General features: G+C 72.1%; 103 protein-coding genes, 12 tRNA genes, 1 other RNA gene and 2 pseudogenes (1 of these 118 running past the window's edge). 60 read left to right on the forward strand and 58 right to left on the reverse strand.

What is annotated here, in order from left to right; translation table 11 throughout:
- From ACFY30_RS22370 to ACFY30_RS22380, 3 genes are all read right to left on the reverse strand, one after another.
- On the reverse strand, positions 1-1,820 hold a 1,820-nt coding region (locus ACFY30_RS22370), incomplete at its 3' end, for a DEAD/DEAH box helicase (protein ID WP_390846934.1).
- A gap of 336 nt (positions 1,821-2,156) precedes the next feature.
- Positions 2,157-2,708 (reverse strand): hypothetical protein, encoded by a 552-nt coding sequence (locus tag ACFY30_RS22375; RefSeq protein WP_390846935.1) that lies wholly within the window; start codon positions 2,706-2,708, stop codon positions 2,157-2,159.
- An 85-nt stretch (positions 2,709-2,793) separates the two neighbouring features.
- Entirely contained in the window at positions 2,794-3,144 is a 351-nt protein-coding gene (locus ACFY30_RS22380) for a metallopeptidase family protein (protein WP_003999986.1), read from the reverse strand.
- 83 nt (positions 3,145-3,227) lie between these two features.
- Here ACFY30_RS22380 and ACFY30_RS22385 point away from each other — a divergent pair, with 83 nt between their 5' ends.
- From ACFY30_RS22385 to ACFY30_RS22420, 8 genes are all read left to right on the forward strand, one after another.
- Positions 3,228-4,781 (forward strand): metallophosphoesterase, encoded by a 1,554-nt coding sequence (locus ACFY30_RS22385; RefSeq protein WP_390846936.1) that lies wholly within the window; start codon positions 3,228-3,230, stop codon positions 4,779-4,781.
- A gap of 80 nt (positions 4,782-4,861) precedes the next feature.
- A tRNA-Glu gene (locus ACFY30_RS22390) sits at positions 4,862-4,934 on the forward strand.
- 38 nt (positions 4,935-4,972) lie between these two features.
- Positions 4,973-5,047 (forward strand) — tRNA-Asp (locus tag ACFY30_RS22395).
- A 24-nt stretch (positions 5,048-5,071) separates the two neighbouring features.
- Positions 5,072-5,148: transfer RNA gene (locus ACFY30_RS22400), tRNA-Phe, on the forward strand.
- A 213-nt stretch (positions 5,149-5,361) separates the two neighbouring features.
- On the forward strand, positions 5,362-5,679 hold the full coding sequence (locus ACFY30_RS22405; RefSeq protein WP_390846937.1) for a hypothetical protein: 318 nt from the start codon (positions 5,362-5,364) through the stop codon (positions 5,677-5,679).
- A gap of 68 nt (positions 5,680-5,747) precedes the next feature.
- Entirely contained in the window at positions 5,748-9,737 is a 3,990-nt protein-coding gene (gene hrpA, locus ACFY30_RS22410; protein ID WP_390846938.1) for an ATP-dependent RNA helicase HrpA, read from the forward strand.
- Between the two features lie 94 nt (positions 9,738-9,831).
- Positions 9,832-9,906 (forward strand) — tRNA-Asp (locus tag ACFY30_RS22415).
- 297 nt (positions 9,907-10,203) lie between these two features.
- On the forward strand, positions 10,204-10,443 hold the full coding sequence (locus ACFY30_RS22420) for a DUF6274 family protein (protein WP_390846939.1): 240 nt from the start codon (positions 10,204-10,206) through the stop codon (positions 10,441-10,443).
- Positions 10,444-10,901: 458 nt separating this feature from the next.
- On the opposite strand, the gene bldC is transcribed toward ACFY30_RS22420, so the two are convergent.
- Both bldC and ACFY30_RS22430 read right to left on the reverse strand, forming a co-directional pair.
- Entirely contained in the window at positions 10,902-11,108 is a 207-nt protein-coding gene (gene bldC, locus ACFY30_RS22425; protein ID WP_003949541.1) for a developmental transcriptional regulator BldC, read from the reverse strand.
- Positions 11,109-11,682: 574 nt separating this feature from the next.
- The gene (locus ACFY30_RS22430; RefSeq protein ID WP_390846940.1) at positions 11,683-12,525 is read right to left on the reverse strand and encodes a hypothetical protein; all 843 of its coding nucleotides are present in this window, start codon (positions 12,523-12,525) and stop codon (positions 11,683-11,685) included.
- A 244-nt stretch (positions 12,526-12,769) separates the two neighbouring features.
- On the opposite strand from ACFY30_RS22430, the gene ACFY30_RS22435 reads away from it, so the two are divergent.
- Together ACFY30_RS22435 and ACFY30_RS22440 are read left to right on the forward strand one after the other, a co-directional pair.
- On the forward strand, positions 12,770-13,864 hold the full coding sequence (locus tag ACFY30_RS22435; RefSeq protein ID WP_390846941.1) for a Leu/Phe/Val dehydrogenase: 1,095 nt from the start codon (positions 12,770-12,772) through the stop codon (positions 13,862-13,864).
- A gap of 310 nt (positions 13,865-14,174) precedes the next feature.
- A complete protein-coding gene (locus tag ACFY30_RS22440) occupies positions 14,175-14,426 on the forward strand; it encodes a DUF3073 domain-containing protein (RefSeq protein WP_390662300.1) in 252 nt (83 codons plus the stop codon).
- 81 nt (positions 14,427-14,507) lie between these two features.
- Here the strand turns inward: ACFY30_RS22440 and purM are convergent, their stop codons facing one another.
- From purM to purS, 6 genes are all read right to left on the reverse strand, one after another.
- On the reverse strand, positions 14,508-15,572 hold the full coding sequence (gene purM / locus ACFY30_RS22445; RefSeq protein ID WP_390662299.1) for a phosphoribosylformylglycinamidine cyclo-ligase: 1,065 nt from the start codon (positions 15,570-15,572) through the stop codon (positions 14,508-14,510).
- Between the two features lie 45 nt (positions 15,573-15,617).
- Entirely contained in the window at positions 15,618-17,144 is a 1,527-nt protein-coding gene (gene purF / locus ACFY30_RS22450; protein WP_390846942.1) for an amidophosphoribosyltransferase, read from the reverse strand.
- A gap of 221 nt (positions 17,145-17,365) precedes the next feature.
- Positions 17,366-18,163, reverse strand: a complete 798-nt coding sequence (locus tag ACFY30_RS22455) for a sterol carrier family protein (protein ID WP_390846943.1) — start codon at positions 18,161-18,163, stop codon at positions 17,366-17,368.
- Positions 18,164-18,406: 243 nt separating this feature from the next.
- The gene (gene purL, locus ACFY30_RS22460) at positions 18,407-20,665 is read right to left on the reverse strand and encodes a phosphoribosylformylglycinamidine synthase subunit PurL (protein WP_390846944.1); all 2,259 of its coding nucleotides are present in this window, start codon (positions 20,663-20,665) and stop codon (positions 18,407-18,409) included.
- The gene (gene purQ, locus ACFY30_RS22465; protein ID WP_390662295.1) at positions 20,662-21,342 is read right to left on the reverse strand and encodes a phosphoribosylformylglycinamidine synthase subunit PurQ; all 681 of its coding nucleotides are present in this window, start codon (positions 21,340-21,342) and stop codon (positions 20,662-20,664) included. The genes purL and purQ overlap by 4 nt, the downstream gene beginning before the upstream one ends.
- Positions 21,339-21,602, reverse strand: coding sequence for a phosphoribosylformylglycinamidine synthase subunit PurS (gene purS, locus ACFY30_RS22470; RefSeq protein ID WP_390846945.1), 264 nt, complete (start codon positions 21,600-21,602; stop codon positions 21,339-21,341). The genes purQ and purS overlap by 4 nt, the downstream gene beginning before the upstream one ends.
- 363 nt (positions 21,603-21,965) lie before the next feature.
- Between purS and ACFY30_RS22475 the strand changes: the two genes are divergently transcribed.
- The 8 genes from ACFY30_RS22475 (at position 21,966) to ACFY30_RS22510 (ending at position 26,522) form a co-directional block, all read left to right on the forward strand.
- Complete coding sequence (locus ACFY30_RS22475; protein ID WP_390846946.1) at positions 21,966-22,283, forward strand: Lsr2 family protein; 318 nt, start codon at positions 21,966-21,968, stop codon at positions 22,281-22,283.
- 136 nt (positions 22,284-22,419) lie between these two features.
- Positions 22,420-22,491 (forward strand) — tRNA-Gly (locus ACFY30_RS22480).
- A gap of 80 nt (positions 22,492-22,571) precedes the next feature.
- Positions 22,572-22,644 (forward strand) — tRNA-Gly (locus tag ACFY30_RS22485).
- A 131-nt stretch (positions 22,645-22,775) separates the two neighbouring features.
- Entirely contained in the window at positions 22,776-23,729 is a 954-nt protein-coding gene (locus ACFY30_RS22490) for an ABC transporter ATP-binding protein (RefSeq protein WP_390846947.1), read from the forward strand.
- Entirely contained in the window at positions 23,726-24,517 is a 792-nt protein-coding gene (locus ACFY30_RS22495) for an ABC transporter permease (protein WP_390846948.1), read from the forward strand. Before ACFY30_RS22490 ends, ACFY30_RS22495 begins: the two co-directional genes overlap by 4 nt.
- Before the next feature lie 29 nt (positions 24,518-24,546).
- Positions 24,547-25,818: a sensor histidine kinase gene (locus tag ACFY30_RS22500; RefSeq protein ID WP_390846949.1), complete on the forward strand. Its 1,272-nt coding sequence runs from the start codon at positions 24,547-24,549 to the stop codon at positions 25,816-25,818.
- Entirely contained in the window at positions 25,815-26,423 is a 609-nt protein-coding gene (locus ACFY30_RS22505) for a response regulator (protein WP_390662290.1), read from the forward strand. The genes ACFY30_RS22500 and ACFY30_RS22505 overlap by 4 nt, the downstream gene beginning before the upstream one ends.
- Positions 26,424-26,446: 23 nt before the next feature.
- Positions 26,447-26,522, forward strand: a tRNA-Gly gene (locus tag ACFY30_RS22510).
- A gap of 73 nt (positions 26,523-26,595) precedes the next feature.
- Here ACFY30_RS22510 and ACFY30_RS22515 read toward each other — a convergent pair.
- The 6 genes from ACFY30_RS22515 to ffs all read right to left on the reverse strand — a co-directional run bounded on the left by ACFY30_RS22515 (position 26,596) and on the right by ffs (position 36,316).
- On the reverse strand, positions 26,596-27,495 hold the full coding sequence (locus ACFY30_RS22515) for a phosphoribosylaminoimidazolesuccinocarboxamide synthase (RefSeq protein ID WP_390846950.1): 900 nt from the start codon (positions 27,493-27,495) through the stop codon (positions 26,596-26,598).
- 93 nt (positions 27,496-27,588) lie between these two features.
- Positions 27,589-29,094 carry a N,N-dimethylformamidase beta subunit family domain-containing protein gene (locus ACFY30_RS22520; RefSeq protein WP_390846951.1) on the reverse strand — a complete coding sequence of 502 codons (1,506 nt, stop codon included), beginning with the start codon at positions 29,092-29,094 and terminating at the stop codon, positions 27,589-27,591.
- 440 nt (positions 29,095-29,534) lie between these two features.
- The gene (locus tag ACFY30_RS22525) at positions 29,535-32,003 is read right to left on the reverse strand and encodes a hypothetical protein (protein WP_390847170.1); all 2,469 of its coding nucleotides are present in this window, start codon (positions 32,001-32,003) and stop codon (positions 29,535-29,537) included.
- Positions 32,004-32,314: 311 nt separating this feature from the next.
- The gene (gene purD / locus ACFY30_RS22530; RefSeq protein WP_390846952.1) at positions 32,315-33,568 is read right to left on the reverse strand and encodes a phosphoribosylamine--glycine ligase; all 1,254 of its coding nucleotides are present in this window, start codon (positions 33,566-33,568) and stop codon (positions 32,315-32,317) included.
- Between the two features lie 131 nt (positions 33,569-33,699).
- Positions 33,700-36,126, reverse strand: a complete 2,427-nt coding sequence (locus ACFY30_RS22535) for a DNA polymerase III subunit gamma and tau (RefSeq protein WP_390846953.1) — start codon at positions 36,124-36,126, stop codon at positions 33,700-33,702.
- A 91-nt stretch (positions 36,127-36,217) separates the two neighbouring features.
- Positions 36,218-36,316, reverse strand: an RNA gene (gene ffs / locus ACFY30_RS22540) — signal recognition particle sRNA small type.
- Between the two features lie 72 nt (positions 36,317-36,388).
- On the opposite strand from ffs, the gene ACFY30_RS22545 reads away from it, so the two are divergent.
- The 4 genes and pseudogenes from ACFY30_RS22545 to ACFY30_RS22560 all read left to right on the forward strand — a co-directional run bounded on the left by ACFY30_RS22545 (position 36,389) and on the right by ACFY30_RS22560 (position 37,846).
- Positions 36,389-36,476: transfer RNA gene (locus ACFY30_RS22545), tRNA-Ser, on the forward strand.
- A 90-nt stretch (positions 36,477-36,566) separates the two neighbouring features.
- A pseudogene (locus tag ACFY30_RS22550) lies at positions 36,567-37,117 on the forward strand (hypothetical protein); the annotation flags it as partial.
- Between the two features lie 94 nt (positions 37,118-37,211).
- The gene (locus ACFY30_RS22555; RefSeq protein ID WP_053752751.1) at positions 37,212-37,427 is read left to right on the forward strand and encodes a type II toxin-antitoxin system VapB family antitoxin; all 216 of its coding nucleotides are present in this window, start codon (positions 37,212-37,214) and stop codon (positions 37,425-37,427) included.
- Positions 37,424-37,846 (forward strand): PIN domain nuclease, encoded by a 423-nt coding sequence (locus ACFY30_RS22560; RefSeq protein ID WP_390846954.1) that lies wholly within the window; start codon positions 37,424-37,426, stop codon positions 37,844-37,846. Before ACFY30_RS22555 ends, ACFY30_RS22560 begins: the two co-directional genes overlap by 4 nt.
- A gap of 141 nt (positions 37,847-37,987) precedes the next feature.
- Here the strand turns inward: ACFY30_RS22560 and ACFY30_RS22565 are convergent, their stop codons facing one another.
- The 9 genes from ACFY30_RS22565 to ACFY30_RS22605 form a co-directional block, all read right to left on the reverse strand.
- Positions 37,988-38,398, reverse strand: coding sequence for a roadblock/LC7 domain-containing protein (locus ACFY30_RS22565; protein WP_390846955.1), 411 nt, complete (start codon positions 38,396-38,398; stop codon positions 37,988-37,990).
- A complete protein-coding gene (locus ACFY30_RS22570; protein ID WP_390846956.1) occupies positions 38,395-40,374 on the reverse strand; it encodes a nitrate- and nitrite sensing domain-containing protein in 1,980 nt (659 codons plus the stop codon). The genes ACFY30_RS22565 and ACFY30_RS22570 overlap by 4 nt, the downstream gene beginning before the upstream one ends.
- Before the next feature lie 332 nt (positions 40,375-40,706).
- A complete protein-coding gene (gene chvE, locus ACFY30_RS22575) occupies positions 40,707-41,789 on the reverse strand; it encodes a multiple monosaccharide ABC transporter substrate-binding protein (RefSeq protein WP_390846957.1) in 1,083 nt (360 codons plus the stop codon).
- A gap of 581 nt (positions 41,790-42,370) precedes the next feature.
- A complete protein-coding gene (locus ACFY30_RS22580) occupies positions 42,371-42,718 on the reverse strand; it encodes a hypothetical protein (RefSeq protein WP_390846958.1) in 348 nt (115 codons plus the stop codon).
- Between the two features lie 16 nt (positions 42,719-42,734).
- Positions 42,735-44,726: a copper resistance CopC/CopD family protein gene (locus ACFY30_RS22585; protein WP_390846959.1), complete on the reverse strand. Its 1,992-nt coding sequence runs from the start codon at positions 44,724-44,726 to the stop codon at positions 42,735-42,737.
- A gap of 153 nt (positions 44,727-44,879) precedes the next feature.
- A complete protein-coding gene (locus ACFY30_RS22590; RefSeq protein WP_390846960.1) occupies positions 44,880-45,635 on the reverse strand; it encodes an SDR family NAD(P)-dependent oxidoreductase in 756 nt (251 codons plus the stop codon).
- Entirely contained in the window at positions 45,632-46,111 is a 480-nt protein-coding gene (locus ACFY30_RS22595) for a cupin domain-containing protein (protein ID WP_390846961.1), read from the reverse strand. The genes ACFY30_RS22590 and ACFY30_RS22595 overlap by 4 nt, the downstream gene beginning before the upstream one ends.
- Before the next feature lie 10 nt (positions 46,112-46,121).
- The gene (locus ACFY30_RS22600) at positions 46,122-46,724 is read right to left on the reverse strand and encodes a GNAT family N-acetyltransferase (protein ID WP_390846963.1); all 603 of its coding nucleotides are present in this window, start codon (positions 46,722-46,724) and stop codon (positions 46,122-46,124) included.
- A complete protein-coding gene (locus ACFY30_RS22605) occupies positions 46,717-48,789 on the reverse strand; it encodes a penicillin acylase family protein (protein ID WP_390846964.1) in 2,073 nt (690 codons plus the stop codon). The genes ACFY30_RS22600 and ACFY30_RS22605 overlap by 8 nt, the downstream gene beginning before the upstream one ends.
- Positions 48,790-48,885: 96 nt before the next feature.
- Here ACFY30_RS22605 and ACFY30_RS22610 point away from each other — a divergent pair, with 96 nt between their 5' ends.
- From ACFY30_RS22610 to ACFY30_RS22640, 7 genes are all read left to right on the forward strand, one after another.
- Positions 48,886-49,632: a siderophore-interacting protein gene (locus tag ACFY30_RS22610; RefSeq protein ID WP_390846965.1), complete on the forward strand. Its 747-nt coding sequence runs from the start codon at positions 48,886-48,888 to the stop codon at positions 49,630-49,632.
- 24 nt (positions 49,633-49,656) lie between these two features.
- Positions 49,657-50,241 (forward strand): HhH-GPD-type base excision DNA repair protein, encoded by a 585-nt coding sequence (locus ACFY30_RS22615; RefSeq protein ID WP_390846966.1) that lies wholly within the window; start codon positions 49,657-49,659, stop codon positions 50,239-50,241.
- 115 nt (positions 50,242-50,356) lie between these two features.
- Entirely contained in the window at positions 50,357-51,022 is a 666-nt protein-coding gene (locus tag ACFY30_RS22620; RefSeq protein ID WP_390846967.1) for an HdeD family acid-resistance protein, read from the forward strand.
- Between the two features lie 86 nt (positions 51,023-51,108).
- Positions 51,109-51,429, forward strand: coding sequence for a hypothetical protein (locus ACFY30_RS22625; protein WP_390846968.1), 321 nt, complete (start codon positions 51,109-51,111; stop codon positions 51,427-51,429).
- A gap of 45 nt (positions 51,430-51,474) precedes the next feature.
- Complete coding sequence (locus ACFY30_RS22630; RefSeq protein WP_390846969.1) at positions 51,475-51,600, forward strand: hypothetical protein; 126 nt, start codon at positions 51,475-51,477, stop codon at positions 51,598-51,600.
- 618 nt (positions 51,601-52,218) lie between these two features.
- Positions 52,219-52,515, forward strand: a complete 297-nt coding sequence (locus ACFY30_RS22635) for a type II toxin-antitoxin system VapB family antitoxin (protein ID WP_004943146.1) — start codon at positions 52,219-52,221, stop codon at positions 52,513-52,515.
- A gap of 136 nt (positions 52,516-52,651) precedes the next feature.
- Positions 52,652-53,278, forward strand: a complete 627-nt coding sequence (locus ACFY30_RS22640) for a LytR C-terminal domain-containing protein (protein WP_390847171.1) — start codon at positions 52,652-52,654, stop codon at positions 53,276-53,278.
- A 13-nt stretch (positions 53,279-53,291) separates the two neighbouring features.
- On the opposite strand, the gene upp is transcribed toward ACFY30_RS22640, so the two are convergent.
- Positions 53,292-53,927: a uracil phosphoribosyltransferase gene (upp, locus tag ACFY30_RS22645; protein WP_390662270.1), complete on the reverse strand. Its 636-nt coding sequence runs from the start codon at positions 53,925-53,927 to the stop codon at positions 53,292-53,294.
- Between the two features lie 157 nt (positions 53,928-54,084).
- On the opposite strand from upp, the gene ACFY30_RS22650 reads away from it, so the two are divergent.
- The 4 genes from ACFY30_RS22650 to ACFY30_RS22665 all read left to right on the forward strand — a co-directional run bounded on the left by ACFY30_RS22650 (position 54,085) and on the right by ACFY30_RS22665 (position 55,777).
- Complete coding sequence (locus tag ACFY30_RS22650) at positions 54,085-54,291, forward strand: hypothetical protein (protein WP_390846970.1); 207 nt, start codon at positions 54,085-54,087, stop codon at positions 54,289-54,291.
- Positions 54,292-54,625: 334 nt separating this feature from the next.
- Entirely contained in the window at positions 54,626-55,153 is a 528-nt protein-coding gene (locus ACFY30_RS22655) for a hypothetical protein (RefSeq protein ID WP_390847172.1), read from the forward strand.
- Between the two features lie 50 nt (positions 55,154-55,203).
- Positions 55,204-55,635 carry a tRNA adenosine(34) deaminase TadA gene (gene tadA, locus ACFY30_RS22660; RefSeq protein WP_390846971.1) on the forward strand — a complete coding sequence of 144 codons (432 nt, stop codon included), beginning with the start codon at positions 55,204-55,206 and terminating at the stop codon, positions 55,633-55,635.
- A 57-nt stretch (positions 55,636-55,692) separates the two neighbouring features.
- A tRNA-Ser gene (locus ACFY30_RS22665) sits at positions 55,693-55,777 on the forward strand.
- On the opposite strand, the gene ACFY30_RS22670 is transcribed toward ACFY30_RS22665, so the two are convergent.
- Positions 55,772-56,026, reverse strand: coding sequence for a hypothetical protein (locus ACFY30_RS22670; RefSeq protein ID WP_390846972.1), 255 nt, complete (start codon positions 56,024-56,026; stop codon positions 55,772-55,774). The two genes, ACFY30_RS22665 and ACFY30_RS22670, sit on opposite strands and share 6 nt — an antisense overlap.
- A gap of 226 nt (positions 56,027-56,252) precedes the next feature.
- On the opposite strand from ACFY30_RS22670, the gene ACFY30_RS22675 reads away from it, so the two are divergent.
- The 5 genes from ACFY30_RS22675 (at position 56,253) to ACFY30_RS22695 (ending at position 59,839) form a co-directional block, all read left to right on the forward strand.
- Positions 56,253-56,429 carry a hypothetical protein gene (locus ACFY30_RS22675; protein ID WP_390662267.1) on the forward strand — a complete coding sequence of 59 codons (177 nt, stop codon included), beginning with the start codon at positions 56,253-56,255 and terminating at the stop codon, positions 56,427-56,429.
- Between the two features lie 18 nt (positions 56,430-56,447).
- Positions 56,448-56,741, forward strand: coding sequence for a Dabb family protein (locus ACFY30_RS22680; protein WP_390846973.1), 294 nt, complete (start codon positions 56,448-56,450; stop codon positions 56,739-56,741).
- 207 nt (positions 56,742-56,948) lie between these two features.
- Positions 56,949-57,782, forward strand: a complete 834-nt coding sequence (locus ACFY30_RS22685) for an RNA polymerase sigma factor SigF (protein WP_390846974.1) — start codon at positions 56,949-56,951, stop codon at positions 57,780-57,782.
- A 357-nt stretch (positions 57,783-58,139) separates the two neighbouring features.
- Complete coding sequence (locus ACFY30_RS22690; RefSeq protein ID WP_390662264.1) at positions 58,140-59,042, forward strand: RNA polymerase sigma factor SigF; 903 nt, start codon at positions 58,140-58,142, stop codon at positions 59,040-59,042.
- 68 nt (positions 59,043-59,110) lie between these two features.
- The gene (locus tag ACFY30_RS22695) at positions 59,111-59,839 is read left to right on the forward strand and encodes a hypothetical protein (protein WP_390846975.1); all 729 of its coding nucleotides are present in this window, start codon (positions 59,111-59,113) and stop codon (positions 59,837-59,839) included.
- Positions 59,840-59,854: 15 nt separating this feature from the next.
- Here ACFY30_RS22695 and ACFY30_RS22700 read toward each other — a convergent pair whose 3' ends face one another.
- Positions 59,855-60,055 carry a hypothetical protein gene (locus tag ACFY30_RS22700; RefSeq protein ID WP_390662262.1) on the reverse strand — a complete coding sequence of 67 codons (201 nt, stop codon included), beginning with the start codon at positions 60,053-60,055 and terminating at the stop codon, positions 59,855-59,857.
- Between the two features lie 278 nt (positions 60,056-60,333).
- Between ACFY30_RS22700 and ACFY30_RS22705 the strand changes: the two genes are divergently transcribed.
- The 4 genes from ACFY30_RS22705 (at position 60,334) to ACFY30_RS22720 (ending at position 64,952) form a co-directional block, all read left to right on the forward strand.
- Positions 60,334-60,840, forward strand: coding sequence for a MarR family winged helix-turn-helix transcriptional regulator (locus tag ACFY30_RS22705; protein ID WP_390846976.1), 507 nt, complete (start codon positions 60,334-60,336; stop codon positions 60,838-60,840).
- 13 nt (positions 60,841-60,853) lie between these two features.
- Entirely contained in the window at positions 60,854-63,370 is a 2,517-nt protein-coding gene (locus tag ACFY30_RS22710) for an MFS transporter (RefSeq protein WP_390846977.1), read from the forward strand.
- Positions 63,371-63,442: 72 nt separating this feature from the next.
- On the forward strand, positions 63,443-64,267 hold the full coding sequence (locus tag ACFY30_RS22715; protein ID WP_390846978.1) for a YceI family protein: 825 nt from the start codon (positions 63,443-63,445) through the stop codon (positions 64,265-64,267).
- A gap of 214 nt (positions 64,268-64,481) precedes the next feature.
- Positions 64,482-64,952 carry a PPOX class F420-dependent oxidoreductase gene (locus ACFY30_RS22720; protein ID WP_390846979.1) on the forward strand — a complete coding sequence of 157 codons (471 nt, stop codon included), beginning with the start codon at positions 64,482-64,484 and terminating at the stop codon, positions 64,950-64,952.
- A 73-nt stretch (positions 64,953-65,025) separates the two neighbouring features.
- Here the strand turns inward: ACFY30_RS22720 and ACFY30_RS22725 are convergent, their stop codons facing one another.
- The 7 genes from ACFY30_RS22725 to ACFY30_RS22755 form a co-directional block, all read right to left on the reverse strand.
- Positions 65,026-65,802: a TetR/AcrR family transcriptional regulator gene (locus tag ACFY30_RS22725; protein ID WP_390846980.1), complete on the reverse strand. Its 777-nt coding sequence runs from the start codon at positions 65,800-65,802 to the stop codon at positions 65,026-65,028.
- Positions 65,803-65,963: 161 nt separating this feature from the next.
- The gene (locus ACFY30_RS22730; RefSeq protein ID WP_390846981.1) at positions 65,964-68,174 is read right to left on the reverse strand and encodes a glycosyltransferase family 39 protein; all 2,211 of its coding nucleotides are present in this window, start codon (positions 68,172-68,174) and stop codon (positions 65,964-65,966) included.
- On the reverse strand, positions 68,171-69,700 hold the full coding sequence (locus ACFY30_RS22735; RefSeq protein WP_390846982.1) for a glycosyltransferase: 1,530 nt from the start codon (positions 69,698-69,700) through the stop codon (positions 68,171-68,173). Before ACFY30_RS22735 ends, ACFY30_RS22730 begins: the two co-directional genes overlap by 4 nt.
- 14 nt (positions 69,701-69,714) lie before the next feature.
- Positions 69,715-71,364 (reverse strand): ATP-binding protein, encoded by a 1,650-nt coding sequence (locus ACFY30_RS22740; protein WP_390846983.1) that lies wholly within the window; start codon positions 71,362-71,364, stop codon positions 69,715-69,717.
- A complete protein-coding gene (locus ACFY30_RS22745) occupies positions 71,361-72,101 on the reverse strand; it encodes a response regulator transcription factor (RefSeq protein ID WP_059202906.1) in 741 nt (246 codons plus the stop codon). Before ACFY30_RS22745 ends, ACFY30_RS22740 begins: the two co-directional genes overlap by 4 nt.
- A gap of 326 nt (positions 72,102-72,427) precedes the next feature.
- Entirely contained in the window at positions 72,428-73,309 is an 882-nt protein-coding gene (locus ACFY30_RS22750) for a DUF2797 domain-containing protein (protein ID WP_390846984.1), read from the reverse strand.
- Complete coding sequence (locus ACFY30_RS22755) at positions 73,230-73,655, reverse strand: HGxxPAAW family protein (RefSeq protein ID WP_390846986.1); 426 nt, start codon at positions 73,653-73,655, stop codon at positions 73,230-73,232. The genes ACFY30_RS22750 and ACFY30_RS22755 overlap by 80 nt, the downstream gene beginning before the upstream one ends.
- 115 nt (positions 73,656-73,770) lie before the next feature.
- Between ACFY30_RS22755 and ACFY30_RS22760 the strand changes: the two genes are divergently transcribed.
- On the forward strand, positions 73,771-74,262 hold the full coding sequence (locus ACFY30_RS22760; protein ID WP_390846987.1) for a MarR family winged helix-turn-helix transcriptional regulator: 492 nt from the start codon (positions 73,771-73,773) through the stop codon (positions 74,260-74,262).
- A gap of 34 nt (positions 74,263-74,296) precedes the next feature.
- Here the strand turns inward: ACFY30_RS22760 and ACFY30_RS22765 are convergent, their stop codons facing one another.
- Positions 74,297-74,845, reverse strand: coding sequence for a YciI family protein (locus ACFY30_RS22765; RefSeq protein ID WP_390847173.1), 549 nt, complete (start codon positions 74,843-74,845; stop codon positions 74,297-74,299).
- Positions 74,846-75,233: 388 nt separating this feature from the next.
- On the reverse strand, positions 75,234-75,458 hold the full coding sequence (locus ACFY30_RS22770; RefSeq protein WP_390846988.1) for a cold shock domain-containing protein: 225 nt from the start codon (positions 75,456-75,458) through the stop codon (positions 75,234-75,236).
- 211 nt (positions 75,459-75,669) lie between these two features.
- On the opposite strand from ACFY30_RS22770, the gene ACFY30_RS22775 reads away from it, so the two are divergent.
- Positions 75,670-76,458, forward strand: coding sequence for an alpha/beta fold hydrolase (locus ACFY30_RS22775; RefSeq protein WP_390846990.1), 789 nt, complete (start codon positions 75,670-75,672; stop codon positions 76,456-76,458).
- A gap of 352 nt (positions 76,459-76,810) precedes the next feature.
- On the opposite strand, the gene ACFY30_RS22780 is transcribed toward ACFY30_RS22775, so the two are convergent.
- A tRNA-Arg gene (locus ACFY30_RS22780) sits at positions 76,811-76,883 on the reverse strand.
- A gap of 218 nt (positions 76,884-77,101) precedes the next feature.
- Positions 77,102-77,192, reverse strand: a tRNA-Ser gene (locus ACFY30_RS22785).
- Positions 77,193-77,348: 156 nt separating this feature from the next.
- Here ACFY30_RS22785 and ACFY30_RS22790 point away from each other — a divergent pair.
- Both ACFY30_RS22790 and ACFY30_RS22795 read left to right on the forward strand, forming a co-directional pair.
- Positions 77,349-77,858 (forward strand): annotated as a pseudogene (locus ACFY30_RS22790) (SSI family serine proteinase inhibitor); the annotation flags it as partial.
- Between the two features lie 460 nt (positions 77,859-78,318).
- A complete protein-coding gene (locus tag ACFY30_RS22795; protein ID WP_390846991.1) occupies positions 78,319-83,085 on the forward strand; it encodes a PAS domain-containing protein in 4,767 nt (1,588 codons plus the stop codon).
- A gap of 7 nt (positions 83,086-83,092) precedes the next feature.
- On the opposite strand, the gene ACFY30_RS22800 is transcribed toward ACFY30_RS22795, so the two are convergent.
- Positions 83,093-83,686 carry a TetR family transcriptional regulator gene (locus ACFY30_RS22800; RefSeq protein WP_390846992.1) on the reverse strand — a complete coding sequence of 198 codons (594 nt, stop codon included), beginning with the start codon at positions 83,684-83,686 and terminating at the stop codon, positions 83,093-83,095.
- 131 nt (positions 83,687-83,817) lie between these two features.
- Here ACFY30_RS22800 and ACFY30_RS22805 point away from each other — a divergent pair, with 131 nt between their 5' ends.
- A complete protein-coding gene (locus tag ACFY30_RS22805) occupies positions 83,818-85,023 on the forward strand; it encodes an MFS transporter (protein ID WP_390846993.1) in 1,206 nt (401 codons plus the stop codon).
- 199 nt (positions 85,024-85,222) lie between these two features.
- On the opposite strand, the gene ACFY30_RS22810 is transcribed toward ACFY30_RS22805, so the two are convergent.
- From ACFY30_RS22810 to ACFY30_RS22835, 6 genes are all read right to left on the reverse strand, one after another.
- The gene (locus tag ACFY30_RS22810; RefSeq protein ID WP_390846994.1) at positions 85,223-86,902 is read right to left on the reverse strand and encodes a long-chain fatty acid--CoA ligase; all 1,680 of its coding nucleotides are present in this window, start codon (positions 86,900-86,902) and stop codon (positions 85,223-85,225) included.
- A 118-nt stretch (positions 86,903-87,020) separates the two neighbouring features.
- Positions 87,021-87,569, reverse strand: coding sequence for a SigE family RNA polymerase sigma factor (locus ACFY30_RS22815; RefSeq protein WP_390846995.1), 549 nt, complete (start codon positions 87,567-87,569; stop codon positions 87,021-87,023).
- 159 nt (positions 87,570-87,728) lie between these two features.
- Positions 87,729-88,898: a lipid-transfer protein gene (locus ACFY30_RS22820; protein ID WP_390846996.1), complete on the reverse strand. Its 1,170-nt coding sequence runs from the start codon at positions 88,896-88,898 to the stop codon at positions 87,729-87,731.
- Positions 88,895-89,296 carry a MaoC/PaaZ C-terminal domain-containing protein gene (locus ACFY30_RS22825; protein ID WP_390846997.1) on the reverse strand — a complete coding sequence of 134 codons (402 nt, stop codon included), beginning with the start codon at positions 89,294-89,296 and terminating at the stop codon, positions 88,895-88,897. Before ACFY30_RS22825 ends, ACFY30_RS22820 begins: the two co-directional genes overlap by 4 nt.
- Positions 89,293-90,192, reverse strand: coding sequence for a bifunctional MaoC family dehydratase N-terminal/OB-fold nucleic acid binding domain-containing protein (locus tag ACFY30_RS22830; RefSeq protein ID WP_390846999.1), 900 nt, complete (start codon positions 90,190-90,192; stop codon positions 89,293-89,295). Before ACFY30_RS22830 ends, ACFY30_RS22825 begins: the two co-directional genes overlap by 4 nt.
- 193 nt (positions 90,193-90,385) lie before the next feature.
- The gene (locus ACFY30_RS22835; protein ID WP_390847000.1) at positions 90,386-90,700 is read right to left on the reverse strand and encodes a hypothetical protein; all 315 of its coding nucleotides are present in this window, start codon (positions 90,698-90,700) and stop codon (positions 90,386-90,388) included.
- Between the two features lie 360 nt (positions 90,701-91,060).
- Between ACFY30_RS22835 and ACFY30_RS22840 the strand changes: the two genes are divergently transcribed.
- On the forward strand, positions 91,061-91,972 hold the full coding sequence (locus ACFY30_RS22840) for a bifunctional DNA primase/polymerase (protein ID WP_390847001.1): 912 nt from the start codon (positions 91,061-91,063) through the stop codon (positions 91,970-91,972).
- On the opposite strand, the gene ACFY30_RS22845 is transcribed toward ACFY30_RS22840, so the two are convergent.
- Both ACFY30_RS22845 and ACFY30_RS22850 read right to left on the reverse strand, forming a co-directional pair.
- Entirely contained in the window at positions 91,962-92,618 is a 657-nt protein-coding gene (locus ACFY30_RS22845; protein WP_390847002.1) for a hypothetical protein, read from the reverse strand. The two genes, ACFY30_RS22840 and ACFY30_RS22845, sit on opposite strands and share 11 nt — an antisense overlap.
- Positions 92,619-92,978: 360 nt before the next feature.
- On the reverse strand, positions 92,979-93,350 hold the full coding sequence (locus ACFY30_RS22850) for a VOC family protein (RefSeq protein WP_390847003.1): 372 nt from the start codon (positions 93,348-93,350) through the stop codon (positions 92,979-92,981).
- A 132-nt stretch (positions 93,351-93,482) separates the two neighbouring features.
- On the opposite strand from ACFY30_RS22850, the gene ACFY30_RS22855 reads away from it, so the two are divergent.
- Positions 93,483-94,304 carry a helix-turn-helix domain-containing protein gene (locus ACFY30_RS22855; RefSeq protein WP_390847004.1) on the forward strand — a complete coding sequence of 274 codons (822 nt, stop codon included), beginning with the start codon at positions 93,483-93,485 and terminating at the stop codon, positions 94,302-94,304.
- Between the two features lie 58 nt (positions 94,305-94,362).
- Here ACFY30_RS22855 and ACFY30_RS22860 read toward each other — a convergent pair whose 3' ends face one another.
- Positions 94,363-94,782 (reverse strand): arsenate reductase ArsC, encoded by a 420-nt coding sequence (locus ACFY30_RS22860; RefSeq protein ID WP_390847005.1) that lies wholly within the window; start codon positions 94,780-94,782, stop codon positions 94,363-94,365.
- Between the two features lie 78 nt (positions 94,783-94,860).
- Here ACFY30_RS22860 and ACFY30_RS22865 point away from each other — a divergent pair, with 78 nt between their 5' ends.
- Both ACFY30_RS22865 and ACFY30_RS22870 read left to right on the forward strand, forming a co-directional pair.
- On the forward strand, positions 94,861-95,175 hold the full coding sequence (locus tag ACFY30_RS22865) for an ArsR/SmtB family transcription factor (RefSeq protein ID WP_390847006.1): 315 nt from the start codon (positions 94,861-94,863) through the stop codon (positions 95,173-95,175).
- Positions 95,176-95,212: 37 nt separating this feature from the next.
- Complete coding sequence (locus ACFY30_RS22870; RefSeq protein ID WP_390847007.1) at positions 95,213-95,998, forward strand: aquaporin; 786 nt, start codon at positions 95,213-95,215, stop codon at positions 95,996-95,998.
- A 70-nt stretch (positions 95,999-96,068) separates the two neighbouring features.
- Here ACFY30_RS22870 and ACFY30_RS22875 read toward each other — a convergent pair whose 3' ends face one another.
- Both ACFY30_RS22875 and ACFY30_RS22880 read right to left on the reverse strand, forming a co-directional pair.
- Positions 96,069-96,605 (reverse strand): DinB family protein, encoded by a 537-nt coding sequence (locus ACFY30_RS22875; RefSeq protein ID WP_390847008.1) that lies wholly within the window; start codon positions 96,603-96,605, stop codon positions 96,069-96,071.
- A 27-nt stretch (positions 96,606-96,632) separates the two neighbouring features.
- Positions 96,633-97,001, reverse strand: a complete 369-nt coding sequence (locus ACFY30_RS22880; RefSeq protein WP_390847009.1) for an ArsR/SmtB family transcription factor — start codon at positions 96,999-97,001, stop codon at positions 96,633-96,635.
- Positions 97,002-97,205: 204 nt separating this feature from the next.
- On the opposite strand from ACFY30_RS22880, the gene ACFY30_RS22885 reads away from it, so the two are divergent.
- From ACFY30_RS22885 to ACFY30_RS22895, 3 genes are all read left to right on the forward strand, one after another.
- The gene (locus ACFY30_RS22885; protein ID WP_390847010.1) at positions 97,206-98,576 is read left to right on the forward strand and encodes an NAD(P)-binding domain-containing protein; all 1,371 of its coding nucleotides are present in this window, start codon (positions 97,206-97,208) and stop codon (positions 98,574-98,576) included.
- Between the two features lie 213 nt (positions 98,577-98,789).
- Entirely contained in the window at positions 98,790-99,128 is a 339-nt protein-coding gene (locus tag ACFY30_RS22890; protein ID WP_390847011.1) for a YciI family protein, read from the forward strand.
- Between the two features lie 272 nt (positions 99,129-99,400).
- Positions 99,401-99,880, forward strand: a complete 480-nt coding sequence (locus ACFY30_RS22895; RefSeq protein ID WP_390847012.1) for a DUF5994 family protein — start codon at positions 99,401-99,403, stop codon at positions 99,878-99,880.
- Between the two features lie 89 nt (positions 99,881-99,969).
- On the opposite strand, the gene ACFY30_RS22900 is transcribed toward ACFY30_RS22895, so the two are convergent.
- The 4 genes from ACFY30_RS22900 to ACFY30_RS22915 form a co-directional block, all read right to left on the reverse strand.
- On the reverse strand, positions 99,970-100,236 hold the full coding sequence (locus ACFY30_RS22900; RefSeq protein ID WP_390847013.1) for a hypothetical protein: 267 nt from the start codon (positions 100,234-100,236) through the stop codon (positions 99,970-99,972).
- A 157-nt stretch (positions 100,237-100,393) separates the two neighbouring features.
- Positions 100,394-100,720 (reverse strand): hypothetical protein, encoded by a 327-nt coding sequence (locus ACFY30_RS22905; protein ID WP_390847014.1) that lies wholly within the window; start codon positions 100,718-100,720, stop codon positions 100,394-100,396.
- A 43-nt stretch (positions 100,721-100,763) separates the two neighbouring features.
- A tRNA-Ser gene (locus tag ACFY30_RS22910) sits at positions 100,764-100,850 on the reverse strand.
- 63 nt (positions 100,851-100,913) lie between these two features.
- The gene (locus ACFY30_RS22915; RefSeq protein ID WP_390847015.1) at positions 100,914-102,491 is read right to left on the reverse strand and encodes a S1C family serine protease; all 1,578 of its coding nucleotides are present in this window, start codon (positions 102,489-102,491) and stop codon (positions 100,914-100,916) included.
- Positions 102,492-102,748: 257 nt separating this feature from the next.
- Here ACFY30_RS22915 and ACFY30_RS22920 point away from each other — a divergent pair, with 257 nt between their 5' ends.
- From ACFY30_RS22920 to ACFY30_RS22930, 3 genes are all read left to right on the forward strand, one after another.
- Entirely contained in the window at positions 102,749-103,585 is an 837-nt protein-coding gene (locus tag ACFY30_RS22920) for a glycerophosphodiester phosphodiesterase (RefSeq protein ID WP_390847016.1), read from the forward strand.
- A gap of 258 nt (positions 103,586-103,843) precedes the next feature.
- Entirely contained in the window at positions 103,844-104,482 is a 639-nt protein-coding gene (locus tag ACFY30_RS22925) for an ATP-binding protein (RefSeq protein WP_390847017.1), read from the forward strand.
- 236 nt (positions 104,483-104,718) lie between these two features.
- Positions 104,719-105,708 carry a DUF5926 family protein gene (locus ACFY30_RS22930; RefSeq protein WP_390847018.1) on the forward strand — a complete coding sequence of 330 codons (990 nt, stop codon included), beginning with the start codon at positions 104,719-104,721 and terminating at the stop codon, positions 105,706-105,708.
- Positions 105,709-105,986: 278 nt separating this feature from the next.
- On the opposite strand, the gene ACFY30_RS22935 is transcribed toward ACFY30_RS22930, so the two are convergent.
- Both ACFY30_RS22935 and ACFY30_RS22940 read right to left on the reverse strand, forming a co-directional pair.
- Positions 105,987-106,577, reverse strand: a complete 591-nt coding sequence (locus ACFY30_RS22935; RefSeq protein ID WP_390847019.1) for a hypothetical protein — start codon at positions 106,575-106,577, stop codon at positions 105,987-105,989.
- A gap of 56 nt (positions 106,578-106,633) precedes the next feature.
- A complete protein-coding gene (locus ACFY30_RS22940) occupies positions 106,634-107,299 on the reverse strand; it encodes a bifunctional DNA primase/polymerase (protein WP_390659868.1) in 666 nt (221 codons plus the stop codon).
- Positions 107,300-107,930: 631 nt separating this feature from the next.
- Between ACFY30_RS22940 and ACFY30_RS22945 the strand changes: the two genes are divergently transcribed.
- The 3 genes from ACFY30_RS22945 to ACFY30_RS22955 all read left to right on the forward strand — a co-directional run.
- Complete coding sequence (locus tag ACFY30_RS22945) at positions 107,931-109,331, forward strand: PP2C family protein-serine/threonine phosphatase (protein ID WP_390847020.1); 1,401 nt, start codon at positions 107,931-107,933, stop codon at positions 109,329-109,331.
- An 84-nt stretch (positions 109,332-109,415) separates the two neighbouring features.
- Positions 109,416-110,906 (forward strand): aminopeptidase P family protein, encoded by a 1,491-nt coding sequence (locus tag ACFY30_RS22950; RefSeq protein ID WP_390847021.1) that lies wholly within the window; start codon positions 109,416-109,418, stop codon positions 110,904-110,906.
- 63 nt (positions 110,907-110,969) lie between these two features.
- Positions 110,970-111,206: the 5' portion of a PLP-dependent aminotransferase family protein gene (locus tag ACFY30_RS22955; protein WP_390847022.1), read on the forward strand. 1,140 nt of this gene lie beyond the right edge of the window; 237 of the gene's 1,377 nt are visible here — the first part of the coding sequence; the start codon lies at positions 110,970-110,972; the stop codon falls past the right edge of the window.

The raw sequence follows: 111,206 nt of genomic DNA on the forward strand, positions 1-111,206 counted from the left end.
TCGTCACGACGCTCGAAGGAACGGCCACCACGGTCGTCACGACGCTCGAACGAACGCCCACCACGGTCGTCACGACGCTCGAAGCCACGGTTGTCGCGGTCACGGTCCCGGTTGAAACCACCCCGGTCGTCACGACGCTCGAAGGAACGGCCACCACGGTCGTCACGACGCTCGAACGAACGCCCACCACGGTCGTCACGACGCTCGAAGCCACGGTTGTCACGACGCTCGTACGACGACGTGCGCTCCTCGCGCGCGCCCCGGTCGACGTCCCGCGCGGCCGGCTGCTCCGGGACGGAGGCCTCGACCGCCGCCTGGACCTCGGCCTCGGCCTGCTCCTGCGCCTCGGCCACCGCGGCCTCGGGGTCCTCGCCGCGCTCGCGGGCGACCCGGGCGACCAGCCGGTCCGCCTCCTCACGCAGCTCGGTCGCGCGGCGCTGCGCCCGCTCCAGCTGCTTGGTGAGGTGGGCGACCTCGCGCTCGGCCTGCTGGGCGGCGTTGCCCGCGGACTCCGCCTGGACCTCGGTCATCGAGCGGGCGCCGGTGATCTCGGCGACCTCCGGGTCGAAGGCGGCACCGCCCTGGATGATGTGGCGCGCGGCGTCGACGCCCGCGTCCTCCATCAGCCGGAAGATCTGGCGGCGCTGGTGCGGCAGCGACAGGGAGACGACCGTGCCGGTACGGCCCGCACGCGCCGTGCGGCCGGCCCGGTGCAGGTAGTCCTTGTGGTCGCCGGCCGGGTCCACGTTCAGCACCAGGTCGATGCCGTCGACGTGGATGCCGCGCGCGGCGACGTCGGTGGCGACGAGGACGTTGACGTAGCCGTCCTTGAAGTCGGCCAGGGTGCGCGTACGGGCGCCCTGGGTCATGCCGCCGTGCAGCGCGTCCGCCTTCACACCCGCCTCGCGCAGCTGCTCGGCGACGCGGTCGGCGCCCAGCTGGGTGCGGACGAAGATGATGGTGCGGCCCTTGCGGGAGGCGATCGCGGCGGTGACCGGCGCCTTGTCCTTGGGCTTCACGATCAGGATGTGGTGCGACATGGTCGTCACGGCACCCTGGGCGGCGTCGACCTCGTGGCTGACCGGGTCGTTCAGGTAGCGGTCGACGAGGGTCTTGATCTCGTTCTCCATCGTCGCGGAGAAGAGCATGCGCTGGCCGCCGGCCGGCACCTGGTCGAGCAGCTCCGTCACCTCGGGCAGGAAGCCCAGGTCGGACATCTGGTCGGCCTCGTCGAGGACGGCGATCTGCACGTCCTCCAGGGAGCAGGCGCCCCGGTTGATGATGTCGCGCAGCCGGCCCGGGGTGGCGACGAGGATGTCGACGCCGCGCTCCAGGGCGTAGATCTGGTTGCCCATCGACGTACCGCCGCAGACGACCTTCATCTTCAGGCCGACGACGTCGCCGTAGGGCTGCAGGGCGTCCGCGACCTGCATCGCGAGCTCACGGGTGGGGGTGAGGATGACCGCGCGGGGCTTCTTCTTCTCGGTGCGGCCGCCGGCCAGCATGGCCAGGGTCGGCAGACCGAAGGAGAGGGTCTTGCCGGAGCCGGTGCGGCCACGGCCGAGGATGTCCTTGCCGGCCAGGGCGTCCGGGATGGTCGCGGCCTGGATCGGGAAGGGGACCGTCACACCGTTCTGCGCGAGCTTGCGCACGACACCCTCGGGCAGACCCAGGTCGCTGAAGGTGAGGTCGGAGGTCTCGTCGGACTCGACGATCTCGTCGACCTCGACGGCCCCGATGATCTCGTCGGTGACCGCGTCGATGTCGCCGGCCTCGGTGTTCTCGGGCAGGACGGCGTGATCAGTACTGGAAATGGACATGCGTAAGCGAAACCTTCCGGAGTCTCGTCGGCACGCGCCCGTCAACTCCGTGTTCGCATTACGACCGCCTCAATGCGGTCCGCCACGGCAAGGGAGAGTACGCGCCACACGGCGCGCTCTGTGGTGGCGCCGGGCAAATGGGATCAAACGATCTACCACCATACGCACCCTGCCCTACCGAAGGCAAATCGGGTGCCCGCCATCTCCGCGAGACGCTCGTCACGCCCCTCGGGCCGGGCCCGGCGGAGCCGCCTCGGCCACACCCCCGGGAGAGCCGACGGCCGCCCTCCCGGCTCCGGAACGCGCCGCCCCGGCCGCCTCCCGCCGGCCCGGCCCTCACACCGGCGACCCCGCCTGCGGGGCCGGTTCCCGCTGCGCCAGTTGGGGGCCCGTCCCGCCGCCGCTGTCCTCGTGCGCGGACGACGACGGCTCGGCGACCGTCGGCTCGGGCGTGGGCGACGGCGGCTCCGGCGACGGCGCGGGCGGCTCCGGGTCGGGGTCCGGCGAGTGGGCGGGCGGCGTCGGCTGCGTCTTGGGCGGGTTCGGCGGCCCCGGCTTCTCGCCGCTCTTCCCCGGCTTCACGGGCCCCGCCGACGCCGACCCGCTCGCGCCCGCCGAGGCAGAGGCCGACGGGGACGCCGAGGCACTCGCCCGGCCCTTCCCCCTGCCCTTCCCGTGCCCGTGCTTGCCGTCCGCGCCCGCGCCGCCCATGTAGCCGCCGCCCACACCCGCCGGCCCGCCGGCCGTCCCCTCACCGCCGTGGTGCCCCGCCGAGTGCGACGGCCTGGCCCGGCCGTCCGCGTCATCCCCCACGCTCATACAGCCGGCGGCCGCGGCGACGGCCAGGACGGTGGCGGCCAGGCGAACGGGTACGTACTTGGGGCGCACGGGGCCACCTCCGGGGCAGGCGCAATGAGTCGACCTGCCCAACTCCCAGCGCCCACAGGAGGACACGCGCCCCCTGCGCCAAGGCTCAGCCGTAGCCCAGCGCGTGCAGTCTGGCGTCGTCGATGCCGAAGTGGTGCGCGATCTCGTGCACGACCGTCACCTCGGTCTCCTCGACGACCTCCTCCCGCGTCTCGCACATCCGCAGCGTCGGCCCCCGGTAGATCGTGATCCGGTCCGGCAGCACCCCCGCGTACCACTCACCGCGGTCCGTCAGCGGAGTCCCCTCGTACAGCCCGAGCAGCTCGGGATCGTCCGCCGGGGGTTCGTCCTCGACGAACACCGCGACGTTGTCCATCAGCCGCGTCAATTCCGGCGGAATCCGGTCCAGCGCCTCGGCGACCAGTTCCTCGAACTCCTCGCGCGTCATCTCCAGCACAGGCCCATTGTCGGGTACACCACCGCCTCGGGGAGAGCGGGAACGTCCGCATACCCGCACGCACACCCGGGCATACGGCACCAATGGCCCGCGTCCGCGTCCCCCGTACGCCCCCCGCCACCGCCCTCGACCTCTCGCCCCGCCCCCACCCCTGGTCCCGCGCCCTCGGCCTCACCGCCGTCGTCCTCCTCGGCGCCTGGCTGGGCCTGCTGGTCGTGGGGAACGTCCGGGCACCGGTCGGACCCATGAACACGACCATGACCCTGCGCCCCTCCCTCACCGGCGGCACCAAGATCAACGTCTCCCCGCTCGGCGCCCTCACCCTCGACAGCCACACCGCGCCGGTCCGCCTCGACGTGAACGTCGACCAGCTCGACCCGGCCCGCTCCCAGGCCCTCGTCGACCACCCGGAACGCCTCTCCGGCCTCCAGGACGAGGTCGCCCACGACGTCCAGCACGGCACCCTCGACCTCGCCGTACGCTCCTGCGTCGCCGTCGTCTCCGGCGCCACCGCCCTCGGCCTCGCCGTCTACCGCCGCCCCCGCCGCGCCCTCGCCGCCGGCGGCCTCGCCCTCGGCCTCCTCGCCGCCTCCGGCGCCACCGCGTACGCCACCTGGAACCCCAAGTCGGTCCTCGAACCCCGCTTCTCCGGGCTGCTCTCCTCCGCGCCCTCCCTCGTCGGCAACGCCCGCAGCATCGTCACCGAGTTCGACGTCTACCAGCAGGAGCTGGCCCGGCTGGTGACCAACGTGACCAAGCTCTACGACGTCACCTCGACGCTCCCGGCCTACCAGCCCGACCCCAGCACGGTCCGCGTCCTGCACGTCTCCGACATCCACCTCAACCCCGCGAGCTGGAAGATCATCGCCTCGCTCGTCGAGCAGTACAAGGTGAACGTGATCGTCGACTCCGGCGACACCATGGACCACGGCACGTCCGCCGAGAACGGCTTCCTCGACCCGGTCGCCGACCTGGGAGCGCCGTACGTCTGGGTCCGCGGCAACCACGACTCCCGTGCCACCCAGAGCTATCTGGAGGGCATCAAGAACGTGCACGTCCTCGACGACGGCCGGGCCGAGACCATCGCCGGCCTGCGCTTCGCGGGCACGGGCGACCCCCAGTTCACCCCGGACCGCTCCTCCGTCCCGGGCGCCGGGGCGTCCCAGGAGGCGGCGGGCGACCGGCTGGCGGAGGCGCTGCGCGCCCAGACGACCGCCGGCACCCCCGTCGACGTGGCCGTCGTCCACGAACCCTCCGCCGCCCGCCGCACGGACGGCACGGTCCCGCTCGTCCTCTCCGGCCACCTCCACCACGAGGAGATGGAGGTGATGAAGAACGGCACCCGGCTGCGCGTGGAGGGCTCGACGGGCGGCAGCGGCCTGCGCGCCGTCGAGGGCGAGTACCCCGACCCGATCGAGGCGTCGATCCTCTACTTCGACCGCGACAGCAAGCGGCTGCAGGCCTGGGACGAGATCGAACTGGGCGGCCTGGGCCTGACCACGGCGGAGGTCAGCCGCCACCTCCCCAAGGAGAACCAGCCCGGAGCCTCCCCCACCCCGACTCCGCCGTCCTCCTCCACCCCGTCGCCCCCGAGCCGGACCCCCGCCTCTCCCGCCCCGTCCACCCCCTCCCCGTAAACCGTTTTGGCGATCCCTCCCGCCATCCCATATGCTTCTCACGTCCCCGACGCGCTGAGAAGCGCCCAGGCGGGCCGATAGCCCTCATCGTCTAGCGGCCTAGGACGCCGCCCTTTCAAGGCGGTAGCACGGGTTCGAATCCCGTTGGGGGCACGCAACACCGTGTGCGACACTGTCGTACACAACAGCTTGGTCCTGTGGAGCAGTTTGGAGTGCTCGCCACCCTGTCAAGGTGGAGGCCGCGGGTTCAAATCCCGTCAGGACCGCTGAGGTTTCACGTGAAACCTCGTGGCTGGGTAGCTCAGTTGGTACGAGCGTCCGCCTGAAAAGCGGAAGGTCGCCGGTTCGACCCCGGCCCCAGCCACCACGCTGAACAGCGCAAAGACCCCCGTCGGGATTCCGACGGGGGTCTTTCGTTGCCGCTCCGACGGCAGTGCTACGGCAGGGGGCTGGAGCGGGCCCTGCGGGAAGAGCTTGCTGCGCCGCATCAACACACCTTCCGCTTCTCCGTCCTGCTTGGCAGACCCTTTCCCGCAGCGCTACGTTCTGGCTGATCGTCGTAGGGGATGCGGGGGCGGGGATGAGTCGGGGCGGGGCCAGGGCTGTGCCGGATGACGCGTTGGAGAGGGACCGGGCCCGGTACGGGCTGCTGGCCGTGGTGGTCAGCAATCTGGCGATCGCCGCGGTGGCGGTCTTCGGGGTCTGGCAGCTCGACGGCGACACATCCGTGATCGTGGGCGTGCTGACCGCGGCCTTCACCGCCGTCAGCAGCATGACCACCGCCTACCTGGGTATCAAGGCCGTCTCCAACACCGCCAAGTCCATCGCCCTCGGCGAGCCCCGGACCCGGCACGCGGTGGAGACCCCTGACGCACCGCCCGCACAGCGCACGCCCTGACCCGCGCCCCGCCCGGGGAACAAAAGGGTTCGCCACGAATTTGGCCGGGATGAGATCCTGGATCGCGTATGTCTACGCATCCCGCCCCCGCCCTCGGCGCCCTCGCCCCCCGCCTGGCCGAGCTGTCCCTGCGCGACGCGCACCGGCTCGGGCGCAGGCTCGAAGGTGCGCGCAAGATCCGCAAGCCGGAGGCCCGTGCCGCCGTCCTCGCCGAGATCGAGGCGGAGGTCGCACAGGTCGAGGAGCGGATGACCCTGCGGCGCGGCCGTATGCCCGCCGTCACGTACCCCGAGCAGCTCCCGGTCAGCCAGAAGAAGGACGAGATCGCGGCCGCCATCCGTGATCACCAGGTCGTCATCGTGGCCGGTGAGACGGGCTCCGGCAAGACCACCCAGATCCCGAAGATCTGTCTCGAGCTGGGCCGGGGCGTGCGCGGCATGATCGGGCACACCCAGCCCCGCCGTATCGCCGCCCGCACCGTCGCCGAGCGCGTGGCGGAGGAGCTGCGGACCCCCCTCGGCGAGGCCGTCGGCTGGAAGGTCCGCTTCACCGACCAGGTGAACCCGGACGCCACCTTCGTGAAGCTGATGACGGACGGCATCCTGCTCGCCGAGATCCAGACGGACCGCGAGCTGCGCGCCTACGACACGATCATCATCGACGAGGCCCACGAGCGGTCCCTCAACATCGACTTCCTGCTGGGCTACCTGGCGCAGCTGCTGCCCCGGCGCCCCGATCTCAAGGTCGTCATCACCTCCGCGACCATCGACCCCGAGCGCTTCTCCCGGCACTTCGGCGACGCCCCGATCGTCGAGGTCAGCGGGCGGACGTATCCGGTCGAGGTGCGCTACCGGCCGCTTCTGGAGGAGGAGAGCGAGGACTCCGACCGCGACCAGATCACCGCGATCTGCGACGCCGTCGAGGAGCTGATGGGCGAAGGGCAGGGCGACATCCTCGTCTTCCTCTCCGGCGAGCGGGAGATCCGCGACACGGCGGACGCCCTGGAGAAGAAGTACCCCCGCGCCGGAGGCGCTGATTGGCAGCGCACCGAGGTGCTTCCGCTCTACGCCCGTCTCTCCCACGCCGAGCAGCATCGCGTCTTCCAGCCGCACACCGGCCGCAGGATCGTTCTGGCGACCAACGTCGCCGAGACCTCCCTCACCGTCCCGGGCATCAAGTACGTCATCGACCCCGGCTTCGCCCGCATCAGCCGCTACAGCCACCGCACCAAGGTCCAGCGCCTGCCGATCGAGGCGATCTCGCAGGCCAGCGCCAACCAGCGCAAGGGCCGCTGCGGCCGTACCTCCGACGGCATCTGCATCCGCCTGTACTCCGAGGACGACTTCAACGCCCGCCCGGAGTTCACGGACGCGGAGATCCTCCGTACGAACCTCGCCTCCGTGATCCTGCAGATGACCGCGGCCGGCCTCGGCGACATCGAGAAGTTCCCCTTCATCGACCCGCCGGACCACCGCAACATCCGCGACGGCGTGCAGCTGCTGCAGGAACTGGGTGCCCTCGACCCCGCCCAGAAGGACCCGCGCAAGCGGCTCACGCAGACCGGCCGCAAGCTCGCCCAGCTGCCCGTCGACCCCCGTCTGGCCCGCATGGTCCTGGAGGCCGAGAAGAACGGCTGTGTCCGCGAGGTCATGGTCATAGCCGCCGCGCTGTCCATCCAGGACCCGCGCGAGCGCCCGGCCGACAAGCAGACCCAGGCCGACCAGCAGCATGCCCGCTTCAAGGACGAGACCAGCGACTTCCTCGCCTACCTCAACCTGTGGCGGTACGTCCGCGAACAGCAGCGCGAGCGGGGCTCGTCGTCCTTCCGCCGGATGTGCAAGCAGGAGTACCTGAACTTCCTGCGCATCCGCGAGTGGCAGGACATCTACACGCAGCTGCGCACCGTCGCCAAGCAGATGGGCATCCATCCCAACGAGCAGGACGCCTCCGGCGACAGCATCCATGTCTCGCTCCTCGCCGGCCTGCTCTCGCACATCGGCATGAAGGACGTGAAGGACGGCGCGAAGAACGAGTACCTGGGCGCGCGGAGCGCCAAGTTCGCGATCTTCCCCGGCTCGGCGCTGTTCAAGAAGACGCCCCGCTTCGTGATGTCCGCCGAGCTCGTGGAGACGTCCCGTCTCTGGGCCCGGGTCAACGCGAAGATCGAGCCCGAGTGGGTCGAGCCGCTCGCCGGCCATCTCCTGAAGCGGACGTACAGCGAGCCGCACTGGGAGAAGGACATGGCGGCCGTGATGGCGTTCGAGAAGGTCACGCTGTACGGCGTACCGATCGTCGCCCAGCGGAAGGTGAACTACGGCCGGATCGACCCGGAGGTCTCCCGCGAGCTCTTCATCCGCAACGCCCTGGTGGAGGGCGACTGGCGGACGCACCACAAGTTCTTCTCGGACAACCGCAGGCTTCTCAGCGAGGTCGAGGAGCTGGAGCACCGGGCGCGGCGCCGGGACATCGTGGTCGACGACGAGACGCTGTTCGACTTCTACGACCAGCGGGTTCCGGAACACGTGGTGTCCGGGGCGCACTTCGACTCGTGGTGGAAGCGCAAGCGGCAGGAACAGCCGGACTTCCTGGACTTCGAGCGGGAGATGCTCATCCGGGAGTCGGCGGAGGCGGTCACCAAGGCCGACTATCCGGACTCGTGGCGGCAGGGGCAGCTGAAGTTCCGGGTCACCTACCAGTTCGAGCCGGGCGCGGACGCGGACGGTGTGACCGTCCACATCCCTCTCCAGGTGCTCAACCAGGTCACGGACGAGGGCTTCGACTGGCAGATCCCGGGCCTCAGGCAAGAGGTCGTCACGGAGCTGATCCGCTCCCTCCCGAAGCCGGTCCGCCGCAACTACGTGCCGGCGCCGAACTTCGCCAAGCGCTTCCTGGACCAGGCGGTGCCGTCGTCCGCCGGTGGCTCGACGCCGCCCCCGGAGCCCCTGACCACGGCGATGGCCCGCGACCTCAAGCGCATGGTCGGCGTTCCCTTCGAGGCGGAGGACTTCGACTGGTCGAGGATCCCCGACCATTTGAAGATCACCTTCCGGATCGTCGACGAGCGGCGCCGCAAGCTCGCCGAGGACAAGGACCTTGAGGCGCTGAAGCTGCGCCTGAAGCCGAAGGCGCGCCAGGCCCTCTCCCAGGCGGCCGCGGCGACCGCCGAACGGCAGGGCGGCGAGTCCCTGGAACGCAAGGGGCTGACGGACTGGACGATCGGCTCGCTCACCCAGGTCTTCGAAACCCGCCGCGCGGGCCAGCCGGTCAAGGCGTACCCCGCGCTGGTCGACGACGGCGACACGGTGTCGGTCAGGCTCTTCGACACCGAGGCGGAGCAGGCGGAGGCGATGTGGAAGGGCACCCGGCGGCTCATCCTGCGCAACATTCCGGTCAATCCCGCGAAGTTCGCTTCCGAAAAGCTCACGAACGCTCAGAAGCTGGCGCTGTCGGCCAATCCGCACGGCTCGATACAGGCGCTGTTCGACGACTGCGCGATGGCGGCGGCGGACAAGCTGATCGGCGACTTCGGCGGGCCGGCGTGGGACGAGGAGTCGTACCGGAAGCTGTACGACAAGGTGCGCGCGGAGATCGTCGACACGACGGTGCGCACGGTCGGGCAGGTGCAGCAGGTCCTCGCCGCCTGGCAGGCCTGTGAGCGCCGCCTGAAGGCCGTGAGCAGCCCCACGCTGCTGGCGAACCTGGCCGACGTGCGCAAACAGCTGGACGCCCTCGTGAAGCCCGGCTTCGTGACGGGGGCGGGCCTGCGCCGGCTGCCCGACCTGATGCGCTATCTGGTGGCCGCCGACCGGCGTCTGCAGCAGATGCCGACAGGGGTCCAGCGGGACACCACCCGCATGGAGAAGGTCCATGAGATGCAGGACGAGTACGCCTGGCTCCTGGAGCAGCTCCCGCCGGGCCGGCCGGTGCCGCAGCAGGTCCTGGACATCCGCTGGATGATCGAGGAGCTCCGGGTCAGCTATTTCGCCCACGCGCTGGGCACGGCGTACCCGGTCTCGGACAAGCGGATCGTGAAGGCGATCGACGCCGCCGCTCCGTGACGGACGCTCCACGGAGGGTGAGTTCGACCAGGGGGCTCACCCTCCTGTACAGTCCTTCTCGCAGCACAGCGCAAGACGAAGTGCCGCGAAACCTGGTCCTGTGGAGCAGTTTGGAGTGCTCGCCACCCTGTCAAGGTGGAGGCCGCGGGTTCAAATCCCGTCAGGACCGCAGTAAAGAAGCCCGGATCCGAAGATCCGGGCTTCTTCGCGTTCTCGACCCGGCCTGCCTGCCCCCGGTCTTCCTGCCCCTGGCCCGCGGCCCTCTCGCCTCGCCGGCCTCCGTGCCTCCCCGCCTCCCCGCCTCCCCGGCAGACTCCCGCCCCGCCGGCCCCTCCCCGCCCCTCCGGTCGGTGTGCCCGGGTTCTCCCGGTGTCCGCATCGCCACCGGCGCCCTTGACGGCGTCACTTTCCCTCGGTACCCCAGAACTCAGGGCACGCTCCCGCGTGGCCTTCCCGGAGGTGGCTCATGGCGGCAGCGGCTAGGCACGAGACGCGGGCACTGCTCCGCGCGCACCTGTCGGCCGCGTCGTCGTACGGGCACCTGACCCGCCACTGCCCGATCTGCCACCGCTTACTGCGGCTCGCCATGGACGGCGCCCCACGGGGTACCCAGGCGCCCGGGGAGACCCTGGACGACTCCCTCGAGAGCACCCTTGAGGACGCCCTCGGCGACGCCCTCGAGGACGAGAGTCCCTCGACGGCCTGATCAACGACTGCGCCGGCAGGCGGAGTTGCCCTCGCTCCTCTAGCGCAGAGGAGCGGGTGGCGACAAGGCCACTGGCATGTGACGGGTGTCACCGCATAAGTTTTGGAACCGGGCCTACTTACCAGTCACCTGCAACTGGTCAATTTAATATGTGCAATTGCACCACTGTGGAGGATGTCCGCAGGGATGTCCGGAGGGTGCTCCCGGGAACCCCCGCACCGCCTCCCCAGACTCCGACAGGGTCGCTCACAGGGCGACCCGATACAGCTCCGCGGGCGCCCACGGGCGGCCGCAAGCGCACAAAAAAGATCGCGCTGGACCCGGCGGAGTCCAGCGCGATCGACGACGTTCCCAGAGGGCGAGGGGCCTGTTGGGGCAGGACCCACGTCGCTTGGAGCTAGGTTCCGGGCGTCCGAACAGGTTGGGGGACCTGCTGTGTTGCCCGGTTATTCAGTTGTTCAGGCCTCGCTGCGCTGCTGCGGGATACCCGCCAGCAGGGCGCGGACCTCTGCCTCGCGGTAACGGCGATGTCCGCCGAGCGTGCGGATCGACGTGAGCTTGCCGGCCTTCGCCCACCGCGTGACCGTCTTGGGGTCGACGCGGAACATGGTGGCGACCTCAGCCGGGGTCAGCAGCGGCTCAGCATCAGGGGTGCGAGCGGTCATGAGCGGCCTCCTCGGGAGAACCGAACCTTCTCGGTTCTTTCCTCTAAATTCTGCACCTTGACCCGCGTTGCCCGAAATGGCGGACGCGAGTCGAGTCGGTTATAGGACGAACGGCTTGTCCTCGGCACTACAACTACACCATCTGTCCAGCCGCGTCGGCCAAACCGATGGAATTGCCCCCCAGGTGTTCATCGGCGACGGAAGCCGATGGACCATGCCATAGCGGACAGTCACGTCACTGTGACGATCAGTCACAGGGGCGCTCAGGAGTCACCAGACCCCCCAAAGCGTGCAATGCTGAGATTCCCCCCACGATGGAGCATAAGTAGGCGGATGGAGTCCTCCCCGGACTCCTTGTCCTATTTTGGCACGAGGAGGGGCAAGAGACGCAAGGGCCGCGTACGTGCGGTCCGTCACCCTTGCGACATAAGCACGTATGGGGACCTACATCCCGTCAGTTCCGTGAAGTGCGGATGACCGTACGCTGTTCGACCCATTTCGGCCGTGACGCAGGTCACTTATGAAAGCGCTGTCGCCTCTGTCACATCGTCAGTTCACAGAATGCACGATGCCGTCAGTTGGCCGAGCGCCGGTCCCGGACCGTCCGCCACCGCTCCACGAGCCGCGCGTACGCCTCGCCCGCGGCGGCCCCGTCGCCCGCCCGCAGGGCCTCGATGCCCTCGGCCACGTCCGCCGCAGAGTGGTCGTCCTCCAGATGACCGGCCGGGAGGGTGTGGACGAGGCCGCCGTAGTCCAGTTCCACCAGCGAACGCGGATGGAACTCCTCCAGCCAGCGCCCCACGTCCAGCAGCCCGTCGATCAGCGGCCCCTCGTCCATGGCCTCCCTGAGCGCGCGCAGCCCCCGGGCCACCCGGCGCCGCGCCTGCACCATCGGGGTGCGGTACCGCAGCACGGGCGCCACCTCGGCTGTCCCCTTCTCGTACACCCGCTCCTCGTCGGAGACCAGCACGAACCAGTCCATCGGCACCTGCCAGGTCGCCGAGCGGATCCAGGGGCGCGCGTCGGGGTTGCGCTCCCGCCAGCGCTCGTAGTCCTTCGCCGCCTGGAGCCGTACGACCTCGGGGAGCACCGCCTCCAGGACCGGCCGGGGCAGCTCGTCGCCCAGCTCCTCCAGGGCCTGCCAGCCGCGCAGCCGGGTCCGCCACGGGCACACGTGCAGGACCCCGTCCACCTCGGCCACGAACGCCTCACCGCTCTCGTGCACCGGCACCGCGACCGGCGGGGTGGGCAGCAGGTCGGCCAGGGAGCGGCGCAGCTCGTCCTGGTAGGAGGGGCGGTCGGGGCGGCGGGCGTAGCGCGCCCAGTGGGTGCGCTCGGGCTCGGGGAAGGCGGCCAGCGGCTCGTACACGCGCAGATACGACGCGTAGGGAACGATCACCGAGGACACCTTGGGCACGCCTGCTCCCTCCCCCGCCCACCGGCCGGGAAACCTGATCGTCCCCGCGCCCGGCGACGCGGGAAATGCCTGCAGATCGTCGCACGCGTGTACTCCGGGAGGAGGTGATCGCGCGTTCCGGAGGAGGTGATCCCGAGCGGTACGCCTTCGCCGGGCCCCACAGGCTCTACCCTCGTGCCACAGGCCCCGCCACCCCTTGGGCGCCTGCGTCCGAACCGCCGCCAGTTACCCAGGAGTCACCACCGTGACCGACGTAGACAACGGCGTCCTGCACACCCTGTTCCAGTCGGAGCAAGGGGGTCACGAGCAAGTCGTGCTCTGCCAGGACCGCAAGACCGGCCTCAAGGCCGTCATCGCCCTGCACTCCACCGCGCTGGGGCCCGCCCTCGGCGGAACCCGCTTCTACCCGTACGCGACCGAGGCGGAGGCCGTCGCCGACGCGCTGAACCTCGCGCGCGGGATGTCGTACAAGAACGCCATGGCCGGGCTGGACCACGGCGGCGGGAAGGCCGTGATCATCGGGAACCCCGACACGATCAAGACCGAACAGCTGCTGCTCGCCTACGGCCGTTTCGTGGCCTCGCTGGGCGGCCGGTACGTGACCGCCTGCGACGTGGGCACCTATGTCGCCGACATGGACGTCGTGGCCCGTGAGTGCCGCTGGACGACCGGCCGCTCCCCCGAGAACGGGGGCGCCGGCGACTCCTCCGTGCTGACCGCCTTCGGCGTCTACCAGGGCATGCGGGCCTCCGCCCAGCACACCTGGGGCGACCCCTCGCTGCGCGGCCGCCGGGTCGGCGTCGCGGGCGTCGGCAAGGTCGGCCACCACCTGGTGGACCACCTGCGGGCCGAGGGCGCCGAGGTCGTCGTCACGGACGTGCGCGAGGACGCCGTACGCCGCATCCTCGACCGGCACCCGCAGGGCGTCTCGGCCGTCCCCGACACCGAGACGCTGATCCGGGTGGAGGGGCTCGACATCTACGCCCCCTGCGCCCTCGGCGGTGCCCTGAACGACGACTCGGTGCCCGTGCTGACGGCCTCGGTCGTGTGCGGTGCGGCCAACAACCAGCTGGCCCACCCCGGTGTCGAGAAGGACCTCGCCGACCGCGGGATCCTCTACGCGCCGGACTACGTGGTGAACGCCGGCGGGGTCATCCAGGTCGCCGACGAACTGCACGGCTTCGACTTCGACCGGTGCAAGGCGAAGGCGTCGAAGATCTTCGACACCACCCTCGCGATCTTCGCACGTGCGAAGGAAGACGGGATTCCGCCGGCCGCGGCGGCGGACCGGATCGCGGAACAGCGGATGCACGAGGCGGCTCAGGCGCGCGGATGGTGACGTTCCGCTAGCGGTCCGCCGGAGGCGCCCCGAGGGTTTGGCCGGTACCGCCGGGTGGAAAGTTAGAGAGAACTCTCACTCTTCCCGGCGGGTCGGCCGCCAATAAGTGGTTAAAATCGCCACTGACCAGCGAGGACGGGGCGTCTCACAGGTTCTGCGCACACGCGCGTGCTACGGGCGACGTACCGTACGGGCGTGGGCTCAGGTACCGTGGGAGCCCTACGGCGGGCTCTCCGAGGAGAGACCGTTCTGGATCATGAACGCGTGTCAACCTGGGGCCAGCGAGCCCCGTCGTTGAGGGGGTCGAGCCATGGGGCGCGGCCGGGCCAAGGCCAAGCAAGCGAAGGTCGCCCGCCAGCTGAAGTACAACAGCGGCGGGACGGATCTCTCACGCCTGGCCGAAGAGCTGGGCGCATCGCCATCGAACATGCCGCCGAATGGCGAACCGTTCGAGGACGATGAGCAAGACGACGACCCGTACGCACGGTACGCCGAGCTGTACGGGGACGACGACGAGGACGACGAAGAGGACTCCTCCCACCAACACCGTCGCGGCGCTTGACCTCGCTTTGAGCACTCACCCGGTCGGTGACTTCGGTCACCGACCGGGTCTTGTGCTGTGCGCGGGGCGCGCGGCCGGCTGTCAGGCGTAGTCGCCGACCAGCTCCGCGCCCGTGGTGTGCTCACCGCGCTCGGTGATCTCGCCGGCGACCCAGGCCTCGACACCGCGGTCGGCCAGGGTGGCCAGGGCGACGTCGGCCGACTCCTCGGGCACGATCGCGATCATGCCGACGCCCATGTTCAGCGTCTTCTCCAGCTCCAGCCGCTCGACCGAGCCGGTCCTGCCGACGAGGTCGAAGACGGGGGCCGGGGTCCAGGTGGAGCGGTCGACGATCGCGTGCAGTCCGTCGGGGATGACGCGGGCCAGGTTGGCCGCGAGTCCACCGCCGGTGATGTGCGAGAAGGCGTGCACGTCGGTCGTGCGGGTGAGGGCCAGGCAGTCCAGCGAGTAGATCTTGGTGGGCTCCAGGAGCTCCTCGCCGAGCGTGCGGCCGAACTCGTCGATCCGCGCCTCGAGGGAGAGGCCCGCCTGGTTCAGCAGGACGTGCCGGACCAGCGAGTACCCGTTCGAGTGAAGCCCTGAGGCCGCCATGGCGATCACCGCGTCACCCGTGCGGATACGATCCGCGCCGAGCAGCCGGTCGGCCTCCACGACGCCCGTACCGGCGCCGGCCACGTCGAAGTCGTCCTCACCGAGCAGGCCCGGGTGCTCGGCCGTCTCACCGCCGACCAGGGCGCAGCCGGCCAGCACACAGCCCTCGGCGATGCCCTTGACGATGGCGGCGACACGCTCGGGATGCACCTTGCCGACACAGATGTAGTCGGTCATGAACAGCGGCTCGGCGCCGCACACCACGATGTCGTCCATGACCATGGCGACCAGGTCGTGGCCGATCGTGTCGTAGACGCCGAGCTGACGGGCGATGTCGACCTTCGTGCCGACACCGTCGGTGGCGGAGGCGAGCAGGGGGCGCTCGTAGCGCTTGAGGGCGGAGGCGTCGAAGAGGCCGGCGAAGCCGCCGAGGCCGCCGAGGACCTCGGGGCGCTGCGTCTTCTTCACCCACTCCTTCATCAGCTCGACGGCGCGGTCGCCCGCCTCGATGTCGACGCCCGCGGCTGCGTAGCTGGCACCAGTTGTCTCAGACATGGCTAGTGAGAACCTTCGTGTCGTACGGCAGTTGTTACGGGCCGTCTACGGGCGGCGAATGGCGTCGGCGGCGGCCGTGGCGGCCGGGCCGGCGGCCAGCTCCGTCTCCAGCAGCTGCTTGCCGAGCAGCTCGGGGTCGGGGAGCTCCATCGGGTACTCGCCGTCGAAGCAGGCGCGGCAGAGGTTCGGCTTGGCGATGGTGGTCGCCTCGATCATGCCGTCGATGGAGATGTACGCCAGGGAGTCGGCGCCGAGCGAGGTGCCGATCTCGTCGATGGTCATGCCGTTGGCGATGAGCTCCGCGCGCGTGGCGAAGTCGATGCCGAAGAAGCAGGGCCACTTGACGGGCGGGGAGGAGATCCGGATGTGGACCTCGGCGGCGCCGGCCTCGCGCAGCATCCGCACCAGCGCCCGCTGGGTGTTGCCGCGCACGATCGAGTCGTCGACGACGACCAGGCGCTTGCCCTTGATGACTTCCTTGAGCGGGTTCAGCTTCAGGCGGATGCCGAGCTGGCGGATGGTCTGCGAGGGCTGGATGAACGTGCGGCCGACGTAGGCGTTCTTCACGAGACCCGCGCCGAAGGGGATGCCCGAGGCCTCCGCGTAGCCGATGGCGGCCGGGGTGCCGGACTCCGGGGTCGCTATGACCAGGTCGGCCTCGGCGGGGGCTTCCTTGGCGAGCCGGCGGCCCATCTCCACCCGGGAGAGGTACACGTTCCGGCCGGCGATGTCGGTGTCGGGGCGGGCCAGGTACACGTACTCGAAGACACAGCCCTTGGGCTTCGCTTCCGCGAATCGAGAGGTACGGAGGCCGTTCTCGTCGATCGCCACGAACTCGCCCGGCTCGATCTCGCGGACGAAGCTGGCGCCCGTGATGTCGAGGGCGGCGGTCTCGGAGGCGACGACCCAGCCGCGCTCCAGCCGGCCGAGGACCAGCGGGCGGATGCCCTGCGGGTCGCGGCCCGCGTAGAGGGTGTGCTCGTCCATGAAGACGAGCGAGAAGGCGCCCTTGACCTGCGGGAGGATCTGGTGGGCGGCCGCCTCGATGGTCAGCGGCTTGCCGTCCTCGTCGACCTGGGCCGCGAGGAGCGCGGTGAGCAGCTCGGTGTCGTTGGTCGCCGCGACACGCGGAGAGCGGCCCTCCTGCTTGGGCAGGTCGGCGACCATCTCGGCGAGCTGGGCGGTGTTGACGAGGTTGCCGTTGTGGCCGAGCGCGATCGAACCGTGCGCGGTGGCGCGGAACGTCGGCTGGGCGTTCTCCCACACGGAGGCGCCAGTGGTCGAGTAGCGGGCGTGTCCGACCGCGATGTGACCCTGGAGCGAACCGAGCGAGGTCTCGTCGAAGACCTGGGAGACGAGGCCCATGTCCTTGAAGACGAGGATCTGGGAGCCGTTGCTGACCGCGATTCCCGCGGATTCCTGACCCCGATGCTGGAGGGCGTAGAGCCCGAAGTATGTGAGCTTGGCGACCTCTTCACCGGGAGCCCAGACCCCGAAGACGCCGCAAGCGTCCTGGGGGCCCTTCTCGCCGGGGAGCAGATCATGACTGAGTCGACCGTCACCACGTGGCACACCACCGAGTGTAGGCGAGATCGACCACTGGTCCGAATTGGGGATACCTGCCGGTAACTGGATCTTCGTCGGCTCGACCCGTCCATGATCGACTTGTTTGCGCAGGTCAGAGGCGATGTACGGCGATCCCGTGGGACGCGGGGAGGCCACCGGGGCGGGCCCGTGAGGTCGCGGTCCGTATGCACGAGTGAGGTGTCGCACATCATTCGGCACGCCCGGGGTCAGGACAGCAGCGGCAGGAGCGCTCCCAGGTCGGCCCGTTCGCCGCTCGCGCTCACCTTCGCCGCCGCCACCGCCTCGGTCCACGTCAGCCGTCCGGTCGCCAGCCGGATCCAGGTCAGCGGGTCGGTCTCGACGACGTTCGGCGGGGTGCCACGGGTGTGCCGGGGGCCTTCGACGCACTGCACGACGGCGTACGGCGGGACGCGCACCTCGGTCGCGCCGCCGGGCGCCTTCTCCGCGAGGGCGTCCGCGAGGAGGCGGGTGGTGCACGCGAGGGCCTGACGGTCGAGCGGGACGGCGAGGCCGGGCACGGCCGCGTTGAGGTCGTCGGTGTGGACGACGAGCTCGACGGCGCGCGTGACCAGGTAGTCGGCGAGGGGCAGCGCACCCGCGTTGGTCTCCAGCAGCCGGGTCCCGGGGTGGGTGTCGAGCTGCTCGACGAGCCGGTGCGCGACACCGGCGAGGTAGGCGTCCAGGTCGGGGTGCTCCTCGGTCAGCCGCCGGGTGAACTCGTCGATGGCCGGGGAACTCGCGGCGGTCGCGAACGGCCAGTCCAGGAGCACGGCGTCCCGCTTCGGCGGCTCCGGCCGGGCGAGGGAACGCTCGATGGCGGTGAGGGCCATCCCGATGTGCGCGACGAGCTCCCGTACGGTCCACTGCCCGAGCCGCGTCGGCAGCGCGAGCTGCTCGGGGGCGAGGCCGGCGACCGCCTCCCGTACGTTCGCGAACTGGGCCAGCACCGCTGCCCGGGTCCTGGCGGGGTCGTAGGCACGTGTGCGCTTCTTGGCCGGAGGCATGGCCGTGAGACTAACCCTGCGCACCAACCCTGCGCGCATGCGGCCGGACGCGATCAGGCCGTTCGACCGCTGCTCCCCAGCCGGCCCCGGGCCTCCTCCTCGGCGCCGGGACCCGCGGCGCCGGTGCGGGACCCGTTGCGACCTGCGGCGGGGACGGCGAAGGCCCCGGCCGGCTGGGCGGTCGGGGCCTTCGCGTCGTACGCGGATACGCGCGGGGACCGGCGGGCGGTCCCTCGCCGGCGCCTACGCGAGCAGCGCCGGGATCGTCTCCTCGTGGGCCGTGCGCAGCTCCTCCAGGGAGAGCGCGAACTCGCCCTGGACGTCCACGGTGTCGCCGTCGACGACACCGATGCGGGTGACCGGGAGGCCCCGGGCGCCGCACATGTCGTTGAAGCGGACCTCTTCCGAGCGCGGGACGGCGACGACGGCGCGGCCGGCCGACTCGGAGAAGAGGAAGGTGAACGCGTCGAGCCCGTCCGGTACGACCAGACGCGCGCCCTTGCCGCCGAGCAGCGCCGACTCGACGACCGCCTGGATCAGACCGCCGTCGGACAGGTCGTGGGCGGAGTCGATCATGCCGTCGCGGGAGGCGGAGATCAGGATCTCGGCGAGCAGCCGCTCGCGCTCCAGGTCGACCTTCGGCGGCAGACCGCCGAGGTGGTCGTGGACGATCTGCGACCAGGCCGAGCCGCCGAACTCCTCGCGGGTGTCGCCGAGGAGGTAGAGCAGCTGGCCCTCCTCCTGGAAGGCGACCGGCGTGCGGCGCGCGACGTCGTCGATCACACCGAGGACGGCGACCACCGGGGTGGGGTGGATGGCCACCTCGCCCGTCTGGTTGTAGAGCGAGACGTTGCCGCCGGTCACCGGTGTGCCCAGCTGCTGACAGGCGTCGGCGAGACCGCGCACGGCCTCCGCGAACTGCCACATGACGGCCGGGTCCTCGGGCGAGCCGAAGTTCAGGCAGTCGGAGACGGCGAGCGGCTTGGCGCCGGTCGTGGCGACGTTGCGGTACGCCTCGGCGAGCGCCAGCTGGGCGCCGTGGTACGGGTCGAGCTTTGCGTACCGGCCGTTGCCGTCGGTCGCGATGGCGACACCGAGGCCGGACTCCTCGTCGATCCGGATCATCCCGGAGTCCTCGGGCTGGGCGAGGACGGTATTGCCCTGGACGAAGTGGTCGTACTGGGACGTGATCCACTTCTTGGAGGCCTGGTTGGGCGAGCTGACGAGCTTGAGGACCTGGTCCTTCAGCTCCTCGCTCGTCCGCGGCCGCGGCAGCTTGTTCGCGTCGTCCGCCTGGAGGGCGTCCTGCCACTCGGGGCGGGCGTACGGGCGCTCGTAGACCGGGCCGTCGTGCGCGACCGTGCGCGGGTCGACGTCGACGATCTTGCCGCCGTGCCAGAAGATCTCCAGGCGGTCGCCGTCGGTCACCTCACCGATGACGGTGGCGATGACGTCCCACTTGTCGCAGATCTCCAGGAAGCGGTCGACCTTCTCCGGCTCGACGACCGCGCACATGCGTTCCTGCGACTCGCTCATGAGGATTTCCTCGGGCGAGAGGGTCGAGTCCCGCAGCGGGACGTCGTCCAGGGTGACGCGCATGCCCCCGGAGCCGTTGGAGGCCAGCTCGGACGTGGCGCAGGACAGACCGGCCGCGCCGAGGTCCTGGATGCCGACGACCAGCTTCTCCTTGAAGGCCTCCAGGGTGCACTCGATGAGCAGCTTCTCCTGGAAGGGGTCACCGACCTGGACGGCGGGGCGCTTCGAGGGCTTGGCGTCGTCGAAGGTCTCGGAGGCGAGGATCGACGCGCCGCCGATGCCGTCGCCGCCGGTGCGAGCCCCGTAGAGGATGACCTTGTTGCCCGCGCCGGAGGCCTTCGCGAGGTGGATGTCCTCGTGCCGCATCACGCCGATGGCACCGGCGTTGACCAGCGGGTTGCCCTGGTAGCAGGCGTCGAAGACGACCTCGCCGCCGATGTTCGGCAGGCCCAGGCAGTTGCCGTAGCCGCCGATGCCGGCGACGACGCCCGGCAGGACGCGCTTGGTGTCGGGGTGGTCGGCGGCGCCGAAGCGCAGGGGGTCGACGACGGCGACCGGGCGCGCGCCCATGGCGATGATGTCGCGGACGATGCCGCCGACGCCCGTGGCCGCGCCCTGGTAGGGCTCGACGTAGGACGGGTGGTTGTGCGACTCGACCTTGAAGGTGACCGCGTAGCCCTGGCCGACGTCGACGACACCGGCGTTCTCACCGATGCCGACGAGCAGCGCGTCGGACTGCGGGGCCTTCTCGCCGAACTGGCGCAGGTGCACCTTCGACGACTTGTAGGAGCAGTGCTCGGACCACATGACGGAGTACATGGCGAGCTCGGCGCCGGTCGGGCGGCGGCCGAGGATCTCCACCACCCGCTCGTACTCGTCCTTCTTCAGGCCGAGTTCGGCCCAGGGCAGCTCGACGTCGGGGGTCGCGGCCGCGTGCTCGACCGTGTCCAGAGGCGTCCGGCTCATGCGTTGACCAGCTTCTTGAGGATCGAGGTGAAGAACGGGAGACCGTCGGTGCGGCCCGACCCGATGAGGGGCTCGACGGCGTGCTCCGGGTGCGGCATGAGGCCTACGACGTTGCCGGCCTCGTTGGTGATGCCGGCGATGTCGTTGAGCGAGCCGTTGGGGTTGAAGTCGAGGTACCGGAAGGTCACACGGCCCTCCGCCTCCAGCTTGTCCAGCGTGTACCGGTCGGCGACGTACCGGCCGTCCATGTTCTTCAGCGGGATGTGGATCTCCTGGCCGGACTCGTAGTCGACGGTCCAGGCGGTGTCCGCGTTCTCCACCCGCAGCTTCTGGTCGCGGCAGATGAAGTGGAGGTGGTCGTTGCCGAGCATCCCGCCGGGGAGCAGATGGGCCTCGGTGAGGATCTGGAAGCCGTTGCAGATGCCGAGGACCGGCAGCCCGGCCTTCGCCTGCTCGATGACGGTCTCCATCACCGGCGAGAAGCGGGAGATGGCTCCGGCGCGCAGATAGTCGCCGTACGAGAAACCGCCCGGCAGAACCACCGCGTCGACCTGGTGGAGGTTCTTGTCCTTGTGCCAGAGCGCGACCGGCTCCGCGCCCGCGAGGCGGATCGCGCGCTGCGTGTCCCGGTCGTCGAGGCTGCCCGGAAAAGTGACGACGCCAATACGAGCGGTCACTTCGCGGCCTCCGCGACTTCCTCCACCTTGACGGTGAAGTCCTCGATCACGGTGTTGGCGAGGAAGGATTCCGCAAGATCGTGGATGCGGGCGAGGGCGGCCTCGTCGACCGGGCCCTCAACTTCCAGTTCGAATCGCTTTCCCTGACGTACGTCGGAGACGCCCTCGAAACCCAGACGCGGCAGTGCGCGCTGCACCGCCTGGCCCTGGGGGTCGAGGATCTCCGGCTTGAGCATGACGTCGACTACGACGCGTGCCACTGGCACTCCCGGTGGTGTGGTGCTGAGCAGGTTCCTGCAGGTGTCTCCGACAGGCACCTTCAGACTACCCGCACAAAATTTCTACGCGGGTAGAGTTGTAGGAATCTACGTGAGCGCCATCACGATCAGGTATCGGACCAGTGCCTTCACGAAAAGTTCAGGGAAAGATCCGGGGTACCTGCGCGTTCCCTATTGCCCTGGGACACGCGGGGAGATTTAGTCGAGCTTCACATTCGATTGCCGGGCACTGTACAAATGAAATGGCAATAGCCGATACTTTGCCCCATAACTGGCGGACAGTCGACATCTCCGTGACGTCTTGGCACGTCATCGCAGAGCTGTCGCACGAAGGGACCGATATTCGTGGCGCAGAAGGTCGTGGTCACTCTCTTTGACGACATCGACGGCTCGGAAGCGGCGGAAACGATCGCCTTCGGACTCGACGGCAAGTCGTACGAGATCGACCTGAATGAAGCCAATGCCAAGAAACTGCGTAAGGCCCTGGCGCCCTACGTGGAGGCCGGCCGCAAGCGGTCGAAGTCCGGCAAGGCGTACAGGCAGACGGAGGTCGCGCCCGACCCGGCGGCCGTGCGTGCCTGGGCCCAGGCCAACAAGATGGACGTGCCCGCGCGCGGACGCATCCCCAAGAAGGTCTACGAGGCGTTCGCCGAGGCGCAGTGAGCCACCCCGTCCCGGCGCCCCCGGGGTCCGTCAGCGGGCCCCGGGGACAACCGACTTGCGTTACCCCCCACATCGTCGGCTAATGTCTGGGGCACGCCGCCGGGCAGGGCCGAAAAGCCCAGCTCACGGAGGCCACGCGGGTGTAGTTCAGTAGTAGAACATCCCCCTTCCAGGGGGAAGGCGCAGTGTGCGATTCCTGTCACCCGCTCTGCACCGCCGTCCCGACCACGCTTGTGGATCAGGTAGGCTGGTGCTCGCGCCGATCGGTGAAAGCCGGTCGGAGGCAATGCGGACGTAGCTCAGTTGGTAGAGCGCAACCTTGCCAAGGTTGAGGTCGCGAGTTCGAGCCTCGTCGTCCGCTCTGAATCAAGCCCCCCGGCTTCAACCGGGGGGCTTTTTCATGCGCCTGGCGTCTCCCCATCTGACATTTGTCATGGGGAGTCATGACACCTCGCACTGCCGCCGGCCTCCGTCCGCGGGGAGGCTTGAGGCATGGACACGAATGGACACGTGATCGAGGTCACCGACCTCCGGCGTGTGTACGGGGGCGGGTTCGAGGCGGTCCGTGGGATCTCCTTCCACGTCGGCCGCGGTGAGATCTTCGCGCTGCTCGGTACCAACGGCGCCGGCAAGACATCGACCGTCGAACTGCTGGAGGGCCTCGCGCGCCCCGACGGCGGACGCATCAGCGTCCTCGGCCACGACCCGTACACCGAGCGCGCCGCCGTCCGGCCGCGCACCGGGGTGATGCTGCAGGAGGGCGGCTTCCCCTCCGAGCTGACCGTCGCGGAGACGGCGCGGATGTGGGGCGGCTGCGTGAGCGGCGCCCGGCCCGTCGGGGAGGCGCTGACCCTGGTCGGGCTCACCGGCCGGGCGGACGTGCGGGTCAAGCAGCTCTCGGGGGGCGAGCGGCGCCGCCTCGACCTGGCGCTCGCCCTGCTCGGCGACCCCGAGGTGCTGTTCCTCGACGAGCCGACGACCGGCCTGGACGCCGAGGGCCGCCGCGACACCTGGGACCTGGTCCGCACCCTGCGCGACTCGGGGACGACGGTGCTGCTGACCACGCACTACCTGGAAGAGGCGGAACACCTCGCCGACCGGCTGGCCATCCTGCACGAGGGGCGCATCGCGGCCGCCGGGACACCCGCTGAGGTGACCACGGCCCAGCCGTCCCGGATCACCTTCGAACTGCCCGAGGGGTACTTCGTCGGCGACCTGCCTCCGCTGGGCGAGCTGGGCGTGTGCGGTCACGAGGTCGACGGGCGCGTGGTCCGCCTGCGCACACGGGAGTTGCAGCGGGCAGCCACCGGACTGCTGGTGTGGGCCGAGGGCGCGCGGGTCGAGCTGCGGGGACTGGACGTGCGGTCGGCCTCGCTGGAAGAGGCGTTCCTGGGGATAGCCCGGGACGCGTCGGAGGGTGCGGCAGCCCAGGAGGTCGCCGCATGAGCGGCAACACGGTCAAGGGAGCGACGACCACTCCGGTGAGCCGTATGGCCGCTCTCGGGCGGGCCGAGCTGACCCTGCTGGGGCGCAGCAAGAGCACGCTCGTCGCGGCGGTGCTGGTGCCGCTCGCGCTGCCCTTCAGCCTCGCGTCGGTGGTCGACGACATGGAGGTGGAGGACGTCGGCCTCACCACCGGCCTGGTGCTGCTGCCCGCGGCGATCGGCTTCTCCCTGCTGTTCGGGGTGTACTCGGCGCTGGCCGCCATCTACACCGCCCGGCGCGAGGAACTGGTCCTGAAACGGCTGCGCACCGGGGAGTTGCGGGACGCCGAGATCCTGGGCGCCTCCGCGCTGCCGGTCCTGGCGACGGGGCTGGTGCAGTCCCTGGTGCTGGTGATCGGCTCCACGGCACTGCTGGACATACCCCTGCCCGAGGCACCCCATCTCGCCGCCCTGGGGCTGCTGTTGGGCCTGGTGATGTGCGCGGCACTGGGGGCGGTCACGGCTGCCGTGACCCGCACCGTGGAGAGCGCCCAGGTGACCACCATGCCGATGGTGCTGATCTCGATGATCGGCTCCGGGGTGACCGTCCCGCTGGAGTTCCTGCCCGACAAGGCCGCCTCGGTCTGCGAACTGCTGCCGCTGTCCCCGGTGATCACCCTGATACGCGGTGGCTGGACCGGTGATCTCTCGGCCTACGAGGCCCTGGGCGCCCTCGCCACCGCGCTGGCCTGGACCGTACTGGCGGTGTTTGCTGTAGGGCGATGGTTCCGGTGGGAGCCCCGGCGCTGACCTGCCGGGGGGACGGGGGAGACACGGGGATGCGCAGACCAGGAGGCTGGTGGCGGCAGAAGAGCACACCGGCGAAGGTCGAGACCTACACACGGTGGTCGTTCCACTTCTTCGCGCTGGCCGAGTTCACGGCGGTGGGGCTGCCGTTCACGGGGGCCGCGCTGTGGACCGGGGGCGGGCTGTGGCTGCCGCCGATGATGCTCGTGCACTGCACACTCTGTGCCGCGACGGCGTCGCGGGCGCTGGACTGGACACTCGGGCGGCGGCCCCAGCCGGTCCGGCTGCTGTGGGCACTCGCCGCCGCCACCGCGGCGGTCGCCGTCGCCGCGATCTGGATCGCGGAGCACGGCCCGGACCATGAGGGCGTGGCCTCCGCCGCGGGGGTGGTGTTCGGGGTCTCCCTGATCTTCGCGGCGGGCGTCACCGCGCTCGGTGTCCGCAAACGGCACCGGGTGTTCGCCGTCGTCAACGGCTTCGCGGCGGGGGCCGGCGCCGTGGCGTTCCCCATCACCGGGGACGGCTTCGCCACGCTCGTCGCGATGGCGTCGGTGCTGATCGGCGGCGCGTTCCTCGCCTTCACCTCCGTCTTCTCGGTCTGGCTGTTGAACGCCGTCTATGAGCTCGACGAGGCCCGTGAGACCCGTGCGCGGCTCGCCGTCGCCGAGGAGCGGCTGCGGTTCGGGCGGGATCTGCACGACGTGATGGGACGCAATCTGGCGGTCATAGCCCTCAAGAGCGAACTGGCGGTCCAGTTGGCCCGGCGCGGGCGGCCGGAGGCCGTGGAGCAGATGATCGAGGTGCAGCGGTTGGCACAGGAGTCGCAGCGGGAGGTGCGCGAGGTCGTACGGGGGTACCGGGAGGCCGACCTGGGGGTCGAACTCGCCGGTGCGCAAGGGGTGCTGACGGCTGCGGGGATAGCCTGCGAGGTGCGGGGGGAGGCCGACGGGCTGCCCGATGAGGTGCAGTCGGCGCTCGGCTGGGTGGTGCGGGAGACGACGACGAACGTCCTGCGGCACGGGGACGCCGGGCGGTGCTCGGTGGGACTGCGGGTGACGGAGGGGCGGGTGGTGCTGACGGTGGAGAACGACGGGGCCGTGGCCGAGAGAGACGGTGGCGGCGGGTCGGGACTCGCGGGTCTGCGGGAGCGGTTGCGGCAGGTCGACGGGACGCTGGAAGCCGGGTTCGTGGGGGCGGGCGTGTTCCGGGTGGTGGCGGAGGTGCCACTGGGCGGGAAGGGCCTGGAGAGCAAGACCGAAGGACCGCTGAAGGAGACGAGTGCTGTGAGTGAGGTCACGTCATGACCGTGCGGGTGCTGCTCGCCGACGACGAGCACCTCATCCGGGGCGCGCTGGCCGCGCTGCTCTCGCTGGAGGACGACTTGGTGATCGTCGCCGAGGCGGCCACCGGGCCGGAGGCACTGGCGATGGCGCGGGCGCACGAGCCGGATGTGGCCGTGCTGGATCTCCAGATGCCGGGCGCGGACGGTGTGAAGGTCGCCACATCCCTGCGGGCGGAGCTGCCCGGCTGCCGGGTGCTGATCGTCACCAGCCACGGCCGGCCGGGGCATCTGAAGCGGGCGCTTGCGGCGGGTGTGCGCGGGTTCGTCCCGAAGACGGTGAGCGCCCAGCGGCTCGCGGAGATCATCCGTACCGTGCACTCCGGAAACCGTTACGTCGATCCGGAGTTGGCGGCCGACGCGATCGCGGCCGGGGACTCGCCGCTGACCTCGCGGGAGGCCGAGGTGCTCGAACTCGCCGCCGACGGGGCGCCCGTCACGGAGATCGCCGAGCGGGCCGCGCTGTCACCGGGCACCGTGCGGAACTACCTGTCGTCGGCCCTCTCCAAACTCGGGGCGGAGAACCGGCACGCGGCGGTGCGTCTCGCACGCGAGCGGGGTTGGGTATAGTTGGCCTCGCGCCACGGCGCACTGCGGACGTAGCTCAGTTGGTAGAGCGCAACCTTGCCAAGGTTGAGGTCGCGAGTTCGAGCCTCGTCGTCCGCTCCATCGAGAACCCCGGTCCTTGGGACCGGGGTTTTCTCGTGCCCCCGGTTTCCCGGGGGCCCCTCCCGTTGCTCCCTTACGACCAGCTGGTGCCGGTGAGGCGTTCGTACGCCTCGATGTACTTGGCGCGGGTCGCGTCGACGATCTGCTGGGGCAGCGGCGGCGGGGGCTGCTCGCTCTTGCGGTCCCAGCCGGACTCGGGCGAGGTGAGCCAGTCGCGGACGAACTGCTTGTCGTACGACGGCTGGGCGCGGCCCGGCTGCCACTGGTCGGCCGGCCAGAAGCGGGAGGAGTCCGGGGTGAGGACCTCGTCGGCGACCACGAGGGTGTCACCGTCGAAGCCGAACTCGAACTTGGTGTCGGCGAGGATGATGCCCCGCTCACGGGCGATGTCGCGGGCGCGGCCGTAGACGGCGAGGGTGGCCTGGCGCAGCTGTGCGGCGGTGTCGGCGCCGACCTGGCGGGCGACCTCCTCGTAGGAGACGTTCTCGTCGTGCTCGCCGACGGCGGCCTTGGTGGCCGGGGTGAAGATCGGGGCGGGGAGTTCACTGCCGTCGGCCAGGCCCTCGGGGAGGGCGAGCCCGCAGACCGTGCGGGACTGGTTGTACTCGACGAGGCCGGAGCCGGTGAGGTAGCCGCGGGCCACGCACTCGACCGGGACCATCTGCAGGGACTTGCAGATCAGGGTGCGGCCGGCCCAGTCGGCGGGGGCGCCGGGAGGCAGTTCCGTGCTGAGGACGTGGTGGGGGACCAGATCGGCGAGCTGGTCGAACCACCACAGGGAGAGCTGGGTGAGGACGCGGCCCTTGTCGGGGATCTCGGTCGGCAGCACCCAGTCGTACGCGGACGTACGGTCGCTGGCGACCATCACGAGGTCGCCCGCCTCGTTCCGGTACAGCTCGCGCACCTTGCCGGTGTGCAGATGCACCAGGCCCGGCACCTGAAGGGGCTCGGGCTTTTCTACGAATCCGGACACGGTTCCTCCCCGTGGTTCTGTCCTAGTGGCTTGATTGTCCCGTACACCGGGATTGATCAAGGACAGAGGGGTCGGGCGGGTCGGCGCGGGCGGTCAGTAGCGCTTGCAGATGCGGTCCAGGAGGTTGGCCGTGGCGCGCTGGATGCGGTGATCGACATGGCCGGGGCGGTCCAGGGCGGGCGACCAGGCGAAGGTGCCGGAGGCGAAGACCAGGGCGCCGGAGGGGGCGCGGTAGAGGGAGGTCTCCTGGTGGCGCAGGACGCCCTCGCTGTCGGTGTAGGGGGAGTGGGCGAGGAGGATGCGCTCCTCGTGCGGCGGGAGCGGGGTGCGCGGGAAGTAGCGGTCGGCCTCGCCCGCGACCAGGCCCTCGATGCCCTCGCCCTCACGGGCTCCGGTGGCCTCCCACAGCCAGTGGCCGGCGTTGCGCACGATCAGCGGATGCGGCTCCGGGACCCGGCCCGCGTACTGGATGCCGACGAGCTGCTGCTCGGCGCGGTCGATCTCCCGCCACAGGAGGGACTTGCCCGGGCCCTTGCGTTTGCGGCAGGTCAGCAGCCGGCCGGGGACTCCGGACGGGGACGGCCCGAGCTCCACCTGCCAGTACAGGGTGTTCGCGGACAGGAAGACGAGGGAGGTGCCGCTGTCGCGGGCGAGCTCGACCGTGCGGCGCATGGCCGGCGACCAGTACTCGTCGTGGCCGGGGAAGACCAGGCCCCGGTAGCGGGTGGGGTCGATCTGGCCGGCGTGCAGGTCGCGGGCGTCGGCGTAGGCGACGTCGTAGCCGTAGCGCTCGGCCCAGCGGATGAAGTCGTAGGCGTGCCCGACGTGAAGGGGCAGGCCCGCGCCCGCGTACGGCCGGTCGAAGGAGACCGTGGTCGCGGCGTCGGCCTCGCCCAGGAGACGGCCCTTCTCGTCCCAGGCGTGGTAGAGGCTGGCGCCGGTGCGGCCGTCCTCGGGGTAGAGGTTGTAGGCCTGCCAGGTGATGTCGGGCAGGAGCAGGAGCAGGTCGGCGGGGCGGTTGTCGCGGATCGTGAAGGGCACGTGGGAGCGGTAGCCGTCGGCGGTGGTGAGGACGGCGACGTACGCCCCGACGTTCCAGTACGACGGAACCTGTAAGCGCCAGGAGAGCCACCAGTGGTGGCAGGAGACCGTGCGGTCGGCGGTCAGGGGCGGCGGCTGGACGATGCCGGAGAGGCGGGGACTGGTGGTGATCTTGGCGGCGCCGTCGCCGTCGTAGTGGCCTATGCGGTAGATGTCGACGCTGAACTCCTGGGGCGGGTCGACCGTGATGTGGAAGTCGACGGCCTCACCGGGGGCGACCGCGCCGGTGGAGGTGAATCCCTTGATCTGGCGGCGGACGTCATCGGCGGAGCGGGGCACGCCGGACAGGGGTGCGCTGCGGGGGGCGGGCACCCGGGGGGCGCCCTCCTTCGCCGCGGGGGCCGGGTCGACGTACCAGGGGACGACATGCCCGGTGTCGTCGAAGTAGGTCTCGCTGCCGCGCAGCCAGGGGACGGGGCCCTGGCCGAACGGATCCGTCACGGCGTGGGCCAGTGCTCCCGACTCCCATCGGCGGATGTGCTCCGGTCCCGGTGCCATGGCGCTCCCCTCCCTGGTGCCCCCGTGATCGTCCGGCGGTGCGGTCTCGATGCGGTCGCGCTGCGCGCTGTGCGGACGCGCTGGTCTGCTGTGCCTGTCCTATGTCGCACGCCCATGCCATGGGCGCGATCCGGTCCCAGCACATCACATAACGCGCGCAGACAGTCACTATTCGTTGTGAATTGGCCGAAAGTGGAACCAGTGGGTCCGTTCCGGACGGGTCGGTTCGGGCCGGGGCCGGTCGGGGGGCGGGTGGGGGCTGGGGTGTGGCTCGGGTGGGGCTCTGGTGGGGCTCGGGTGTGGCTGGGAGCAGGCCCCGGGGGCCCGGGGTGGGCCCGGGTGGGCCCCGACGAGGCCCGGGTGGGCCCGGAGTACGGTCCCGACGAGGCCCCGGGGGGCGCCGGGGTGGTGCGGCCGGTCGTTTCGGGCGGCGGTTCGGGTCAGCCCAGCCGTACCGGCTTCTCCGGGCGTATGCCCAGCTCCACCAGCCAGGCGCGCAACGGGGCCGCGTCCCCGTCCTCGACGAGGCTGAGGACACGCGGTGCGAGGTCGGGCACGCGCTCGCCGCCGAGGAGGAGGGTGGGGCCGTCGAGCCAGTCGAGCCCGGGCGTCGCACCGACGGTGTCCATCGCGGCGCAGCAGACCATCGCCGTGACGTGATCGGCGAGCAGTTCGCGGTCGGTGCGCGGGGGCTGGAGCGGGAAGAGCGGGAGGGCGCCGTCCTCCCAGAGGGGTCCGTCGGGGCCGCCCTGTCCCCCGCCGGGCGAGGGAGGCGTCGCCGCCACCGCCTCATCCCGCGCCACCTCCGTCCCCAGCCGCGCGGCAAGCGCCTTGCTTCGGGGGCTGGGGGCGGGCAGCCCGTCCTCGTCGTCGCCCTCCTCGGGCAGGGCGGGGGTCGCGGGGTGCACCTGGGACGCCGGCGGCGTCGAGGGCTTCGGTGGCGTGGCGTCGGCGGGCGGGGTGTCCAGCGGATGGACCGCGTCCGGGAGGTGGGACGGGTCCGGGAGGTGGGACGGGTCCGGGAAGTGGGACGGGTCCGGTTGGCGGGCCGGGGCTTGCGGGTGGGTCGAGGGGGGCGGGGTGCCTGCCGGGCTCGGGGGGGCCGCAGAGGGGGCTCGGTCCGAGCGGCTCGAGGTGTCCGCGGAGGCGGCTGGGTCCGGAACGCCCGTGGGGTCTGTCGAGGTGGACCGACCCGAAGGGCCCGTGGTGCCCGTCGGCGTGACTCGGTCCGAGTTCGGCGTATCCAACGGGGCAGCCCGACCCGAGGTGCTCGTCGGGTCCGTCGAGGCGGCGGATCGGCTCGACATGCCGCTCGTCGGGTCCGTGTCCGCAGAGACGGCTCGGTCCGAAAGGCTCGTCGCCTCCGTCAAGGAAGTTTGGTCCGGCGGGCCGGGGGTCTCAGCCGAGGCCGCTCGGTCCCCGAGGGGCGTGAGGTCCGCCGAGCCACGGCCGTCCGCAGCGGACGTGGCCGCCGCCGGGCCGGAGTCCTCCGCGAGAGAGGTGACGGCCGTCGCGTTGGTGTCGTGCGTGCGGGGCGGGCCGGTTGTCGGGTCGGTGTCGTCCATGTAGGGCGTGAAGGCCGTGGGGTCGGGGCCGTCCGTGAGGGGGGTGGTCGTCTTCGGGGTGGAGGTGTCCGTGAGGTGGTCCAGTACGCGGGCCAGGGTGGGGCCGACCGGATGGTGGGGGGTGGGGTCGGGGGCGGGGCGCACGCCCAGGGAGTCCAGGACCCGGTGGAGGCGGGCCGCGTCGGTGCGCCATTTGCGGTCCACGACCTCGTCCGGGTACTCGTGCCAGCCGACGGGGGACCAGTCGGGACCGGACTCCGCAGGGCCGCCGTGGAAGAGGCGGGCGGCGAGCAGGGAGGCGGCCTCGTCGACGGCGCCGGGCTCTTCGAGCAGGTCACAGGCGGGACGCTCACCGAGGCGGGAGGCGAAGCCCTCGGCCAGGCGGTCCCGGCGGGACAGTTCCGTCAGCGCGGCCACGACGCCGGCGTCCAGCCGGGACGGCCAGCGGCCCATCCGCCAGGCCGGCAGCGCGACCCGGGTCAGCAGCCGGTCCCAGCCCGCGTACGCCAGGCCGACCTGCTCCTGGGCGACGATCCGCAGGCCGTAGTCCACAGCCTGTGCACGCTCGGCGGCCGCGGCGGCCACGCCCCGTTCCATCTCGGCGGCATGCGTCTGGCAGCCGCGCAGCATCAGCCGGGTGACCCAGCCGATGCCCACGCAGACCAGGCGGACGCCGGGACAGCGGCCCCGGTCTGCGGAGACGGCCACCGCGGCGTCCAGCCCCCGCACGAAACGCCGGGCCGCGGCTATGTCGGGGTGCGCCGAAGGTCCCGTACCGGCGACGACCGGGGCGAGGACGGCGCGCAGCTCGCCGACGCGCATCCACCACAGGAACGGGGAGCCGATCACGAGGACGGGCGCGGTCGCCGTACGACGGTGGAGGTGCCGGCCGGAACCCGCGCCGGCTATCTCGTCCCGCGCCCGGGGCGCGGGCGGGCCGTGCGCCGGATGGGTGCGGTCCTCCAGCCAGCTGTCGCAGTCCGGCGTGAGCGCTATGGCGGAGGGCGCGGGGACGTCGAGTCGGTCGGCGAGGTCGCGCACCAGCCGGTACAGGTCGGGGGCCGCCTCCTCGGCGATCGCGACGGTGGGGCTGACGGCGGGGCGGGCGCGGGCGACGACCAGGCCGACGACAGCGGCCGCGAGCAGCACGACGAGCGCGACCACGGAGACCACCCAGCGGGCGGTGTCCCAGCCGGGGCCCACGAAGTGCCCCGTGGAACCGCCGACGAGCAGGATCACGGCGGCGGCCGCGGGCAGCAGCGCGACGGCGAGCGCCCGGCTGCGGATGCGCAGCACGGCCAGCGCCCGGGCCCTCGCGGCCTGCGCGCCCGCCTCCACACCCATACCGGTCACGACCGGAACTCACCCCCTCACCGTCTCGCGGTCCTCGCCTGCCTGCTCTTGCTCACTCCCCCACTGTGGCACCCGCCACTGACATCGCAATGCCGGTGGGCCAAGTGCCGGAATGCTTGCGCCGCACCCTAGTTGGCCCTCCGGCCCCCGTCAGCCGGATAGCTCAGCGCTCACTCGATGGAATGGCTTTGGGGAGAGGTGGATGACGATGGGCAACGATCAGGCCCCGGGTGCCGGGGGCGTCCGCAAGGGACTCCCACGGCACCCGGGGCCTGGAGGATGTTGCCTGGTCGCAGGGCGTGTTACGCGCCCGCCGCCGCCTTCGCGGCGATGTCCGTACGGTGCTGGGAACCGTCGAGACCGATCCGCGCGACGGCCTGGTACGCCCGCTCGCGGGCCTGCGTGAGATCGGTGCCGGTCGCGGTGACGGACAGCACGCGGCCACCCGCGCTGACGACCGACTCGCCGTCCCGCCTGGTCCCGGCGTGCAGGACGTACGCGTGCGGGGCGTCCTCGGCGGCCACCTCGTCCAGCCCGGTGATCGGGTCGCCGGTGCGCGGGGTGCCGGGGTAGTTGTGCGAGGCGATGACGACGGTGACGGCCGCGTCGTCGCTCCAGCGCAGGGGCGCGAGGTCGGCGAGGGTGCCGGTCGCGGCGGCGAGCAGGACGCCGGCGAGCGGGGTCTTGAGCCGGGCCAGGACGACCTGCGTCTCGGGATCGCCGAAGCGGGCGTTGAACTCGATGACCCGCACGCCCCGGCTGGTGATCGCGAGACCGGCGTACAGCAGCCCGGAGAAGGGGGTGCCGCGGCGGCGCATCTCGTCGACGGTCGGCTGCAGAACCGTCTCCAGGACCTCCTCCACCAGCTTCGGGTCGGCCCACGGCAGCGGCGAGTACGCGCCCATGCCGCCGGTGTTGGGACCCTCGTCGCCGTCCAGCGCGCGCTTGAAGTCCTGGGCGGGCTGGAGCGGGAGGACCGTCTCGCCGTCGGTGATCGCGAAGAGGGAGACCTCCGGGCCGTCGAGGAACTCCTCGATGACCACGCGTTCGCAGGCGGCGGCGTGCGCCTTCGCCGCGTCGAGGTCGCCGGTCACGACGACCCCCTTGCCCGCGGCCAGACCGTCGTCCTTGACGACGTACGGCGCGCCGAAGGCGTCGAGGGCCTCGGCGGCCTCCTCGGCGTTCGTGCAGACGTACGAGCGGGCGGTCGGGACGCCGGCCCCGGCCATGACCTCCTTGGCGAAGGCCTTGGACCCCTCGAGCTGCGCGGCTTCCTTGGACGGTCCGAAGACCGGAATTCCCGCCTCCCGCACGGCGTCGGCGACCCCGGCCACCAGCGGCGCCTCCGGGCCCACGACGACGAGGTCGGCGCCGAGCTCCAGCGCCAGCGCGGACACGGCCTTGCCGTCCAGGGCGTCGACCTGGTGCAGCTCGGCGGCCTCGGCGATGCCGGCGTTGCCGGGAGCGCAGTGCAGCGCGGTGACGGCGGGGTCGAGGGACAGTGAGCGGCACAGGGCGTGTTCGCGGGCGCCGCTGCCGATGACGAGGACGTTCACGGGGGTCAGCCTAACGGGAGGCGGCGGGGTGGCTTTGTGCGGGCTTCCGAGGGCCGGGACGCCGGGCCTTCGTAGATTCCTCCGAAACGCGGCGGTGGGCTGCGGGAACCAGGGCCGAAGGGCGGCCTCGCCTATTCGTTGGTGTACTCCTCCACGACGGTCGCGCCCAGCTCGCGCACGATCAGTTCATGACCGGAGAGGGCCGACTCGTTGAGGTCGGGGTCGTCGTCCTCGGGAATGTCGTCCTCGGGAGCGACCGGTTCGGGGGCGGAGTGCCGGGGCGGGGCCGGAGCGGGGCCGGCGGAGGCCTGGGCCGACCCGGACGAGGACGCGGACCCGGGACCGGACTGGACCGGGGTGGCGGACGCCGGGGGCTGTGCGGCCGGGCCGCCGCCGTAGCCGGCACCCGGGGCGCCGTACGACGAGGAGCCGCCGGGGCTGCCGTAACCGCCGCCCGCGTTGCCGTGGCCGCCCGGCGCCGCGCCGCCGCCGTGGCCGCCGGCCGGCGCGGGGGCCGAGCCGCCGCCGGACGGGTCGACGAGCGCGTCGATCTTCCACTGGACGCTGAACTGCTCGGCCAGCGCCTGCCGCAGCACCTCCTCGCTGCCGCTGCTCGCGAAGTTGTCGCGGGCACCGGCGTTGACGAAGCCGAGCTGGAGCGTGGTGCCGTCGAAGCCCGCCACGTGCGCGTTCTGGCTGAGGAGGATCCAGGTGAAGCGGCGGCGGTTCTTGACCGCCTCCAGGATGTTGGGCCAGAGCATGCGGGGGTCGAGGCCGCCTGCGGGGGGTGCGTAGGCCGCAGGGGCGGTGGGGGCGGCCGAGGCCGGTACCGGGACAGAGGGGGCGGGGGCGGCGATGGCCGCCGGGGGGCGGACCGCTCCACCGCCCGCCGGGGTGGCCGTGGGCCAGCCGCCGGGCCGACGCCCGCCGCCCGCGGGGGCGGCGGTGGGCCAGGCGCCCGGGGCGGGCGCCGGGGCGGCGGGTGGCTGGGCAGGCGGGGCCGGGGCGGGGGCCGGGGCGGGGGCCGGGGCGGCGGGCTGCGCGGGACCGGTCTCCGCGTCGGCGGGAGCCTGCGCGGGAGGCGCGGAGGGCGCAGCCGCGGCGGCAGCGGGGGGCGCGGCGGAAGGACGGTGGTCGGGGTGCTGCGCCGGGTAGGGGGAAGGCGGCTGGCCGGGATGCTGGGCGGCGACGGCGGCGCCGCCCGATCCCGCACCCGCCGCGGGTCCGGCACCCGGTCCCGCGCCCGCGCCGCCCCGCACCGCGGCCCGGGCGGCGGCCGCTCCGCCTCCCGGCGGGATGGGGGCGCCGCCGGCCGCGGCCGCGCCGCCGCCATGCGCCTCCGGCCCGGGCACGTACCCCATCGCGGGCATGCCCTGGGGAGCGCCACCGGCGGAGAAGTTCACGCCGCGCTCGATGCGGTCGAGGCGGGCCATGACGGAGCGCTCGTCGCCGTAGGCGGCGGGCAGCAGCACGCGCGCGCAGATCAGCTCGAGCTGGAGGCGGGGCGAGGTGGCGCCCCGCATCTCGGTCAGTCCCTCGTTGACGAGGTCGGCGGCGCGGCTGAGTTCGGCGGCGCCGAAGACGCCGGCCTGGGCCTGCATCCGCTCGATGACGTCGGCGGGGGCGTCGATGAGTCCCTTCTCGGCCGCGTCCGGGACGGCGGCGAGGATGACGAGGTCACGCAGCCGCTCCAGCAGGTCGGCGACGAACCGCCGGGGGTCGTTGCCCCCCTCGATGATCCGGTCGACGACCTCGAAGGCGGCGGCTCCGTCGCCCGTGGCGAAGGCCTCGACGACGGAGTCGAGCAGCGAGCCGTCCGTGTACCCGAGCAGGGAGGTGGCCATGGCATACGTCACACCCGCTTCGGTCGCGCCGGCGAGCAGCTGGTCCATGACGGACATGGAGTCACGCACGGACCCGGCCCCGGCCCGCACGACCAGGGGCAGGACGCCTTCCTCGACCGGGATGTCCTCCTTCTGGCACACCTCACCGAGGTAGTCCCGCAGGGTCCCCGGCGGGACGAGCCGGAAGGGGTAGTGGTGCGTCCGCGAGCGGATGGTCCCGATGACCTTCTCGGGCTCGGTGGTGGCGAAGATGAACTTCAGATGCTCCGGCGGCTCCTCGACGACCTTGAGGAGCGCGTTGAAACCGGCCGACGTGACCATGTGGGCCTCGTCGATGATGTAGATCTTGTAGCGGCTGCGGGCGGGCCCGAAGAAGGCCTTTTCCCGCAGGTCACGGGCGTCGTCCACACCACCGTGCGACGCGGCGTCGATCTCGATGACGTCGATCGATCCCGGCCCGTTCCGCGCCAGGTCCCGGCACGAGTCGCACTCGCCGCACGGGGTCGGCGTGGGGCCCTTCTCGCAGTTCAGGCACCGGGCCAGGATCCGCGCGCTGGTCGTCTTGCCGCACCCGCGCGGACCGCTGAACAGGTACGCGTGATTGACCCGGTTGTTCCGCAGCGCCTGCTGCAGCGGGTCGGTGACATGCTCCTGCCCGATGACCTCGGCGAACGACTCCGGGCGATAGCGGCGGTACAGCGCGAGAGACGACACGCCTACGAGGTTATAGGCGCCCACCGACAACCGGGATCCGCGCGAGGACCGGGCACGGCCCGGACGACAACCCCGCCCCTGCCCGCCCCGGAACGCAAGCGCCCCCCACGCACCCGCCAGAGCCGACCTACCCTTGCTGCCTTCCGGCCCTGGGGGAGTTCAGTCAGATAGCGCCGCGTGAGGGGCTGCGCCCACAGTACCCGATGGCGGCAGGCGGGAACGAGTTCGCGAGCACTCCTCAACGTCTTGTATTGTTTGCGGCGGAGGATTCGCCTAGAGGCCTAGGGCGCACGCTTGGAAAGCGTGTTGGGGGCAACCCCTCACGAGTTCGAATCTCGTATCCTCCGCCAGTGCCTCACCGGGCACGATGTCGAAGGGCCCCACCGTTCGCGGTGGGGCCCTTCGTCGTTGTCCGTCTCAGTTTCCGTCTCAGTTCGTCTCTGGTCCTGGTCAGCAACAGCCCGCTCGCAACGACTCTCGCCGCGCTCCGTGCTGCGGGCCATGCCCCGGTCGCCGAGACCGCAGAGGGAACGGTACGCATCGAGAAGCGTCTGCCGCAGAGGGCCGCCGCTGCCGTCCCGTCCGCGCGAAGGAACGTCGGACGGCGAGGCGCCCGGACCACCGCGACACGCGCCTCGGACATGCCCACCGACGCCGGGATGGACGTCCTGGCCGACCGGCTGCTCAAGGCCCCGTCGACTGCACCGGAACCCGACCCGTTCGGCAGCGGGGTGCCTTTCGCGACGGGCACCGAGGAGATCGTCGCCGGATACGCGAAGCACCTGTCGTACAGCGACGTCCGCCAGGTCGCCCATGCCATCGACGCCGGCGCGACCATCACGGTCGAGTACATCGCCACTTCGGGCAACCGGACCGTACGCACCCTCAGCGACCTGGAACTCGACCCGCCCCACCTCGACGCCTGTGCCACCTGCGCGAAGCGGAACGCGTCTTCACTCTCTCCCGCATCCATGGCGTGATGCCCGCGTAGGACTCGGCGGCCAGGCCGGGTGCCCGGGTGTGCCACCTCGCGGGGCACCTCGCGAGATATACTTGACCCCACACTTGATATCAAGGAGGCACTCGTGAGTCGGACGGTTATCGACCTGGACGACGACCTGGTCGCGGACGTGGCCAAAGCCCTCGGGACGAGCACCAAGAAGGAGACCGTCAACACCGCTCTTCGCGAGGTGCTGGAGAGTAGGCGTCGCGCCCTGGCTCTCGCCCGGCTGCGGGCCGCGGCCGGGGACGGCGCATTCGATCTGGAGCTGTTCGAGAACAAGGGGAACTACCGTCGGTGAACGCGGCCCAGTTCCTGATCGACACCAGCGCGCTCGCCCGGTTCATGCACGAGGACGCGGAGCAGTACGGCTGGGACCAGGCGGCAGCCGCCGGGCTTATCGCCGTCTGCCCGATCACCGAACTTGAGTTCTTCTACAGCGCCCGGTCGGCCACCGACAGGGCGCGCGGCATCGAGGACATGCGACTGATCTTCGGTTGGGTTCCCGTCGACGACCGCGCCTACGACCGCGCCTGGCAGGTCCAGGAAGCTCTCACCAAACAGGGGAAGCATCGCAGCGCGGGTGCGGTGGATCTCGTCGTCGCCGCGACGGCCGAACTGCAAGGGCTCACCCTCCTGCACCGCGACCACGACGTCGCCTGCATCGCAGCAGTGACCGGCCAGGCTCTCCAGTGGTATGGCCCGGAGAGCGGCAAATAGGCGGGCGATGGTTGCAGTTCTGGTTGCAGTCACCCCCGTACAGCACCGTTCAGGAGCCCCACCCGCCACAGCCGCCGGCGCAGTTGCCCGAGTTCGGCTCCGGCTTCCCCGCAGGGAGGCAGGCTCCGCGCAGCGGTGCTTCTATCTGGGCGCCGCCTGCAGTTCGAGGATCAGTTGGGGGGTGAGGAGTTCGCCGGCTCGGTCGGCGAGGACGGACATCTCGTAGCCGACGAGGCCGACGTCGCACCCTTCGGCGGCGAGGACGCCGAGGCAGCTGCCGTCGCGGATGCGGCCGACCATGAGGAATCCGCCGAGCATTTCGATCATGACGAGCTTCATGCCGTGGAAGCCGTGGGTGGTCGCCGCGTTCTGGGCGAGGCTGGTGATGCCGGAGACGACGGCGGCGAGGTGGTCGGCGCGGTCCCGGCCGAGGCTGTCCGAGGCGGCCATGAGCAGGCCGTCGGAGGAGACGGCCACGGCGTCGGTGACGCCGTCGGTGGTGCGTACGAACTCCGAGACGAGCCAGCCGAAGCTCTGGACGGCGGTGGTCACGATGACGCTCCTTGGGGGTTTCTGGCCTCGGCTCGGGCGACACCTGCCCGGAAGCCGTTCAGCAGTGAGGAGACCGAGGGCCTGGCGGGCGGGGGTGCAGTTGCGGTCGAGGGGTCCTCGGCCGGTGCGAGGAGGCGCCCCGGGAGGGCGAGGAGTGCGGACAGACCGCCGCCGGGCGTGTCGAAGAGGTGGACGCGGGTGCCTTCGCCGAGACGGTGTGCGAGCCGGCCGACGACGAGGTGGCCGAGGAAGCGGGTGGGCGCGGCGAGGAGCACGTCCTCGCCCGAGCCGGAGAACAGGGCGCCCGCTCGTTCCTTGTCGGCCGCGGACATGCCGACGCCGTGGTCGACGACGGCGAACGAGTAGGTGTCGTCCTCGGCGTCGAACCAGCCGTGCACCTCGACCGGTTCCGTGGGCGGCGAGAAGTTCAGCCCGTTCTCGATGAGTTCGGCGAGCAGGTGCGCGACATCCGCGACGGCGTGCCCGCGCACCCGTACCGGCTCCACGGTCGCGATCAGGACCCGTCGGTACTGCTCCACCTCGGCGACGGCGGACTGGACGACCTCCAGTCCGTCGGCGGGTGCCATCGTGGGCCGGGGGGAGTTCTGCCCGGCCAGGACCAGCAGGCTTTCGGCGTTGCGCCGCATGCGGGTGGCGAGGTGGTCGAGTTCGAAGAGCTCGGCGAGCGCGTCCGGGTCGAGTTCCTGCCGTTCCAGGCGGGTGATGAGGCCGAGCTGGCGGCGCACCAGGTTCTGGCTGCGGCGGCCGAGGTTGGCGAGCGACTCGGTGGTGTTGCGGCGCAGGCCGGCCTGCTGGGCGGCCAGCTGGAGGGCGGTGTGCTCCACCTGGTGCAGGGACACCGCGACCTCGGCGATCTCCGCCGCGCCGCCCAGCAGCCGTGCGTCGGGGGCGTCCGGCGCGTCCTTCGGCTGCAGGAGCCGCGCATGTTCCTGCGGCGCGTGCTGGATACGGGCGACGGCCTCGGGCAGCCGGTGCCGCGCCACGTCGTGGGCGGTCTCGGCGAGGGCCCGCAGCGGGCGCGTGAGGGACCGGGAGGCGAAGGCGGCGAGGCCCATGACGAGGGCGGCGATGAGCGTGCCCGCGAGGAGGTAGGCGGTGAGGGCCAGTTCGGCCTCGTGGCTGAGCCGGTCGGCCCGGTGCCGTACGTCGTCACCGACCGACTGCTGGACGGCGTACAGATCGTCGACGAGTGCGGTCATCGCCTCCCACCAGGCACCGGCGGCGGCACGCAGCGGGGTGCCCTCGGCGGCGTCCTCCGCCTGTTTCTCGTAGGTCGTGGCGCGTTCGGCGTCCGCGGTGGCGAAGGCCTTCTCCAGGGCCGCGCGCTGCGGTGCGGTGGCGACGGTCCGGAAGCGGGCGAGGGCGGCGACGCGGGTGGCGCGCACCTCGGTGAAGTCGATGTACGTGCGGCCGTGGAAGGCACCTTGGGCGAACACGCCGTTGAGCAGCCCGCGTTCGAGTGCGACGGACTCCTCGGCGGCGGCCAGCTCCCGCAGTGCGGCCAGCCCGTCGCGCAGCCGGCGGTCGGTGCCGGTCGCGCTCGCCGCCACCGGATCGACCGTGTTCAGGGCGTCGACGGCGCCGGTGTAGAAGGTGAGGGTGGCCGCCTGGTCGGCGGTGCCCGCGTCGGCGGCGGAGCGGATGCCGGCCAGGCGTCGCAGGCGCCGCTGGACGACGTCCTCGACCGCGCTCTCGCGGCGCATGTCACGCAGGGCCGTGTCGACGTGCTCGCGGGTGGTGGCGAGAAGCGGGCGGAACTCCTCCTCACCGCCCAACAGGCCGTTGGTCAGGCCGCGTTCGCGTTGCAGTTGGTGCACGAGCGCTTGGATGCGCAGACTGAGGCCGACCTCGGCACGGGTGGCGCGGGCGTCGCCGAGGGCCTCGGCGCGGCCGTACACCGCGAGACCGGCCACGGTCAGCAGCAGGCAGACCGGGACGGTGACGACCACGGCCACCCGGCCCCTGATACTGCGCCAGCCGGGCACCGGCCGCCGCCCGCGAGCCGTCCGGCCCCCACGGTGACGAACCGAACTCCTTGTGCCGGCAACGCTTTTGGCGATCGCGGCGAGCCTGTCGTGCAGCGGCCGTACCGGCGTCCACACCCTCATGCCACGAAGCTAGTCCGGCCGTGGCGGCGGCCGGTTTCCCGCCTGTTAGACCGCGTGGGACATCTCGTTGCACCGCTCTCACACCGCGGGGCGGGCCACTGTGACCGCGGAGCGTTCGAGCACGGCGTTCGAACACGGGGGTGCGGTGCCGTGGGAGCCCGACGAGCCTTTCTCCCGGGCTACTTGAGTTCGGCGGCGGTGTAGTAGCCGCCCGCGACCAGGACGTACTCGTAGTTGCTCTTGTCGACGCTCGTCGGCTGCAGCAGGTAGGAGGGCACGGCCTTGGCGCCGTTCTTGTAGGACCTTCTGTTGTTCAGCCGCGGGGTCCTGCCGTTGAGGATGTCGTCGACCATGTCCGCTGCGACCTCGGCGAGTTGGTGGATGTCCTTGTAGACGGTCTGCGACTGCTCACCCGCGATGATCGACTTCACCGAGGCGAGTTCGGCGTCCTGGCCGGTGATGACCGGGAAGGGCTTGCCGGCGGAGCCGTACCCGTACGACTTCAGCGCGGACAGGACGCCGATGGAGATGCCGTCGTAGGGCGACAGGACCGCGTCGACCTTCCTGTTCACGTAGGACGAGCTGAGGATGCCGTTCATGCGCTTGCGTGCCGTCGGCCCGTCCCAGCGCAGGGTGGTGACCTGCTTGAGCGCGGTCTGGCCGGACTGGACGACCAGCTGTTTCTCGTCCAGGTACGGCTGGAGGAGGTGCATCGCGCCGTCGAAGAAGTATCTGGTGTTGTTGTCGTCGGGGGACCCGGCGAACAGCTCGATGTTGAAAGGGCCCTTGCCGTCGTCCAGGCCGAGCTTGTCCACGATGTAGAGGGCCTGGAGCCGGCCGACCTGCTCGTTGTCGAAGGAGACGTAGTAGTCGACGTTCTCGGTGCCGAGGATGAGCCGGTCGTAGGAGATCACCGGGATGTCCTCGGCGGCGGCCTTCTTGAGCACGTCGTTCAGCGACCTGTTGTCGATGGCCGCGATGACCAGGGCGTCGACGCGCTGCTCGATCAGGTCCGCGATCTGCGAGACCTGGGCCTTGGGGTCGTCGTCGCCGTAGACCAGCTTGGTCCGGTAGCCCTTGTTCTTCAGGTCGGTGACCATGCTCTTGCCGTCGTTGAGCCAGCGCTCGGAGGCCCGGGTCGGCATGGCGATGCCGACGGTGCCGCCCTTGGTGGTGCTCGCGCTGTCCTTGCCGCAGGCGGACAGGGTGAGGGCGAGGGAGGCTCCGGCGAGGGAGGCGAGGGCCGCTCTTCGGTTGCGCATGGTGATCGTTCCTTGTTCTTCTCGTCGTTGAGAGGATGACGGCGCGTCAGATGCCGGAGCGGACGCGGTGGCGCGGGCCGGGCGGCCGTCGAGCAGGTCGGGAGCGTTCGTACGCGGGTCGTACGCAGGCCGTACGCGCGCCGCACCGCTCCCGGGCGGTGGCCGGGGCCCGGCCCGGCGCAGGGGTGCCTGGGGGACTCGGCGGCCACGTGAACGCGCACGCGGTCCGCCCAGGTCGTGGGAGATCTCGGTGCGCGGGGTCTCACAAGCCGTGAACAGCCGGTGGATCGCGCGGGAGTGTGCGCGCGTCAGACCGCCCGGCACCTCGCTTCAGACGATGCCCGGGCGTCTCGGTGTCCCGCGGATCGCCGACGTCGGTGCTGATTCCGGTGATGCGCAGGGCACTCGCCTTTCAGCTGTTCGAAATACCGTCACACGGTCGGAATGCTGGCGAGACTGTAAGGGGGCGTGTACGGAGTGTCAACGGATCGAACACAAACCGTTTCAGAAACAAGCCTGTCCCCCGTTGGCCACATGTGCTCGGCAGGGGACATTTCCCGACCGTTTCGACAGGTGGAGCGTCATCCGCTCGCTTCGGAGCGCGGCCCGGTCCTGGCCGCCCGGGCGGGGATCCCTCCGGCGTCGGAGACGTGCTCGGGCGGCACGGGGTTGCCGGGGTTGCCGGGGTTGCCGGGGCGGACGGGGTGGACGGGGTCGCCGGGGCCGACGGGGTTGCCGGGGCCGACAGGGCTCACCAGGCCGTCCCGGGTGATCGCCGGGCCGTCCCGGGTGATCGCCGGGCCCGTACCGCGCAGGACCAGGACGTAGGGCTTGGCCGACGCGCCGACGGGGGTGCGCGAGGCGCCGTAGGCCTGCCTCAGGGCGGCGGCCGTCGGGGCGTCGGGGTCGCCTCCGGCGGAACCGCCCACGCCTTCCCCACCGACCTCAGCGGTCGATGCGCACGTCCCTCGTCTCGCTCACCTGGTCGATGTCCGACACCCGGATCGTCGCCTTCATCTCCCAGGTGCCCGGGATGGGCAGGTTGAGGTCGTCGGAGCCCCAGTAGCCGCCGCGGTCGGTGACCTTGGCGTCGAGGGGGCCGATGTCCTGGCCGGGAAGGGTGAAGGACAGCCGCAGTTCGGGGATGGTGACGAAGCCGCCGTCGGGGCCGTAGACCACCGCCTGCACCGAGTTGCCGCCGACGCGGCCGGGGTCGAGGGTGATCTGGACCTTGCCGCGCAGGCCGGGCTTGCCGAGGTCGAAGGGGATCGTGGTGACGGAGGCGACGGGCAGCCCCGCGGACTGCTGCGTGGTCGCCGCCTCGGCCGCCGCCCGGCCCGGCAGGGTGCCCGTCAGGATCGTCGTGAGGACGAGCACCACGACGGAGACGGCGACCTCCAGGAGCACCGACCGCCGCAGCGCGCGGCTGTGCGCGGCCTCGGCGGGGGTGAGGCGCGGCCCCGGCCCGGAGGTGCCGGCCGACGGTGCGGACCGCCCGGAGCCCGCGGGGGCAGCGGAGTCCGCCGCGTCCGCGGTGTCTCCGGCTTCCGTGATGTCTCCGGCTTCCGCGGTGGCCGTCGTGGCCGCGGTGGCCGTCGCGGCCGTGATGTCCCCGGCGTCCCCGGCGTCCGCGGCCTCCGGGGAGTCGGTGCCGTCCCTGGTGTCCGTCACGTCCCTGGTGTCCGTCGGCTCCTTGCGCGCCGGCGGTCCGCCCGCCGGTACCGTCTCCAGCACCCGGGCCTCCTTCTGCGCGGCCGCCTCCACCGTCACCGTCCTCTGCTTCGTCACATTCCCCCGCCCGGTCACCGTGGCCCTCGACCACGCCCCCGCCGCCAGCAGCACCGCCACCGCGGCCAGCTTCGCGAGCAGGACCCGCCCGTACGTCGTCTCCGTCAGCGCCGAGGCCGACCCGAGGCCGCGCCAGGACTGGTAGACACCCGTCACCACCAGGACGGTCACCGCGATCCCGGCCAGCCGGGAGAAACGGGTGACCACCCGCGAGGGCACGGACGCGCGGGGCAGCAGGGTGAGCAGGGCCACGAGGCCGCCCAGCCACACCGCCATCGCCAGCAGGTGCAGCACCGAGGAGGCCATCGCCAGCGGGACCTGGATGCCGGCCGACGCGTGCTCGGCCGCCGCCCAGGTCAGCGCGAGGCCCACCGCGAGGGCGGCGCCCCCCGCGAGGGCGGCGCGGGACGGCTCCGGGCGCCCGCGCTGTCGCAGGAGAAGGGCCGCCGCCGCGGCCGCCAGCAGCAGGCGCGCCACCAGGGCCAGTCCGGGGCGGCCGTCCAGCGTGCGGGTCAGGCCGGACGGGTCCAGCGCGCCGGACGGGCCGGTGCCGGCCTCGTAGGGGGCACGGAGGAAGAACAGGAACACGGTCGAGCCGGCCAGCGTCCAGCCGCCGATCAGCAGCGGCCCGCGCAGCGGGCGGGTGTCCGGCGGACGGCACAGGGCGACGAAGGCCGCCGTACCGACGAGGAGGGCCGCCGCGACGTACGCGAGGTAGCGGCCGATGTTGTAGAGCCCGTCGGTCGCCGGGTCCTCGGTGGCGGTGGAGGGCAGGACGGCCATGGTCGGCGACGCCTTGCCCACGGAGAAGGTGAAGGCGCCGGACACCGGGTGGCTGTCGGCCGACACCACGCGCCAGGCCATCGTGAACGTGCCGGTGCCGAGCTTCTTCGGCAGGTCGACCCGCACGGTGTCCGAACGGTCCTCCACATGCCCCGACCCGCCCAGCTCGACCCGCTGGTTGTCGGGGTCGAGGAGGCGGAAGGAGTCGTCGAGGAGGCCTACCGACTCGGTGAAGGTGAGGGTGATGCTGCGGGGCGACGTCCTGACGACGCTTCCGTCGGTGGGATCGGTGGAGCGGAGGGCCGCGTGCGCCGAGGCCGGTCCGCCGCCGAGGAGGAGCAGGACCAGCACGGTGCCCAGCAGCACCAGCCCTTGAAGTCGCCTTCGCCCACTGCCGTGTCGTCCGCCATCGCGCCCTTCGCTCACGTCACCCGCTCCGTCTTGCCGCAACTCGACACTCGCGTGCTCGGGGATACGTACGCATGCACAGCACATCCGGTTCACCACGCCGGCTCCGGTTCACCACGTCGGCCGCGCCGACACACCGCCGTCGACCACCAGGTCGTGGCCGGTCACCCAGGACGCCAGCCGCGACGCCAGGAACACGCACGCGTCACCGACGTCCTCCGGGCGGCCCAGCCGGCCCACCGCGACCGCCTCCCGCCACCGCCGCACCCCCTCCGGCCAGGCCTCCTCCAGTCCGGCACGGTCGATCAGGCCGGGCGAGACCGTGTTGACGCGGATGCCGTGGGGCCCGTACTCCAGCGCGGCCGCGCGGGCGTGCATCACGACCGCCGCCTTGGAGGCGGAGTAGTGGGCATGACCCTCCACGGGCATCCGGGCCTCCACCGAGGCGATGTGCGTGACGGTCCCGCCGCCCTGCTCCCGCATCACCTCGGCAGCCGCCTGCGTACAGGCGAACACGCTGGTCAGGTTGGTGTCCACGACCGCCCGCCAGTCCGCGGCCGGCATCCCGGGCAGCTGCCGCACCGGTTGTACGCCCGCGTTGTTCACCAGCGCGTCGAGCCGTCCCCCGCCCCACTCGGCGGCCTGTGCCACCAGCCTGCGGCACTCGTCCTCGACGGTGAGGTCGGCGCCCGGCAGCACGACGGCCCGGTCACCGATCTCCTCCGCCAGGGCGTGCGCCGCCTCGGCCCCCGTACGGCAGTGCAGCGCCACCGCCGCGCCCTCCCGCGCGAACCGCAGCGCGATGCCGCGGCCGATCCCGCCGCCCGCGCCCGTGATCAGGGCCACCTGGCCCGCCAGCAACGTCATGGACGGCACAGTCCCGCGATCTGTGCGGCACGGTCCGGATAACGCGCCGTCAGAGCCGCCGCGTCCCCGTGTTCGTAGTCCCCGTAGGTGAAGCCGGGGGCCATCGTGCAGCCGAAGAAGGTCCAGGCGCCCCGGGTCCGCGCGCCCATCCAGGTGCGTGCCGGGACCGTGAGCTGCGGCTGCTGCCCGCCGAGGACGTCCGGGCCGAGCACGGCCGTGCGGGAGGTGCCGTCGGGGGCGAGGAGCAGCAGCTCCAGCGGGTCGCCGAGGTAGAAGTGCCAGACCTCGTCGGTGGGCAGGCGGTGCAGGGCCGAGTGGTCGTCGGCGGTGAGCAGCGCGACGATCGCGGAGCCGGCGGGGCGGCCGTCGGGGCCCTCGGGCCCCGCCCAGGTACGGCGGAACAGGCCGCCCTCACGGGGGATCGGCTCCAGCCCGTAGTGCGCGACGAGGTCCTGCGGAGTGAGCGGGGCGGTCACCCGGGGAAGGCTACGGGAAGGCCACCTCCCGCCGCAGGAAGGCCAGTCGGGCCCTCTTCTCCGGCAGGTACACGTCCGGCAGGTCGATCTCCGGCAAGCTGACCAGCGGTCCGGCCTCGAAGCCCTGCCGCAGGAAGCGGGCGATCGCCTTCTCGTTGCGGACGTCCGGGTCCACCACGACCCGCTGCCGGTCCAGGCCGAGCAGCACGTACGAGGCGAAGGCGGTCATCAGCGCCGCCGACCAGCCCGGCCGCACGCCCCGCTCACCGGGGGGCGCGAGGAGCACGTGCACACCGATGTCGCCGGGCCGGACCTCGTAGCACTCGCCGACCCGGTCCTCGGCGGGCTCGTACGTCTGCAGCAGGCCCGCCGGGGTGCCGTCCAGCTCGGCCAGGAAGGCGTGATGGGTATCGAGGCCCGCCATGTGGGCGTAGATCTCGGCGACCTGGTCCCGCGTCAGACCGGTCATGCCCCAGAACGCGGCCCGTTCCTCGCTCACCCAGCCGTGGACGACGCCGGCGTCGCCCTCGGCGTCGAGGGGACGGATGCCGACGGTGCCGAAGCCGTCGACGTGCTCCTGGTGGACGTAGGTGTGAACAGGGCGGTCAGACATCGCTCTCCTTCGTCAGGTGTGCCCAGTCGGTGACGACGGGGGCCAGCTCTCCCTTGAGCCACAAGGGCAACTGGTCGTGGTGGTGCGGGCTGTCGGGGTGGCCGCAGGCGCCGTGCGGGACCACCCACAGGCTGTCCTCGCGGCGGGCCAGGTCCCAGACGTAACGGGCCGCCGGGCCGCGCGCGGCGAGGTCGGTCCAGCCGGGCACGGCCGTCGTGCACAGCACGCAGTCGTGGTCGCCCGAGAGGGCGGGGGCCTCGTACGAGGGGTCGGGCAGAGCCCGCCAGGGGGCCAGGCGGTGGGTGTCGCCCCAGCGGACGGGCGGCCGGCCGGCGACCTCCTCGACGGCCTCCCGGACGAGCCGCGGCCGGTCGATGCCGTACAGCTCCTCGGCGCGCAGGAGGTGTTCGAGAGCGAAACCGACGCGCGGCAGGAGGGCCAGCCAGGGGAGGAGGACGTCGGGGTAGGCGGGCGGGGTGGTCAGGGCGGCGAAGGCCGGGTGCGCGGCGAGCCGGCGGACGACGGCGCCGCGCAGCGCCGCGTACCGGGCGGCGTCCTCGCTGTCGGCGTCCATGCGGCGGTCCCAGCGCAGAAGGCGTTCGCGCAGGTCGGCGGCGGGACCGGTGAGGCCGTCGAGGGCCGCCAGGTGGTCGAGGAGCGGTGCGGCGGAGGCGAGGTGGGTGTCCGTGTGGATCGCGGCCATGCCGGACGCGGACCAGGTCTCCTTCTCGCCCAGCAGGGCGCGGATACGGTCGGCGCGGTGGGGCGGGGCGAACTCGACGCCCAGGGGGGCGGCCGGGCCCCGCTGGTTGGCCATGACCGCGACGCCGTCCGTGAGACCGGCGCGGGGCATCTCGTGCCAGCCGGTCCACTCGTGGCCCGGCTCCCAGGCGGGAACCAGCCGGGTGCCGTTGGCCTCGGCCCGCACGGGCACCCGGCCCGCGACCCGGTGCAGCAGACCGCCCTCGGTGTCGGCGGCCTGAACGACGTTGACCGGCTCGGCCCACCGGTCGAAGGCCCGGTCCACGTCCCCGACCCGCCGGGCCCGCAACAGCGGCAGCAGCGCACCGAAGCCGAGATCCCCGGTGACCCGGGGCGGGTAACGGAGGGCGAGGGCCAGAGGGTGGGGGGTGGGGTGCGGGGCGCTGGGCAGACCCTCCGGGCCGCCCGCGATCACCGGGCCGCGGGCTGTTTCGATCACCTCGGTCTCGACCGGGTCCTCGCCGGCCACCTCGACGGTCTCCGTGTGCCGGGTGGCGCGGTGCCAGGCGCCGTCGGGGCCGAGGGCCTCGATGCCCGCGCCGGTGCGGCGCAGGCGTTCGCGGTAGAGGTCCTGGTAGTCGGCCATGGCGTTGGTGATGGCCCAGGCGACCGTGCCGGTGTGGCCGAAGTGGGCGATGCCGGGGACGCCGGGCACGGCGAGCCCCACGACGTCGAACTCGTCGCAGGCGAGGCGGATCTGCTGGTAGACCCCGGGATCCTCGATGAAGCGGTGCGGATCGCCGGCGATGACCGCCTGCCCGGTGATCGTCCGGGCCCCGCTCACCAGCCAGCCGTTGCTGCCGGAGGTGCCGGGGCCGTCGGTGGCGAACAGGCCGACGGCGTCGGGGCCGAGGTGCCGGGCGACCTCCTCGCGCCACAGCTTGGCGGGGAACCCGGCGAACAGGATGTGGACGGAGAGCCACACGGCGAGCGGGGTCCAGGACTCCCAGCGGCCGGGGGCCAGGCCGACCCGGGTGAACTCGGGGGTCGTGTGGAGCCCTTCGTTGACGCCGTCGACGTACGCCCGTACCCACGCGGCCGTCTCCGGGTCCTGCCGCTCCAGCCGGTCGAAGCAGCGGCGGGCGGTGTCGGCGAGGCGGACTCGGCGGGCGAACACGTCCCAGGCCACGGCCTCCGGACCGAGGAAGGACGCCGAGGTGCCCTGGGCCCGGTGCCGCTCGACCTCCAGTTGCCAGGCCCGGTCGCGGGCCGTGACCAGGCCCTGGGCGTGGGCGAGTTCCCGCGCATCGGCCGCGCGCAGATGCGGGACGCCCCACGCGTCTCTGTGGATCTCGGTCGTCACCCTGTGGCCCTTCTGTCACTGACAAGCGCGCAGCGCTTTAGGTTAGGCTTACCTAATCAATCGGTGCAGGAATCGTACGCGAGGGGTGAAGAGGTCATGGCGCAGGGGCGGGGCTGGGAGGGCGCGGTCCTCAGACTGATGCGGGCGAAGGACTTCACCCTGACCGTCACCGGCGCCGAGGACGTCACCCCGCGCTTCCGCCGGCTGCACCTCACCGACGGCGGGCTGCTCGCCGTGACCGCGGTCCACCCGACGATGTGGGTGCGGCTGTGGTTCGACAACGCGGGCAGGCCGCACCAGCGGGCGTTCACCCTGGTCGACCCCGATCCGGCGGCCGGCACCCTCTCGCTGGAGTTCGCCCTGCACGAGGGCCCGGCCGGCGACTGGGCGCGCGCCGCCCGGCCCGGCGACACCATCGAGGCGACCGTCCAGGGCACCGGCTTCGAGGAGCCCTCCCCCGCCCCCTCGCACATCCTCGCGGTCGGCGACCCGGCTTCCCTGCCCGCGATCAACTCCCTGCTGGACGCGCTGGGCACGGCCCCGGCGACCGTCTGGTTCGAGAACGCCGAGAACGCCGAGAACGCCGAGGATGCCGAGGACACGGCGGACGGACTGCCGTTCCGCACGGACCCGGCCCGGCACGAGATACGGCACGTCCCGCGCGCGGAGTTGGTCGAGCGGGTGCGGGCCGAGCTGCCGGCCCTGCTGGCGGCCACCCCCGACCCGTACGTCTGGATCGCCTGCGACACCCGGACCACGCGCACGCTGTCCGCGTACGTCCGCAAGGAGCTGGGCGTTCCCAGGGAGCGCACGCACGCGCTGGGGTACTGGCGCGCGGGCTGAGGGCCCCCGCGGGATCATCGACCCATGGACGTCACCCTTCACCTCGCCCAGGACCCCGACGCCGACGAACTGCTCGGCCGCTCCCCGCTGGCCGCGCTGGTAGGGATGCTGCTGGACCAGCAGGTCCCGATGGAGTGGGCGTTCAAGGGCCCCCGGACGATCGCCGACCGTCTCGGCGCCGGCGACCTGGACGCGCACGAGATCGCCGCCCAGGACCCGGAGGCCTTCGCCGCGCTGCTCTCCGAGAAGCCGGCCGTCCACCGCTACCCGGGTTCCATGGCCAAGCGCATCCAGCAGCTGTGCCAGTACCTCGTCGAACACCACGACGGCGACCCCGAGGCCCTCTGGAAGGACGCGGGGACCGGCAAGGAGCTGCTGAAGCGGCTGGAGGCGCTGCCCGGGTTCGGCAAGCAGAAGGCACAGATCTTCCTGGCCCTGCTCGGCAAGCAGCTCGGCGTGCGCCCGGAGGGGTGGCGGGAGGCGGCCGGAGCGTACGGCGAGCCGGAGTCCTTCCGGTCCGTCGCCGACATCACCGGCCCGGAGTCGCTCTCGAAGGTACGGGCGCACAAACAGGAGATGAAGGCGGCGGCCAAGGCGGCCAAGAAGTAGGGCAGGACGCGGAGCAGGACAGCGGGCAGGACATCGGGCGAGACGTCGGGCAGGACGTCGGTCAAGTGGACCGTCCCGGGTGGCGGGCCGCCGGGTGCCGGTCTGAGCTGGGAGCATGACCGAGCCACCGAGCGGCTCCCCCCGGGGCCCGGAGTACGACGACCGCAGGGTCCACGCCCACCACGTCCCGCAGCGCGCGCACGAACCCGAGCCGCCCTTCGAGGGCCCCCTGCACGCCCTGTCCCGCGCCGCCTGGCAGGTCGTCCTGGGGACCGGCATCGCCTCCCTCGTCCTGGGCGTCCTGGTCCTGGTCTGGCCGGGCGCCTCGCTGTTCGCGGCCGGCGTCCTGTTCGGCCTCTACCTGGTGATCAGCGGTGTCCTCCAGCTGGCCTCGGCCTTCGGCACCCACCGGGCGACCTCGCTGCGGGTCCTCGGCTTCGTCAGCGGCGCCCTGTCGCTGCTGCTGGGCCTGTTCTGCTTCCGCGGCCCCCTGCAGTCGGTCCTGCTGCTCGCCCTGTGGATCGGCATCGGCTGGCTGATCCGGGGCGTCACCCAGATCCTGGCCGCCGCCCACGACAGCGCCGTGCCCGCGCGCGGCTGGCAGATCCTTCTCGGGCTCGTCACCTTCGCCGCCGGGATCGTCCTCATCGACGCGCCTTTCGAGTCCGTCGCCGTGCTCACTCTCGTCGGGGGGATCTGGCTGGTGGCGGTCGGCGTGGTCGAGATCGTCACCGCGCTGCGCATCCGCGGCCGGGCCCGGCAGGTCCCGCGCTCCCTGTGAGCCTTCCGGCCGGGTTGTCCGCCGAACGGGCGTATCCGCCGCCCGGCATGCTGAACGACGGGCGCGGCGCGGGGAGATGACCCTCCATGAGCACCGCAGCACGCCTCCCCCGCAGCCGCGCCTGGCTGCGGGTGCTCGTGCTGCTCCTCGCCGTGCTCGTGCCGGCCACGTCCCCCGAGGCGTCCGCGGCGCCCGTCGTGGCCGGCGAGATCACCGAGTACGACCTCCTCGGCACCGCGGTACGCCCGGTCTCCTGCGCCCACCGTCCCGCCGTACCCCTGCGCCCCGAGCCCTCGACGGACCCGGCGCGCGGAGCGGCGGCGGGACGTCCGCGGCCCGGGCCGCCGCGGCCGCCGTACACACCGCACACCCTGCGTGCCCTGCGCACCGTGGTCCTGCGCTGCTGACCGGACCCGCACCAGGTCAGTCGGTACGACGCGAGGAGCACAGCCATGCCCATCGACCCGTACGCGGTCCTGCGCGCCCTGCTGCGCGCGGAGGCCGTACGCAGCGCGGCACCGAAGCCGCAGGCCGCCCAGCCGAAGCCGCAGCGCACCCCGGAGAACCGGGACCGCTGACCGGCCGGCGGAGGCGGGGGCCCGGCCGGCGACCGCCTCCGCAGGGCCCCGCCTCCGCAAGACCCGCCCCCCCACGGGCCCTGCTTCCGCAGGGCCCTCGAACCGGTGCCGGACCGCTCGGGACGGCGGAACGGCGGGACGCCGGGACGGCGGGGGAGCGGACGTTCCCAGCACCGTCCAGGGGCGGTCGAGCGGCGTCGGCGCGGGGATCGGGTGCCGTCCCGTCCCCGGGCCTGCCGGCGCTCTTCGGCGCGGCGGCGGTGCTGGGCGCCTCCCTCCACGGGGCCCTCCCCCACGAGGCCCTGCCTCCACGGGGCCCCGCCTCCACAGGACCCTGCCGAAGAGTCGCCGGTCCTCCGTCCACAGCCTGTGCATATCGCCTGCGCCGCGACGCGCCGGGCCTCGTGACGAAGAACACGCCACCCCCTTTCGGGCGAATCGCCCGAACGGTCAGGGTGGCCGGGTCATGCACAGCGGGCAGTTCCGCGGCGGGCTCGCCGGCGCCCCGCACCGACAGCCCCCTCACTCCTGTTTTGACCCCGTTCATCACGGCTTTTCCGGCGTCGTACTCCGTCGCCATGGCTGCGCCCGGAAGGTCTGGGCCGGTAGGCTTTCCGTGTGATCTTCAAGCGCATCGGAAACGGCCGGCCGTACCCCGACCACGGCCGGGAAAGCACCCGGCAGTGGGCGGACGTGGCGCCGCGCCCGGTCCGCCTCGATCAGCTGGTGACCACCAAGCAGCAGCTCGACCTGGAAACCCTGCTCGCCGAGGACTCGACGTTCTACGGCGACCTCTTCGCGCACGTCGTGAAGTGGCAGGGCGATCTCTACCTGGAGGACGGGCTGCACCGCGCGGTGCGGGCGGCGCTCCAGCAGCGCCAGGTGCTGCACGCGCGCGTGCTCGAGCTGGACTGAGACACCTCCGCCGACGGCGGCGTTGACCCTTTCGGGTTCTTTCCCGCGCCCCAGGGCGATGTCGGATGATCGTTTATTAGTCACGGCAGCCCGGGCGCACTACGCTGCGCCCATGAGCATGCTGACTCCCCCCGGCATGGGCGGCAAATACCGCATCACGGGGGACAAATACCCCCGCATGCGCCGGCGCCGGCGGCGCGGCAGGCTGGTCGTCGTGGTCGTCGCCTGCGGTGCCGCGCTCGGCGTGGCCGGCTGGGGCACTCTGCAGCTCATCGACGTCTTCACCGGGGGCGGAGGGACGGCCTCCGCGGCCGGTTCCAAGTCCTCCTGCGCGGTGAAGTCGGCCAAGGCGAGCCCCTCGGCGTCCGTCTCCCCGGCCGCGCTCCCGAAGCCCGCGCAGATCACGGTGAACGTCCTCAACGCCACCACCCGCAGCGGCCTCGCCAAGAGCACCGCCGACGAGCTGGAGAAGCGCGGCTTCAAGATCGGCGAGGTGGGCAACGCGCCCAAGGAGTACGACAAGAAGGTCGCCGGCACCGGGATGCTGCTCGGCCCCGCCTCCTCGCTGAACACCTCGCTGACGGTGCTGTCCACCCAGCTCACCGGAGCCGAGCGGCGCACCGACGCGGCCCGCGAGGGCAACGAGGTCGACCTGATCATCGGCGACGGTTTCAAGGCGCTCAGCACCGAGACGGACGCGGCCAGGGCGCTGACGGCCCTGACCGCGCCGAAGCCGACGGCCAGTACGAAGAAGAGCTGCTGAACCCGGGAGGGGACTACTCCGCGGCGCCGTACAGCCGGTCGCCCGCGTCGCCCAGGCCCGGCACGATGTAGCCGTGCTCGTTGAGGTGGTCGTCGACGGCCGCCGTCACGACCGTCACCGGCGTGCCCGCGAGCTCGCGCTCCATGAGTTCCACACCCTCGGGGGCGGCCAGCAGCACCACCGCGGTCACGTCGTCGGCGCCCCGCTTGATCAGCTCGCGGATCGCCGCGACCAGCGTGCCGCCCGTGGCCAGCATCGGGTCCAGGACGTACACCTGGCGGCCGGAGAGGTCCTCCGGCATGCGCGTGGCGTACGTGGACGCCTCCAGCGTCTCCTCGTTGCGGATCATGCCCAGGAAGCCCACCTCGGCGGTCGGCAGCAGCCGGACCATGCCGTCCAGCATGCCCAGGCCCGCGCGCAGGATCGGCACGACCAGCGGGCGCGGGTGGGAGAGCTTCACGCCGGTGGTCCCGGCGACCGGCGTGGTGATGTCGACCTGCTCGGTGCGCACGTCACGCGTGGCCTCGTAGGCGAGCAGGGTGACCAGTTCGTCGGCCAGGCGACGGAAGGTCGCGGAGTCCGTGCGCCGGTCGCGCAGCGCGGTGAGCTTGTGGGCGACCAGAGGGTGGTCGACGACGTGGAGACGCATGTCCACAACAGTAACCGGGCGCAACCCGCCCGGCGTCCCCACTCTGGGTGAACCTCTGCCCCCGGGTCGGGACCTCGCCGACCGGCTCGGGCCGAACCCTGGCATCAAACCGCCCGGCCGGGGGAAAGTGGTGGGGACGGACCCGGGAGGTGAGCCCATGCCCGACCTGCCAGAGCGCGACGCGCCGGAACCGACCGAGCCGTCGGGCACGCCGCGGGAGACCGACACCGAGCGCCGCCGGCGCCGTGACCGCTTCCTGCGCGAACTGGCCGAAGCCCGTGAGCTGCGTGACCGGGTCCAGCCCCGCCGCGCCAAGAGCGCCCGCCTGCGCCATGCCATGCGTATGCGCACGTTCCGCTGGTAGCCGAACGATCCGCTCGCGGCGGTACGGCACTTGGGACGTTCGGGGAAGATCACCACCGCCACGAGTGGCGCCGGGGGGTGGGCATGCGTGGACGCACGGGAAAGCCGCGTACGATCCGCAGTGGCCGCAACGAGTGTGCTGGTGAGTTGCCTGCGGACGTACTCAGGGACGTGCGATCAAAACCACCGGACACAGGGAGCCGAAGACGTCCCCTGAACGCCTTGTTTCTGCCACGATTCCGAGTGGGTGGGGCTCGGAGCACAGCTCTCTCCGCCCGTAACCTCCGCCGGGGGGACCCCCAACCGGCACGCCTATGACCAGTGGGAGAGTCACGGTGTACTTCGCCGCACTGCTCGCGCGCACCGAAGACGGGTGGGAAGCGAGCGACACAGAGCTCGACGATGTGGAGACCCTGTCGGATCTGGCCGACCTGGCCCGGGAAGCCTCTCCCGACGAGGACACGGTGCTCGTGCTCATCGAGCAGGAGGACTCGTGGTTCGGTGTCGTCCGCATCGATGGCGAGGAAGACCCTCGCATCTACGTCTCCGACGCCGCTGCCGCCGCCCGCAGTTCCTACGGCGAGCTGCTGCTCACCGACGAACTGCTCGGAAGGGATCCGGGTGACGACGACGACCTGGACGCCCTCGACCTCGACGGCACCGAGGACGGTGAGGACGGGGACGACGACGCCGACGGCGCCTCCGGTTCCGCCGAGGCGGTGCCGCACGGCCCGGTCGGTGACGCCGCCGTCCTCGACGACCTCGGCGTCAGCGAGAAGGAGCTGAAGGCGCTGTCCCAGGACGCGCTCAGCGAGATCGCCGACGCCCTGGGCGCCTCGGAGGTCCTGGAGACCGTCCGCTGACCGCACCGCAGGCGCCGCCGGACCCCGTACGCGACCCGTGGCGGGCCGCCATGCGGCTCGCCCTGGACGAGGCCCGGCTGGCCGTCCGGGACGGGGACGTCCCGGTCGGCGCCGTCGTGCTGGCCGCGGACGGTACGACGGTCCTGGCGGCCGGCCACAACGAACGGGAGGCCGGCGGTGATCCGACGGCCCACGCCGAGGTGCTCGCCATCAGGCGGGCGGCCGCGCGAGTCGGGGAGTGGCGGCTGACCGGCTGCACGCTCGTCGTCACGCTCGAGCCCTGCACGATGTGCGCGGGCGCGATCGTGCAGTCCCGGCTGGACCGGGTGGTCTACGGCGCCCGGGACGACAAGGCGGGCGCGGCCGGCTCCCTCTGGGACGTCGTCCGCGACCGACGGCTCAACCACCGGCCCGAGGTCGTCGAGGGCGTCCTCGCACGCGAGTGCGCCGGGCTCCTCACGGAGTTCTTCCGCTCACGCTGACGGCCTCCCCGAATACCGATTTCAAACCACGCCCCCGGGTGCTGTAAGGTCTCCCTCGGTAGCGTGTCCGAGCGGCCGAAGGAGCTCGCCTCGAAAGCGAGTGTGGCGCAAGTCACCGAGGGTTCAAATCCCTCCGCTACCGCGCTTGAGCGAAGGGCTCGGTCCGCTGGACCGGGCCCTTCGCCGTGTTCGGTATCGCCTTCTTGCCCAGGTACGCCCAGACGACGGCGGCGACCACCGAGCCGTTGAGCAGGAAGAGCAGCCACAGCAGCTTCGGCACGAAGCGGACGCGGTCCGCGGGGGTGCGGGCGCAGTCGAGCAGCGCCCACAGCCATATGACGCCCGCCAGGACGATCACAGCGGCGGTCGGCAGGTCCAGCATTCCCAGCATTCGTCTTCTCCCTTGCCTCGGACTCGGCCTCGGACCGTCATTCACCCCCTCATCGGACGAGGCCCCCCGATCGGTTCACGGTTCGCGCGATCCCGTTCGCGCGATCGTTCAGGCGATCCCGTTCATGGGCGCGCCGCAGACAATCAAAAGCGGTGTGAAAATCGCACTTGCGGTTACACTCGCCGCCGTCAACAGGGGCCCGAGGGGCACATACAGGGGAGGCCAGGTGGCGGTGAACGCCAAGAAGATCGCCGTCTACGTACTCGTGGTCTTCGCGCTCTATGTGATCATCACGGACCCGTCCAAGGCGGCCGACTACGTCCAGATAGGCTTCGAGGGCATATCGGACGCCGCCAAGGCCATCGGCGACTTCTTCACCTGGCTCGCCAACGGGGCCCAGTAGTACGCATCGGGAGTGCCCATGATCCGCCACCTGGTCCTGTTCAAGCTGAACGAGGGTGTCGAGCGCGACGACCCGCGGGTCGTCCAGGGCGAGGCGGCCTTCCGGGCGCTCGGCGACCAGATCGAGGACCTGGCCTTCTGGGAGCTGGGCTGGAACATCAGCGAGCGGCCCATCGCCTACGACTTCGCGATCAACTCGGCGGTCGAGGACGCGGACGCGCTGAAGCGGTACCTCGAGCACCCGGCGCACCAGGCGGGCGTCGCGCTGTGGCGGGAGTTCGCCACCTGGGTGGTCGCCGACTACGGGTTCTGAGCCGCGCCCGCGGAAGCGGAAACCCACCGGGAGCCCCCCGCCGGACGGCGGGGGGCTCCCGTGCGTCCACGGCCCCCGCTTCCCCTTATGCCCCAACTTCTCCCTCAACACGGTGTTATGGGGTGCTTGCACACAGTGCACATGTCTTGTGATGCTATGACCGCTTTTGATGGATGAGTTGACCGCTGTTGTCGGCCTGACGAAGAGGTGGCGTTGACCGTGTCGGCCAGTACTGCGCCGCCTCAGGAAGAGGCACCCGCCCCGGGACCCGAGCGGCGCCGGGGCGCCGACACCCGGGCGCTCACCCAGGTGCTCTTCGCCCAGCTCAAGGAGCTCCAGCCGGGCACCCCGGAGTACAACAGGGTCCGCGGGGCGCTCATCGAGGCCAACCTCCCGCTCGTGCGCTACGCGGCCGCCCGTTTCCGTTCCCGCAACGAGCCGATGGAGGACGTCGTCCAGGTCGGCACCATCGGACTGATCAACGCCATCGACCGCTTCGACCCGGACCGGGGCGTGCAGTTCCCGACCTTCGCGATGCCGACGGTCGTCGGCGAGATCAAGCGCTACTTCCGGGACAACGTCCGCACGGTCCATGTGCCGCGCCGGCTGCACGAGCTGTGGGTGCAGGTCAACAGCGCGACCGAGGACCTGACGACCTCCTTCGGGCGCACCCCGACCACCGCCGAGATCGCCGAGCGGCTGCGGATCAGCGAGGACGAGGTGCTGTCCTGCATCGAGGCGGGACGCTCGTACCACGCGACCTCCCTGGAGGCCGCCCAGGAGGGTGACGGCCTGCCGGGCCTGCTGGACCGTCTGGGCTACGAGGATCCGGCCCTGGACGGCGTCGAGCACCGCGACCTGGTCCGCCATCTCCTGGTCCAGCTCCCGGAACGCGAACAGAGAATCCTTCTGCTGCGCTACTACAGCAATCTCACGCAGTCTCAGATCAGCGCGGAACTCGGCGTCTCCCAGATGCACGTCTCCCGGCTACTCGCGCGTAGCTTTCAGCGGCTGCGTTCCGCGAACCGAATCGACGCATAGGACGCGGGAGCACGACCGCATGCACAGGCGCACGGGCGGGGCGCATGCATAGGGCGCACAGCTCTGGTTACGTAATCCGACAGGGATCGCAAGCAGGAGCGAGAAGTCACCGGTGAGAGCGAATCACCCACGGAAGCACTTCCCGACATAACTCCGCTGAAAGTCCGTCACACCCCCTCTTTCCAGGGCTGATTCGTCACTGAGATGTCGACATGTCACTACAGCGTGTTGCCGACATGTGACATTCTGCCGGAAGCGCGTTTGCCGGGCCTTCGGCTCCGGTATTCAGGTGAAGGCTGACGTTCTCCACGACGGGGATCGTCGGCCGCGACCGTCCCGCGACCCAAAGGGGGTGGCATGTCCGCAGACCAGGGCAGCTCGAAGGTGCTCACGCTCACGAAGAGCGAGGCCGAGCCCGTCGCGCTTGTCGAGCCCGATGTGCTCGACGACGTCACGGCCCTCGAGGCCGCGCCGGCTCCGGCCCTCCCGTCCACCGGTGCCATCGACACCCGCACCCTGTCCCGCTCCCTGTTCCTGCGACTGGCCGCACTCGACGAGAACAGCCCGGAGCGGGTCTACGTCCGGGACACCCTCATCGAGCTCAACCTCCCCCTCGTCCGCTACGCCGCCGCGCGCTTCCGCTCGCGCAACGAGCCGATGGAGGACATCGTCCAGGTCGGCACGATCGGCCTGATCAAGGCGATCGACCGCTTCGACTGCGAACGGGGCGTGGAGTTCCCGACCTTCGCGATGCCGACGGTCGTGGGCGAGATCAAGCGGTTCTTCCGCGACACCTCGTGGTCGGTGCGCGTCCCGCGCCGGCTGCAGGAGCTGCGGCTGGCCCTCACCAAGGCCAGCGACGAACTGTCCCAGAAGCTGGACCGCTCGCCGACGGTCGCCGAACTGGCCGCCGTCCTCGGCGTCTCGGAAGAGGACGTGGTCGACGGCCTGGCGGTCGGCAACGCGTACACCGCGTCCTCGCTGGACTCCCCGGCACCCGAGGACGACGGCGGCGAGGGCTCCCTGGCCGACCGCCTCGGCTACGAGGACACGGCCCTGGAGGGCGTGGAGTACCGGGAGTCGCTCAAGCCCCTGCTCGCGAAGCTCCCGCCGCGCGAGCGCCGCATCATCATGCTGCGCTTCTTCGCCAACATGACCCAGTCCCAGATCGGCGAGGAGGTCGGCATCTCCCAGATGCACGTCTCCCGGCTCCTGACCCGGACCCTGGCCCAGCTGCGGGAGGGCCTGATCTCGGACTGACCCCCGGCCCGCATCCGGAGCCGGACCCGGGACTTCCTTCCTGACGCACCGTCAGCCACACTGGCGCGATGCGCGCGACACAGGAAGGAACGGAACGGTCACGCGGCCGTCGGCGCGCCCTGTGGGGCATGTCGGCGGCCGTCGTCGTCGTGGCGGCAGCGGCCGGGCTGCTCGGGGCGTGCGAGGGCGGCGGGCACGGAGGCGACTACGTCGCGGTCGGCGCGGGGGAAGGACCACCAGGGGCGGGACCCACGGGAGACGTACGCCTGGTGCCGCTGGACGACCCGGCGGGCGCGCACCCACCCGTCGCCGGCGGGAGCCCGGCCACGGGCCGGGGCACACCGGAGGGCACCGGGGAACCGGCGGCCGTACCGCCGTCGGGCTCACCGGCGCGAGCCACTGCCACGCCGCCTCGGGCCCCGGGCTCCGCTCCCGCGCGGGAGTCGCCGCCCGCTTCCCCGTCAGCCGCCCCCACCACCGCGCCCGCGGGTCCGGCCGTCCTGACCACGAGCGCACCCGTGCGGACGCCCACGGACCGCCGCTGGTGCGAGGACGTGACGCTCACCTTCCGCAACCTTGGCGGCACGGCGGTGCGTTCGGGCACGGTCACCTTCGGGACGCACGTCATCGACGCCCTGGGCACCGACTGGTCCACGGTCGAGTCCACCGAGCAGCTCCCCGCGCCCGTCCCGCCCGGCTCCGGCAAGGAGAAGACCTGGACGGTGTGCGTCGACGCCTGGCGCGTGCCGCTGGGGATGCGGGTCGAGACGCGCGTGGTGTCCGTGCGGTGGGAGTGAGGGGTTGGTGAGGGGTTACTTCAGCGCGAGCCAGGCGACCGCGGCCACGATCGCCACCGCGGCGATGACGCCGACGATCAGACCGATGCGCGGGCCGGCCGGCGCGGCGGCCTGACGGGAGGTGGGCTGGGGGGCGCCCTCGTCGACGAACGCGCGGAACATCTGGGTGCTGCCGGCGGGGTCGTAGTTGCCCTGCGGGCCCTGGGTGTTAGCCATGGGCCGAGACACTAGCGAAGACGGGGGCGGCCGCCCAAGTGGGGGCCCGCAAGGTGTCCGCGTCCGGCCAGTTCGACCTGGCGTTCGGCGGCAGGGCCGGGCGGGGGCGGGACGAGCCCTTCGAGTCCCCCGACCGAGCCTCGGTCACCCGCTCCACCTGCACGTTTACCCTCACGATACTTGACTTTGCCAACCTTTTGCGCCGCCCGCCCCGGTTTTATTTGCCTGCAGCAACCAATCACCTTATGGTTGCCCTAAGCAACAAATTAGGAGGTGTGATGGCCGCGCAGACGCAGTACGAGGAACTGGCGCGCCAGCTCAGTGCCGTCGGGGCCGTGAAACGGGACCTCGGGCGGATCCTCCCGTCCGACTGTTCCTCCGGCTCGGCCGCCGTGCTCGCGCTGCTCGGCCGCCACGGGGACATGCGCATGAGCAACCTCGCCGAACTGCTCGCCGTCGACATGTCGGTGACCAGCCGGCACGCCGCGCACCTCGCCGAACGGGGCTGGATCGAACGCTCCCCCGACCCCGCGGACAAGCGCTCCCGCATCCTGCGCCTCACCCCCGAGGGCCGCGCGATGCTCGCCGAACTCTCCCGGCGCAGCGCCGACCTCCTGGCGGAGCGGCTGAGCGACTGGTCCGAGGACGACGTGGGCCGGCTCATCCGGCTGATGACCCGGCTGCGCGCCAGCTTCGGCGACTGCCGGGCCACCCCGCACCGGCCGCCACCGCCTCCCCCACCCTCACGGGCACTGCCTCACCAGACCACCCGTACACCCGCGTAAGAGAAGGAAGTCCATGGCAACGACCACACCAGCCGGTGTGCGGGCCCACGCGAAGCGCGGCGGAGGGTCCGCCGACGCCGCTCCCATGACCCACCGGCAGATCATGGAGGCGCTCTCCGGACTGCTGCTCGGCATGTTCGTGGCGATCCTGTCGTCCACGATCGTCTCGAACGCCCTCCCGGAGATCATCGGCGACCTGGGCGGCGGCCAGTCCGCCTACACCTGGGTCGTGACCGCCACCCTGCTGGCGATGACGGCGACCACCCCCCTGTGGGGCAAGCTCGCCGACCTCTACAACAAGAAGGCGCTCGTCCAGATAGCGCTGGTCATCTACGTGCTGGGCTCCGCGGCCGCCGGGCTCTCGCAGAACCCCGGCATGCTGATCGCCTGCCGTGTCGTCCAGGGCGTCGGCGTCGGCGGTCTGTCCGCCCTCGCGCAGATCGTGATGGCGGCGATGATCTCCCCGCGTGAACGCGGGCGCTACTCCGGCTACCTCGGCGCGACCTTCGCCGTCGCGACCGTCGGCGGCCCGCTGCTCGGCGGTGTCATCACCGACACCAGCTGGCTGGGCTGGCGCTGGTGCTTCTACGTCGGCGTCCCCTTCGCCGTCATCGCGCTGATCGTGCTGCAGAAGACCCTGCACCTGCCGGTCGTGAAGCGGGACGTGAAGGTCGACTGGGCCGGCGCGTTCTTCATCTCGGCCGCGGTCTCGCTGCTGCTGGTCTGGGTCACCTTCGCCGGTGACAAGTACGACTGGCTGTCCTGGCAGACGTACACGATGGTCGCGGGCTCGATCCTGCTCGGTCTGGTCTTCGTGCTCGTCGAGGCCAGGGCGAGCGAGCCGATCATCCCGCTGCGGCTGTTCCGCAACCGGACGATCACGCTCTCCTCCATCGCCTCGCTGTTCGTCGGTGTCGCGATGTTCTCCGGCACGGTCTTCTTCGCCCAGTACTTCCAGCTGGCCCGCGACGAGTCGCCGACGATGTCCGGCGTCCTGACCATCCCCATGATCGGCGGTCTCTTCGTCTCCTCCACGGTCTCCGGGCAGTTCATCACCCGCACCGGCAAGTGGAAGGCCTGGCTGGTCGGCGGCGGTGTGCTCATCACGGCTGGCCTCGGTCTGCTGGGCACCATCCGCTACGACACGGACTACTGGAAGACGGCCGTCTTCATGGCCCTGCTGGGTCTCGGCGTCGGCATGATGATGCAGAACCTGGTGCTGTCCACGCAGAACCAGGTCGACCCCAAGGACCTCGGTTCGGCCAGCTCCACGGTCACCTTCTTCCGTTCCCTCGGCGGGGCGATGGGCGTCTCGGCACTGGGCGCCGTCATGGCCGACCGCATCACCGGCTACGCCGAGGACGGCATCGCCGGCCTCGGCCCGAAGTACGCCGCCCTCGCGTCCGGTTCCAGCTCCTCCAGCGAGATCCCGGACATGGACAAGCTGCCCGCGCCGCTGCGCACGGTCATGGAGAGCGCGTACGGCCACGGCATCGCGGACGTCTTCCTGATCGCCTCCGGCATGGCACTGCTCGCCTTCCTGATCACCCTGTTCATCAAGGAGGTCCCGCTGAAGACGAGGGGGGCCATGTCCCAGACGGCCTCCGAGGAGGCGGCGGCCCCGGCGGAGGCTCCGGCCGCGACCGCGGCTGCCGGCGAGGAGAAGGTCCCGAGCTGGGCCGTGACCGACTCGGCCGCCGAGGCCGCGCCCGAGGGCACGCAGCGGCACTCCGCCGTCGCCACCGTCGAGGCCCCCCAGGCCCCCTCGGGCGGTGTCCCGGTGCACGGCTTCGTCCGCGGAGCGGAGAGCACCCCCGTCCCGCAGGCCGCCGTGACCCTGATCTCCCTGTCCGGGCGGCAGCTGGGCCGGTCGGTCGCCCAGGCCGACGGTGGCTACGCGCTGGACGCGCCCGGGACGGGGTCGTACGTCCTGATCGCCGCCGCGGACGGGTACCAGCCGCAGGCGTCCACGGTCGTCGTGAACGGTGAGCCGCTCGCGTACGACATCCTGCTCAGCGGGACCAGCGGGCTCGACGGCGTCGTGCGGGCCGCCGAGTCGGGCGAGGGCGTCAAGGACGCGATGGTCGTCGTCACCGATGTGCGCGGCGATCTGCTGGCCACCGCCGCCACCGGCGAGCAGGGCGAGTTCTCCTTCGCCGAGCTGGTGCCGGGTGCCGTGACCGTCGCGGTGAACGCCGCCGGGTTCCGGCCGCGCGCGCTGCCCGTGGAGATCGGCGGGACGGGCGTGACCCGGGTGGAGGTCGTGCTCGACGCGGGCGCGCAGCTGCGGGGTGTCGTACGGGCGCCGCACGGGCCGCTGGCCGACGCGCGGGTGACGCTCGTGGACGCGGCGGGCAACGTCGTCGGCACGGCGACGACCGGCGCGGACGGGGCGTACGCCTTCGCGGACCTCGACGGCGGCGACTACACCGTCATCGCGACCGGCTACCCGCCGGTGGCCACCGCGCTGACGGTCGCCGGGGCCGGCGTCGACGGCCATGACATCGAGCTCGCCCACCCCGGCGAGTAGACACTGCGAGGCTCCGGCCCGGTGCGGGTGTTCGCCCCGCACCGGGCCGGTCCGATGGAGGAGTGGGACAGGATGGGACTGACCGCGAGGATCCGTACGCGCGACGGATGGGCCGTGTCGCACGCGGTCGTCACGGTGACCGACACGGCGGGCACGCAGACGCTGCGGGCGGAGGCGGACGAGGAGGGCGTCGTACACGACCCGACCGGGCTCGCGCCCGGGGCGTACACGGTCGTCGTCACGGCCGTCGGCTACGGGCCCGCCGCGTCCACCGCGATCGTGACGGCGAGCGGCCGGGTGGACGCCGGCACGATCACCCTCGCCCGCCGGGGCGGCGCGGACGAGCTGCCGCCGCCCGGCCCGTGGACCGTGGACCCGGCGCACTCCACCGTCGGCGCGGTCGCCCGGCACCTGGGCCTCTCCAGTGTGCGTGGCCGGTTCACCGACTTCTCGGGGGCGATCGAGGTCGCCCCGGACGACGTCACCAAGTCGCGGGTGGAGGCCGTGATCCGCGCGGCCTCCATCGACACCGGCAACGGCATGCGCGACACCCATCTGCGCTCGGCGGACTTCCTGGACGTGGAGACGTACCCGGAGATCACCTACCGCTCGACCGGTCTGACGGTGGCGGGCCCGGACCGCTGGACGGTCCACGGCGACCTGACGATGCGCGGTGTCGTACGGCCCGTCGACCTGGACCTCGCCCACCTCGGTACCGGCGCGGACCCCTGGGGCGGCACCCGCGCCGCCTTCCGCGCGACGGGCGAACTCCACCGCGAGGAGTTCGCCATGAACTACAACCAGGTCGTCCAGGCGGGCATCGCGGCGATCGGCACGACCCTGCGGGTGGAGCTGGAGATCCAGGCGGTGCGGGGGGAGTCGCTCCCGCGGACGTAGGCCCGGCAGGGTCACGTACGGGCGGCTCCGCTCCCCCTAGTGCCGCGACAGGCAACGTTCGCCCCGTCGCGACGCCCGGCACGCCCTCTCGCCGCACCGGCCGAAAGCCCGAGTACATCCAGTACGAGAGCTTCCGGCCGGCACGCCTAGAGCACGCACCGGACGCCGCTCCTTGACGGGCAGACGTTGCCTGCCGCGCCACTAGGCTGGCGCCATGGCACGGAACATCGCGACCAACACGACCGTCTCGCTCGACGAGCTGCTGGACTTCGTACGACCCCGTCACCGCGCGATCCTGCTGACCCGGCGGTCCGACGGCAGCCCCCAGGCGTCGCCGCTGACCTGCGGTGTCGACGACGCGGGGCGGATCGTCGTCTCCACGTACCCGGAACGCGCCAAGACCCGCAACGCCAAGCGGGACGAGCGGGTCAGCGTCCTCGTGCTCAGCGACGACTGGAACGGACCCTGGGTGCAGATCGACGGCACGGCCGAGGTCATCGACACGCCCGACTCCGTCGAGCCGCTGGTGGAGTACTACCGCACCATCGCGGGCGAGCACCCCGACTGGGACGAGTACCGGGCGGCCATGCTCAAGCAGGGCAAGTCCCTCATCCGTGTCACCCCCGAACGCTGGGGGCCGGTGGCGACGGGCGGGTTTCCGGCGCGGCTGGCGCAGCAGGACTGACGGCCGCCGGACGGCTCGGGGGACGGGCGACCGCGGGTTCTGTGGGGCCGGGCACGCGGTTCCCCGCGCCGCTTCAGGGCGTTCCGGAGCCGTGCCGTTCGGCCATCGCCTCGATGCCCGCGATCAGCAGGTCCAGGGCGAACTCGAAGTCGCGTTCCCACATCTCCTCGACCGTGTCGCCGCCCCGGGCCTGCACGATGTCCTCCGTCTCCCGGACCAGGTCGGCCGCGTCCGGGTCCCGGGTCACCGCGCTGAGCGCCTGCCGGAAATACTCGTCCGGGGTGAGGCCCACGGACACCGAGCGGGCGATGAAGTGGCCCTCGATGGTGCCGAAGCCGTACACGAACTGGAAGACGGAGGAGATGGCCGCCGCGAGCCCGTGCGGCGGCAGTCCGGTGCGGCGGATCACGCGCTGGACGGCGCGGGAGAACGCGAGGTTGTTCGGGCCGATGTTGAGGAACGTGCCGGCCAGCGGCGACAGCCAGGGGTGACGGACCAGCAGGGTCCGGTACGTCCTGGCCAGCCCGCGCAGTTGGTCGCGCCAGTCCTCGTCGGCGTCGGGGTCGGGCAGGCTCAGATCGGCGAAGGCCGCGTCCAGGGCGAGTTCGAGCAGTTCGTCCTTGGTGTCGACGTACCAGTACACGGACATCGCCGTCACGTTCAGCTCGGCCGCCAGCCGCCGCATGGAGAACTTGGCCAGCCCCTCGGCGTCCAGCAGCCGGACGGTGACCTCGGTGATGCGGTCGCGGTCGAGCCCGGAGGGCTGACCACCGCCCCGGCCGCGCCGCCGTGCCTTGCCACCGTCCAGCCAGACGCTCCGCTGTGCGGCTCCCTTGCCGGTCTCGGCCATGGCCAGGCACCTTCCTCACACTCCGGACACTGGGAAGGATGCTAGGCGCAGGCACCCCGGAAGGGGTGTGGGGCTGGGCCGGCGGGCCGTCGCACGCCCGGCGCACACACGAAGGGAGGGCGGTGCCCCTAGGGCCACCGCCCTCCCTTCGTGTGCCGCCGTCAGCTGTCGGAGCTGCTCGCCTTCTGCGTCAGGTCGTAGAAGGTGGACGAACCGGCCGTCACCTTCTTGAAGTTGGCCTCGACCCAGGAGGTGATCTGCGAGGACGTGCCGCTGCTGCTGCCGCCCATGCCGCCGCCGTCGCCGCTGCTGATGAAGTAGTGGATCTTGCCTTCCGCCACGTACTCCTTGAACTGCGCCAGCGTCGGGGACGGGTCGGTGCCGTTGAAGCCGCCGATCGCCATCACCGGCTCACCGGTGGAGAGCTGGTAGCTCGCCGCGTTCTGGGCGCCGATCGCCGCCGCGACCCAGGTGTACTGCCCGGAGTCGGTCTCCAGCAGCTTCTTCGCCTCGTCGGAGACGCTCGCGCCGTTCAGCAGGCCGCCGACGCCACCGCCGCCGCCCATGCCGCCGCCGTCGCCCGTCTGACCGCCGGGGCCGCCCTGCTGGCCCTGCCCCTGCTGGTTCTGGGTGCCGCCGTTGCCGTTCTGCTGGTTCTGGCCCGGCATGCCGCCGCCGGGGAAGCCGTTGCCCTGCTGGTTCTGGGCGTTGCCGTTGCCGTTCTGCTGGTTCTGGCCCTGCTGGCCGGGCATACCGCCGCCGAAGCCGCCCCGGCCGCCGCCACCGCCCGGACCGCCGCCGCCCATCATGGACGCGCCCGCCGGGCCCGCCGTCACGATGGAGCCGGTGTGGCCCTCCTGCAAGGTGCTGAGGGTGTACGCCGTCGGGCCGGCCAGGGAGGCCACCAGACCGACGGAGGCCGCCGCGAGGGCGAGCCGGCGGTTGATCCGGCCCGCGAAGACGAGGCCGAGCGCCGCGGCAAGACCGCCGGTCAGGAGCAGCCACTTCAGCCAGGGCAGGTAGTCCGAGGTGCGGTTGAGCAGGACGTACGACCAGGACGCCGCCGCGACGACCGAGGCCGCGAGGGTGATCGATGCCCACAGCTCGGACCGCTTCTCCCACAGGATCCCGGCGCCCATGCCGATCACGGCCGCCATGTAGGGGGCGAGGGCCACCGTGTAGTACTGGTGGAAGATGCCCGCCATGTAGCTGAAGACGACCATGGTGATCAGCAGCGAACCGCCCCAGACCAGGAACAGGCCCCGGGTGGTCGATGTCCGCTTCAACGTGCGGGTGGCCACCAGACCGGCGACGAGCAGGATCAGCGCGGCCGGCAGCAGCCAGGAGATCTGGCCGCCGATCTCGGAGTTGAACATCCGGTCCCAGCCGGTCTCGCCCCACTGGCCGCCGCTGTTCCCGCCCCCGCCGCCGACGCTGCCGGTCTCCTCGCCGTTGAGGCGCCCGAGACCGTTGTAGCCGAAGGTCAGTTCCAGGAAGGAGTTGTTCTGCGAGCCGCCGATGTACGGGCGGGAGGAGGCGGGCCACAGCTCGACGATCGCGACCCACCAGCCGCCGGACGCGACCAGCGCACCGGTGGCGAGCGCCAGCTGTCCGAAGCGCTTCTTCACGCTCACCGGGGCGCAGACCGCGTACACGATCGCCAGCGGCGGCAGGATCAGGAAGGCCTGAAGGGTCTTGGCGAGGAACGCGAAGCCGATCGCGACACCAGCCCACACCAGCCACTTCGTCCGGCCGTCCTCCACCGCGCGGGCCACGAAGTAGCAGGCCACGGCCATCAGCAGGGCCAGCATCGCGTCCGGGTTGTTGAACCGGAACATCAGCGCGGCGACGGGGGTGAGCGCGAGCACCGCGCCCGCGATCAGGCCGGCCGCGGCGCTGAACCGGCGGCGCACGGAGGCGTAGACGACGGCGACCGTGCCGACACCCATCAGCACCTCGGGAGCGAGGATCGCCCACGAGTTCAGACCGAAGATCCGCACCGACAGCTCCATCGGCCACAGGGAGGCCGGGGGCTTGTCGACGGTGATGGCGTTGCCGGCGTCCAGCGAGCCGAAGAAGAAGGCCTTCCAGGACTGGCTGCCCGCCTGGACGGCCGCCGAGTAGAAGGAGTTGGCGTAGCCGGAGGCGCTCAGGTTGTAGAGGTAGAGGAGGAGCGTGGCGAGCAGCAGGCCGAGGAAGGCCGGGCGCACCCAGCGGGGGTCCTCGGGGCGGCCGCGCCAGAGTCTGCGGTGCAGGGGCTGCTTCGGCTCACCCGGCCCGGGGGCCGGGACGACCGGTTCCCGCGGCTCGGTGGGAGGAGCGGTGGGGGGCGGGCCCCAGGTGGCCGCCGGTCGGTCGAGGTGAGTGCTCATCGGGGGTCCCCCGGGTCGGTGTCGTGGGGGCGCACCGGCTGCAGTCGCATGGTGGCGTCCCTCCAGGTGCCGTCCGCGGCTTCACCGGCGCGGAACTGGGTGGTCTCTTGGGTGGCGGTGGTGTTCCGGTACGGCGAGGCGTACGCCGGGGCCTGGCCCTGTGAGCCGTACGCCGGTGCGGACGGACGGGCCGGGTGCTGCGGCCCGTACACCGGCGCGGCCGGGTACGGCGTCGGCTGGGCCGGGAGGCGGGAGGCGATCACGGCCGACGGCGCGTCGCCGGCCTCCCGCCGGTCCGAGAACACCCACGCGCGGAAGAGCAGGAAGCGCAGGATCGTCGCCGCGAGGTTGGCGGCGATCAGCACCGCGAGCTCGGTGGAGTGCGCGGGGTCGGTGGTCGCCGCGTTCAGGGCGACGAGCGAACCGCTGGTCAGCGCGAGCCCGATGCCGAAGACGACGAGGCCCTGCGCCTGGTGCTTGACGGCCCCGCCCCGGCCGCGGACCCCGAAGGTCAGACGCCGGTTGGCGGCGGTGTTGGCCACGGCGGACACCAGCAGGGCGAGCGCGTTGGCGAACTGCGAGCCGCTGAACTGGCGGAAGCCGCTGTAGAGGAGCAGGTAGAACAGTGTGGACAGACCGCCCACGACGCAGAAGCCGACGAGCTGGCGGGCCAGGCCCCCCGGCACGTCCTGGATCTCACGGTCGCGCGGGTCGTCGCCGAAGGGGCGGGTGAGGCGGTCGAGCGAGAGGGAGCCGGTGGCCAGGGCCTTGCCCACGCGCCACACGCCCTTGAGGTCCTCGGTCGCCGTCTTCACGATGTGCACCGTGGAGTCCGGGTCGTCGACCCAGTCGACCGGCACCTCGTGGATCCGTAGTCCGGCCCGCTCGGCGAGCACCAGCATCTCCGTGTCGAAGAACCAGCCGGTGTCCTCCACCAGGGGCAGCAGGACCTGGGCGACGTCGCGCCGGATGGCCTTGAAGCCGCACTGGGCGTCCGAGAAGCGGGCCTGGAGCGAGCCGCGCAGGATCAGGTTGTAGGCGCGGCTGATGAACTCCCGCTTCGGCCCGCGCACCACGCGGGAGCTGCGGGAGAGCCGCGAGCCGATCGCCAGGTCGGAGTGGCCGGAGATCAGCGGGGCCACCAGCGGCAGCAGCGCGTTGAGGTCGGTGGACAGGTCCACGTCCATGTACGCGAGGATCGGGGCGTCCGACGCCGACCAGACGGTCCGCAGCGCGCGGCCGCGGCCCTTCTGGTCGAGCCGGAAGTTCCGCACCTCCGGAATCCGTGCCTCCAGCCGCCGCGCCACCTCGGGGGTGGTGTCCGTCGACGCGTTGTCCGCGATCGTGATGCGGAACGTGTACGGGAACGTGCGCGTCAGGTGGTCGTGCAGTCTCCGGACGCACGGCTGGAGGTCCTTCTCCTCGTTGTAGACGGGGATCACTACGTCCAGGACAGGCGTACCGGCTGTGGCGGCCGGGAGGTGCTCCCGCGCCGGCAGGGTGCCGGGAGAAGAGTCGGTTCGCATGCCAACGACTTTCGTCAAGCGCCCTGTTGCACCCATGTGGTGGCACTGTGCTGTACCTGTGAGTCCAGTTGCCAGTTCGTTTCGGGGGCGGGCTGGGGAACGGCGGGGGCGAGGGCGGGCAGGTGCACGGTGAAGACGGTCTGGCCGGGCACGCTGTCCACGGTCACGGCGCCGCCGTGCGCGGTCGCCACGGCCTGCACGATGGCGAGGCCCAGACCGGTAGAGCCGGAGGATCGGGAGCGCGAGGAGTCACCGCGCGCGAACCGTTCGAAGACATGGGGGAGCAGGTCCGGCGGGATGCCCTGGCCGTTGTCCTGGACGTCCACGCACAGCCACGGGCCGCGTCGCTGCACGCGCGCGGTGACGGTCGTACCGGGCGGGGTGTGCGTACGGGCGTTGGCCAGCAGGTTGACGAGCACCTGCTGCAGACGCGCCGAGTCGGCGGACACGAGCGCGGGCTCGTCGGGGAGTTCGAGGCGCCAGACGTGGTCGCGTCCGGCGGCACGGGCGTCGCTGATGGTGTCGATGACCAGCGGTACGAGGTCGGTCTGCTCGAACTGCAGCGGGCGGCCCGCGTCCAGGCGGGCGAGCAGGAGCAGATCCTCCACGAGGAGGGTCATCCGGCCGGCCTCGGACTCGATGCGGCCCAGCGCGTGCTTGGTGTCGGGGCCGACCTCCTCGCGTCCGCGCCGGGTGAGCTCGGCGTACCCGCGGATGGACGCGAGGGGGGTCCGCAGCTCGTGGCTGGCGTCCGCGACGAACTGCCGCACCCGCATCTCGCTCTCCTGGCGGGCGTGCAGGGCGCCGTGCACGTGGTTCAGCATCCGGTTCAGCGCGGCGCCGACCTGGCCGACCTCGGTGTGCGGATCCGTCTCGGACTCGGGCACCCGCTCGCTGAGGTTGACCTCGCCGGTGTGCAGGGGGAGCTCGGAGACGCGGGTGGCGGTGGCGGCGACCTTGCGGAGGGGCCGGGTCGCGACGCTGACCATCACGGTGCCGGCCAGACCGGCGGCGACGAGGCCGGCGACGGTGAGGCTGACCTCGACGATGATCAGGGTGTTGATGGTGCCGTCCACGTCGGAGGTGGGGATGCCGACGTAGTAGTCACCGTTCTTGCCGTTGATGTACTGGACCCGGTACGTGCCGAGGCCGGGGATGTCGACGGTGTGCTGCTTCCCGTCCTGCGCGACCGAGCCGAGCGCCTTGAGCTGGGACTCCGAGAGGGACTCGGCGTTCACGTCCGGGATGCCGGCGGAGGTCTTCGTCTTGTTGCCGACCTTGCCGCTGGTGATCGAGCCGTTCTCGACCGTCGCCGCGAGGGCCTTCTGCGGCCCCGGGCCCCGGGTGACGAAATCGGTGAGGGGGTCCGTCTGCTGCTGCTGGGGCACGTCGGTCTTGCCGTTGGCGGTGCCGTTGTCGTTCTTGGCGCCGTCCTCACCACCGGGTGCTCCGGCGGGCCCGCCGGAGACCCGCATGGTGGCCTCCTTCAGGGAGCCGTCCAGCTGCCCGTACAGGTGGTCCCGCAGGACCAGGGTGGTGACGGTGCCGATCACCGCGCAGACCACGGCGATCAGGGTCACGGACACGACGACGAGCCGGGTCCGCAGGGTGCGCGGCTTCCCCGCTCGTCGCTTCTGCGGACGCGGCCGTCGTCGCCCGCTCATGACGCCGCGGGCTTGATCAGGTAACCGGCCCCACGCCGGGTGTGGATCATCGGCTCACGACCCGCGTCTATCTTGCGGCGCAGGTAGGAGATGTACAGCTCGACGACGTTGGCCTGACCGCCGAAGTCGTACGACCAGACCCGGTCCAGGATCTGCGCCTTGCTGAGCACGCGGCGCGGGTTGCGCATCAGGAAGCGCAGCAGCTCGAACTCGGTGGCGGTGAGGTGGATGTTGTCCCCGGCCCGCGAGACCTCGTGGCTGTCCTCGTCGAGGGTGAGGTCACCGACGACGAGGACGGAGTCGGAGCGGCGGTCGGCGGCACCGGAGCGCCGGATGAGTCCCCGCAGCCGGGCCACGACCTCTTCGAGGCTGAACGGCTTGGTGACGTAGTCGTCGCCCCCCGCGGTGAGACCGGCGATACGGTCCTCGACGGCGTCCTTGGCGGTGAGGAACAGGACGGGAACGTCCGGCAGCTCACGGCGCAGCCGCCCGAGGACGGTCAGGCCGTCCATGTCGGGGAGCATCATGTCGAGGACGACGGCGTCGGGACGGAACTCCCGGGCGGTCTGGATGGCACCGGTGCCGTCTCCCGCACTCCGGATCTGCCATCCCTCGTAGCGCAGGGCCATGGACAGCAGTTCGGTGATCGACAACTCGTCGTCCACCACAAGCACTCGGACGGGGCTCCCGTCCGGCCTCAGCAGTTCGGTGCGCCCCTGGGGCGAGGTCGTGGTCATGGGGAACACCTTGTCGATGTCCTCTGAGAGCACTCTTTCGACAACCTGTGATTTCCCTGAGAAACTCACAGGAGGCTCTCAGGCAATGCCTGGCAACCTCTGACGCCGAGTTGATCTCGGACCGGTCACTTGGGGACACGCCGTGCGAATCCGCGGCTGTGGTCCGCCTGGGCGATGTGCGGGGAGTACCGCTCATGCCAGTATGCCCGCCCGTGTTCCCCGGTCGCCGGGTCCTCCTCCGTCCGCCGCCGCCCGCCACCGACCAGGTTCCGCACGCGGGTCCCGCGGCCCTCGCCCGGGGCCGACCGCTCCGATCTCGTCCGGGCTCAGAACAAGCCGTCCTGCGGATGCCTCTCCTCTCTGAACTCCCGTACCGGAAGCCGCACATCCTCGCCGCTCCCCGAGGGGGCCGGAACCAGCTCCCAGCCCCTCATCAACCGCGTGTCGAGCACGACCGCCCGCTGCCCGCCCGCCAGATGAAGATCGGGACCGGCCGCGGCCACCAGCTCGCCGCTCACCGCGCCCCCGGCGACGAGCTCGCTCACCTCACCGAAGGCGGCGGGTGCCGAGTCGAGCCCGAACACCCGCAGATGGTCGACGGGCCGGAAGGGCGCCCGGTCCAACGACTCCGGCCAGTGCGCCAGTTCCACGGCCCGCGCGTGCAACTCCCCGATCTCACGCAGCCGTTCCCCTTCTTCTCGCGGCAGGGCGGCCCGTACCGCCCGCTTCACGGTGTACGGAATCCGGTCCGGCACCCCCAGGGCCGCCCGCAGCAGTTCCTCCGTCCGCCGGGCGGCCATCAGCGGCCCGCTGCCCAGCCAGCTGAAACAGACCGCCCCCTGCTCCAGCAGCCGCGCCGGCCCCCGCTCCACGGCCGTGATCCCCACCTTGACGAGCCCCGGCCCGAACCAGGCCAGGTACACCCGGTACGGCCGGGGATCGTCGGCGATCCCGTCCGCGGCGACGGAATGCGCCCGGTCCAGCCGCGCACACTCCTCGCACCGCGCCCCGGTGCTCCGCCCCGGCACCGCCGCCCGCACCGGACACGCGTGCCCCCGGGCCCCGACACACTGCCGCACACCCCCTTCGGCGACCTGGAAGGCCACCCGCTTCCCCCATGACAGCGGGCTACGACGCCCCCCGTCCCACATCAGCACGGGACCCTCCGCCGACCACCGCAGCCCCGCGCACTTCCATGCCCGTTCCATCACCCGCCACGCTAGCCCCCGGCACTGACAACGCGCCCCGGCCTGCGGGCGCGCGCCCGGCGAGCCGGCATCCGACACATCCCGGATGACCGCCCCGGGCCCCGCCGTCCCGGACCCGCATCCCCCACTCCGCCCGGGGCCGCACTCCCGGCGGCTTGCCCCATCCGGCCAAGTGCAGCCCCCAGGTGACCAGCACACTCACGCCCACGACGGCCGCCCCGGCGACCAGCAGGACAGGGGAGACGAGACACACCCCCACCCCGATCACCGCGGTCCCCACGGTCGCGATGCCGAAGCCGGTCCAGCCGGCGATCGTGTGCCCCTCGTCGTACTGATGCCCCGCCACGGCATTCCCTCACAATCTAAGAGGTTGAGAATTTGAACCTCTTACAAGGTAAGAGAAACCGAAAGCAGATAACAAGGACCCAGCACGAATCACCGGAGAGGAACCAGGCCCCGCGATGTCAGCGAATCCGTCCCGTCCCGCGGCGACCCCCGCCCAAGCGCTCTCCGCCATGGACGACCTCATCGCGGCGAGCATGATCGGCCAGCAGGAGATGGCCCAGCGCCTCAACCTGAACGTCACCGACCTGACCTGCTTCGCCTACGTCCTCCAGGCGGGCGAGGACCTCCTCACCGCAGGCGACCTCGCGACCCGCGTCCACGTGACCACCGGCGCCGTCACCGGCATCCTCAACCGCCTGGAACGGGCCGGCTTCGTCACCCGCCGCACGGACCCCGAGGACCGCCGCAGGGTCCGCGTGGCCGCCGTACCGTCCGCGGTCGCCAAGGCGTACGCCCTCTACGAGCCGTACTACGACCGCCTGAACACCCTCTTCGCCGACTACTCCCCGGAGGAGATCGCGGTGCTGACGGACTGGTTCACCCGGGCGACCACCCTCGCGAACGCCTACCGCGAAGAACTGCGGGCCCAGGAAGGTGACTCCGCATGACGACGCACCCGACCGGCAGTCCCGGCCGCCACCACTACCTCCGCCCCCCGAACTCCCACTCGTGGACCTCGATGCCGGCATGGCGGCCGGCGGTCAGTACGGCGCGCGCCGCATCCGGGCCGGCCGCCCGCACCAGGGCCGCCGTGCCCACCCGGAAGACGCCGTCGTCGGACAGCAAGGGGCCGTAAGCGATCAGTTCGCCCCGGTCCCGCGGCACGTCGAGGTCGGCCGCGGGTCCCGAACCGAAGCCGAGCACCAGATACCGACGGCCACCGCTGGGCCCTCCGGGAAAGTCCCACATGGTCCGTCCGAGCAGGTTGCGCCAACGCCGCAGCAGCACGTCCCGGTACACGCCGGCCTGGTAGTTGGGCTCGTCGAAGGCGAACGCGCGAGCGGCGGCGGGATCCGGCAGATCCACGATGTGCACACTGCCCGTGGGCGCCTCACCCCCGTCGGCGAAGGTGGGCCCCCGGGCGATCATCTCCGCCGCGAACCGGTCCATGTATCCCCAGTGCGCCTCCAGCAACTCCCCTCGCAGCGCTGCGGATCCGGCCCGGTCCCGGTGGTAGCAGAAGAACTCCATACGGGCAGTCTCCAGCACGGCGGCGCCCGGACGGGTCGCGAGCCCGGTCCGGTCCCGGTCGACGGGAGTCCGGTCGGGCCGTGGCGTCGCCGCGTGGGCGGGGAACTGTTGCGACTGCCTCCGGACCAGCGTGACCGCCTCTTGCGGGTGCTCACCGACCTGGCCGAAGCAGAGCCGCATCCCGCGCGACGGGAGTTCTTGGAGACGTTCCCCTTTGCCTGCGGCCTGGTCGAGGAAGAGGAAGGCTGAGCCCAACGTCGACTGGGAGAGCACCGCTTCAGGAGTTCGATCAACGGGGCTTCAGGAGCTTCAAATGCCTGGAAGGCATGGCCCTCAAGGGCCGCTCGTAGCTGCTGCTGTCTGCCGGTGTTGATGTCAGGTGTGGATGTCAGGCTGGCCGGGGCACTATCTTCACTGCCCGGTAGTCGTAGCCGTCCTGCTTGAAGCCAGGGGCTTCCCATTGGAGATCTACGCGTTGCCCCGGCGACAGCGTATGGAAGCCCTTCGTCTGGATGTCGGCGTAGTGGCCCCAACAACCGCCGGGTGTCTCGGGGGAGTCGAGTACCCCCCACCCTTCCTCGTCGTACCACTCGCGGACAGTCGCAGTCACCATGCAGCGACTCTACGGGGAGCCGGCTGAGCCGACGTATCGGGGCCCTCAGCTTGGGAAGCTCGGGCTTCTTGGCGGCGGTTGCCGGGCCGACCTGCATCGAGTTGCAGACGGCGCTCGCGGAGGGTGAGGGCCGGGTTCACACGCCTGAGGCCGTGACCGTTGCGGTGTCCACCGCCGCGACAACGTTGGGGGGTGCGCCTACCCTGAAGTCATGGCGACGGTGCAGGTCAACGGGCTAGAGGTCGCTTACGACCGCGTGGGCGAGGGGCCGCCCGTGGTGTTCCTGCACGGTGCGGCAGAGGACGCCCGCGTCTGGCGGCCGCAACTCGACGCACTGGCAGATGCATTCACGGTCGTGGCCTGGGACGAGCCCGGAGCGGGGCGCTCTTCCGACGTACCCGAGTCCTTCGCCCTCGCGGACTATGCCCACTGTCTGGCCGCGGTCGTAGAGTCGCTGCGGCTCGGTCCGGCGCACATCGCCGGTCTCTCCTGGGGCGGCACTCTCGCCCTGGAGTTCTACCGCCACCACGCGGACCTCGTGAGCACGCTGATCCTCGTCGACACCTACGCGGGCTGGAAGGGCTCGTTGCCGGCGGAGGAGGTGCGGGCCCGGGTCGAGGGCGCGCGCCGGATGCTGGCCACGCCGCGCGGTGAGTTCGATCCGACCCTGCCCGGACTGTTCGCCGGCGAGCCGCCCGCCGCGTACGTACCGCTGTTGGACACGATCGCGGCCGTCGTACGCCCGGAGACCATGCGGACGCAGCTATCCCTCATGGCCGAGACGGACCAGCGGGATCTCCTGCCCACCGTCTCGGTGCCCACCCTGCTGCTCTGGGGAGAGCAGGACGTGCGCTCGCCCCTGGGCGTCGCGCGACAGTTCCAGGAAGCGATCCGGGATGCCGAGCTGGTAGTGATCCCGGGCGCGGGACACGTCAGCCACCTGGAACGGCCCGAGGAGTTCAACCGAGCCGTGCGCGGCTTCTGCCACGCCCACTCCTGAGCTGGCGCTGGGTCCTCACCGCGGGGCGGACGGTGGCGCAGACCGCTGTGGAACGCCGTCCGAGACCGCCTGACGGACGGAGTGATCGCGTCGAGAGCAGGGGCACGCCCCCCATATGGTGGGGGAGATCCATCGAGCAGTGTGGGGTGACCCCCGAGCAGGGGTGGCCGTTTTCAAAGAGCCCCATCAGCTGCGGAAGCGAGCGAGGAGGAGGTGCGTGCCGCCCTCGGCAAGCTGTCGGCTGCCATGGGTGGGGGCGCCACCGACTGGGCGAAGCCTGTTGCTGTACTTCGCTGCTGTACACCCCTGAAACGCCAAAGGCCCCGGATCTCTCCGGGGCCTTTGACCTGTGTGCACTCGGCAGGATTCGAACCTGCAACCTTCTGATCCGTAGTCAGATGCTCTATCCGTTAAGCTACGAGTGCTTGTTATTCGGTTTTTCTGTCCTTCGCTCCCGGCCCTTCCGGCCCGCTCGCGGCGACAGGAAGAACATTACATGACTGCCGCCGACATGTGAAATCCGTTTGCCGCACCCCTTGTGAGCTGCGAAAACGCCCTCAGGGGGCGGTTCGGGCGGGGGTCGGGGACGGGGGTGGGAACGGCGAAGCCCCGGGCCGTGAACGGACCGGGGCTTCTGTGGCTGCGGAGGCGGAGGGATTTGAACCCTCGATGGGCTTTAAGGCCCAAACCGCATTAGCAGTGCGGCGCCATAGACCGGACTAGGCGACGCCTCCAGCACAACCGCTCGCGTGTGTGCGAGTGGTGCGTGCAGATGATGACACAGTCGAGCGTGCTGTCACCAATCGACGTCCACGGTACTAGGCAGTCGGGTCACAGGGCAAAGGGCTTCCCCTGCGGAACGTCGCCCGTGGCGCCGCGTTAGTCCGGTCATGTCGCAGGTCACCTCGCTCAGAGACCCCCGACGGTTCGGCGGCGCGATCACCGCCGCCGTCGTCACCGCCGCCGTCACCGCCCTCTGCACCGTGCTCCCCGCCACCGCCTCCGCCGCCGCCCCGTCCCGCCCGGACGGGACCGCCCTCGCCCCTCCGCCCGTCCGGGAGGAGGACCGGGCGCGTGGAGATCACCTCGTCGTCACCGTCCGGCGGGCGGGCGGGAAGGCCGACGGGGTGTTCGAGGTGTGGTGCCACCCCGGCGGCGGCCGTCACCCGGACGTGTCAGGCGCGTGCCGGGCCGTGGAACGGAACACCCGGTGGGGGCGGGACGCCTTCGCTCCGGTACCGAGCGGCAGTGTGTGCACCATGCGGTACGGCGGGCCGGCCACCGCCCGGGTCACCGGCCGCTGGGCCGGGCGGCCCGTCGACGCGACGTACGACCGCAGCAACGGATGCGAGATCGAGAGGTGGGATCGGATGGTGCCCCTGCTGCCCGACCTTCGGGCCGCCCCGGCCCGGGCCGGCAGCAGCGTCACGCCCCACGGCTCCCAGAGTGCCAACGGTCCCCACGGTGCCCAGGGGGCCGGCGGTCCCCACGGCTCCCAGAGTCCCCTCCGCCCCCACAGCCTCACGGTCACCTGAACATCCGTCGCTTCACCCGCGCGCACGCGCCTCGCCCCGCCCGCCCTCCCAGGGCGGTGGGCCGGGTTCCGTCAACGGGCCCCGTCCCCCGGACGGGGCCCGTTCGCACAGGCGTCGCACCGAGGATTCACCCGTCTCGTAAAGCTCCCGCGAAGGTCATGCGTACGGTCACACGTTCTGTGTCACTTCGTCGTGCGAGCTCCCTCTCATCCGGGGCCGCCGACGGGAACCCAGCCCTTAGACTCCCTCGCGTGACACGTTGCGGGCCGGTTGGCAAGATGGCCCGAGCGGTCGGCAAGGTGCGGTAACAGGGAGGAAGCGACTCGTGAGCAGCAGGCCATCCCGAGGCGCTGCTCGCCTCGCAGCCATACTCGACGCGCTTCCCGACGCGTTGCTCCTGGTCAACGCGAACGGGACCGTCGTCAACGCGAACACGATCGCGCTCGAGGCCTTCGAGACCCCGGGTACGGCTCTGGTGGGGCGGGGGCTGCTCGATCTGCTGCCGCAGTTCGACTCCAAGCTCATCCCCGGGTCCATGCGACGGCCCGATCACATGGATCCGCGCGGCCGCACCAAGCCGACCCGGATGATCGCCCGGCGGACCGACGGCTCCGAGTTCCCGGTCGAGGTCACCAGCGCGAACCTCGAGAACGGTCAGCAGGCCTACGACGGATACGGCTACGCCGCCGACGAACTGCTGATGCTCGTCGTGCGCGACCTGTCCGGCACCGTCGACACCGAGGCCGAGCTGGCGCGCTCGCAGCGGCAGACCGAGATGATCCTGCGGGCCGCCTCGGAAGGGGTCGTGGGGACCGACACGGACGGGCGGATCGTGCTCGTCAACCCGGCGGCCGCCCAGATCCTGGGCTACCGGGCCAGCGACCTCGGCGGCAAGGAGCTGCACACCCTCGTCGTGCACTCGCGCGCCGACGGCTCGCCCTTCCCGTACGACGAGTCGCCGCTCGCCGACACCCTGCGCTCCGGACGCAAGCACCGGGTGCGCGGGCAGGTGCTGTGGTCCAAGGGCGGGGACAAGGTGTCCGTCGATCTGACCACCGCGCCCGTGCGCGACGGGGACCAGCTCGTCGGCGCGGTCATGACCTTCACCGACCGGCGGTCCTACGACGCCCTCGCCGCGGAGAAGGAAGCCGTCGAGAAGCAGCACGAGGACGAGCTGGAGCGGCTCTCCGAGGAGCACGCCTCCGACCTCACCGCGCTTCGCCAGCAGCACGTCGCGGAGCTGGAGGAGCTGCGCGAGCAGCACGCGGAGGAGGTCGCCGCCGCCGAGGAGCGCTACGCGGCGCTCGGCGAGCGGGAGAAGGACCGCTACGACGCGCTCGCCGGGCGGTACGAGCAGCTGCTCACTCTTGTGGGTACATCCCTGCGCGGACCGCTGGACGAGCTGCGCCGCGAGCTGGCCGCGCTCGCCGCGGACGACGCCGGGCAGCTGTGGCCCGAGGCCAACCAGGTGCTGCACCACCTGTCCGCCGGGTACTCCCGCATCACGACGCTGATCGACAACGTCCTCGGCTACCAGCGGCTGGACGCCGGCAGCGCGGAGATCACCCGTACGAAGGTGATGCTCGACGCCGTCGTGGCGGCGGGTGTCGACGGGGCCGTCGAGCTGATCGGGCCGGGGCGGGTGCAGTTCGCCGTGCACGCGCCGCCCATCGAGGCCGAGGTCGACGCCCGGCTCCTGGCGACCGCGCTCGCGCATCTCGTCGCCGACGTCGCGGGCGTCGACGCCACCGGCAACGCGCCCGTCTCGGCGGGCGGTTACATGGACAACACGGTGGTGGTCGCCGCCGCCCAGCGCGGGGAGGTCGTACGCATCGAGGTGCGCGGGCCGTACGCCGGCGGCGACCCGGTGCACGAGCCGATCGTGCGCGGGATCGTGCGCGCGCACGGCGGTGTGCTGCAGACCCACGAGGTGCCGGGCATGAGCGGCAGCGCCTACGTCCTGGAGGTCCCCCTCGGGGGCGGGGCGGGGGCCGTCGCCGCTCCGGCGCCCGCGGCGCTTCCCGCCGCACTGCCCGTCGCGGAGGGCGTCCCGGGCGACAGCGGGCCCGCCGAGCACGTCCCCGGGCGCCGGAGGGCGCGCCGGTCCTCCGTCGACGCCTTCCTGGAGGGCGAGGTTCCGGGCTCGGCCGAGGAGGCGGAGACGGAGAAGGCCGCGCCCACCGGGCGGCGCCGCCGGCGCGGTCCGGCCGCCGAGGAGACGCCGGGTGAGGTGCAGGAGAGGGCCGAGGAGGCCTCCGGCGGTTCCGGGCGGCGGCGTGGACGTCCCGCCGAGGACGCGGCGGCCGGAGCCGGGGTGGCCGAGGGCGCTGTCATGACCGCCGCCGAGCACGCGGCGGGGACCGCCGCCGCGGGGACCGGACTGGGCGGCACCGTTCCGCCGCAGGGCGTACCCGCGCCGCCCGGCGGACGGCGTGCCCGGCGCGCCGACGACGCACAGCACAACGCCCTGCCGCCCGCTCTGCCCGCGGTCGCCGGGGCTCCCGCACCCGACGAGGAGGGGCAGCCGACCGGGCGGCGCCGGCGTGCGCTGGCCGCCGCGTCCGAGCGCGCCGCCGCCCAGGAGGCGGGGCCGCGCACGGTGTTCGCCCTGCCGCCGGCGGAGGCGGACCGGGCGGCGGACGCCCCGGGCGTGCCCGGACAGGCGCAGGAGGTCGGGACGGTTCCGGCTCCCGTTCCGGTCCCGGTTCCCGGCCAGGCTCCGGTGCCGCAGATCCCCGCCCAGGGCTCGTCCGAGGACGCCCTGATCGACCACGGCCGGCACGACGCCGTACCGCACGACCAGGCCGACGACCACACCCCGCCCCAGCCGCACCCCACGAACGCGCCCACCGGCCGGCGGCGGCGGGCCGTGGCCCAGCCCGCTGAGGCGGCGGGCACGGTGGCGCCGGGTGGCGTTCCGGCGCAGGGCGCGGGAGCCTCGGCGGCCTCCGCGGCCGCAGCGGCCGTTCCGGCGCAGGCTCCGGCTCCGGCCCCGGCTCCGTCATCGACGCCGCTGCCCGCTCAGGCTCAGGCTCAGGGCGCCGTCGGGCAGGCGATTCCGGGGCAGCAGGGTGCGGCTCAGGCGGCGCAGCCCGTCGGCGCTCAGCCGCTGCCCGGGCAGCCCGTGCCCCCTGCCGGTCAGCCCGTCCCCGGCCAGCCCGTGCCCCCCGCCGGTCACCCTGTCCCCGGCCAGCCCGTGCCCCCCGCCGGTCACCCTGTCCCCGGCCAGCCCGTGCCCCCCGCCGGTCACCCTGTCCCCGGCCAGCCCGTGCCTCCCGCCGGTCACCCTGTCCCCGGCCAGCCGCTTCCGGCCCAGCCGGCGGCCCCCGGCCAGCCGGCCGGAACCCTCGGTCAGCCCCATCCCGGGCAGCCGTCCGTCGGGCAGCCCGCCCCCGGGCAGGCCGTTCCCGGGCAGGCCGTTCCGGGCCGGCAGGTTCCGCCCCAGGCGGTGCCCGGTCAGCCCGTGCCCGCACCGCCGCTCCCCGCGCAGGGCGGCCCCGCCCAGCCGGTCCCGCCGCAGGTCGCGGGCGTCCCGCCGCAGGTCGCGGCCCAGGCCGGAAGCCAAGCGGCTCCGGTCCCGCAGGCGCAGCCCGTGAACGCGACCCCCGCGCAGGGCCGGCCGCTCCCCGCCGAAGCGGCCCCCGGCGCCACCCCGGCGGCTCCGGCCGCTCCGGCCGTTCCCCCCGCGCCCGCGGGCGTACAGCAGCCCGCCGTACCGAGCACCGGGCACCCGGCCCCCGCCCCGGTCCCCGCCGCCTCGACCCCCAGCACCGGCACCCCGCTCCCGCCCGAGGCCCCCGTGCACCCGGTCGCTCCCGTGGCGCAGCCGCTGCCCGCCGAGGCGGCGCTGCCCGTGGACCCGAACTCGACGCAGGGCCGGGCGATCAGCGTGCGGACGCTGGGGCAGGGGGTCCCCTTCACCCGGCAGGCCGCCCAGGTGCAGCAGGCGCAGTCCGCCGCGCAGGCCACGGCCACGCCCGCCCCGCACACGCCGGGCGGTTCCGGGCGGCGCCGCAAGCTGGGCACGCCGCCGGACCCGGCCGCCCGCCCGGAGCAGACGGCGCGGGCGCATCCGCCGGCCGAGCAGCCCGTCGCCGGCCAGGCACCGCTGCCCCCGCATGCCTCGCTCGCGGGCCAGCCGCTGCTCCCGCAGTCGTCCCTCGCCGGCCAGGCGCTGCCCCCTCAGCCCTCTCTCGCCGGTCAGACGCGGCTCGCTCCGGGCACCACCGAGGGTGCCGGACGGTCGTACGCCATAGGGGCGCCGGACGAGAACGCCGCCGAGGGCCCCGAACCGCTGGACGGTCCCGGCGGGGCCGTCGAGGTGGCGGATCCGCCGCGGCCGGTTCCGATGGACGACGAGCTGCCGCCGGAGCCGCTGGACAACCCGCGCCGGCTGCTGGTGTGGCCCGCCCCCGACGTGAACACGCAGCAGGCGCTCAGCGACTGCGGCTACCGGCCCGTCATCGTGCACTCGCGCGAGGAGGTCGACGCGCAGATCGCCGCGTTCCCGGCCGCGCTGTTCGTGGACCCGCTGACCGGGCCGATCACCCGGACCGCGCTGCAGTCGCTGCGCCAGGCGGCGGTGGCCGCCGAGGTTCCGGTGCTCGTCACGGCCGGGCTGGGACAGGCGACGCGCGAGGCGGCGTACGGCGCCGACCCCGCCGTCCTGCTGAAGGCCCTCGCCCCCCGGGACAGCGAGCAGCACCCGCCTCGGGTGCTGCTCATCGAGGAGCACGCGGAGATCGCGCTGGCCCTGACCGCGACGCTGGAGCGGCGCGGCATGCAGGTGGCGCGCGCGGCGAGCGACGCGGACGCGGTGACGCTCGCCGGGCAGCTGCGGCCGAACCTGGTGGTGATGGACCTGATGCAGGTGCACCGGCGGCAGCCCGGGTACGCCGGGATCATCGACTGGCTGCGGGCGAACGGCCAGCTCAACCGCACCCCGCTGGTCGTCTACACGGCGGCCGTCGACCAGGCGGACCTGCCGCGGCTGGCGTCGGGGGAGACGGTGCTGTTCCTCGCCGAGCGGTCCACCAGCGCCGAGGTGCAGAGCAGGATCGTGGACCTGCTGGCGCGCATCGGCACCAACTGACGTACGCCTAAAGGGCGATCATCCGCCGCGCCGCCTCCTTCACGGAGGCGCGCAGGCGGGCGCGGTCGGTGTCCTCGGAGCCCGCGAGGATGCGGCTCATCTGGGGGACGACGGTGGCCCAGTTGGCGATCGCGATCAGCAGGAAGAGCAGGTCGCGGGCCGGAATGGCGTCGGTGATCACGCCCCGGTCCTGGCCGTCCTGCACCGCGGCGATCTTGAGGGCGTAGTGCTGCCGGCGTTCCGCCTCGTCGGGGAGGTCGGCGGTGCCGTACTCGATGCCCTCCCAGTAGAGCAGGCGGAACAGCTCGGGGTGGACGGCGTGGTAGTCCATCAGCCGGTCGAGCCAGCCCTCGACGTCGTCCGGGTCGACGGGGACGGCGGAGGCGAGGTGGACCATGCAGCGGCCGAGGACCTGGGAGAACAGCTCGGACTTGTTGCCGAAGTAGGCGTAGATGAGCTGCTTGTTGGCCTTGGCCTCGGCGGCGATGCGGTCGATGCGGGCGCCCGCGATGCCGTGGCGGGCGAACTCCGCGACGGCGGCGTCGAAGATCCGCGCCTTCGTGGCCTCGGGGTCCCGGGGCGTCGTCCTGGTCGTTGCCATGGGGACATGGTAGCCAGGCAGACAACCAACCAGTTGGTTGACAGGGAATCTCCTCGCCTCCCACACTGTTGCACCCACCGTTCCAACCAACTGGTTGGTTGTGAGACCCGGCTCGAAGGAGCATCCCGGTCATGCCGACCGCAGTCACCGCCACCGCCGCCGCCCAGGGCACCCGGCGGCCGTCCGCCACGCGAGGCGGGCGGCTCCTCCTCGTCCTCATCACCCTCTGCACCGCCGTCACCGCCGCCAACATCTACGTGGCGGCCCCGCTGCTCCCGCTCATCGCGCACGACTTCGGCTCGACGTCCTCCGCCGTGGCCTGGATCGCCTCCGTCGCCCAGTTCGGCTACGCGGCCGGTCTGCTCCTCTTCGCCCCGCTCGGGGACCGCGTGAACCGGCGCCGGCTGGTCGCCGTGCTCTCCCTGGTCACCACGGCGGCGCTGACCGCCGGTGCCGCCGCCACCGGCACGGCCGGTCTCGCGGCCGCCGTCCTCGTCGCCTCCGCCGCGACCGTCGTCCCGCAGCTCCTGGTGCCGCTGGTCGCCGAACGCGCCCCCGCCCACCACCGGGCACGCCACGTCGCCGCCGTCATCGCGGGCCTGTTCACCGGGATCGTCGCGGCCCGCGTCCTCGGCGGTCTCGCCGGTCAGGCCTTCGGCTGGCGCGCGGTGTTCGTCGGCGCGGCGGTGCTGACCGCCGTCCTGGGCCTGCTGACCGCCGCCGCCCTCCCCGCCGAGCACCGCCGGCCGCGCGAGGGCGGGCTCTTCACCGGCCTGCGCACCATGCCCGGCCTGGTCCGCCGCTCCCCCGACCTGTGGCGGGCGTGCGTGCGGCAGGCCGGCATGTACGGCGCGTGGAGCGCGCTGTGGACCTCGCTGGCGCTGCTGCTGACGGGCGAGCCGTACGGGATGACCACCGCGACCGCGGGCCTGTTCGGCCTCTTCGGGCTCGCGGCGAGCGTGGTGGCCCCGCTGGCGGGCGGCCTGGTCGACCGCTTCGGCGCCGCCAAGGTCGTACGCCACGCCTATGTCCTCGCAGCCGTCTCCGTCCCCCTCTTCCGGCTGGGCGGCCACGCGCTCGCGGCGCTCTTCGCGGCGGCCGTCCTGATCCACGCGGCCCTGGTCGCCTCCCACGTCGCCAACCAGACCCTCGCCCTGACCACCACCTCGGCCCCGGCCACCGCCAACAGCGCCTACGTCGTCGCGGGCTTCGCCGGCGGCGCGACCGCCTCGGCCCTGGCGGGCCTCGCCTTCACCCACTACGGCTGGGGCGGGGTGGTCGCGGTGGCCGGCCTGTGGCTGCTGCTGGGGTGGACCACCACCGTCGTACGGCGATGACGGCCGCGGGGGTACGGCCGTGACGCCGGAGCACGCCGGGCAGGTGCCGCGAGGTGACCTGCCCGGCGCACACCGGAACGGTACTCAGAGCCCGGCGGCTCTCAAGCCGGGTGACGCCTCAAGCCCGGCGGCTCTCATGCCGGGTGACGCCTCAAGCCGGGTGACGCCCGGAGCCGGGGGGCTCTCAGCCGGGGGACTCTCAGAGCCGGGTGATGTCCAGCTCGCCCTCCGCGTACTGGCGGCGCAGCACCTTCTTGTCGAACTTGCCCACGCTGGTCTTCGGCACCGCCTCGACGATCGTCCAGCGCTCGGGGAGCTGCCACTTGGCGATCTTCCCCTCCTCGGCGAGGAAGGCGCGCAGGGTCTCGAAGTCGGCGGTGGCGCCCTCCCGGAGGACGACCGTGGCCAGCGGGCGCTCGCCCCACCGGTCGTCGGGGACGGCGACGACGGCCGCCTCGGCGACGTCCGGGTGGGACATCAGCGCGTTCTCCAGCTCCACCGACGAGATCCACTCGCCACCGGACTTGATGACGTCCTTGGCGCGGTCGGTGAGGGTGAGGAAGCCGTCGGGGCTGATCGTGCCGACGTCGCCCGTCTTCAGCCAGCCGTCCTCGCTGAACTTGTCGGCGGGGCGGAGGGGTTCGGCGTCGGGGCCGTTGTAGTAGGCGCCGGCGATCCAGGGGCCGCGCACCTCCAGCTCGCCCGCGGACTCGCCGTCCCAGGGGAGGCGTTCGCCGCCGGGGCCGGTGAGACGGCCCTCGACACCGGCCGGGAAGCGGCCCTGGGTGAGGCGGTAGGCGAACTCCTGGTCGGTGCCGACGACATGGGCCGGCGGCCGGGCGATGGTGCCGAGCGGAGAGGTCTCCGTCATGCCCCAGGCATGGAAGACCCGCATGCCGAGGTCGTCGAAGGCCGTCATGAGGGAGGGCGGACAGGCCGCGCCGCCGATGGTGACGTTGCCGAGGGAGGAGACGTCCCGGGGCTTGGCGGTCAGCTCGGCGAGCAGGCCCTGCCAGATGGTGGGGACCGCGGCCGCGTGCGTCGGCTTCTCCGACTCGATCATCTCGGCGAGCGGTCCGGGCTGCAGGAAGCGGTCCGGCATCAGCATGTTGACGCCGGTCATGAAGGTGGCGTGCGGCAGACCCCACGCGTTCACATGGAACTGCGGGACCACGATGAGCGAGGTGTCCTGGTCGGTCAGGCCCATCGACTGGGCCATGTTGACCTGCATGGAGTGCAGGTAGATCGAGCGGTGGCTGTAGACCACGCCCTTGGGGTCGCCCGTGGTGCCGGAGGTGTAGCACATGGAGGCGGCGGAGCGTTCGTCCAGCTCGGGCCAGTCGTAGTCGGTGGGCTTCCCGGCGATCAGGTCCTCGTACTCGTGGACCTGGGCACGGGCGTCCGCGAGGAGGGAGCGGTCACCGGGGCCGGACACGACCACGTGCTCGACCGACTTCAGGTGCGGGAGCAGCGGGGCGAGCAGCGGCAGCAGGGAGCCGTTGGCGAGGACGACCTTGTCGGCGGCGTGGTTGACGATCCAGGCCAGCTGCTCGGCGGGCAGCCGCAGGTTCAGGGTGTGCAGGACCGCGCCCATGGAGGGGATGGCGAAGTACGCCTCGACGTGCTCGCCGTTGTTCCACATGAGGGTGGCGACCCGGTCGTCGCCCTGGACTCCGAGGTCCTCGCGCAGGGCGTGGGCCAGCTGGGCGGCGCGGGCGCCGATCTCGGCGAAGGAGCGGCGCTGCGGTGCGCCCTCGCCCGTCCAGGTGGTCACCTGCGACGAGCCGTGGATCCTCGCCCCGTGGGTCAGGATCCTCGAGATCAGCAGCGGTACGTCCTGCATGGTGCTCAGCACGGCGTCCTCCCAGGGCGGCGACATTGCCTACGCGGTGGTAACGGTTGCGCTGATTCTGCGCACATACCGCGCGGTATGTCACTAGGTAACGACGATCGATCACGTCACGACAAAGCCCGGGTCAAAACACCATGTCGGCCCGCTATCGCACAAGTCCCAGCTCAGGGTCCTCGCGGAGCTTGCCGAGGGCCCGCGAGACCGCCGATTTCACCGTCCCCACGGAGACGCCGAGCACCTCGGCCGTCTGGACCTCACTGAGATCCTCGTAGTACCTGAGGACGACCATCGCCCGCTGCCGGTCGGGCAGCTTCATGATCGCCCGCCACATCGCGTCGCGCAGCGCCTGCCGCTCGGCCTGGTCGTCCTCGCCGGACGCGGGCTCCGGTTCCGGCAGTTCCTCGCAGACGTACTCGTCGACCTTGCGCTTGCGCCACTGCGAGGTGCGCGTGTTCACCAGGGCCCGGCGGACGTAACCGTCGAGCGCCCGGTGGTCCTCGATCCGCTCCCACGCGACGTAGGTCTTGGTGAGCGCGGTCTGCAGCAGGTCCTCGGCGTCGCTCGGGTTCGCCGTCAGCGACCGGGCGGTGCGCAGCAGCACCGGCTGCCGGGCTCTGACGTACGACGCGAAGGACGGGTAAGGAGATGACCGCCTCTTGCCGTGCGAGGCGCTGGTGCAGACGGGTGTGGTCATGGCTCCACGCTAGGAGCGGACCCCGCTCGGGCGGATCGCCCGCAGGTGCCGAAGACGAGTCCCCCTCAGGTTGTAGGGGTGGTGCCCGCTCCACCTCCTGAAGGTGGACGGAAGGGGGGCCTCTCCTCCGGGACGACCCTGAGGGCGCTCAGGGCGGGCTCAGCGGTCGGCGGTCAGGACCAGGCCCGAGGTCGGCACTCCCGTCCCCGCCGTCACCAGGGTCCGCTCCGCGCCCGGCACCTGGTTGACGGAGGTGCCGCGCAGCTGCCGTACGGCTTCCGCGATGCCGTTCATCCCGTGGAGGTACGCCTCCCCCAGCTGCCCGCCGTGGGTGTTGAGCGGCAGCCGGTCCTCCGCGACGAAGGCGGCCGCCTCGCCGGGCGCGCAGAAGCCGAACTCCTCCAGCTGCATCAGCACGAACGGGGTGAAGTGGTCGTACACGACGCCCACGTCGATGTCGGCGGGCGCCAGCCCGGACGTGCGCCAGAGCCGGCGGGCGACCACCGCCGTCTCCGGCAGGCCGGTCAGGTCGTCGCGGTAGAAGCTGGTCATCTGCTCCTGGGCCCGGCCGGAGCCCTGCGCGGCCGCGGCCACCACGGCGGGCGGGTGCGGCAGGTCGCGGGCCCGTTCCACCGAGGTGACGACGAGGGCCTGGCCGCCGTCCGTCTCCTGGCAGCAGTCCAGCAGCCGGAGCGGTTCGGCGATCCAGCGGGAGGCCGCGTGGTCGGCCAGGGTGATCGGGCGGCCGTGGAAGTACGCCGCCGGGTTCGCCGCCGCGTGCCGGCGCGCCGTGACGGCGACCGGGCCGAAGGCCTCCTCGGGGGTCAGCCCGTAGGTGTGCAGATACCGCTGCGCCGCCATGGCCACCCACGAGGCCGGGGTGAGCAGCCCGAACGGCATCACCCAGCCCAGCGCCGCCCCCTCCGCCGAGGGTTCGCGCTGCCTGACGCCCGAGCCGAAGCGGCGGCCCGAGCGTTCGTTGAAGGCGCGGTAGCAGACCACCACCTCGGCCACGCCCGCGGCGATCGCGAGCGCCGCCTGCTGCACGGTCGCGCAGGCCGCCCCGCCGCCGTAGTGGACCCGGGAGAAGAAGGACAGCTCCCCCATCCCGCAGGCCTGCGCCACGGTGATCTCCGGGCTGGTGTCCATGGTGAACGTCACCAGACCGTCCACGTCCGCCGCAGTGAGCCCGGCGTCGTCGAGCGCGGCCCGCACCGCCTCCGCCGCCAGGCGCAGCTCGCTGCGGCCCGAGTCCTTGGAGAACTCCGTGGCCCCGATCCCGGCGATCGCGGCCCGTCCGCCGAGCGAGTCCCGCGTCCGTACGCTCACCGCGCACCCCCTTCCGGGACCGGGACCGTGACCGTCACCGTGCCGGTGACATGCCGGCCGATGCCGTTGTCGCCGGTCACCCTGACCACGGCCGTGTCCCCTTCGACCTCCTCGACCGTGCCCCTCAGCACCAGCGTGTCGCCCGGGTGGTTGGGCGCCCCGAGCCGGATGGCGACCCTGCGGAGCACCGCCGTGGGCCCGAAGTGGTCGGTGAGATAGCGGCCGACCAGGCCGTTGGTGGTGAGGATGTTCATGAAGACGTCCGGGGAGCCCTTCGCGCGGGCCGCCTCGGGGTCGTGGTGCACGTCCTGGTAGTCGCGCGAGGCCAGCGCGCCGGCGACGATCAGGGTCCGGGTGATCTCGATCTCCAGGGGCGGCAGCACCTCACCCGCTCTCACACCGTCACCCCCCGGAACACGGGCAGCGTCAGCTCGTCGTCGTAGCGCCGGAACTCGAGCCGTACCGGCATCCCGATCCGCACCTTGTCGTACGGCACCCCGACCACGTTGCTCACGACGCGCACCCCTTCGGCCAGCTCGATCAGCCCGATCGCGTACGGGGGTTCGAACGCCGGGAACGGCGGATGGTGCAGGACGACGTACGAGAAGACGGTCCCCTCGCCGGCCGCCTCGACGGTGTCCCACTCCGGGCAGCCGCAGGCGTGGCAGCCGGGCAGCCACGGGAAGCGGAGGCCGGCGCAGGCGGTGCAGCGCTGGAGGAGGAGCCGGTGCTCGCGTACGCCCTCCCAGAAGCCGGCGTTGTCGCGGTTGACGACGGGGCGGGGCCGGCGTTCCCGCGGTGCCGTTCTCCCCCGGGCGGGGGCGTACTTGAGGATGCGGAAGCGGTGGGTGCCGGCCAGGTCGGGGCCGGCCCTGACGTCGGTCCGGGTGGTGATGAAGTACCCGGCGCCCAGCTTGGTGGTCTTCCGTTCCGACACCGACTCGATCACCGTGTCGAAGGTGACCTCGTCGCCGGGCCGGAGGGGGCGCAGGTACTCCTGCTCGCAGTCGGTGGCGACGACGGCCGTGCAGCCCGCCTCGTCGAGGAGGGCGAGCAGTTCCTCGTAGGGCCGGGCGCGGCCCGGGTGGCCGCCGAGGCCGCCCATGGTCCACGCCTGGAGCATGGTGGGCGGGGCGATCGCGCCGGGTCCGGTGTACGCGGGGTTCCGGTCGCCCATGGCCTCGCACCAGTGCCGGATCATGGGCGCGTTGACGGGGTCGCGGCCGGTGCCGGAGACGGCGGCGGGCCGGCCCTCGTAGGCCTTCAGGCGTGAGTAGAGCCCGTCGTCGTCCACGTCGCCGCTCCCTCCGATGCGCCGATACCACGGCCCGGGCAGGTTTCTGACTGTCCGTCAGACGGCGGGAACTGTCAAGGTCACGCGAACACGTCCGCGCGGCGGCACCGAAGCACCGCCGCGCGGACGCCGTTCCACCCCCACGGAGCACACCCGGGAGGAGGCCGGGGGCCGAGACCCCGGCCTCCTCAGCTCACCACCACAGCGGCGAGAAGGAGACCGCCGTGTTGCTGTTGCCCTGGTTGACGGCCGTGAACGCGGAGCCCTTGACCTGCGCGGTGTTGCTCTGGTTCGAGGCGCCCGAGCCGACGGCGTTCTGCTGGGTGGTCGAGGAGTTGCCGCTGTTGTCGCGCCCGACGCCGCTGCCCACGACGCTCGCGACACCCGCGTTCGATCCGTCGTCCGCGGCGCCGCCGTTGTCCGCCGCCGCGACGCCGGTGAAGAGGGCGGCTGCCAGCGGAAGGGCGGAGACGGCGGTGATGACGCGGGCGGTACGGATGCTTGCCATGTTGGTCCTCCAGAACCATCGGGATACGCGCTGAGAAGCCCTGAACCACGGCTTCCACCAGGGCGGCCGGCCGGCCGGCCCGGTGCGGTGACGACGTCGCGAGACCAGAGTTGCCCACCGGATCCCAGGCGAACCGCCCCGGAAGCCCCGATTAGCACGCAAGCGTGATGACAAGTCGATAAACCCGGATCCCGGCTTTTCCTGCCCGGGACGCCATGACTCCCGGCGGACCGGACACCCGCCCCGCAGACCCACACGGGCTGAAGCGTTCCGTCAGATGTCCGGCCGGTCGCCGCCCGTCGGCGTGTCGCCCTCCGCTCCCCCCTTTCCTTTCTCGAACACCAGTACGACACTGGAAGCATGGCCACCTCCGACCGGCACAGCACCCGGCACCCGGACCGGCACCCCCGGCAGGCCGGCACCCTGGCCCTCGCCCATGCCCTGTCGGCCGCCGAACGCGGCCTGGCCGTCATCCCCCTGTCCCGCACGAAGCTCCCGGCCCTGCGCTCCCCCCACCGCGACGCCCCCGCCCCGGCGCAACCGCCCTGCCACGGCGAGTGCGGCCGCTTCGGCCACGGCGTGTACGACGCCTCGACGGACCCCGCCCGCATCCGCGAACTCTTCGCCGCCGCACCCTGGGCCACCGGCTACGGCATCGCCTGCGGCCTGCCCCCGCACCATCTGATCGGCGTCGACCTCGACACCAAGTCGGGCACGGACTCCACGGGCGCCCTGCGCGCACTGGCCCTGCGCCACCTGTTCACCATCCCGCCCACCATCGTGGTCATCACCCCCTCGGGCGGCCGTCACCTCTGGCTCACCGGCCCGCCGGACGTCGTCGTCCCCAACTCGGCCGGCCGCCTCGCCCCCGGGATCGACATCCGGGGCGCCGGCGGCTACCTGGTCGGCCCGGGCTCCCGCACCGCCCACGGCGTCTACACCACGGCGCCCGGCACGGCCCACCTCGCCCCCGCCCCCTGCCCCCGCGCCCTCCTGCGCCTCCTGCTGCCCCCGCCCCGCACACCGGGAGCGGGAGCCGGGGGCGGGGCGGGCGGTGCGCACGGCCGGGGCCTGGTCCAGTTCGTCCTCGCGGCCCACGAGGGCCAGCGCAACACCCGGCTGTTCTGGGCGGCCTGCCGGGCCTACGAGGACGGCATCGGCGAAGCGCTCGCCGACGCGCTCGTCGCGGCCGCGGTCCGCACCGGCCTGACGGATCGCGAGGCCCGCTCGACGATCGCGTCGGCGGCCCGCATGGCCGGTCCTACGGCGTGAAGACCTGCTCCAGCCGGTGGATGGCACCGTCGTCACCGGTCTCGTACCGGAACACCAGACCGGAGTCCGGGTGGGCGTCGACCCAGTCGATCAGTTCCTGCACGCCGATGCGCTGGTTCTCGGTGCTGTCGGTGATCGGGGTGACGGCGGTGACGTACGCGGCCTGGTCCATCGCCCAGCGGCTGTCCTCGCCGGTGACGACGAAGGGGGCACCGTCGGTGTCCTTGCCCGGGCAGCCCCAGACGCCGTGCTGGATGACGAGGTTCACCTTGTCGGTGATGCCGTCGATCTCCTCGATCCGGAAGAGGGCGAGCTCGTCGGGGTCGACCTCGTCGGGGGTGGGGGGCTCGTCGGAGCAGCCTGCGGCGGTGGCGGCGGACGAGGCGGGGGGCGCGGCGGAAGGCTTCTTGGCGGCGGACGGGACGGCGGAAGGCGTGGCCTCGGCGGGCGTGGCGGCGGCGGTGGACGCGGCGGGCTTGGCGGACGCACCGGCGCCGGCCCCCGCGGCGGAACCGGCGGCGGAGCCGGCGGTCGAGCCACTGGCGGAACCGGCGGCGGAACCGCCCTTCTCACATCCGGTGAGCACGGCGGTCAGCGTGACGGCCGCGAGCGCGATGACGACAGGTCTGAGCCGGTTGGCCTTCATACGGGACGTCCCCCCTGGTCACGGGCGGCCCACTCGGCCGCACCCGGTGGCGGGACCGTAACAACGCACCGCACCGCACCACATCACGGCAAGCCCTTGCGTCACACAGCCGGGACAAAGCCGTCACCGGGCGGGGACGGGTGTGACGGGACCTCCGCGGGCCGGGGGGAGGCCCTGGGGGGAGCAGGCGGGGAACGTGCGCCCGCCCTCCGCGGCTCCCCCGGTTCGTGACGGCCCGGGGACCACGCTCCGGTGCACCGCGCCGGCGTCACGGACCGCCGCCCGGACGCGCTCGGGCGCGCTCCCGGTCAGGAACTCCCGTGGCCGCACGCCCTGTCCGTCGCCCCCTTCGCCGGGTCGTCAGCCGCTGGTGGTGATGCAGAACGGGTGGCCCTCGGGGTCGGTGAGCACCACCCACCTGCCCTCGCCGGGCTGGAACTCGGGCTTCGCCGCCCCGATGGCGAGCAGTTCGGCGGCGGCGGTCTCCAGGTCGGCGACGGTGAAGTCGAGGTGCATGTGCTTGCGGGCGTCGGGCCAGCCCGGCGCCTGGTAGCCCGCGACGCGCTGGAAGGCGATCTGGGTACGGCCGCCGGCGCCGCCGCCGCCCAGGAAGACGTAGTCCTGGTCGCTGTAGGTGATGTCCCAGCCGGTGGCCTTCCTGTAGAACTCGGCGAGCGCGGCCGGATCGGCGCAGTCGATGACGACGGCGGTGAACTCCGTGAGAGCGGGCATGCCGAAGACCCCTTCGTGTGAGTGCTGTTGTCCTGCCGTAGTGGCTTCATGACCAGCTTGCCCGTGGCGGTGGGGCCCGTCTTGAACATCCTTGCGCGGTGACTGTCAGACCCCCGGCGTAGCGTGCGAAAGGTGCTCGCAGCGACCGCTCTCGCCACCCGGCCCGACTTCAGTGTCACGGCCGTGACCTGCCGGGGCGACCACCCGCGCTGGTCGGAGACCGAAGTACGGGAGGACTACCGGGTGGTGCTCGTGCGCCGCGGCCGGTTCCGCAGGCGCGCGGCCGGAGCGGACGCGGACATCGACGCGACCACGGCCTATGTCGGCGTGCCGGGCGAGGAGGAGCGCTTCGCCCATCCCGCCGGGGGCGACGAGTGCACCTCCGTCAGCCTGACGCCGGCTCTCTGGCACACCATGGCCGGCGACGCCGCCCGCCCGGCCGCCCGGGGCGTGTACGTCGACGCCCGCCTCGACCTCACCCATCGCCGGCTTCTGGCGACCGCCCGGGCCGGGGACATCGACTACGCGCTGGCGGAAGAACTGCTCGGACTCCTCGCCGCCGCCGTCAGCCAGGCCGTCTGCGGGCCCGCACCGCTCGGCGCGCCGGCCCCGGCGGGCGACGCGGCTCTCGTCGCGGCGGCCCGCCGGGCGATCGCCGAAGACCACCCCGCCTCCGCCGGGCTGTTCCCGCTCGCTGAGGCGCTGGGCGTCTCGCCCTACCGCCTGAGCCGGTCCTTCGGCCGCGCGCTGGGAGTCTCGCTGACCCACTACCGCAACCGCGTCCGCGTCGGCCGCGCCCTCGACCGCCTGGAGGAGGGCGAGGACAGCCTCAGCGCCCTCGCCGCGGACCTCGGCTTCGCCGACCAGGCGCACCTGAGCCGGACCGTACGCCAGTACCTGGGTCACACCCCGACGGCACTACGGCGCCTGCTCGCCCCGGGAACCCCTCACTGACCGCCGCCGCCGAGGTCCGGGTCGCTGCCCTCGCGCCCGCCCGTACCGGTCGCGGGGGTCAGACGCCGCGCCGGGCGTCGATCTCGGCGATCAGTGCCTCGATACGGGTCCTGATCTCGTCGCGGATCGGACGGACGGCCTCGACGCCCTTGCCCGCCGGGTCCTCCAGGGCCCAGTCGAGGTACTTCTTGCCGGGGAAGACCGGGCAGGCGTCGCCGCAGCCCATGGTGATCACGTAGTCGGACGCCTGGACGGCGTCGGTGGTGAGGACCTTCGGCCGGGCCCCGGAGATGTCGACCCCGGCCTCCCGCATGGCCTCGACCGCGGCGGGGTTGACCCGGTCGCCCGGGACGGAACCGGCGGAGCGGACCTCGATCCGGTCGCCCGCGAGGTGGGCGAGGAACCCGGCGGCCATCTGCGAACGCCCGGCGTTGTGGACGCAGACGAACAGCACGGAGGCGAGCGGGCTGGAGGACATCGGTTCTTCCTTCGTCAGCGGAGCAGGAGGATCACCTCAGACGGGTATCAGCCCGGAGTGATGTGACAGTATCAGCCCATGATGATGTCAGTCGACACTGATCTGCTGCGGGTCCTCGCGGACCCGCTCCGGCTCCGGATCGTCACCCTGCTGGCCAGGGAGACGCTCTGCAGCACGCACCTGATCGAGGAGACGGGGGCCCGGCAGACCAACCTCTCCAACCACCTGAAGGTGCTGCGCGAGGCCGGGGTCGTGGAGACCGAGCCGTGCGGCCGGTTCACCTACTACCGGCTCAGGCCCGACGTCATCGCCACCCTCGCGGGCCAGTTCGCCGACCTGGCGGAGACCGCGCGCACCACCGCCGAGAACAACGTCAAGCGGTCCTGCCCCTGATCCCCGCCGCATCGGCGACCCGCACCGAGGAGACCTGTTGACCGCCACCGAGACCACCGAGCACGACAGATCCGGGAAGCCCGAGGCGACCCCGGCGACAACGCCTCAGCCCGCACCGGGCGCCACTCCGTCCCCGTCACCGCCCCTGGTCGCACGGGTGGCGGCCGAACTGGTCGGCACCGCAGCCCTGGTGGCGGTCGTGGTCGGCTCCGGCATCCAGGCCACCGAGCTGACCGAGGACGTCGGCCTGCAGCTGCTCGCCAACTCCACCGCCACGGTCTTCGGCCTGGGCGTCCTGATCACCCTCCTCGGGCCGGTCTCCGGCGCCCACTTCAACCCGGCCGTCACGCTCGCGGAGTGGTTCACCGCCCGCCGGGGCGGCGCCGGAGTCACACTGCGCGAGGCGGCCGCGTACGTCCCCGCCCAGATCGCCGGGGCGGTCGCGGGCGCGGTCCTCGCGGACGCGATGTTCGGCGAACCGCTGGTGAAGTGGTCCACCCACGACCGCTCGGCGGGCAACCTCCTGCTCGGCGAGACCGTCGCCACCGCCGGCCTGATCCTGCTGATCTTCGGCCTGGCCCGCACCGACCGCCTGCGCTTCGCCCCCGTCGCGGTGGCGTCGTACATCGGCGCCGCCTACTGGTTCACCTCGTCCACGTCCTTCGCCAACCCGGCGGTGACCATCGGCCGCGCCTTCACCGACACCTTCGCCGGTATCGCGCCAGGCTCCGTCGCGGGATTCATCGGCATGCAGTTCGTCGGCGCGGTGGTCGGACTGGCCCTGGTCGCGCTCATCTTCATGCGCGGCCGACCGTCCGAATGACCCGCGGGACGCGGGTGGCGAAGATCGGCAGCAGCCCGGCCCGGCCGGACGCCGGCTCCCACCTCGCGTCCTACGGGCCGTCAGCGGTCAGCGTGAGCTGCCGACGATGGAAGTCGAAGTGCCGGGTCGGGTAGCGGTAGAGGTCCGAGACGGTCATGACGTCCCGGAAGAAGGGGTCCCAGCGGGTCGGGTAATGCATGGCGACGGCGAGATCGGACTCCCGCTCGGCGTCCAGGCGGCGGTGCAGATCCGCGATCACGCGGTCGAAGGCCGTTCCCATCCCGCGGCGACCGAGGACCTTCGCGCCGCCGAGCGGGCCCAGGTAGTTGACGACATCGAAGGGGCGGGTCCCGGCGTCGAGAAGCCGGGCGAAGGTCCGGCCGACACGTCGGGGCAGCCTCCCGAAAATCCGCAGCAGCGCCAGCAAGGGCCGGATCAGGACGTACCCGAAGAGCATGTGGAACAACAACTGCTCGTTGGTCCAGCGGGTGCCGGCAGTGGGCCGGCGCAGGTCGGCCTCGGTGGCGCCGTCGAGGAGCCGGTGGAACGTCGTACGGGCGTACTCCAGCTGCTCGTGGATGGCTCGGCGGTCCACCGACTCGTCCATCGGACACACCCGCTTCCGTCGGCCGGCTCAGACGATGGCGCCGAGCATCTGACCCATCGCCGCCACGACCGACGGCTCCACCCGGTAGTACACCCACGTGCCGCGCCGCTCGGAGGTGAGGAGACCAGCCTCCCTGAGCTTCTTCAGGTGGTGGGAGACGGTCGGCTGGGAGACGCCGACGTCGGAGATGTCGCACACGCAGGCCTCGCCGCCCTCGTGCGAGGCGACCAGAGAGAACAGCCGCAAGCGGACGGGGTCGCCGAGGGCCTTGAACATCGCGGCAGTCCGCTCGGCCTCTTCGGCCGTCAGAGGGCGCTCGGTGAGCGGCGGGCAGCACGGCACCGCACCCTCGGCGACCTCGGGGTCCAGCAGCGGCAACGCCTTGATGTTCGACATACGTCTATGTTGACACATGTCGATCCAGAGAGGGAGGGCCGCCCGAGGGGGCGCAAGATCGGCGGCGAGCCTCCGCTCCGCACTATGCCGACGCGCCACACCGGCCGCCGATTCGACAAATGTCTATGTTGACGCCCATCGATACAAGTGCCATGCTGGGCCGCGCAAGACATTGACAAATATCAAAACAAGCAAGGAGTCGCCGTGAACGCGCCTGCCCCTGCCGAGCTGCCTGTCGTCGTGGTCGGAGCTGGTCCCGCCGGTCTCGCCGCTGCCGCCCACCTCGTCGACCAGGGCCTGGAGCCCCTGGTCCTGGAGACCGGACCGGCCGCCGGGGCGGCGGTGCGGGAGTGGTCGCACGTAAGGCTGTTCTCCCCCTGGGGCGAGGTGGTCGACCCGGTCGCCGAGAAGCTGCTCGCGCCAACCGGCTGGACCAAGCCCGACCCGGCGACGTACCCGTCCGGCGGTGACTGGGCGGCGCAGTACCTCGAGCCTCTCGCCGGCTTCCTCGGGGAGCGCGTCCGCTTCGGCGCGACCGTCACGGGCGTGTCCCGCACCGGCCGCGACCGCATCGTCGACGCCGACCGCGAGACCCAGCCCTTCGTCGTGCACGTCCACCACGCCGACGGCCGCGAGGAACGGATCTTCGCCCGTGCGGTGATCGACGCGTCCGGCACCTGGACCACGCCCTCCCCGGCCGGTGCGAGCGGGCTTGCGGCACTCGGCGAGAAGTCGGCGGCCGACCGCGTCACCTACCGCGTCCCCGACCTCAGGGACCCCGCCGTCCGGGCCCGCCACGCCGGCAGGCGAACCGCCGTCATCGGCTCCGGCGCCTCCGCCTTCACCGCGCTCGCCCACCTCGCCGACCTCGCCGGGGCCGAGGACGGCGCCGGCACGAAGGCGGTGTGGATCCTGCGCCGTGGCATCTCCGGTTCCACCTTCGGCGGCGGTACGGCCGACCAGCTTCCCGCCCGCGGTGCCCTGGGCCTGGCGGCGAAGGCGGCGGTCGACGACGGGCACGCCGACGCGGTCACGGGCTTCCGTACCGAGGCGATCGAGCGCGACGGCAGCGGCCGGGTGGTCCTGGTCGCCGAGGACGGCCGGCGGCTGGAGCCCGTGGACGAGGTCATCGTGCTGACCGGGTTCCGCCCGGACCTGTCCTTCCTGTCGGAGGTCCGTCTCCACCTCGACGAGCGCCTCCAGGCCCCGGTCGGGCTGGCGCCGCTGATCGACCCCAACCAGCACTCGTGCGGCACCGTCCGCCCGCACGGCCACCGCGAGCTCTCCCACCCTGAGCAGGGCATCTACCTGGTCGGGATGAAGTCCTACGGCCGCGCCCCGACGTTCCTGGCGATGACCGGCTACGAGCAGGTCCGCTCCGTCGCCTCCGCCATCGCGGGCGACCCGGAATCCGCCGACCGCGTCGAGCTCACCCTCCCGGAAACGGGAGTCTGCGGCGGCGCGGGTCTCTTCGACGAACCGGACGACGCCGAGCGGTCCGGCGGGTGCTGTGCGGCCCCCACCACCCTCCGGATCGGCGTCGGCGCCCCCGCCACCGCGTCCGGCGGCTGCTGAAGCCCGTGACCGGCCTCCACCTGCGCGACCAGCGGGACCACACCCCGGCCCCATCCGCCGCACCCGCCCCGAAACGGCTCCCGCCCAAAGCCACGCCGCCGACCTCTCGTTGAAGCAGGGGCGAGACGACCGATGAGAACCTGACGCGAAGTCCGTCTGATCGGGAGCAGTGACGAGGCGGCCAGGTGGTCGCCGGACAAGGAGGCGAAAACGATGGCGCGATACCTGATCTCGTTCGACGACGGATCGATGAACTTCCCCGAGGACGACCTCCCGGCGGTCGACGAGGCAGCCCACCGGGTGGTCCAGGAGGCCAAGGAGGCAGGTGTCTGGATCTTCGGCGCCGGAGTGGAGCGTCAGCGGGCGAGCATCGTGGCCACCGACGGCACGGTCACGGACGGACCGTTCCCCGAGACCAAGGCGGTCGTCGGCGGCTTCTCGATCATCGAGGTCCCCTCGCGCGAGGACGCGCTGATGTGGGCTGCGAAGATCGCCGAGGCGTGCCGGTGCGCACAGGAGGTGCGCGAGATCATGTACGACCCCGAAAGCTGAGCCATCGCTCCGGACCAGGAGGTCGTGTCCCCGTCCGTGCCCGACCCGCCGGGGAACCGCGGTGAACACCGGCGCCGGGCCTGTTCTCGGCGCGGGACCGCCGAGGCGCCGTCGAAACCGGCTCGCACCATGCGAGCCGGACAGCGGCGGGTGCCTGGGGAGTAGGCTGAGGTCACCGAGGGCATTGCGTGCGCCGGTGTCCGTGCTGACGCCGTTCTCGGTGAACGACGATGCCAGGCCGGTGACACCGTGCCTGGAGGCGGGTCCACGTCATGGAACCGACTGTCGATCATTCCGCGACCACCGCGATGCGCCCCTTCCCGCTGCCGGTCCGGTTTTCGTCGGCGCCGTACGAAGCCGTCCCTGGGGGACTCGACGGCGCCTGGTGGCCGTACTCCCACGAGCTCGTCGACGAACTGCCCCTGCTCATCGAGGCGATGGACGGGTCAGACAGCTTCACCCGGGTCACCCTGGGCATCGAGCTGTGGCCCGATGTCCCGCACCATGTCGCCGTGGGCGCGCACTTCGTGACCGTGGGGTGGTTCGTGTCCGGTCACGAGCAGAACGAGATCCTGCTCTGCTCCTATCGCGAGGGGTTTCGCACCTTGCTCGTCATTCCTCCCGCGACGGAGGCCGGCACCGCCGCCTGGCTGATGAACACCCCCGCTCCGGTCGACGGCAGCAGCACCGCCACCGAACTGCTGGCGATCGCGAGGACGCGGTTCACGGCGCCGGAGGTCCGGGGCGGCTGAGCCCGTTCAGCCGGCCTCGGCCGACCTCGGCCGAACGCGTCCGGTGCCGCGGGTACCGGGGCGCTTCGTCGGACCTGGCGGGCGGATGATCAGCCCTGGGCGTCGGACGTGGACTGCCACGCCTGCATGCCCGCTCGGGACGCCTCCTTGGCCCGCCGCCACTTCATGGCCGCCTGTTGGGTCGGGGGCACGTCCATATCGCGGATCAGGCGCCGCCCGGCCGCGGCCACGGCGGCGGCCGCGATGGCCATGCCGGCCCATGCCACCACGGCACCGGCCGCGGTGAGCACGACACCGGTCGTCACGAGCCGGGTGTTGATCTCGATCGTTCGCTGGGACTGACGGTCATGGTTCATGACTTCACCATCCAACGAGGCGGACCCCAGCGCATCCCGGCCGGCGGTTCGGGGTACCGGAGCGGGACCCCGAACGCGCCGGGCGGTGGTACGCACAGCCGGGTCCCGTCAGGAGGTGATCGCCGTCCGCTCCGGATACGAACGGCCCGCCCCGCCCTCAGCGGGCATGCAGAGACCGGCGGGACCGCGGACGCAGGCCACCGGCTTCCGATCGACGTGCGCCGCCTGTCGGCCCCGGCAGCAACGGCCAGGCGAGCAGCGAGCCCGCTCCGATGCTCAGCGGCAGGCCGATACCCGGCAGACAGGTCGGCAGAAAGCCGCCGACCGCGAGGTCGTGTCTGCGGACCGTCATGGCATCGGTGAACAGCACGAGGGCCGGCGCGGCTTCGAGAAGCGTGATGATCGACCCTGTGTCGCGTTTGCCGTCGCCCCGGCTGCCAGAAGAACCGGGGAACGACGGGTAGGTGCGGGTAGCGCCGAACACAACGGCCCCTGACCGGATGACCTGGTCAGGGGCCGTTCACATGCGGAGACGGTGGGATTTGAACCCACGGTGACATCGCTGCCACGACGGTTTTCAAGACCGTTCCCTTAGGCCGCTCGGGCACGTCTCCCCGCGCCGCCGATGATCGGCGGCGCGGGGATAAGAGTAACGGGTGGGCAGGCGCGTGTGCGGGTCAGTTGTCGCCGGTGCGGGAGCCGAGGGCGAGCTCGACGGTGTGGGTCTTGCCGTCGCGCTCGTAGGTGATGGTCACCTTGTCGCCGGGCTGGTGGGTCCAGATCTCGCCGATGAGGGTGGGGCCGGAGTCGATCACGGTGTCGTCGAGCTTGGTGATGACGTCGCCGGGCTTGAGGCCGGCCTTGTCGGCGGGGCCGCCCGACTCGACCGCGGAGGAGCCGCCCGAGCCCTGGTCGGTGATCTTCGCGCCGCCCGAGGAGTCCTCCAGGGAGACGGACGCGCCGATCTTCGCGTACACCGGCTCACCGGTCTTGATCAGCTGCTGGGCGACGTACTTGGCCTGGTTGATCGGGATGGCGAAGCCGAGGCCGATCGAGCCGGACTGCGAGGTGCCGCCCAGGCCGCCGCTGCCCGTGGACTGGATCGCGGAGTTGATGCCGATCACATTGCCCTGGGCGTCGAGGAGCGGGCCGCCGGAGTTGCCCGGGTTGATCGACGCGTCAGTCTGCAGGGCGCTCATGTAGGAGGAGGAGCTGCCGCTGCCGTCCGAGGACGCCACCGGGCGGTTCTTCGCGCTGATGATGCCCGTCGTCACCGTGTTGGAGAGGCCGAAGGGGGCGCCGATGGCGATCGTCGAGTCGCCGACCGCCACCTTGTCCGAGTCGCCCAGGGTGAGCGGCTTGAGGTCCGACGGGGCGTTCTTCAGCTTGATGACCGCCACGTCGTAGCCCTGGGCGTGGCCGACGACCTCGGCGTTGTACTTCTTGCCGTCGGGGAAGGTGGCCGTCACCTTGCCGCCGTCGACGGCGTCGGCGACGACGTGGTTGTTGGTGACGATGTGGCCCTGGGTGTCGAAGACGAAACCGGTGCCGGTGCCGCCCTCGCCGTTGCTGGACTCGGCCTCGATGGTGACCGTGCTGGGCAGGGCCGCCGCGGCGACCCCGGCGACGGTGCCCGCGTCCCGCTTGACGGCGCCGCCGCTGGTGGAGGCGGAGACGGTAGTGGAACCGCTGTTGTCGTCGTTCTTGGCGAGGGTGTAGCCGAGGCCGCCGCCCAGGCCGCCCGCGACCAGCGCGGCGACGAGGACCGCGGCGACCAGCCCGCCCCGGCCGCGGCCGGACTTGGGCGCGGGCTGCTGGTAGGAGGCGCCCCAGGCGGCGCCACCGACACCGCCCACGCCACCGGCTCCGCCCGCTCCCGCGGCACCGCCGTCGCCGTACGCGTGCGTGCCGGCGCCGGCATCGGCGTAGAGGGGAGTGGTCGGGGGGTTCTGCCAGCCGTCCGCCGTGGTGGCGGCCGGGGCGTGCTGCGCGGCGGCCGGAACGGCGGGGGCGCCAGCGGCGGGGGCAGGCCACTCGCCCTCGGCCGCCGCGGGGGCGGCCTGGGGTGCGGTCGGCGGGGGCCAGTCGCCCGCCGGGGCGGGCGGGGTCTGCGAGAGGGGTGTGGTGGGCGCGCCGGCGTCCGGCGCGGGCGTCTGCGGGGCGGCGGCCGAGGCAGTCTCCACCGGCACGGGGGGTGCGGACGGCGCCGGGGGTACCGGGGTGCCCTCGTTGGTGCCCTCGTTCTCGGTGCTCACAGCTCTTCTCCTCGATCCACGGCTGTTGTCGTCGGTCGCACTAGGTCTCGCCCGTTCACGCTTGTCGTCGACCCGGCGCGGCGGTAGCTGTGCGTGTGCTTTTGTACTGCTCAGCTTTTCCCACGGGCCGTCAGAGCACCATAAGCGGTGCCTGTGGGTCCATGGGCATTCTTTATAAGGGACGTTTAGTGCACTAAGCAGGCATCCCCGAAACATCTCAGACTGTTCTCACATGGTTCCGGTGGCACCATGACGCGGTGACCCACGTACGCCAGCACCACATTCAAGTCGTCGCTCACCGCGGAGCCTCCGAGGAGGCCCCCGAGCACACCCTGGCCGCGTACAAGAAGGCGATCGAGGACGGTGCGGACGCCCTCGAGTGCGATGTACGGCTGACCGCGGACGGACATCTCGTCTGCGTGCACGACCGACGCGTCAACCGTACGTCCAACGGCCGCGGTGCCGTCTCCGCCCTGGAGCTCGCCGATCTCGCCGCGCTGGACTTCGGCTCCTGGAAGACCAGAGAGGCACGCGAGGCCTGGCGCGCGCGCGTGGAAGACCCGGACTGGGAGGTCCGGCCCGAGGACCGCGAGGAGACGTCCGTCCTGACGCTGGAGCGGCTGCTGGAGCTGGTGTCCGACGCGGGCCGCCGGGTGGAGCTGGCCATCGAGACCAAGCATCCGACGCGCTGGGCCGGGCAGGTGGAGGAGCGGCTGCTGGCCCTCCTGAAGCGGTTCGGCCTGGACGCGCCGGCCTCGGCGGCCGAGTCGCCGGTGCGCGTCATGAGCTTCTCGGCGCGTTCGCTGCACCGCGTGCACGCGGCGGCGCCGACGCTGCCGACGGTCTATCTCACGCAGTTCGTCTCACCCAGGCTGCGCGACGGACGGCTGCCTGTCGGGGTGGGGATCGCGGGTCCCTCGATCCGGATCGTGCGCAACCATCCGCTGTACGTCGAGCGCCTGAAGGAGGCCGGTCACCGGGTGCACGTATGGACGGTGAACGAACCGGAGGACGTGGACGCCTGTGTCGAGCTGGGCGTCGACGCGATCATCACCAACCGGCCGCGCGCGGTGCTGCACCGGCTGGGCCGATGACGTTCCCCGCGTCCCCGCACGGCGCGGCACGGTACGGCACGGTACGGCCCGTCGCCGTACAGCCCGCCGCCGTACGCCGTGCGGGACGAAGCGCGGCCTGAATCGCCCCACAGATCACTCACACCTCACAGATACCTCACGTCCCCTTGACCCCACGCCAACCCTCCCGCATCCTCCAAATCGGCCACTCCGACGAAATTCAGCCATGTGCTCACGGGGAGTGCTCCGGCGTGTTCGCTCCGTATTCGATCGTTGCAAATGCGTCTGAGGACATGGATTGGCCGGTTTCCGGTACAGGCCAATGGGGCATCCACACCGTGGCGTGGGGCGAAGGAGGTCTCGGGGGTGGCGTTGGTGGTGGCACAGGAGGTGCCCACGTCGTCGAGCATGGCCGTACCCCATGGCCCTGCGGGCGTGGGGGAGGCGAGACACCGCATGCGCGATCAATTGCGCAGGGGCGGTGTGCCGGAAGCGGTCATCGATGATGCCGTACTGATCCTTTCCGAACTTTTGAGCAACGCGTGCAAACACGGCAGACCTCTGGGCGACGCCTTCGCCGGGGACGGTGACGTCCGAGCCGCATGGCGGGTCGATCCGGGCGGCCGGCTGGTCGTCGAGGTGACCGACGGCGGCGGTCCGACCCGTCCGTCACCGGCCACCCCCTCCGTCACCGCGCACGGCGGCCGCGGGCTGAACATCATCACGGCCCTGTCCGACGACTGGGGCGTGCGGGACGACGTCCACGGCGAGGTCACGGTGTGGGTCCTGGTCCACGCGGACGTGTACGACCCCGACGCCGGCTGCCGGCGCGACGACTTCGCCTCCCGGGTCGCGGCCCCCGCGGTGGCGTCGATGCCCGGACTGGACTTCGCCGACGCGTTCGACGACTTGGATTAGGCCTGCGCGGAAGTGGCGCCCGCCGCGCGGCGCCCGGCCCGCTCCCCACCGCCTGAAGGCGTGGGAGGCGGCCCCGCTCGCCGCGCCGCCTTCGGGCGGCGGCGCCACTCTCGCAGCAGGTCCCGGCCGGCACCCGGTCGGGACAACCGCCGCGTTCTCCACAGGTTCCCGTGGTCGCGGGTACGAGCGGCTAGGCTCCCGCCGTACCAGACGAGCCGTACCCGGGAGACACCCAGATGGCCAAGAAGCGACCCCAGACGAAGGCCGGCAGGCCGCAGACCACGGGCGGTGCCCGCGCCGCAGGCACTGATGTGGACGTTCCGGTCGTCGGTGCCCGGGAGCCCTGCCCCTGCGGCAGCGGCCGCCGCTACAAGGCCTGTCACGGCCGGGCCGCCGCGCATGCCGTGACCGAGCTGGTGCAGCGCCCCTTCGAGGGCCTGCCGGGCGAGTGCGACTGGGTGGCGCTGCGCGAGCTGGTGCCGGCCGCCACGGTCGAGCTGACGTTGAAGGACGGCCTGCCCGACGGCGTCCCCTCCGTCACTCTCGCCACGGTCCTGCCGATGGCCTGGCCCGCCCTGCGCCGGGACGACGGATCGGTGCTCCTCGGCCTGCAGAACGACACGCCGTCCGGCGACATCAGCCGTGACCTGGCGGACACGCTCCAGCGGGCCCTGGAGGCGGACCCGGGTACTCCGGTGCAGGCCAGGCGTGCCCCCGCGGGCGGCCCCCGGATGCAGGATCTGCTCGACGCCGAAGGCGCGTTCGAGCCAGTTGTGCACGACGGTTTCGAGTTCTGGGTTCCGGACCCGGAGAACGCCACGCCGGAGGTGGCCGCCTCCCTGGAGCGGGCCAACGCGGCGGCGATCCCGACCGTGAAGCTGACCGGTGTGGACGCCGCGTACTGGTGCGAGACGCCGGACAAGAACCATCTGCGGTGGGTCATGCCGCACCCGGAGGAGCGGCTTCTGGACGCACTCGCGCGGCTGCACGCGGCGGGCCGTTCCAGCCTCGGTGAGGGCACGCGCCTGGTGGGCTCCTTCCGGGCGCACGGCCTGACGGTGCCGGTCTGGGACCTGCCGAGCGGGGTCTCCGCGGACGACGTGGAGAAGCCGGCCACCGAGTTCGCGGAACGTCTCGCGGCGGCCCTCGCCACCGAGGCCCCGCTCACCGCCGAGGAGCGTCGCGCGCGCGGCGGGCTCACCAACCGCCAGGTGACGCTCAGCTGAGACACGGGCACGACCCGGGGTCCGGCTGACCGGTCGGTCAGCCGGACCGCGCGGACGGCGGGCGTGACTCCGCTCACAACTCCCTTCCACGCAAGGTGAGTCGGAGCCAGAAAACGCCGATCAGCGGGTGTCCGAAAGCCCGATGAAAACAAGAGATCGAATTTGCCTGGAGCCGATCTCTTGTTACCGTTCCAATAGCCCGGTTGCTGGTGCATCCCCCGTCGCCAGCAACCGGGTCTTTCCATGCCCGGCCGACCGGGGCGCCACCGGGCCTCGCGTCAACTGCCGTCGTCCGTAGCGGAGTTGCTGCCGGACCGCAGCAGCAGCGGCCCCTCGCCCGCCGCTCCCCCGACCGTCGAGAACTCGGCGATCGCGGTGTACGCGTCCAGCGCCCCCAGTGTCCGCTCACGGGGTGTCTCACAGGTGTCCGGCTCGTCCTCGGCGTCCACGGCGCAGCGCATCTGCACCGTGCGCTCCCTGGGCCCCATGAGGCTCAGGACGGCCTCCAGGGCGCGTCCCGTGGCGTTGCGGTAGTAGGTGCGCGCCCAGGTGTCCTGCCCCTGGGTCAGCACACAGGTCTGGGCCTCGACGCCTTCGGGGGAGCTCAGTTCGGGACCGCACCGGACGGCGGTGGCCAGACCGAGGCCGAGCAGCCCGGGAGCGGGGGACGGCGCGGCGGAGGGCGCCTTCGGATCCGTACCGTCACCGGCGGACGTGAGGGAGCGCGCGGCCGGTGGCCCTTCGCCTCCGGCCGGCCCCGCGGACGCCATGGCCAGGGGAAGGACGAGCGCGCAGGCCACGGCTCCGCCGAGGGGGAGAAGACGAACCCATCGGGGGTCTGGGGGCGGCCCCCCGGAAGGAAGCTGCATACTGCGGAAGATAAGGGGCGAACGCGGGCCTCCCGACCGGCGCGCCCCCGACACCCCTACAACTCGGGCGCGCTCACACCCGTACGAGTGAGGGCGTCGACGACGGCGTCCACCACCGCCTCGACGTCGGGCACCCACGGGGCGGCCGAACCGGGCAGCGGGGCGCGTTCCCACCGGATGTCGCCGCGGCCGGTCTCGGACGGGGGCAGGGCGAGGTAGCCGCCCTCGCCGTGGAAGCGCAGGGAGCCGGGGACGAAGTCCTTGGCGTACAGCAGTTCGCCCAACTGCTCCATGGTGTAGGGCCGTACGAGGATCGCCCAGCGGGTGGGCGAGGCGACGACCGGGCCGAGCCGCATGCCCTGCCGGTCCAGCGCCACGAGCGCGCGGGACGCCGCGAGGGCGGGGAGGCTGACGGCGCAGGGGGCCGTGCCCCCGGTGGCCAGGACGATCGGCGCGGCCGGGCGGTTGCCCCACCACCAGCGGATCATGCGTTCGTCGGTGGTGGCCGCGAGGAGGCCGGGGTCGAAGGGATGAGCGCCGGGCATCACGCACTCCGGGTCGGGGCAGCCGCAGCGGGACGTGCTCCGCTGGTCCGCCGTCACACCCGGGAGAACGGGCCACTGCCATTCCGTCGCGAAGGTCAGGGCCGAGTCGACCAACTCAGACCCCTTGTCGCTGCGCTGGGACAGGAGCCTGCGTCGCCTTCCGAGGATCTCGCGCATGAGCGCTCGTTCCTTTCCGTTGCACCGCTGGCAACACCGTGGGCCACATCACACCATGTGTCGATCACTTGACTGGGCGTACCTGTTGGCGCATCACACCCCTGTCCGCGACAAGGGGAACCCCTGGGGGCCGAGTACCGGCCGCTTCCGCGGCCGCTCCGCCGACTTGCGTCCATCAAAAGGCTGGGCGTGGCGCGGGGTGGCGAAGTCTGGCGTTTTGCCGCCCGCTGTATTTCTCTCCGCCTCCGCCACGGGAGGATGGGGCACGGTCGTCGGTGGCTATGACGCCCGGATCGGTCACCAGGTTCCGGGTGGCTCCCGACGACCCCTGGTCCTTACCGAGTACGTACCCATCACGACCGCTGTGACGCTCCGTGGAGCAAGGCCAGTCGACCGCAAACAACCGTAACCCGAGTCAGTTTCAAGCCAATTTTGCGAATCCACAAGGGGGTCGGATGAAGCAGGCCGGATTCCCCCCGAAGGCCTCGCGGACACCACTAATCCCAGCAGGACAATGCTGGACATCCCCTTACGAGTGCGTGTAGATGTGGAGACACTGCTGGCGGCGCAGATTGACATGGGGGTTTGCGATGCTTTTGAGCAATAGGCGCCGGTCCGAGAGCCGGACGCCATGAACGCCCCTCACGCTCCGAAAGTGGCCGGAATCGATTCAACGGTTCCCTCGCCCGCACACACTGTCGCGCCCGCGCCCGCCTCCCCGGGGGCCCCACCGGCCGCCACGGCCTCCTCCGGCCCGGGAGCCCTCCTGACGGACCGGCTCGCCGGCTGGGTCTCGGACCTCACGACCCTGCACGAACTGACCGAACGCCTGGCCCGCACGAACGCACTGCCCGAGGCCCTGACCGAACTGCTGCGCGCCGGAGCCGCCCTCGTGGGCGCCCGGCGCGGTCTCGTCGTGCTGGAACCGGCCGACGGGCTCGGTCCCGACACCACGATCGGCCTCGGCCTCGGCCGCGCGGATCTCGGCCACATCGAGACCGTGCCGCGCAGCGCCCTCTCCTACGGCCGGATCCTCGACGGGCTGCCCGGCGGCGAGGGCGAGATCGCCGAGCCCGACCTCTTCGCCGAGGACGGACTCGACCCCCGCCACCGCGAGGTCGCCGCCCGTCTCGGCTACGCCGCCAGCTACGCCCTGCCCCTGGTCGCCGAGGCCGCCGACGGCCGCGTCGGCGCGGCCGTCTGGCTCTACGACGAGCCCGCCGAGCCGGGCGAACGCCAGCGTCACCTGGTCGGCCTGTACGCCCGCACCGCCGCCGAGCACCTGTCCCGGCTCCTCGAGGTCGAGCGCACACGCGCGTCCATGGCGACGATGACCGAGGAACTGCTGCCCTCCCGGCTGCCGAGGGTGCCCGGCGTCCAGCTCGCGGCCCGGCACCGTACCGGCCCGCGCGGCGGCGGCGACTGGTACGACGCGCTGCCGCTGCCGGACGCGGCCCTCGGCCTGGCGGTCGGGTCGGTCACCGGCTCGGGCCCCAGCGCGGTCGCCGCGATGGGCCGGCTGCGCGCCTCCCTGCGGGCGTACGCCGTGATGGAGGGCGAGGACCCGGTCGCGGTCCTGTCCGACCTGGAGCTGCTGCTGCGGCTGACCGAGCCGGCCCGCTCCGCGACCGCCCTGTTCGCCTACTGCGAGCCCGCCCTGCGCAAGATCACCCTGGCCGGCGCCGGGCACTGCCCGCCGCTGCTGATGGGAGAGCGGCGCACGGAGTTCGTGGAGACCTCCGTCTCCGCGCCGCTGGGGATGCTGGCCTGCTGGGAGGCGCCGAGCGTGGAGCTGGAGCCCGAACCCGGAGAGACGGTTCTGCTCTACACCGACGGGCTGCTGCACCGCACCGGCGACCCCGTGGACCGCGCCTTCGCCCGGCTGCACGCGGCGGCCGCCGGTGTGCCGAGGGCACTGCGCCACGACCCCGGCGCGATCGCCGACCACGTGCTGCGCACGGTCCTGCCCGACGGGTCGGCCGAGCAGCACGGCGAGGAGGACGTGGTACTGCTGGCGGCGCGCTTCGAGTGAACGGCTCGGTGACAGGACCTTCGCCCCTGGGCCCCCTTACGTACGACCGTACGATGGAGGGGGTCCAGTGCCGTATCGAGGAGGATGACCGTGGCCGACGAGCTCACCCCGGCAGTGTCCGATTCCGCTGCTGACGCAGCGGGCCCGGACGAGACCGAGGAGCCCATCAAGCAGCGCAAGAACGGCCTGTACCCGGGCGTGTCCGACGAGCTGGCCGAGAACATGAAGTCCGGCTGGGCCGACACCGAACTGCGCGACCTGGAGCCGATCGCCCAGGCCGCCCGGACCGCCGCCCGCCGCGCCGCGCTCTCCGCCCGCTTCCCGGGCGAGCGTCTGGTGATCCCCGCCGGCAACCTGAAGGTCCGCTCGAACGACACGGACTACCCCTTCCGCGCGTCCGTCGAGTACGCCTACCTCACCGGCAACCAGACCGAGGACGGCGTCCTCGTCCTGGAGCCCGAGGGCGGGGGCCACACCGCGACGATCTACCTCCTGCCGCGCTCCGACCGGGAGAACGGCGAGTTCTGGCTGTCGGGCCAGGGCGAGCTGTGGGTCGGCCGCCGCCACTCCCTCACCGAGGCGGAGAAGCTGTACGGCATCCCCGCCGCCGACGTGCGCGAGCTCGCCGACCGGCTGCGCGAGGCCAGGGGCCCGGTGCGCGTCGTGCGCGGGCACGACGCCGGCATCGAGGCGGCCCTGACCGACAAGGTCACCGCCGAGCGCGACGAGGAACTGCGGGTCTTCCTCTCCGAGGCCCGGCTGGTCAAGGACGCCTTCGAGATCGGCGAGCTGCAGAAGGCCGTCGACTCGACGGTCCGCGGCTTCGAGGACGTGGTGAAGGTCCTCGACAAGGCCGAGGCCACCTCCGAGCGGTACATCGAGGGCACGTTCTTCCTCCGCGCCCGGGTCGAGGGCAACGACGTCGGCTACGGCACCATCGCCGCCGCCGGCCCGCACGCCTGCACGCTGCACTGGGTGCGCAACGACGGTCCGGTCCGCTCCGGCGACCTGCTCCTGCTGGACGCGGGCGTCGAGACGCACACGTACTACACCGCGGACGTCACGCGCACCCTGCCGGTCAGCGGCCGCTTCAGCGAGATCCAGAAGACGATCTACGACGCGGTGTACGAGGCCCAGGAGGCCGGTATCGCGGCCGTCAGGCCGGGCGCCAAGTACCGCGACTTCCACGACGCCGCGCAGCGCGTGCTCACGGAGAAGCTCGTCGCGTGGGGGCTGGTCGAGGGTCCGGTGGAGCGGGTGCTGGAGCTGGGCCTGCAGCGCCGCTGGACGCTGCACGGCACCGGTCACATGCTCGGCATGGACGTCCACGACTGCGCCGCCGCCCGCGTGGAGTCGTACGTCGACGGCACGCTGGAGCCCGGCATGGTGCTGACCGTCGAGCCGGGGCTGTACTTCCAGGCCGACGACCTGACCGTGCCCGAGGAGTACCGGGGCATCGGCGTCCGGATCGAGGACGACATCCTCGTGACGGAGGACGGCAACCGGAACCTGTCGGACGGGCTGCCGCGCCGCTCCGACGAGGTCGAGGCGTGGATGGCTTCGCTCAGGGGCTGAGGGTTCGAGCCGATGGCCGGGTACTGCTGAGTGCCCGGCCATTCACATGTCTAGGGGGACTTCGTGAACGACTTCTGGTCCGGTGTCGGTGTCGATCTGCATCTCGAACCCGATACCGGCGAAGGACGGCGGGCCGGGCTGGAGCGGGCGCTGCGGGACGCGGTGCGGGAGGGGCGGCTGGCGCCCGGGACGCGGCTGCCGGCCACCCGGCGGCTCGCGGTGGAGACCGGCATCTCGCGCAACACCGTGAAGGCCGCCTACGACCAGCTCGTCGCCGAGGGCTACCTCACCGCCCGGCAG

Origin of the sequence: Streptomyces sp. NPDC000345, assembly GCF_042898825.1 — a bacterium.
Taxonomy (GTDB): domain Bacteria; phylum Actinomycetota; class Actinomycetes; order Streptomycetales; family Streptomycetaceae; genus Streptomyces.

Excerpts from the sequence above, each read along its gene's own strand:
- ACFY30_RS22385 (WP_390846936.1), top strand. The coding sequence starts at position 3,228 with ATGGCCCGCGTCCGCGTCCCCCGTACGCCCCCCGCCACCGCCCTCGAC.
- ACFY30_RS22405 (WP_390846937.1), top strand. The coding sequence starts at position 5,362 with ATGAGTCGGGGCGGGGCCAGGGCTGTGCCGGATGACGCGTTGGAGAGG.
- hrpA (WP_390846938.1), top strand. The coding sequence starts at position 5,748 with ATGTCTACGCATCCCGCCCCCGCCCTCGGCGCCCTCGCCCCCCGCCTG.
- ACFY30_RS22420 (WP_390846939.1), top strand. The coding sequence starts at position 10,204 with ATGGCGGCAGCGGCTAGGCACGAGACGCGGGCACTGCTCCGCGCGCAC.
- bldC (WP_003949541.1), bottom strand. The coding sequence starts at position 11,108 with ATGACCGCTCGCACCCCTGATGCTGAGCCGCTGCTGACCCCGGCTGAG.
- ACFY30_RS22440 (WP_390662300.1), top strand. The coding sequence starts at position 14,175 with ATGGGGCGCGGCCGGGCCAAGGCCAAGCAAGCGAAGGTCGCCCGCCAG.
- purM (WP_390662299.1), bottom strand. The coding sequence starts at position 15,572 with ATGTCTGAGACAACTGGTGCCAGCTACGCAGCCGCGGGCGTCGACATC.
- ACFY30_RS22455 (WP_390846943.1), bottom strand. The coding sequence starts at position 18,163 with ATGCCTCCGGCCAAGAAGCGCACACGTGCCTACGACCCCGCCAGGACC.
- purL (WP_390846944.1), bottom strand. The coding sequence starts at position 20,665 with ATGAGCCGGACGCCTCTGGACACGGTCGAGCACGCGGCCGCGACCCCC.
- ACFY30_RS22490 (WP_390846947.1), top strand. The coding sequence starts at position 22,776 with ATGGACACGAATGGACACGTGATCGAGGTCACCGACCTCCGGCGTGTG.
- ACFY30_RS22495 (WP_390846948.1), top strand. The coding sequence starts at position 23,726 with ATGAGCGGCAACACGGTCAAGGGAGCGACGACCACTCCGGTGAGCCGT.
- ACFY30_RS22500 (WP_390846949.1), top strand. The coding sequence starts at position 24,547 with ATGCGCAGACCAGGAGGCTGGTGGCGGCAGAAGAGCACACCGGCGAAG.
- ACFY30_RS22505 (WP_390662290.1), top strand. The coding sequence starts at position 25,815 with ATGACCGTGCGGGTGCTGCTCGCCGACGACGAGCACCTCATCCGGGGC.
- ACFY30_RS22520 (WP_390846951.1), bottom strand. The coding sequence starts at position 29,094 with ATGGCACCGGGACCGGAGCACATCCGCCGATGGGAGTCGGGAGCACTG.
- ACFY30_RS22525 (WP_390847170.1), bottom strand. The coding sequence starts at position 32,003 with ATGGGTGTGGAGGCGGGCGCGCAGGCCGCGAGGGCCCGGGCGCTGGCC.
- chvE (WP_390846957.1), bottom strand. The coding sequence starts at position 41,789 with ATGCGCAACCGAAGAGCGGCCCTCGCCTCCCTCGCCGGAGCCTCCCTC.
- ACFY30_RS22590 (WP_390846960.1), bottom strand. The coding sequence starts at position 45,635 with ATGACGTTGCTGGCGGGCCAGGTGGCCCTGATCACGGGCGCGGGCGGC.
- ACFY30_RS22600 (WP_390846963.1), bottom strand. The coding sequence starts at position 46,724 with ATGTCTGACCGCCCTGTTCACACCTACGTCCACCAGGAGCACGTCGAC.
- ACFY30_RS22610 (WP_390846965.1), top strand. The coding sequence starts at position 48,886 with ATGGCGCAGGGGCGGGGCTGGGAGGGCGCGGTCCTCAGACTGATGCGG.
- ACFY30_RS22615 (WP_390846966.1), top strand. The coding sequence starts at position 49,657 with ATGGACGTCACCCTTCACCTCGCCCAGGACCCCGACGCCGACGAACTG.
- ACFY30_RS22620 (WP_390846967.1), top strand. The coding sequence starts at position 50,357 with ATGACCGAGCCACCGAGCGGCTCCCCCCGGGGCCCGGAGTACGACGAC.
- ACFY30_RS22625 (WP_390846968.1), top strand. The coding sequence starts at position 51,109 with ATGAGCACCGCAGCACGCCTCCCCCGCAGCCGCGCCTGGCTGCGGGTG.
- ACFY30_RS22630 (WP_390846969.1), top strand. The coding sequence starts at position 51,475 with ATGCCCATCGACCCGTACGCGGTCCTGCGCGCCCTGCTGCGCGCGGAG.
- ACFY30_RS22640 (WP_390847171.1), top strand. The coding sequence starts at position 52,652 with ATGGGCGGCAAATACCGCATCACGGGGGACAAATACCCCCGCATGCGC.
- upp (WP_390662270.1), bottom strand. The coding sequence starts at position 53,927 with ATGCGTCTCCACGTCGTCGACCACCCTCTGGTCGCCCACAAGCTCACC.
- ACFY30_RS22650 (WP_390846970.1), top strand. The coding sequence starts at position 54,085 with ATGCCCGACCTGCCAGAGCGCGACGCGCCGGAACCGACCGAGCCGTCG.
- tadA (WP_390846971.1), top strand. The coding sequence starts at position 55,204 with ATGCGGCTCGCCCTGGACGAGGCCCGGCTGGCCGTCCGGGACGGGGAC.
- ACFY30_RS22670 (WP_390846972.1), bottom strand. The coding sequence starts at position 56,026 with ATGCTGGGAATGCTGGACCTGCCGACCGCCGCTGTGATCGTCCTGGCG.
- ACFY30_RS22680 (WP_390846973.1), top strand. The coding sequence starts at position 56,448 with ATGATCCGCCACCTGGTCCTGTTCAAGCTGAACGAGGGTGTCGAGCGC.
- ACFY30_RS22690 (WP_390662264.1), top strand. The coding sequence starts at position 58,140 with ATGTCCGCAGACCAGGGCAGCTCGAAGGTGCTCACGCTCACGAAGAGC.
- ACFY30_RS22695 (WP_390846975.1), top strand. The coding sequence starts at position 59,111 with ATGCGCGCGACACAGGAAGGAACGGAACGGTCACGCGGCCGTCGGCGC.
- ACFY30_RS22700 (WP_390662262.1), bottom strand. The coding sequence starts at position 60,055 with ATGGCTAACACCCAGGGCCCGCAGGGCAACTACGACCCCGCCGGCAGC.
- ACFY30_RS22705 (WP_390846976.1), top strand. The coding sequence starts at position 60,334 with ATGGCCGCGCAGACGCAGTACGAGGAACTGGCGCGCCAGCTCAGTGCC.
- ACFY30_RS22710 (WP_390846977.1), top strand. The coding sequence starts at position 60,854 with ATGGCAACGACCACACCAGCCGGTGTGCGGGCCCACGCGAAGCGCGGC.
- ACFY30_RS22715 (WP_390846978.1), top strand. The coding sequence starts at position 63,443 with ATGGGACTGACCGCGAGGATCCGTACGCGCGACGGATGGGCCGTGTCG.
- ACFY30_RS22720 (WP_390846979.1), top strand. The coding sequence starts at position 64,482 with ATGGCACGGAACATCGCGACCAACACGACCGTCTCGCTCGACGAGCTG.
- ACFY30_RS22725 (WP_390846980.1), bottom strand. The coding sequence starts at position 65,802 with ATGGCCGAGACCGGCAAGGGAGCCGCACAGCGGAGCGTCTGGCTGGAC.
- ACFY30_RS22730 (WP_390846981.1), bottom strand. The coding sequence starts at position 68,174 with ATGAGCACTCACCTCGACCGACCGGCGGCCACCTGGGGCCCGCCCCCC.
- ACFY30_RS22735 (WP_390846982.1), bottom strand. The coding sequence starts at position 69,700 with ATGCGAACCGACTCTTCTCCCGGCACCCTGCCGGCGCGGGAGCACCTC.
- ACFY30_RS22740 (WP_390846983.1), bottom strand. The coding sequence starts at position 71,364 with ATGAGCGGGCGACGACGGCCGCGTCCGCAGAAGCGACGAGCGGGGAAG.
- ACFY30_RS22745 (WP_059202906.1), bottom strand. The coding sequence starts at position 72,101 with ATGACCACGACCTCGCCCCAGGGGCGCACCGAACTGCTGAGGCCGGAC.
- ACFY30_RS22750 (WP_390846984.1), bottom strand. The coding sequence starts at position 73,309 with ATGGAACGGGCATGGAAGTGCGCGGGGCTGCGGTGGTCGGCGGAGGGT.
- ACFY30_RS22760 (WP_390846987.1), top strand. The coding sequence starts at position 73,771 with ATGTCAGCGAATCCGTCCCGTCCCGCGGCGACCCCCGCCCAAGCGCTC.
- ACFY30_RS22765 (WP_390847173.1), bottom strand. The coding sequence starts at position 74,845 with ATGGAGTTCTTCTGCTACCACCGGGACCGGGCCGGATCCGCAGCGCTG.
- ACFY30_RS22770 (WP_390846988.1), bottom strand. The coding sequence starts at position 75,458 with ATGGTGACTGCGACTGTCCGCGAGTGGTACGACGAGGAAGGGTGGGGG.
- ACFY30_RS22775 (WP_390846990.1), top strand. The coding sequence starts at position 75,670 with ATGGCGACGGTGCAGGTCAACGGGCTAGAGGTCGCTTACGACCGCGTG.
- ACFY30_RS22800 (WP_390846992.1), bottom strand. The coding sequence starts at position 83,686 with ATGGCAACGACCAGGACGACGCCCCGGGACCCCGAGGCCACGAAGGCG.
- ACFY30_RS22805 (WP_390846993.1), top strand. The coding sequence starts at position 83,818 with ATGCCGACCGCAGTCACCGCCACCGCCGCCGCCCAGGGCACCCGGCGG.
- ACFY30_RS22810 (WP_390846994.1), bottom strand. The coding sequence starts at position 86,902 with ATGTCGCCGCCCTGGGAGGACGCCGTGCTGAGCACCATGCAGGACGTA.
- ACFY30_RS22815 (WP_390846995.1), bottom strand. The coding sequence starts at position 87,569 with ATGACCACACCCGTCTGCACCAGCGCCTCGCACGGCAAGAGGCGGTCA.
- ACFY30_RS22835 (WP_390847000.1), bottom strand. The coding sequence starts at position 90,700 with ATGGCAAGCATCCGTACCGCCCGCGTCATCACCGCCGTCTCCGCCCTT.
- ACFY30_RS22840 (WP_390847001.1), top strand. The coding sequence starts at position 91,061 with ATGGCCACCTCCGACCGGCACAGCACCCGGCACCCGGACCGGCACCCC.
- ACFY30_RS22845 (WP_390847002.1), bottom strand. The coding sequence starts at position 92,618 with ATGAAGGCCAACCGGCTCAGACCTGTCGTCATCGCGCTCGCGGCCGTC.
- ACFY30_RS22850 (WP_390847003.1), bottom strand. The coding sequence starts at position 93,350 with ATGCCCGCTCTCACGGAGTTCACCGCCGTCGTCATCGACTGCGCCGAT.
- ACFY30_RS22860 (WP_390847005.1), bottom strand. The coding sequence starts at position 94,782 with ATGTCCTCCAGCCCGCTCGCCTCCGTGCTGTTCGTCTGCGTCCACAAC.
- ACFY30_RS22865 (WP_390847006.1), top strand. The coding sequence starts at position 94,861 with ATGATGATGTCAGTCGACACTGATCTGCTGCGGGTCCTCGCGGACCCG.
- ACFY30_RS22875 (WP_390847008.1), bottom strand. The coding sequence starts at position 96,605 with ATGGACGAGTCGGTGGACCGCCGAGCCATCCACGAGCAGCTGGAGTAC.
- ACFY30_RS22880 (WP_390847009.1), bottom strand. The coding sequence starts at position 97,001 with ATGTCGAACATCAAGGCGTTGCCGCTGCTGGACCCCGAGGTCGCCGAG.
- ACFY30_RS22890 (WP_390847011.1), top strand. The coding sequence starts at position 98,790 with ATGGCGCGATACCTGATCTCGTTCGACGACGGATCGATGAACTTCCCC.
- ACFY30_RS22895 (WP_390847012.1), top strand. The coding sequence starts at position 99,401 with ATGGAACCGACTGTCGATCATTCCGCGACCACCGCGATGCGCCCCTTC.
- ACFY30_RS22900 (WP_390847013.1), bottom strand. The coding sequence starts at position 100,236 with ATGAACCATGACCGTCAGTCCCAGCGAACGATCGAGATCAACACCCGG.
- ACFY30_RS22925 (WP_390847017.1), top strand. The coding sequence starts at position 103,844 with ATGCGTCTGAGGACATGGATTGGCCGGTTTCCGGTACAGGCCAATGGG.
- ACFY30_RS22930 (WP_390847018.1), top strand. The coding sequence starts at position 104,719 with ATGGCCAAGAAGCGACCCCAGACGAAGGCCGGCAGGCCGCAGACCACG.
- ACFY30_RS22935 (WP_390847019.1), bottom strand. The coding sequence starts at position 106,577 with ATGCAGCTTCCTTCCGGGGGGCCGCCCCCAGACCCCCGATGGGTTCGT.
- ACFY30_RS22940 (WP_390659868.1), bottom strand. The coding sequence starts at position 107,299 with ATGCGCGAGATCCTCGGAAGGCGACGCAGGCTCCTGTCCCAGCGCAGC.
- ACFY30_RS22945 (WP_390847020.1), top strand. The coding sequence starts at position 107,931 with ATGAACGCCCCTCACGCTCCGAAAGTGGCCGGAATCGATTCAACGGTT.
- ACFY30_RS22950 (WP_390847021.1), top strand. The coding sequence starts at position 109,416 with ATGACCGTGGCCGACGAGCTCACCCCGGCAGTGTCCGATTCCGCTGCT.